We start from the raw sequence: 87,876 nt of genomic DNA on the forward strand, positions 1-87,876 counted from the left end.
TTCTCAAATAATACGATTCCAACTCAATGATTGATCATCAAAAATTGCGATTTTGAGCAGAAAAGAAAAAGAGGCTTTAAATGATCTTTGAAAGGCCTTTGAAGACCCTTTGAGAACCCCTTAAAAACTCTTTGAAAAAAAATAAATTGGTACAAAACCTAGTGGCAAAATATACAAAACCTGCCGTCAAGCTACATTGAAAAAAAATAAATTGGTACAAAACCTAGTGGCAAAATATACAAAACCTGCCGTCAAGCTACACTAGTGGCAAGCTACAACAACTTTGAAAAATTGGTAGCGAAGGAGGGATTTGAACCCCCGACACAAGGATTATGATTCCTCTGCTCTAACCTACTGAGCTACTCCGCCAAAACACATAAATTACCATAAATTATTTTATCTTTTGCGGGTATAAGGGGTAGAATAGTAAGATGTCAAGCATCGTTTTTAAGCTTTTTTCTTGTCATTCTATTTTATCCTCGATATGTAAGTGTAATTTTATATGATACAGTAAGGTAAGGCGTGAAAATGGTGCCACGTGTAGCTGTTTTAGGATGTGGTCATTGGGGTGGAAATCATATAAAGACACTCCACTCTCTTGAAGCTTTAGCAGCAGTTTCTGATATTGATAGGGATCGTGCTGTCAGGTTTGCAACGATGTATGGTGTAGAGGTTATGACACCAAAAGAGCTTTTTGCTCATCAAGGTATTGATGCACTGATATTAGCGCTGCCGCCGCAATTTCATACACAAAATGTGCTCTGTGCTGTTAAAAGTGGGAAAGATGTATTAGTGGAAAAACCAATAGCCCTAAATGTTGCTGATGCTAAACGTCAGGTTCAGGAGGCTGATGCCTATGGGCGGATTTTTATGGTGGGTCATATCTTACGATTTCACCCAGTTTTTGAAAAAATGTGTGAATTGGTTAAAAAGGGAGAATTGGGAGATGTACGATATATTTATTCTCATAGATTAGGCTTTGGGAAATTTCACACACACAGTGATGCTTTATGGGATCTTGCTCCTCATGATATCTCAATGATTTTGGCGTTGACAGGATGTGAACCCATTGAAGTTCAGGGTAAAGGGGCTGCTGTTGTTGATCAAATCTCTGATTTTTCTCATGTTCATATGATTTTTCCAAATGGTGTACGTAGTCATCTTTTTACTTCACGTCTTAGTCCTTATCGTGAAAGGCGTTTAATCGTTGTTGGTACGAAGGCTATACTCATTTTTGATGATATGGAGCCGTGGAATCGTAAATTGGCAATGCACCATTTTTCCATTTGGAAAGAGAATCAAGAATGGGCTTTTAGCATGGAGGAGATGAATTATATTGATGTTTGTGAAGATTTGCCACTTACTTGCGAATTACGGCACTTTCTTCATTGTATTGAAACGCGTCAATCACCTCGTACAAATGGTGAGGATGCTATTGCGGTTTTACGGATTTTAACAGCTGCTGGTGTCAACTATTATAAGTAAAAGAGATAGGTAGCGTTTTTGCACTCTTGTAATGATCAATGGAGTTAGTATGCAATTCATCGACCTTGGGGCGCAGCGTGCGCGTATTGAAGATAAAATTAATTCTGCAATTGCGCATGTGGTTGCCAGTGGTAAGTATATTTTGGGGCCAAAAGTAACAGAATTTGAAGAGAAATTAGCAGAGTATCTTGGTGTTAAACATGTGATTGCGTGTGCTAATGGAACGGATGCCTTGAAGATGCCTCTTATGGCTAAAAATATTGGTCCAGGTGATGCTGTGTTTTGTCCTAGTTTTACGTTTTCTGCAACGGCTGAAGTGGTTGCTTTGGTGGGAGCAGAGCCGGTTTTTGTAGATGTTTTACTTGATACATTCAATATGGATGTTGAAAAACTTTCGCACACAATCAAAATGGTTAAAAAAGAGGGACGTTTAAAGCCAAAGGCTATTATTGCGGTTGATTTGTTTGGACTTCCTGCTGATTATGTGCAAATTGCTCAAGTGGCTGCAAAGGAAAAACTTTTTTTGATTGAAGATGCAGCTCAATCTATGGGTGGAAGAAGCGGTAATACTATGTGTGGTGCTTTTGGTGATGTGGCTGCCACAAGTTTTTATCCTGCAAAACCATTAGGGTGTTATGGCGATGGAGGCGCTATGATGACCAATGATGATCATTTGGCAGAACTTTTACGTTCTATTTTGTTTCATGGTAAAGGTGAAACGCAATATGACAATGTCCGTATTGGTATGAATTCGCGCCTAGATAGCATTCAGGCTGCAATCTTACTAGAAAAGTTTGTGATCTTTGAAGATGAAATGGAAAAGCGTATGGAAGTTGCTCAACGTTATTCCAATAACTTAAGAGATATTGTGAGAGTTCCAGAAATAGGAGAAAATATTCGTTGCGCTTATGCTCAATATACACTGAGGGTGAAAAAACGTGATAAATTAAAAGATTTTTTACAAAAAAATTCTATTCCTACAATGGTTTATTATAAAACTCCTTTACATCAACAGCCAGCTTATCGACACTTTCCTTATGTAAAAGATTCTCTTTCCGTTTCAGAGTCTTTAGGAGATTGTGTTTTAAGTTTGCCTATGCATCCTTATTTGACGCAAACTGATCAGGATATGATTATTCAGAAAATAAAAGATTTTTATTGTTCTTGAGAGAATGTTTTTTATGTAAAAGCCTCATTGAGGATTCATCTTAGAAGGTATTTTTTGTTACAATGTGTAACAAATATTTTTAAGTATGTTATTTCTAGGGTTCATGAAATGTTGTCCTTTAACACTATGATATGATCAGCAAGGAGGAGCCGCTAGATAAGAAGATAGATTTTTGACAAAACTGTGTAGATTAGGGAATTTTGTCTTTTAGTTTAGCGAGAAAGTCACGTTTATAAAAAATATTTAGGTTATGAGCGTTACAATGAACCTTTGTTGATTTTATTTTTCGTTTAAGTTGTTTTTTTAGACCACTTATTTAAGAAGGTTTTTAGAGAGAAAAGTTATTTTTTTGCGAATGCATGATGCTAGGTCATTTTTGCTTTTGGAGTTTTGGATGAGTGTGTTGATGGGTGATGTGATACCCTCTTGTAGCGCTATATGAGCTGCGAGTGTTGCTGCGAGTTCTTTTGTTTCTTCACGTAGTTCTTCCAGTAATTGCTGGTTAGAAAGAGTGTTAAATTCATGAGTTTGGATTTTTTGTAAATGCTGTTGATAGTGTGCGATTTTTTTATGAATCATTTTTCTTTCCTTTGTAGGTATTGGGTGTGGTGATAGCTTGCTTGGTTACTATCACGTCTTTTATGGGAGTGTCTTGTCTGAGAAGGCATAGCTGATAAAATTGTTCTGTTATTCGGCTTAGTTGTATTTTCTGTTGGGCGTATTTGTTTTGCAAAGATTCGTATTTTTGCTGGTTGTTTGCTAATTCTACAGCATGTTGTGCGCGAAGAAAATCATGATTTGCTTCTATTTCTGCGAGCGATAATGGAAGTTGCGCACAAACATCTTTATATGCAAAATGAACGGCTTTACGCCAAATAAGAGGAGATAAAAGCACTAGTAACCAAGAAGTGAAGGCAACTCCAAGAATAAAAAAAAGAAATGATTGAATAAGCATAATACCTCCCTCTCAAATAAGAATAGATTTAAAACGGATTCCATGTTGGTCTAGATGTTAATTTTAAGTATCCTATATTGATACCAAGGCGTGCGCCAATACCTGTACGTATTGGGATTAACAAGGTATCATGGTATTTTAGGACATGAAAACCAACACCTGCAATAAAATAGGCCGAACCTGAAATACCGCCATAGCGTCCCCATAAATTATTTATACTGTTAAGATTGTAAATTAAGATCATTAAACGAGAGCCTTGGCCGCCAAAATCCCATCCTACTGAGGGACCTTGCCAAAAAACTTTATGCTGGCCGTAGCTTTTGGTAAAAACTCTTCCCTCGCCATAGGTTAAACCAGCAAAAAAGGCACCAGAAGCTTCTTCTCCTAAAATATAGGCATTAGGATAACCATATTCTGAAAAAATATTCTGAATTGCAACTGCCAAACCGCTAGCTGTTTTTCCAAAAAAAATATGACCAGAATCAATGATTTCTTGGAGTGAATAGTGAGGTTCGTTTTGCTCTATTGGTTTTCGTTGAGTATAGGCAGTGTTTATAGTGACGAATAAAAGGAAGATTAAAGATATAATAGTTTTGTACCGAGATTTTAAAAGAGAGAGAGTCATGGAGTTTTCTCCTTTTCTTTAGTGATAAACAAAAAGATAATATTAGGATTTTTATTCTATTTAAATTAAAAATAAGATTTAAGGTTATTTAAGTTATTGAATTTATGGTTTAAATTTTTTCTCATGATTATTAATGTTTCCTATTATGCATCAGATGTTAAGAGTTTTTCTTTAAAATAAAGTTTGTTTTTTGAATCTAGGAGTTTTCAATCATTATGACGTTAGATATTTTTTTGAAGCCTATGGATTTTGCTGCTTTACTTTGTAGTCGTATTTGCCATGATTTGATTTCACCTGTGGGGGCTATCCAAAATGCAATGGAGCTTTATGATGAAGGAGGAGCTGAAGAAGATGCTTTACAATTGGTACGTTTATCCGTTGCGAGTGCTGCTGCACGTTTACAATTTTCGCGATTGGCTTTTGGTTTTTCTAGTGCAAATGGAGGACAAATAGATACACAAGTTGTAGAACAAGTTGCTCAACAATATATGAAGGAAGAAAAAGCAACTTTAAAATGGCAGGTTCCTTCTTTTTTGTTACAAAAAGATGAAATTAAACTTTTGCTTAATTTGTTATTGATTGCAAATGCAACAGTTTCTCGTGGTGGTGAAATTATTGTTATGATTCTGCAAGAGAAAAATAAACGTTCTTTTCGATTTGAGATTCTTGGTAAAAGCCTTCGTATTCCTCCTCATTTTCTTGCGTTATATCATGGGAAAGGCCAAGAAGAGCTCATAGATGCACATGTCGTTCAATACTACTATACAATGTTACTTGCTAAAATGACAGAGATGAAAATAAATATTGAGGAAAGAGAGTGTTGTATTGTTTTAGAAAGTGTAAAAAAACTTTGAAATAGAAGAGAAGCGCTTAAGCTGTGTCGGGCAGAAAAGTGGCTTTGATTAAACTCACAAGCAGTAAGACTATATTGGTAAATAGGGCGGTGGTTATTTTTCTTAAACTTTAAGCGCTTTCTATACAAGATCTTCTTGTGTGCAAGTTTTCTAACTTTGACAGAGAAAAAATCTCGGCCCGCTACACTCCGAGATTTTAGAATATGCATTGTCACTGCTTAAGCGGTTTTTCGTACATTTTCTTCTACTGGATCACGCAATACATAACCACGTCCCCAAACTGTATCAATGTAATTTACATTAGAAGAAATTGCTTCCAATTTTTTCCGCAATTTGCAAATGAAAACATCAATAATTTTTAGTTCTGGTTCATCCATTCCACCGTAGAGATGATTGAGAAACATTTCCTTGGTAAGTGTTGTACCTTTGCGTAAAGAAAGAAGTTCTAGCATTTGGTACTCTTTACCGGTTAAATGAACAGGACGACCTGCAACTTCGACGGTTTTTGCATCAAGATTAACGGTGAGATCACCGGTAACAATCACCGATTGTGCATGTCCTTTAGAACGACGAACAACTGCATGGATACGCGCAATGAGTTCATCTTTATGAAAAGGCTTCGTCATATAGTCGTCTGCTCCAAAACCAAAACCACGAACTTTATCTTCAATGGCGTTCATACCGGAAAGGATAAGGACAGGGGTTTTTATTTTTGCCAATCTTAGAGTCCGCAAGACATCGTACCCTGACATGTCAGGGAGATTCAGATCAAGCAAAATGATATCATAATCATAGAGTTTTCCTAAGTCGATACCTTCTTCACCTAGATCGGTGATATAAACATTAAAATTGGCTGATTTTAGCATCAACTCAATACTTTGAGTAACTGCTTTATCATCTTCAATTAATAATACGCGCATTTTAGATCCCTCACTCCGCTCCTTTACGAATCATAAGGAGCATTTCTATTTTATAACAGTTTGTAAAATCTTTGTTATAAAAACAATTCATGAAATCAAACACTTATAACAAAGCGTTTATGCATATTTCAGTAGTACGCGTTACAATCACTACTAAATTCCCCACTATCCATAATAGTGGTTAACAAAATATTTTTATTTTTGAAAGAGGCTACAAAATTATTTTAGAAAAATTACATATTTTTAAACATAATAAAAATGAAGAGCTTTTTTATAAACTTTAACCTAAAAAAATCTTGTAAAATAGCATTATAAATTACTTTTTTAAAATTTCAGTGTTTGTTTACGGAGCTTTAAACCTCTTCATTTTATAGTGGGGGAAAAATTAAAGTGATAGTTGTTGCTCTTTAAAGCAGGTTGTGTTTGTAGATGCTTTAAGGAAAGGCAGGATTATTATAGTTTTGGGTTAATAGACTGTTTTTTTCAGCATAGACATATATTAAAGAGATTATAATTAAAGAGATAAAGATATGTATTGTAACGAATATGTATTGGGTGTGAATGTGTGTTTTGAGTTGCCGCAATCAATGGAGTAGTGAGTATGAAGCCACGGGAAAATATGGTGCGATTAAGGATGTTTCAAATGCGTGGAAAGCGCCGTGAAATTGCACAGCTTGAGATAATGATCGCAGAATTTGAACGAATGGTGTTAGAACTGGAGGCGCAGATTACTAATGAAGAACGTAAATCTGGAAATAATGATGTTCACCATTTTGCTTATTCTTCTTTTGCGCGTGCAGCGCGGCAAAGACGTGATAACCTGGTTAATTCAATTTGTGATTTACAGCTTCAAAAAACAAATGCTGAAATTGCGCTTCATGAAGCTAATATAGAATTGCGACGGGTTCAGCTTTTGGAAGCACGAGAAAAGAAAATTTCTAAGGAGGATGAGGATATTTTGATGCAGTCGAATTCAATGGCTGGATGATGAAAGAAATTATTGAAAGATCATTCTTTTAGATTTATTGTATGGGAATAATACAAAATAGCCAGACTTGTATAGAAATCAAGTCTGGCTATTTTGTAAGGTATTTTTAAGCTGTTATCGAATCACAATCACGAGCAGTTTAATGCCTGTAATGTTGAGTCTTGGTTGTACGTAATCCCGCTAAACCGTGTTCATCGATCAAACTTTGCCATGAAAGAAATTCTTCTACCGTTAAAGTATAACGTTGACACGCTTCGTCAAGACTTAACAATCCACCTCTGACAGCCGCAACAACTTCAGCTTTGCGACGAATCACCCAGCGTTTTGTTGTTTGTGGCGGTAGATCGGCAATTGTAAGTGGACTGCCATCTGGTCCAATAACATATTTCATTTGTGTTTTTATTAAATTGGTCATTCGTATCCTCTACCTTTAGTCAAGGACTTGGTTTGTTTATAGAGCATGAAATTTAAAAAAGAACTAAACGCGCTGAAGGAAAAAAGTTAATAAAGCGATTGAGCATAAAGTTTAAAGTGTATTGAAGAGCTTCTTGCAACATTTTATCAGATTTTTAAAAAGAGCAAAATTTTTTTCTAAAAGGATTTCTCCTCAAACGATTTTCATTGTGCCTTATTTCTATCACTCTTTGTTTGTTTGCAGTAACTTTTAAGAAAGTGATGCTATGGTTGTGGAAAGGGTAAAAAAATAATATTAAAGAATAATCAATAGTGTAAAAGTGGTGAAGAGCACGCAGCAGAATATTAATAACATATAGGTACCTATTAAACAGAGCATTAAATAGAGAATGAATACATGTTTTTAAACAGTCTTGATTTACCGGGACAACCTAAGGATTCTCGCATTGTTGTTGCAATGTCGGGTGGGGTTGATTCATCGGTTGTTGCAGGTCTTTTGAAAAAGGAAGGGTATAATGTCATTGGTATTACGTTGCAGCTTTATGATCATGGAGCTGCAACGCATCGGGTGGGAGCGTGTTGTGCAGGACAGGATATTGAGGATGCACGCCGTGTTGCAGAGACATTAGGAATCCCGCATTATGTTCTTGATTATGAAAAGCGCTTTCGTGAAGCCGTTATCGACCCTTTTGCAGAAAGTTATGTTCATGGAGAGACACCAGTACCATGTATTGCGTGCAATCAGACGGTAAAGTTTTCGGATTTATTAGCAACGGCACGTGAATTGGGGGCAGATGCTTTGGCAACCGGGCATTATATTCGTTCACGTTCCCATGGAGCGCATCGAGCACTCTTTCGTCCTCTGGATAATGACCGTGATCAGAGTTATTTTCTCTTTGCAACGACACAAGAACAGATTGATTATTTGCGTTTTCCACTTGGTGATCTTCCAAAAGTGCGTGTTCGTGAAATGGCAACGGAGATGGGCTTTGTGGTTGCCAATAAGCATGATAGTCAGGATATTTGTTTTGTTCCACAAGGAAAGTATTCAGATGTTATTGCAAGATTACGTCCAGAAGCAGCTAATCCTGGCGAGATTGTCCATATTGATGGAAAGATTTTAGGCAAACATTCGGGAATTGTTAATTATACTGTTGGTCAACGGCGTGGTATTGGAGTGTCAACTGGTGAAGCACTTTATGTGGTTTATCTCGATGTAGAAAATGCACGTGTTATTGTTGGGCCGCGTGAAATGTTGGAAACGCATAAGCTTTTTTTACGTGATGTAAATTGGCTTGGTGATGAACTGTTGGATAAATTTCCTTCTCAAGGTATTGAGGTAGCTGTAAAGGTACGTTCTACGCGCCCCCCTCACCTTGCACGCTTGCATTATAAAGAAGGTATTTTTTCCGTTGATCTATTAGAATGTGAGAATGGCGTGGCACCAGGGCAAGCTTGTGTGCTTTATGATGGAAATGGTCATGAGGCACGTATTCTTGGGGGAGGATTTGTAACCCATTCAGAACGTGCAGCTGATACTGAGATGATGTTGAAGCGCGTTTTGTGCAATCTCGAAACAAAAGCGTTTGTTCCTTCTGAATTTAAAACAACGGCTTCATAAAAATAGTTAAGTGATTTATAATAATAATTTCCGTCCTTCAACTTGAAGGAGAAATTGCCGTAAGATTTTCTAAGTGTAAATTGCTTTGGGATTAAAGCCATCAAAATCATATCTTGTGCACCTCAGAAGCAGGATTGGGTTTGGAGAACATTGATAAGAAAAATGTCAAAATATTCCTTAACAATGCTTTTACGAGTAGTTAACGCACATCTTCGGATATTTTTTACAACTTAGAAAGCTATCATTTTTAGGAGTTAAAGTCGGTAAAATGGGTGAGTGCAATACTTGAAGCCGTGGCAGCATTGAAGCTTGTGAAAGTTGTCAGTTAGGGGAATACATAAGGCTTTTGATTGTTGTAGTATATAGGGTAGTAAGCTTTCATCTTCTGTTTCAAAATACGTGTTATCCTTGAAATTTTGGTTTCTTGCTTGAAAGTGTGTGAGGCAGAAAAGGGAATAAGGATAAAGATGAAGGTTTTTATCATTTAGAGCAGCTGTAATATTATTTATATCAGTGTTTTGCAGAGAGGGCACTTTTAGAGCAGTACTGGAGAAACTTGGATTGATTTGAGATAAAAGAGTTTGCATGGGGTTTTGTCGATAATAATGCTGTCACTAACAAAGGCTACTGCATTACGCAGAATTGATTCTATATTGTCATAATTCGAAATACAGCGTGAAAACAAAACCAAAGTTTTTTCTGGAGAACTTTGGAAAAAATTCTGTAATGATGGTGGTGTTTTTCATTTATTAATACTGAGAATATGATGATGAATATGGAAACCGGCAGGATTATCAATAACTTTTTGTGGAATGCAATAAATGGAACATATAGGCTGTGTTTTTTTTCAAAATCGTTAGAAGGCCTAAGGAAGATTTTGCTATAATGAATGGTGAGGGGGAAAATTCTTTTGCAGGCAGTAATGCGAGTAATGTTACTTCGTTTTTAGCAATAAATTGATGTGATTTTCAAAAAGATTTTTTCACGAATATTATGATAGGTTTTTAGGTGTGGAGCATTCGTTTCGTTGATTATTGTGATATTCAAATGTATGCGAGATTTTTAATTGTTTTTTTTCAATTTTTAGCTGTTCGAATTTATTTTATTTTTAAAAAGAGAGGTAAAAAAATATTATTTTAAACTTATGATAGAATTTATATTGACATCATACAACCATAGGTATAGTATAGGGATACCGATGCAAAATGATATATTTTGTTTTATATCGGGTGTAGTGTCTTGGGTCCCCGCTATTTCCCAAGCTCTGCATGCCCTTAGTTTTTAAGGGAAAAGAATCTGGGTCCCCAATGCCCAGATTCTTTTTTGGGGTAATGATTGTTTTTCTTTTTTGTTTTAAATTTTTAGCAAGTCATATTTTAAAATCCAGTTGAGCTGTAGGATTATATCAGAGTACTAAGATATTTTTTTCTAAGGTGCTGGAATGCATAGCTCTGAGTTATGATACATATTATAAGGCTGAAAAATAATTCATAATCCATTTGAGCAAAAAAATTCTTCGTTTATGAAACCTAGATGGCTTTAAGTTGTTCAGAAAATTGTTGATAATGAAGGTGATCTGTTTAATTACTTTTGGAGAGTTCTTTGTTTATTATTTGTATTCTTCAATCTTATTGGTGCTGTGGGTATAATTGAGCAGTTTTGCGAAAACAATAGTGATTTTAGGCGTTTATTGTAGGATGAAGCTTCTGTAATTCTGTAGGATTGAGGAAATAGTGGTGATCTGCCAAAAATATCATTATATGGTTGGAAATATTCTTCCTTCTTTCATGAAAAAAGGGATGGGGTTCATGGATATAAAAATCGATATACAAAGCTTAGCTTTACATTCTATTTTTGTTGCATGTATTGTTTTTGCTTTGAAATATTGGGCATATCATATCACAAGTTCTGTTGCACTTTATTCTGATGCATTGGAATCGGTTGTGAATATTCTTGCGTCATTGGCAGCATGGTGGGCTGTTAAAGTGAGTATGAAGCCAGCGGATCATGATCATCCTTTTGGGCATCATAAAGCGGAATATTTTTCCGCGATTTTTGAAGGAGTACTCATTATTATTGCGGCAATTGTTATTTTAAGAGAAGCATGGGTAACTCTTACTACCGTTAAATTATTACAGAAACCTGGAATATGGCTTGTTATTCATTTTGTTGCAACTGTCATAAATTGTATGTGGGGAATGGTTCTTATTTGGCAGGGAAAACGCCATCGCTCACCAGCTCTTAAAGCTGATGGAGTGCATTTTATAACTGATGTTTTTACATCACTTGCAATTTTAATTGGTTTGGTTGCTGGTTTTGTAGGAGGATGGATAGTTCTAGATCCAATTTTAGCGATAATCGTTGCCGTTAATCTTCTTTTACAGGGCTGGAAACTCATTAGGAATGCTATTCAAGGATTAATGGATGTTGGCGTTGAATTGAATGAAACCATGCGGATTCGAGAGCTGATTTCTAGAAATGCAGATGGTGCACTTGAGGTCCATGATTTACGTACACGTGTTGCTGGTAGGATTATTTTTATCGAGTTTCATTTAGTAGTGCCAGCTGCAATGGAAGTATGGGAAGCACATAAAATTTGTGATAAAATTGAAGATATTCTTCAAAAAGAATTTAATAATGTGCGCATTTCTATTCATGTTGAACCTGAAGCTGAAGCAATACTATCTCCCAATACAACAATGATCCCTTTTATGTAATTTTTTTCAAATTGTCTATCATATTGTGAATATTATTTTTTACGAGGAGATAATTCATACCCCTTGGAAATACAATAATGCTATTTCATTGATTTTATTTTTGCAGCAATCAAGTATAAAAGATTAAATAGAGTATTTAAGGTAAGATTTAATCACACAACTATTTAAGGTCTGGTGATAGAAGGTATATAAAATTTGATATATTAAGTGTTTTTAGAATGTAGGGTAATATTCAGAGTAGGGTTTTCCGATTTATCTTTATGTAAGTAAATCGCATGAAATGGTTAGTTGCTTAAATTCTCTTAAGAGGACGGATTGTTTACAGGCCATTGGGAGTAAATGTTTTTTCTTTAGGAAAAAGAGAGATAAAAGTCATGAAGAGAATTTTTAAGTTGGTGATCGTATATTAATCATTCTTACTTGTGTAAAAAATGTGTTGTTTTAACATGTCGAACAATCTCTCATATGAAAGGATAGTAAGCTTATATTGCTTATAAATACAGGCTTTAAATATTTTTATAGATTCTGATTCAAATGTTTGAGTATTTATTTAGAGAGGCTTTTATTAAGCGTCTTTTCATTTTGTACTCAAACGCAGCTTTTTGTAAATGAGCCGTCTTAAATTTTGAGTTGGTAAAATTAACCAGTCCAATTTGGGAGGTATTATCTTTAGAATCACGTCGTTGTACTGTTACAACGGTTTTGAATTTTGTTAGCTTTATCTTAAAATAATTTTCTTCAAATTAGGGTGTGTAAAATCATTCAATCTATTTGGAAGTAGTGTTTTTAAACTGTAATTTTAAAAACATTTTTCTTGTTTGCATGATATTATTAAAAATCTTTTAACTTCATAAGATATAATATTATGATTTTTATATCCATTATGATAATATGGTTTATATAATTCCTGCTTATTGTTTACTAAATTTTTAGTAAGTGTTTTTAAATCGATTTTTTTAAATCTTTTTATGCAATCTTTATGAAATAAACTTATAATTTTTATGATAGTTACGAACGATTATTCTTTTTAGAATTTCTCTCAAAAAGAGCAAAATCCATATCATTCTTTAAATATATGCAATTTATATAGGATAAAAACGTATCCTTAAAATTTATGAATTGTTATGAATGATAGTTGCTTTTCATTTCGTTTGAATATTTATATGCGTTATAATGTTTGCATCGTGATTTGCTTTTTGTGTTCTGTTTAGAGATGGCAGTTGTTTTTAAAAAAATGGTCAAATGAATTGTGTACAAAAGTGTGGGTTTTGATAGGGTGCATAGAAAATTATTTACACAATATTTTGATTGTTCTATATTCTTATGTAGTATATAGCACTGGGTGCGTGTTATTTCATCTGTTTTGATCATTGAGTAATAAGATTGCTTAAAGAGTTTTTTATAAAGTTCCATTTAAATGCGTGTGCTCTTTTATTTTAAAATGAGATAGTTCATAACATTATGAATTTTATTTCGTAATTTAAAAGTGTTTTTTTCTGCTATAGAGTCTTTATTTTGAGTATTCTTTTGCACTTTCATGATGCACGTAATATTTTTTTACTTCTGTTGGTATTGTTAGGTGTTTCTTTAAGTCGATATGTCTTTGCTTGTAGAGATATTTACCGCTAAAGCGTGAAGGTAATGAAGATATTTTTAATCATCCAATTTATTTTTTTCTGCCATTACTTGATAGAGAGAACAGCTTCAATGATATTTTACATTTAAATAATTATTATTATAAACAAGCGTTAAAAAGAAGGGTTATTTTTATTTCTTAAAGCTACAGTTTTTGTAATTGGTGAAACCAATAAGAGTTTTTATGAAAAAGGCGAGGACAAAGGAGCTTACTTATTTTATTGGTGTTGTTTTGTTTGTAGTTTTGATCTTTTTGTAAGGGAAAAATGTTTATTTCAACATAATAGCAGAAATTTGCCGTCCATGATCGGATTCGTTGCGGTGTAGTGCACGACGATAAGAAAAAAAATATTGTTCATTGTGATAGGTACAAAGCTCTACACAAGAAGCATTGACACCTGATTCTTTTAGTTGGTTTATAATAAATGCCCATAGATTAAAGCAAAAGTGATTGACTTTTTCTGTTTTTAAAAAATATTTTTGAAATTTGCTATGGTGCTCAATAAATTGGTTGTAAAATTCACTTGTCACTTCGTAGTGGCATGGACCAATACAAGGACCAAGAGCTGCTGTTATTGATTGTCTTTTGGCTCCTTTTTTTTCCATAACAGCAATGGTTTTTTCGATAATTCCATTTAAGCTTCCTCGCCATCCAGCATGAGTAGCAGCGATGACACCGGCTTGTGGATCGGCAAAGAGAATGGGGCCGCAATCTGCTGTAAGAACTCCAAGAACGAGTCCTGGTGTAGTTGTAACAAGAGCATCAGCTTTAGGAGGTACACCGATAGTTGCTTGATGAGCTACGATAACGTTACAGGAGTGTATTTGATTGACTGTGACTAAATTTTGTACCTTAATAGAAAAATAATTAGCGATCAAAAGATGATTTTGTCTATTATGTCTAGGTTGATTATCTGAATTTTTTCCAACGTTAAAGCTATGATAAATGTTTTTTGCAACATCATCTTGGCGTGTAAAAAATCCATGTTTTATCCCATGGGTGTGTAAAGTAGAAAGATTTTTTGCAAGGATGGGATGAGGGATAGGTTTCATAAAGATTCCTTATGGGGCTATTTACAATGAAATTGGAGATGTTCATATTTGTTAATGAACATTTCAGATAATGATGTACTTATTGAGTAAATTGCTGATCATCAAAATTGGGGAGGTATGGGGATGTTTTTATCACTGAAATGTAAAACTTTAAATAATTTGCCCATTTGATCTGGGCCAGCAAGCCGTTCGATGTCTTGACGGATTTTGTCTTGCAGGTGCGTGCTTTTGTCCATTCCAAGCTGTTTTGCGCGTGTTAGAATCCCCATTTTAAAAAGAAAATCTCCTTGCTCAAAGATTTCAGCAAAACACCCCTGTTCAAGAGCTATATTTTTTAAAAAAGAAAAATCAACGTGGGATGTTAAATCATGTGCACCAGGGGCATCAAAAACATTACGAAATTTATGTTTTGAGAGTGCTTGCAGTGTATCGCCAAAGGCAAGATCACAAGCACCATAGTCGATAAATAAAGCAGAACCTGTTACTTGCACTAAATGCTGGCTGATTTGTTGCATGAATTGATGCCGTAAGGGAGCATGTTCAAAAATTGTTCCGTCAGGTACTTTAGAACAATAAGTTTGTAGACAAGAAGAAGGAAGTCTATGCGGAACAGCGATAAAAATGAAATCTCCATCTTGATTGATTGTAATGCAACGTTCTTTCCATTCGCCATTGATTTTAATATATTGATTGATGGGAAGTGTATCGAGGAATTCATTAGCAATGAGGAAGAGAGGTTTTAAAGGAACTTGATTGAAGTTTGTAATGCTATGGATTTGTTTTTGATAAGAGCAAAGGCGCTTTTTTTGTTCTTTTGCAAGTTGTTGGCTTATTTCGATCAGAAAAATTTCAGCAGCATTAAATGCTGTTTGCGAAAGCTTTTGGATGGTACGCAAAATGTCATCCATCAAAGTTCCACGTCCTGGACCTATTTCAGCGAGAATAAAAGGGTAAGGACAGCCTTGAGCTTTCCAGCTTGCCAGAGTCCAAATGCCAATCATCTCTCCAAATAATTGGCTTATTTCAGGTGCGGTTACAAAATCTCCAGCACGTCCAAAAGGCGCTTGGGTTTGATAATAACCAAATTGGGGATCGGTGAGTGCCAATGTCATATATTGGCTAACAGCGATTGGTCCATTAAGAGCAATAATTTCTTTAATCTTTTCTTTGAGATTAGCCATTTTCTGTCAATTTATATTTAAAGGGGTGGAAAAGGAGATAAAGCCCTAAAAGAAGCATGGGAAGAGATAAAGCCATGCCATAGGTGAAACCTGTAGAGTGAAAAAGGGTCGAAAACCATTTTGGATCTTCTTGAGGTGCACGGTAAATTTCAGAAATGCTGCGTGCTATGGCATAACCTAGGATAAACATCCCTGATACAGTGCCGGGGCGTTTTAATGCTTTGAAACCAAAAATGAGCAGCCACAGGATGATGAAGAGAAGAAATCCTTCCATGAATGCTTCGTAAAGTTGGCTTGGATGACGTGGTAGATAGTGAGGGTCAAGAGGGAAACAAACACCCCAAGAATGTGTGGTCGTATTGCCCCATAATTCTTGGTTGGTGAAATTGCAGATCCGTACAATGCCGATACCAATAGGAGCACCTGCAGCAATGATATCAAACATGGCTTGTCTGTTGATATGATTTTTATGAGCAAACCAGATCATTGCAATGATAATGCCAATGAGTCCACCATGAAAGGACATGCCCCCATTCCATAAGGCGATGATGGCACTTGGATGGTTAAAATAGTAAATGGGATTCCATACAAGGATTTCGCCTAAACGCCCTCCGACAACAATACTTATGGCAGACCAGAGAACAAAATCTTCGATCTTCTTTTTATCCATAGGAGGGTGGTTTTTATACCATAGAGATTTTTTGTTTAATAATTTTTGCGCGTACCACCAAGAAAAAAGAATACCTACACCGTAACCAAGCCCATACCAATGAAGTCCTATCGGACCTAGCTGGATAATGACAGGATCAAGAAAAGACGGAAAAGCAATAGCTGGACAAGAAAGATTATTCATGAATTGAGCATTTTACATTATATGAGGTAAATATAAAGTGATTCTGATGGTTAGAAATGACAGATGAAGTCAAAATGGTCAAGTTAGCGAGGAGGCAAGTCAGCAAGAGGAATAGATTTGCACGACTTTATCATGGTAAAAAATTATGATGGTAAAAGAATATAAAAAATTTTAAACAAAATCATCATGAAAAATCTGCACAGTAGATTAAAACAGGCTAAGAGGAACAAATTACAGTATATAAATGTTATGAGAATACACTATAGTACGTGCATTAATAATTAAAATTTAAGGAAAAATATTATGCGTAATGGATCAAATCGTATTCTTGATGAATTAGCAAAATTAGCAACAGATGCCGCTGATGTTGCACAAGGTATACGACGTGAAGCTGGAACAGCGTTTCGTGTGCAGGCTGAAAAGATAGCAAATAAACTTGATCTTATTTCACGTGAAGAATTTGAGACTTTTAAAGAGATGGTGCTGAAAGTTCATGCTGATAATGCTGATTTGAAAAGGCGTCTTGATGATTTAGAAAAAATGCAGACACGGGAAAAGTAAAAAAGAGTCTTCAAAAAAATATCCCCAATTTTTCAATGTGGTATATGAAACTAAAAAATGCTTAATCTTGAGTCTATTAGAGAGGAGCGTTTGTTTGTTTTTGATTTTTTTTGGGTAAAAATACATTTTTTTGAATCAAGGGGGCTGGTGCTATGAAATTGTATCAATACACTGAAAAGACTTGATGATTCGTTTTATGGTTATCAGGTTATCCTAAGGAGCACAATTGTGTTCTGGGTGTTTGTGTTTTGTCGAAGTTTTTAATGTGTATTTGTTTGGTGTAAAGGTCTGGGTTGTAGCAAAATATTGCTACAATTTAGGTGGTTTATATTCTGTTGACAATGTTTAAGATGATTGAGGATTGTGATGAGGCTTGCATTTTGCGCCACAGAAAGAAAAGAGCATCCTGTTGACTTTATTGAACAGATTGCTTGTGAATATGATTGGTCGTTTGAGCGAGATGCGCAAGATGAAATTAGCGTTTGTGTGGAAGGAAAATGGGCAAATTATCGTCTTGCTTTTTCGTGGATGGAAGAGCATGAAGCGCTTCATTTAGCTTGTTCATTTGATCTCTCTATTGAAAATGCTCGAACAGCTGAAATACAGCGCTTATTGTTAGCAATTAATGAAAAATTGTTGTTGGGACATTTTGATTACTGGCAAAGAAATAATTCAGTTATTTATCGGCAAGGTCTTCTTTTGGCTGGTGGAGTGCGTCCCTCCCACAGACAGGTTGAAACATTGTTGATACATGCACTTAAAGCCTGTGAAAGCTATTATGTTGCATTTCAGATGGTGGCTTTGTCAGGAGAAAGCGCTTACAAGGCGCTGCAATACACTTTATTTGAAACTGTAGGGAATGCCTAAAACCTCAAGGCTGTTATTTTTTTACAAGTCGTTTGCTGAAATATTGATCATAAGGGGATATCAAGAGTAGCACGTAATCCTCCGAGGGGGCTCTTATCTAATTGTATATTGCCACCATGGCTTCGTGCTATGTCTTGGGCAATAGAAAGACCAAGTCCTGTTCCACTTGCATCCTGATTTCGTGCTTTATCAATTCTGAAAAATGGCTTAAAAACCTCTTTACGCATATTTTTATGAATTCCAGGTCCATCATCATCGATTATCAATATAAAAGATTCCTGTTGAGAGTTAGCTGTTAGTTTAACGGTTGTACCGTAACAAAATGCATTTGATACAAGATTATTGACTAAGCGTGTGAAAGCACGAGGGCGTACTTGTATTTCTGTAGGACCTTCAATGGTGTAAGAAAATTGACGTTTGTGAAGATAAGCATCAGCAGCGAATTTTTGCATAAGAGCGTTTAAATCAAAAGTCTTGACATTTTCACTTCCTTCACCACGGGCAAAAGCAAGATAATCTTCTAACATATTTTGCATATCACTTACATCTTGCTCAAGCGGTTTAATATCAAAGTCAGTATTTGCTAATGCTAGCTGAAGTTTAAAACGTGTAAGAATAGTTCTTAAATCATGACTTACGCCTGAGAGCATCATAGTGCGTTGTTCTATTTGGCGTTCAATACGTTCGCGCATACGTAAAAAAGCAATTCCTGCACGACGGACTTCATCAGCTCCTTGTGGTTGAAATCCTTTTGGTAAAGGACGACCTCGCCCAAAACTTTCAGCTGCTTCAGCGAGTTGTTGAATTGGTTTGATTTGATTGCGCAAGAAATAAATTGCTATCAGTAATAAAACAAGAGCCGTTCCTACCATCCAGCTTAAAAAGATAGCGGTATTGGAAGCATAGGCTTGGCTGCGTGGGGCAAAGACGCGCAAGATATTATGACTAAGGTGGATACGGATTTCAACAAGATCAGAATCCCCCACAGTATCAATCCAGAAGGGACGGTTGATTTGGCGGGTGATTTCTTCGCTTAGAAAATAATCAAGAATTGCAAAAAATGGCTTAGGCCCTGGTGGGGGTAGAGGGGCAGGAGGTAAAATAGAAATGTTTAATCCCATACGTTGTTGTGCAATACGCTTGATATCTTCATAGTTATTTCGTTGTGGATATGTTTCAATAAGATCAATAATGGCTGAAATATCATGCACGACAGCTGTGGCAAGACGCTCAGTCACCATTTGCCAATGACGTTCCATAAAGACGTAAGCAATGACTGTTTGCAGAAGCACCATAGGAGCGATAATAATGATCAAAGAGCGAGCATAAAGCCGTTTAGGCATTTTTTTCGTTAACCATCGAAAAAAAAATCTTAAAGGTTCGATCATTATGCGCCTGTTACTATTCAATTGAGAGTTTATATCCTATTCCTCGCACGGTTTGGAGCCATATAGGGAGGGTTGGATTGTTTTCGATCTTACGACGAAGGCGGTTGATTTGTACATCAATGGCACGTTCACTAATCGTGTTGGTATTCATTGCAAATCGATAACGTGGAATAATTTCACCTGCATTTTCGGCAAAAATTACCATCATTTTTTGTTCTTTCTCGGTTAATTTAATAAGTTCTCCTCCTTTTTTGAGTTCGCGCCGGGAAATTGAAAATATATAAGGACCAAAAACGATTTGCTCAATTTTGGGTTGACTAAGAGGAAAACCTCGTCGTAGAATGGCGCTGATGCGAAGGAGAAGTTCACGAGGATCAAAGGGTTTCGCTAGGTAATCATCTGCTCCTGCTTCTAATCCACGGATACGGTTATCTGTTTCTGATAAAGCTGTTAGCATGAGGATGGGAACATCTTTTGTTTGGCGGAGCGAATGGGTAAGGCTGATACCATTTTCATCAGGCATCATGACATCAACAATAAGAAGATCGAAATCTAAATTTGCTAATAACCGTCTTGCTTCATTGGCATTGGCTGAAACTGAAACACGAAATCCATTTTTAATAAGAAACTGAAATAAAAGATTGCGAATACGTGTATCATCATCAATTACAAGGAGGTGAGGGGAATCGTCACACAAAACTTGGATGTGATTAATCATTCTTCAAAACCTTTAAATTGAATTTTCAAAAGATTAAAGTTTATATAAGTTGCACAAAGTTGTCGAGCAAGCTATTCTCTTCTTAAGGGTAAAGGGAAATATTTCTTCTAAAATAAACTTAAAAAAATTTATTTTTGTAAAGGATCTCATGAGTCATTTTAGTACACATACTATTCCGGTTACGCCTCTTCAGCAAAATTGCACTCTGCTTTTTGATAAGGAACAGAAAGTGGGGGTTTTAGTGGATCCTGGTGGAGATTGGTTTCGAATTCAAGAAGCTATTAAAAAAAAGGGTATTACTGTTGAAGCTATTTGGATAACACATGGTCATTTTGATCATGTGGGAGCAGCGATGCAAGCAAAAGAGGCGCTTGGAGTTAAAATTATTGGTTCACATTGCGATGATAAGCCTGTGATGGATGCTGCTAGTGAAAGTGCAAAAAGCTATGGTATCTCTGATGCATCTGTTTGTATTCCTGATCAATGGCTAGAAGATGGTGATAGTATCCACTTTGCTGAACATGTGTTCAAAGTTTTTCATACACCAGGGCATTCTCCTGGTCATGTTATTTATTTTAATGAAAAAGAACGTTTTGCTGTATTGGGTGATGTTCTCTTTCGTGGTTTTATTGGACGTACAGATTTTCCTTTTTGTTCTCATGAAAAATTAATGAGATCACTTCGAGAAAAAGTTTTATCTTTAGGTGATGACGTTCGTTTTATTTGTGGGCATGGTCCTGGAAGTTATTTAGGCTATGAGCGTCAATGGAATCCTTTTCTTCAAGAGTTTAAGACATAACTAAAAAACGCTTTAAAGCGTTTTTTAGTTACTTAATTTTTTAATAAAGAGAAAATATTAGTTTAATGGAGCATAACAAAAATGGTCTTGTCCATCGTAGCCTCGAAAAGTTCCTGTTTGGGGATTGAATGAACGGTATTTTTTCTTACAATATTGAAGCCAGTTACGAGTCCATGGTTGCTGGAGCGGTTGGTGGGTGATCGTTGATTTGGATTTATAAATGATTTGGGTTCGAGGGGCTTGTTGATAGATCATTTGCGGAACCTCTTGATACACTACCTGTCTTTGTGGCATCGGGTGATAGATAATAGGTGGTTGCTCTGGTTTTTTCAAAATTTTACCAAGAATTGCGCCTGTTGCGAGACCAAGAAGACCTGCTGCTAAAGCATCTCCTGGGTTATCGCGCTGTACATGATGTTCATGTATATGATGATGGGTTGTCTTTTTATGTTCGATATAATGATGTGTTGTGCGTTCAACATGATGATTTTGTTGTTCTCGCCTTTTATGGTTAACGTGATGGTAGGGATGAGTATGAGAAGAGTGATGTTTTTCAGAAGTAGAATGGCCCTTAGAATTGTCAGAAGGAAAAAATGCATTCATTCTTTTTTGCATATCTTCTATGTGCTTATTTGTTCTGTTTTTGAAATCATTTATGTATCTATCAAAATGATTTGCACTATGCATCTTTACCCTATTTTTGAAATCATTCATGTGTTTATCAAAATCATTTTCACTATGCATCATCCATTCGATAGCCGCAAAGGATGTACTTAATGGCACCAGAATGGTTGCCGCTGATACCACCGATAAGATTGCTAGGTTAGTAGATTTTTTCATAGCGACACTCCTTAAACTTAAGATTCATATTTTTTCACATCATACGTGTGACAAGCTGAATATAATCTGAATGACTTTTGGCTTTATTTTGACAAAACGAATAAAGGGCCATTTGGTTGGGAAAACGATATAATAGACAGAGAATGAAGATCTCTTTTTAGAAAAATTTATAGTTTTTCAGCATAATGTATTTAATAAAAAGGAATATAGAAAAGACTGATATTTGAACTTTTTCGAGTATTATTCTTCCTTTTTTGTATAAATAGAACGCCATCGGTTTGTTAATTTACGAGCTTTTTTAGAAACATTTTGCAACGTACCCAAGCCCATTTCATGACAGCGTCCGTGAAGGGTACCGTAAAATTCATTGGGCTCTATCATCTTTATGCTTGTGAAGTAACAAGCCAGCTATTTGCTCTTCCCCAATGTTGTGACAGCCTTTGCATTAAGACGATTCATAAGAGGTATTTTTAATTTTTGCTTATACAAATTTTATCCATACACTCATCCCGCTTATGACGTGTGAGGGAGTGGTTTTGGTTGATTCAAGATAAAGAGATTTGAAATGAGAGAATCCTACAGTATTCGAGACTCTCATTCAATATGCAAAACAGTGAGTTGTCATTATAAATCAATATCTTGTAATTACATAAGACAGTTCTATTGAGGTGTATAGCATGCTTTTGTTTGTTGATTATTTTGTGTGAGTTTTTGGAAATTCACGATTTATTTGAAAGTCTTTGAGATTTTTTAACTTATATGTTGGGTGATTTTTTTTCAGTTGTTTTACTTTCTTGTTATAAAGTATTTTTATGAGTTCTTTTTTGATTTTTCAAAAGTGTCTATGATTGAATCTCCATGATTAAATTGATGTTACTTAGAAGTTGATAAAACCATGGGTTGGGAGGTGTTATGCTATTTTAAGGGGCTCATCTGCGATTGCTAGTTCTATTTTCTGGAGTTGTTTTATTTCATCCCGAAGTTGAGCTGCTTCTTCAAAATTAAGATCCGCTGCTGCTTTACGCATTGATTTTTCCAGAGATTGAATATGGATTGCTAAATTGTTACGATCTATATTGTTTTGCGTGATAAAATCAGGAATATTTGTAAGCGTTTTGTGGTTTTTGCTGTCTGTATTGAGAATATCATCGATATTTTTTTTGATACTGGTTGGTGTGATATGGTTCTCTTTATTATAGGCTATCTGTTTTTGTCGACGTCTTTGTGTTTCTTGTAAAGCGCGTTCTATAGAGCCCGTAATTGTATCGGCATAAAGAATAACATGACCATCTACGTTGCGTGCGGCGCGTCCGATGGTTTGTATGAGTGAAGTTTCTGAGCGCAAAAAACCTTCTTTATCAGCATCTAGGATGGCAACAAAACTGCATTCTGGAATATCCAAACCTTCTCGAAGGAGGTTAATTCCAATGAGGACATCAAAGGTACCGAGCCTCAAATCGCGAAGAATTTCAATACGCTCTAATGTATCAATGTCGGAATGCATATAACGTACCCGAATACCTCGTTCGTGGAAATATTCCGTTAAATCTTCAGCCATACGCTTGGTTAGGACGGTCACTAATGTGCGGTAGCCTTTTTGAATTGTTTTATGAATTTCGTTAACAACATCATCGACTTGAGTACGTGCTGGACGAATTTCTGTTTTTGGATCAACAAGCCCTGTTGGGCGAATAATTTGTTCAGCAAAAATACCATGGGATTGTTCTATTTCCCAGCGTCCAGGTGTTGCGGAGACAGCAATCGTTTGGGGGCGCATGGCATCCCATTCTTCAAAGCGTAAAGGACGGTTGTCCATACAAGACGGGAGACGGAAACCATATTCTGCTAAAGTTGCTTTTCTGCGAAAATCACCGCGGTACATACCACCAATTTGAGGAATAGTTACATGGCTTTCATCGATAAAAACAAGAGCATTTAGTGGAATATATTCGAATAAAGTTGGTGGTGGTTCACCAGGATTTCGTCCTGTTAAATAACGTGAATAATTTTCAATACCTGGACATGAGCCAAGAGTTTCTAACATTTCTAAATCAAAGATTGTACGCTGCTCTAAGCGTTGTGCTTCTAAAAAACGACCAGCAGCGTTCAATTCGTCAAGGCGTTGAACGAGTTCTTTTTTGATCAATTTCATTGCCTGATTTAAGGTTGGCCTTGGTGTAACATAGTGTGAATTGGCATAAATTTTAATAGATTGAAGATCATCTGTTTTTTGTCCCGTGAGAGGATCAAATTCTGTAATTGTTTCTACTTCATCACCAAAGAGCGAGATACGCCAAGCGCGATCTTCAAGGTGGGCTGGAAAAATTTCAATAGTATCTCCTCGTACACGAAAAGAACCACGAATGAAATTGATGTCTTGTCTATGATAGTGTTGAGCAACTAAATCAGTCAAAAGTCGCTGTTGATTAAGTTTACTACCTTTTTCTATTTGGAAATTCATGGCCGTATAGGTTTCTACGGAACCAATTCCATAGATACAGGAGACAGATGCGACGATGATAACGTCATCACGCTCTAATACAGCACGTGTTGCAGCATGACGCATCCGGTCGATTTGTTCATTAATAGAGGATTCTTTTTCGATATAAGTGTCAGAGCGTGCAACATAGGCTTCTGGTTGATAATAGTCGTAATAAGAGACAAAATATTCAACAGCATTGTGAGGAAAAAAGCTTTTAAACTCCCCATAAAGCTGTGCTGCTAATGTTTTATTGGGTGCTAAAATGAGAGCGGGACGTTGTGTTTTTTCAATGATTTTCGCCATCGTATAGGTCTTTCCTGAGCCGGTAACCCCCAAAAGCACTTGTGTACGTTCATCTTTTTCGATTCCCTCAACCAGGGTTTTAATGGCTTGGGGCTGATCTCCTGCTGGTTTAAAGGACGTTTTGAGTTGAAATGGAATACCACCTTCAGATTTTGCGGGACGAACAGGGCGATGAGGTGTCCATAACACACCATTCTTAAAAAGAGGATTACCTGAAGCAATGAGAGCAGAAAGAGCTTCTACAGTTGCAGTAACACCATTTTTCATTGTTGTATCCTTTGATAAAAAATGCTGATGATTTTAAAGGAAATCCCAATTTTACAATTTCATTACGACAACAGCAAAATGTTATTTAGAAAGTTTATTTCGGTTTATTGGGTAGGGTTATAAGATATTAAGCAGTTTTTTTCTATGAGACTAATTCTTTGAAGTATTTCTTTGGAGGGGGAATATTGGTGGTTTTTTTGGACACTATTGCAGTTTTGTCATGATGATGTTATTTAAAGATCGGGTAAGTTATTATGGCGAAGAGTCATATGGGGTATATTTTAACACTAAAGACATTATATATGTGCGATAAAGAGCGTTTCCATCTTTAAATGAAAGATAACGAGATGACACCCAGCCTAGTTGAGCGTTATATCGGATATAGCACCAATTTCCTTCGCAGTTTTTGACAAAGACTAATTCTCCCGCAGAAATTAAGCCACAAAGTGCATACTGAGTGCTGGGGCCTGTTCTAAAATTAAGATTTCTCGTGACAAAGGCATTCGCTGCCTCAGAAATTGTTGTGGCTAAAAAGAAAGGGACAAGCATAAAAAAAATTACGATCTTTTTCATTTTATTGCAAAGAACTTCTTTAGAGATCTTCTATCTTTCTCTCTTCGTATCACATATGATTTTTTTTGCCAAACTATGATAAAACAGAAAAAGGACAATTCTTTCTTAAGAAAACTTTAGGCAGGAAAATGAAACTTGGTGTTTTAAATACCAAAATGAGATGTTTTAAACACTATTGGTGCATGTTTTGTTCCCTTTAATTTATTTTTATATGGAAAACAGAGAGACTGTACTATATAATAAAGAAGATCGTAGTTTTCGGATTCCAAAAGTAGTTTTGGAAGCCGTTTTTTGTATTTTATTAAACCTTCCATGTAATAGAAAGGGACGGATTATGGAAAAAGTTCCGATGACTACAGCTGGTTTTGAAAGTCTTAAAGAAGAGTTGCGTTGGCGTCAACAACAGGAGAGGCCGCGAATTATTGAAGCAATTTCTGAGGCGCGTGCCCATGGTGATTTGTCAGAAAATGCCGAATATCATGCTGCTAAAGAAGCACAAAGCCATAATGAGGGGCGTATAAATGAACTTGAAGATTATATCGCGCGGGCAGAAGTGATAGATGTTTCGCGTCTTTCAGGCGATAAAATAAAATTTGGAGCGACCATTAAACTCTTGAATGAGGATACTGAAGAAAAAAAGGTGTATCAGATCGTAGGGGATCAGGAAGCTGATGTAAAGATTGGTAAAATCTCTATTTCTTCTCCTATCGCACGTGCACTTATTGGTAAGCAAGAGGGTGATGTGATTGAGGTGAATGCGCCCGGTGGTGCGCATAATTATGAAATCATTAAAGTTCAGTACATTTAAGTTTTATCTAAATTGCTATGCGTGTGTCTTTGGAAGAGACTGAGATTATTGCACCTCACTTTAAAAGGCGTTTATCAGGAGTGACATCTACGATTATTCAGCTTATTCCACTGCAGCGCCAACAAGGTGTCCGTATAGCCACTTTGGGGGTTGGGTTACCAAAAAGTTTGCCGGCTCTTACCTTTATGGACCTTTTCGGACTTTGGAAAAGTCCGAAAGGGAAGCCATTTCGTATTTGGCATGCACGGCGCAATATTGAGATGCTTTGTGGGATCTTTTTGCGTGATATTTTGCGAATGAAGTTGAAACTTATTTTTACATCGGCTTCTCAACGTCATCATAAGTTTTTCACCAAATGGTTGATTCGCCGGATGGATAGGGTTATTGCTACCAGTACACAGACGGGCACTTATCTGGAAGTCCCTCATAAGGTGATTGTACATGGGGTGGATGTAAGGCGTTTTTCTCCACCACAAGCTCTTGATGATCATTTTTCTTCTTCTGGATTTCCTGGAAAATATGCTGTAGGGTGTTTTGGTCGTGTGCGTTACTCAAAGGGAACAGATTTATTTATCGATGCAATGATAACGTTATTGCCTCGTTATTCTGAGTGGACGGCCCTTATCGCTGGTCGTACGACAGAGAAGCATTATCATTTTGAAAAGGAATTACGCCAAAAGATTGCTAAAGCTGGACTGGATGATCGCATTATTTTTCTTGGGGAGATTCTGAACACACCTTTGTGGTATCGTCGTTTATCGCTTTATGTAGCACCCTCTCGTACAGAAGGTTTCGGTTTAACTCCATTAGAGGCAATGGCATCACAGGTTGCGGTTGTAACGAGCGATGCGGGAGCTTATAAGGAATTAGTAGCAGAAGAAACAGGAACGGTTGTAAAAGCAGGAGATAGTTCAGTTTTAACGGCAGCGATTGAACCTTATTTTGCTGATGTAGAAAAAACGTTGTCTGCAGGAAGAAAAGCTTTAACCCATGTTCGTATTCATTTCCCTTTGGAAAAGGAGGCAACTGAGATTGAAAGTGTTTACAAAGAACTGTTTGCAGAAAAAACATCTTAAAATATATTTTGTAGCAAAAATTATTCTTGAGAAATAATAAAAAGTGTTTTTCTTAAATTCTATTTGCAGAAAAAACATCTTAAAATATATTTTGTAGCAAAAATTATTCTTGAGAAATAATAAAAAGTGTTTTTCTTAAATTCTATTTCATAATCATCATCAAAAAAACAGCTCAATTATATAAATTTTTTTCAAAAAAATTGGCATGTCTTTAATATAATGCTATAAGAAGTTCTTAAAGCTTGGGATGAAAGTTTAAAAAATGTATAGATTTAGGAGCGATATATAGTTTATAATAAAGGAGGAGAGGGAAGTACTATTTAAAGTCTAGAAATTTATGCTATATCTTAACAGTGTTACATTGATATTGTTATGTTTTATAAGATTTAGATATATAGCAAAGAAATGTTTTCTTATCTTAAAAAGATAATGATGATCTTATTTTCATTAAAGAGATTTTTTGGGGCTGCTTATAGAGTTTATCATGGATAAAATAGTCGTGTATATTTTTAATAATAGAAATTCATAATAAAATCTGCTCTAGGATCAATATTTTGATTCATATAGATGGCTTGTCTTTGCAAAATGTAAAAGAAGCTCTTCACTTTAAGATGGGGTTTCTTAAAAGACTTAAAGCAATCCAAAGTAGAATATCTAAAAGTGCAAGTTTCTTCTTTTTAGAATAATGCATATAAGCACTTCTTTTATTAAAAAAACGAGAATTTTTCGAGAGCAGCCATAAGTTTCATTAAAGAAACGTGATATTCATTTTCAGTATCAATATTTTCACTATTAGCTTCTTTACACACTACCATCCACAATCACATAAAAAATCGGTGGTTATATTAATTTCGTTTTTCCCATTTTACCATTTTAATTGCGTTCTATTCAATAAAAAAGTTTTCAATTGACAACTCTATAAGGGTGCCGAGTATTATCAATACATTGATTTATAATGATAATTCACTGTTCTGTATGTTGAATTAAAAATCTGAATATAGTAAGGTTTTCTTATTCTAAACCCTCTCAGATTGGATCAATTCATATCACTTGTTTGCACGTCACAAGTGGGATGAGTGTGTGGATCAAATTTGTATAAGAAAGAATTAAAAATGGCTCTTATGAACCGTCTTAATGCAAGATCTGTCGCAACATTGGGAGCTGGTAAATATAATGATGGTGCCGGCTTGCTTCTTCATAAGCGTAAAGATGGAGGTGCTCAATGGATTTTACGATATACCCTTCACGGGCGCCGTCGTGAAATGGGATTGGGTGCTTTGAGAGATGTTTCTTTAAAAAAGCCCGTGAATTAGCAAACCAATGGCGTTCTGTTTTACGTGAAGGACGTGATCCCATTAAAGAACGTGAGAAACAAAAGCGTGAAGCAATAAGCAATCTCCATTATTTAAAAGATATTGCTTTAGAGGCTTTTGAAAGTCGTAAAGCTGAATTAAAAGGAGATGGTAAAAATGGAAGTTGGTTTTTATCATTACGCCTTCATATTCTCCCTAAATTATGTTGCCTCCCCGTTTCAGAGATTACACAAACAGAGATACGCAATACCCTTGCCACTATTTGGCATACAAAAGCTGATACAGCGCGTAAAGCTCTTACCAGCATTAGTCTTTGTCTCAAACATGCGGCTGCTACAAATTTGATCCACACATTCATCCTACTTGTTATGTGCAAATGAGAGGTTTTGATTGATTCTACATAAACAGCTTTGAAATGAGAGAATCTTACGTTATTCGGGACTCTCATTCAACATACAAAACAGTGAATTATCAGTATAAATCAATTTATTGTATCAATAAAAGTTATACTCTTGCATGTCAAAATTGGGAGAGAGCATGTAGTGGATAAAAATTATTTAAGAAAGGTCGTAAAAGAGGCTTCTTAAAAACTGTCTGCAAGGCAAGAGATTGCAGCGTTAAAAGCAGGAAAATAATATGATTGTATTTTATTTTGTGGTGTTGATTTGCACCCTATTGTTTAAGTAAAAATGATGAGGATTAATCAGATTTTATACTTTCGATGGGGGGCCCGAAATGAATGGATGAGTATGATGAAATATTTTTTAATAAGCTTATGGATTCATAATATAATGGTGTTCTATTTTTTATAAGGATGGAACTCTATTAAAGAGAAAAAATATTTTATCAGTAAATATTCATATTTTTTAGAAATTATTCGTAAAAAACTATATTTTATGGGTCTATTTTTATTTGATAAAGAAGATCAATAAAGTAAAGTGTTATCGATGTTATGGATGTGAAAGCTCTTGGTTCTTCATTGGGGTTGCCAATTGTGTAATCGTTGATACGATGATTTATTTGAAATTTTAGAATCTTTAGTCAATTGAGTGAAGATTGAATCTTATTGATGGATATTATTCATATTTTTTTCTTGGTAGAATAAAGTGCTATGTATTAAAATTGTTCACGCCAGAAAGCAGGAATAAAAAGTACAAATATTGTTATGATTTCAAGACGTCCAGCTAGCATCAAAAAACTCAAAATCCATAAGGCGTTATCGTTGATTGTAGAGAAATTACCCGCGGGGCCAATAATATCTCCAAATCCTGGACCAACATTGGAAAGAGCGGTTAAGACCCCCGTAAAAGCAGAGGTAAAGTCAAGACCGGTTGTGAGTAAAAGTGCAGTACCTATAATAAGGCAGAACATATAAAGGCATACAAAAAATAAAACAGCTTGGGCGACATCATTTGATATATTTGAGTGATCATAGCGAGCTTTTACAACGACATTAGGAGAAAGAAGTTTTTCTATATTTGTTTGTGTAATACGCCAGAGAATAATAAGGCGATTGATTTTCATGCCACCGGAAGTGGAACCAGCACATCCCCCCGTAAAAGAAACAATAAAAAAAATTCCAAACGCAAACGGTCCCCAAAGTTGATAATCTTCAGCACTGTAACCCGTGGTACTAATAATGGAGGAAAGGTGAAAAATGGCATCAAGAAACACTAAGTGGAAAGCACGATGATCGTGAAATCTTAGCCATGCTGCTAAAGCAAAACTGAAAAGGAACACAATATGGAGAAAAACAATCACTTGTGGATCAAGGAAGCGTTTGGAGTGGCCAGGAAGTACTAATTTAACATAAAGTACGAATGGTAAGGCGGAAAGCAACATAAAAATTGTTGAGATAATTAAGATGGCTGGTGTATCAGAAAAGTAGCCAATAGAAGCGTCGTGAGTCGAAAAACCAGCAGTTGCTACTGTACTCATTGCATGATTTATGGCATCAAATAAATTCATGCCCGCAGCAAAATAAGAAAGCATACAAGCCAATGTGAGTCCAATATAAGCTATGATAATTCCATTAGCAATTTGGTTGATGCGAGGCAATATTTTTTCAGATTTATCAGATGATTCCATATGAAAAAGACGAACTCCACCCACGCGTAATGAAGGTAAAAGCAAGAGGGCTAGACCGATAAAACCAATGCCTCCAATCCAGCATATGATAGAACGCCATAACAAAATACTTCGCGACAAATTATCAAGATCAGAAAGGACTGTGGAACCAGTTGTTGTAATTCCAGAGACGGATTCAAAGATGGCTTCTGCTAAAGAAATCGATAGAGGTGAAAGATAAAGGGGTAAGGCGCCTACGATACTTCCTGTAAGCCAGAGACAAACAGTGAGCATAAAGCCAAGTCGTGCTGAAAAACGACACGTTGCTCCCTTAGTCGCTAAAAGAATCAGCGTTGCTAATATGGTAGTTACAGCACAAGAATAGAGAAAGCTTATCCAATTACGGTTATTATTGTGCAAATCCACAAAAATTGGTAAAAGCATCGCTCCTCCCATGATTAACGCAAAACGTGCACAGACATTGATAATAAATTGAAAAATGATGGTTTCCTATCTCTGATCTCTTTTTATTATGGTTTTGTGCTTATAAGAATTTACGTTTTCCTCTTTATAGGATAAAGATTAGCTTCTACATTAAGCAAGCTTTGATGAATTAGGAATCAAACCCTTTCAGGAAATTCAAAAGAAGTCTATATACAACATAATTTAGGCTGTTGAAAAATGTTTTTTTAAAAGATTGTATTTTGTTATAATTTTATAAAATGATTAAGTTATAAAAAGTGAAGGGGATTTAATGGTCCAATCGCATATTCGCCTGCTTATTATTGGTTCAGGTCCAGCTGGTTATACAGCGGCGATCTATGCAGCAAGAGCAATGCTCAAGCCGGTTTTAGTAACGGGTTTGCAGCAGGGGGGGCAATTGATAATTACAACTGATGTCGAAAATTATCCAGGTTTTGCTGATCCTATTCAAGGGGCGTGGTTAATGGAACAGATGGCAAAACAAGCTGAGAATATGGGGACAAAAATTGTCTATGATACGATTACAAAGGCTGATTTATTGAAGTATCCTTTTGCTTTATATGGGGATTCAGGAACACAATATTTTTGCGATGCACTGATTATTGCAACAGGAGCTCAAGCACGCTGGCTTGGTTTGGAAAGTGAACAGATCTTTATGGGCGGTGGTGTTTCTGCTTGTGCTACATGTGATGGCTTTTTTTACCGGGATAAAGATGTTATTGTTGTAGGAGGGGGAAATACGGCCGTTGAAGAAGCACTTTATTTATCTCATGTGGCAAAGAGTGTAAGCGTGGTACACCGGCGGGAACAGTTTCGAGCAGAGAAAATTTTGCAAGATAGGTTACTGGCTCGTAATAATGTACGTGTTCTTTGGAATCATGTAATTGAAGAAATTGTGGGGCTGCCAGCTCAGGGGGCAAAGGGAGCTCTTGTAACAGGGGCACGTTTAAAAAATGTTAAAACAGGTCATGAAATGAAAGTGAATGCAGAGGGCATATTTATTGCTATTGGTCATGATCCTTCTGTTTCTTTGTTTGAAGGACAATTGAAACAAAAACGAGGCGGCTATTTATGGACAGCACCAGATTCAACAGCAACAAGTATTGCTGGGGTTTTTGCGGCAGGAGATGTAGCAGATGAAACTTTCCGTCAAGCTGTAACAGCTGCTGGAAGAGGATGTATGGCAGCGTTGGAAGCAGAACGGTTTTTAGATAGACTTAAGCGTTAATAACTTATTGAGAACATAAAGAAATTATAGGTAGAATTAATTGTGGCGCCACCGCTGGATTGGGATAAGTTAAGGGTTTTTCATGCTGCAGCAGAAGCGGGATCTTTTACGCATGCTGCTCAAAAACTTCGTTTATCTCAATCAGCAGTTTCACGACAGGTTTCGGCTTTAGAGCAAGAGGTGGGGGTAGCCTTATTTCAACGTCATGCGCGTGGTTTGATTCTTACAGAACAGGGAGAAACTCTTTATCGTACAGCTCATGATGTTTTGATGAAGTTGGAAAGTGTACGTTTGCAATTAAGTGAAAGCTATGCAAAACCAACGGGACATTTGCGTGTAACCTCGACCTTCGGAATGGGAGCAGGGTGGATTGCAGAGCGTATGCCAGAATTTCTTAGCCTTTATCCTGATATGCAGGTTCAGCTTTTGCTTTCCGATGAAGAGCTTGATTTGACAATGTGTCATGCAGATTGTGCTGTTCGTTTACATCAACCCCAACAACCTGATCTTATACAAAGAAAATTATTTACAATTCATATGCATGTTTATGCTTCGGAAAAGTATATCGCAAACTGTGGAAAACCAAAAAAATTGTCTGAGCTTGATAACCATCGTATTATTTCGTTTGGTGAACCTGTACCACCTTATTTATCTGGTTTAAATTGGTTAGAAAAGGCCGGTAGAAGTGATGGATCATTGCGTGTTTCAGTTTTACAAATCAACAATATTATCTCAATCAAGAATGCACTTATGCGTGATCTCGGTATTGCTGTGTTGCCCGATTATATCGTTAATAATGATGAGCGATTGGTGCGTCTTTTCCCTGATATGGTTGATATTCCTTCTTTTGATACTTTTTTTTGTTATCCTTGTAATTTAAAGAATTTGGCAAAGCTAAATGCCTTTCGAGATTATATTTTTTTAAAAGCCCGTCAGTGGCATTTTTAAGGTTACGGTCTTAATTTATAAGAAATAATTAATTGTTTTGTAACTTGAATAAGAAACTCCTATAATATTTTTTCATTTTAAATGTTCTTATGTTGAAAATCAATTCAAACTATTCGTTGCACCTTACGAGTAGAAGGAGTCCGTATGGATTAAATACTGTTGCAGAAAGGAATAAAATGTTTTTTATGAATACTCTCAAATGTGAAGGTTGTCACAATATTGAAAACGAAACAATTGTATAAGAATGGAGCTTCCAGATTTATCTTTAATTAAAGAGAGTAGTATACGATTGAGGGAAATTAAAAGCTATGTGTTTATTGCATAGCAGGTACGCTTAAGTTTTTATTGTGCTGCTTCTTATAAAATGACATAGAATGTCATCTCTTGATTATGTTGCCTCCCATTGCATTTTCTTGAGTGTTCCCTTACGAAGATCTGTCGGATTAATTTTATCTCTGAGGATTTTCCAGATTTGCCGGGCATTCGTCCGGCTTTTTTTTGATTATGAAAGGGAATCTAAACGCTGCAGTATATGGGAAGGTAATAAGGAAAAAATTAGAATTTATAAATATCCAAGAATTTCTTTTAAGTATACTAAATTTTAATGAGGGTTTGAGAAAAATTTATTTTGTTGTGTCAGAAAACGCTGACATTAGGGGAGGGGATATAAGGTATATAATTTTATACATGAAGTACTTTTTATTAGAGTGTGAGGTACATATCTAGGGCAGAGGTTCCTAAAACCTATGAAGTGATCAAGTAGTGAGTAGGTAGAACCATTAAGCGAGATTGGGCTGTTCATCTAGTGACAGGCGATAGATTTTTCTTCATTTTAGGGTGAAGAGGAAGTCGAGAAATAAAAAGGGTTTAGTTTAATTATAAGAATGATTGTATTTAAAAGTACTAGATCTTTTTTGAGTTATAAGGAGAATGCAAATTTATCAATTTGCGCGCTTCTTTAAGCGATATTTCTCAGTATGTTAAAATTTGTTCACAATGATATCCGTGAATAAAAGACCAGCGAAATATTTGATTATTAATGATCTGAATGGAGAGATCACAAACCTGTCTCAATGTGTTCAAAATGACTTTGATGATTTAGCCAAACGATTGGAGTGGTTTGTTTGTTCACGACAGTTGTTTTTTGAACTTGCGGAGATTGACCCAGAAAGCTTCTCGAAGGTTGAAAGAGCATCTCGCTTTTTATTTCTCTAACATTGTGTTTTGTTTGGGAGGAAAGATTATGTCTCTTTTAGTTTTGGAAGAAAGAGACAGGCAAGGTTTAGTCCGGATAAGCTGTTATCAAGGATGAAACGTGTTAGGGAAAAATTGCTTGATAGAACGATCTTAAATTTATCGTGGGAAGGGGTTGTTGATTTTTTTGATGTACTCTATAGTTTATTTTATTTAGATCTGCCTTATTTTGTAAAGAAGCAATATTATAGTTCAGGGAATTTTGTTGAAGCTGATTTTATCAGTATGGCAAAAGTTCTTAAGGACATTTTAAGGGAAGTTTGTTTTAAGCCTGAATGATTGTGATACAGTTCGAGAGATCTTTAAGAATTTTGATTTTTTAGAAGTTGAGATCCTTTGGATAGCAGGTAGGGCAAAAAAATATTCCGAAAAGAACTTTTGATTTGTAATAATGAAGGGGCATGTTAAAAATACTATTCCCTTAATTTATTTACGCATCCCTCATAGTGAAAAATATATAAATACAGTAAGTTATTTGTACATAAAATTACCTGTTATCCGTGAATGGTATAAGATCTATAGGGTTCCATCACATTATTCCAGTTCTTGATATTGCGTAGCTTTATGCTATTTCCACCTATGGGTTGCAAATAGTTTTGATTGATTTAATATAAAGGGAGTGAAATGAGAAAATTTTACAGTATTTATGGCGCTAATTTATATAATATGAAGTAATAAATCAGTATATTCTTGTGATGAGAAAAGAATAATTATTGAAAATGGCTTAACAAAGCAAGAGTTCTAAAATTTCCAATACTCCTATCATAAAGCAAGTATTGGCTATAAGGAATAATTTATTTAAAAAGATGAGAATACACTTAATTTTGTATTTTGTTAGAAAATAAAAAATTATGTTCGGTTTTTAGTTAAAAAAAATTACAGGGAACAAAAGGATTATGTAATGCTGTTAAGGTATAGATATTATAATTTGTGTTGGTTAAATACCTGAGATTATAGAGAGAAATCTCAGAAGTAACATTGGAATTTACACTTATACGAATGTTGTTTTCTAAGGTGCGATCATTTTTAATGATATTGATATTCGCAATTTTACTTTTAAGAAAATATGTTCTTGATGGAGTGATATTCTGATTGTTTTTTAAGCTCTTTCATTTCACTTATTTCACATGTTTTTATGAGTAGAATTATTTCTGAATGATTGTCAATCTATAAGCTACAGTTTTTTTGTTTTTGAGTGCAATAATGGTGTGATTGAAGCTCTACGTGAAGTTGTTCTTGTCGTTTCTATGCGCCATTATTGTCCCATATCTTTTTTAGAAATAGAGGAAATGGATTGCTCTTATAGAAGAGTTTTTTACAAAAGGGAGATGCCATATTTGCGATAAGATTATTAGCGTTCATTGCATGTAGAGTTCCAATGACGTTAAGAAAATATCGATGAATTCAATTTCAGAACATGCTAGCAGAATGTAAAAGAATAGAAGGGGGAATAATCATGCTTTTCTATGCTCTTTAAGTAGCTACGGTATTTTGGGAGAATTGTGCCGTTTATAGATAATAATATTAAATTGCGCTAATAATCCATTATAAAGGAGAATTTTTCCCACTAATGGGTCTCCGATGTTTGTGATCATTTTAATAGCTTCCATTGCTTGTAGGGTTCCAATAACGCCAGGTAAAGCGCCGACGATACCAATTTCAGCACATGTTGGAATAGTATTAGGAGCAGGAGGGGTGGGAAATAAATCGCGATAGTGAGGGTTGTTATCTTTATAAGGCATAAGGACAGTTAAGGAGCCATTAAAACGTTCTACAGCACCACTTATTAAAGGTTTTTTGCATTGGGCAGCATGATCAGCAAGAAGATAGCGTGTAGTAAAATTATCGCTTCCATCAATAATGATGTGGTAGGCATTTAGCAGTTTATCTACATTACTTTTATCTAACCGTAGGTTATGTTTTTCAACCACAACATGGGGATTTAATGCTTTTATAGTGATTTCAGCACTGTCTGTTTTGCTTTGGTTGATTGTATTCGTCTTGTGAATAACTTGGCGTTGTAAATTGGAAGGTGAAACGGTGTCGTTATCGACAACTCCAAGAGTTCCAACACCTGCAGCTGCTAAATAGGTTAAGACAGGAGAACCAAGACCCCCTGCGCCCACAACAAGAACGCGCGCTTTTTTTAGCTTTTTTTGTCCTATCCCACCAATTTCAGGTAAAATGATATGGCGTGTATAGCGTTCTATTTCTTCGTTGCTTAATTTTGGATCTGTTTCTTGTGTCATGAGTTTTCTCTTGTCATAGTTTTTTTATTGTTTACTAAGTTTACAGTATATAGGCCAGTCTGCTTTTAAGATAGGGAGGATTTATTTATGAAAATTGCTATTCAGATGGATCATATTTCAACAGTTCGGATACAAAGTGATACGACCTTTGCACTTGCTTTAGCGGCACAAGAGCGTGGACACTCTCTCTTCCATTATACACCAGATCGTTTATCTCTGTGCTATGGTTGTGTGGTTGCACGACTAGAGCCATTGATTGTAAACGATGAAGAGGGAAACCACTATCATTTAGGAAAGGCTGTTCGCACAGAATTAACAGATATGGATGTCGTTCTTTTAAGACAAGATCCTCCTTTTGATCTCAATTATATAACAACGACTTATTTGTTAGAACGTATTCATCCTAAAACACTTATTGTGAATGATCCGGTATGGGTACGCAACAGTCCAGAAAAAATTTTTGTTACTGAATTTTCTGATTTGATGCCAGAAACATTAATTACCAAAGATATTGAAGAAATTACAGCTTTTAGAGAGACATTTGGCGATATTATTGTTAAACCACTTTATGGGAATGGGGGGGCTGGTGTTTTTTATTTAAAACAAGATGATCGCAATTTAGCATCTCTTCTGGAAATGTTTGCAAAAGTTTATCAAGAACCTTTTATTGTTCAGCGTTATTTAGAGGCAGTACAAAAAGGAGATAAGCGGATTATTTTGCTTGATGGTTTACCTATTGGGGCCATTAACCGAATTCCAACAAAAACAGATATACGCTCTAACATGCATGTTGGAGGTCGCGCAGAAAATGTTGAATTAACAAAACGTGATTATGAGATTTGTGAACGCATTGGTCCAGCTTTAAAGGATCGTGGTCTTCTTTTTGTGGGGATTGATGTGATTGGAAAATATGTAACAGAAATTAATGTGACATCTCCTACGGGACTTCATGAAATTAAACGCTTTACCGGTACAGATATTGCACATTTATTTTGGGACGTTATTGAATTCAAACGTTCAAATTAAATTATTTGATGGATGATCAAAACATGGTTTTGTTAAAAATAAGCTATGTCGTTTTTTATATTTGTTATATTGCACATGTGAATTAGAATGACTGTCTGATATAAATATAAGGGGTTTTGTCCTCAATTTTAAGGAGTTTATAGATGAGCAGAGTATTATCAATTGGAACAAGATTGGTTTTTGCGTTATTGCTGTCAGCAAATGTAGGCAATGCGCGTGATCAAATACAGATTATTGGTTCATCTACAGTTTTACCTTATCAAAAGATTGTTGCTGAGACATTTGGAGAGATTTATCCTCAGTTTAAGATTCCTGTTATCGAATCAGGTGGAACAGGAACTGGTATTAAGGAATTTTGCCGTGGTATTGGAGAGAATACCGTTGATATTGTTAACGCTTCGCGAGCAATGAAATCTAGTGAATTACAGTATTGTTTTGATGCTGGTGTAAAAGATATTGAGGAAATACGCATTGGGTATGATGGTATTATTTTTGCGACAGATATTAAAGGTCCTGATTGGAAGTTGCAGCCGGTAGATGTTTATAAAGCTCTTGCTGCTCGAGTTATCATAGATGGAAAATTGCAGCCTAATAATGTTTCAAAATGGAATGCAGTTAATAGTGTTTTTCCTGATTGGCCGATAGCAGTGTATATTCCTGGAGAAAAACATGGGACGCGTGAAGTTTTTGAAGAAAAATTACTTGCTGTAGGCTGTAAAGAGAGTGGTGCAGTTGAGACGATGAAGTCTTTAGGGATGAACGATGAGGAGATATATGCTGCTTGTATTGCGGTCCGTAAGGATGGAAAAGCGGTTGATATTGATGGTGATTATTCTGAAACATTTGCGCGTCTAACCTCTAATAAAACAGGAGTTGGTATTTTTGGTTTGTCTTTTTATCAAAATAATGCTGATAGGCTCAAGGTTGCCGAGATTAATGGTTTTACACCAACAATTGAGGCGATTTCTAGTGGTCAATATCCAGTTTCTCGTCCACTTTTTTTCTATATTAAGAAAGCACATTTAGGTCTTGTTCAAGGTTTGCGCGAGTATGTTGATTTTTTTCTTTCTGATCAGATGATTGGTCCGGAGGGTCCTTTGGCTGAATATGGTTTGATTGTTATTTCTGAAAAGGAGCGTCAAGCACAGCGTTCTGATTTTTCTGCTGGTCGAGTAATGATGTTGAAATAAATTGCTGGGAGTAATTTGTTGGATTTCCACAGTAGAGAGTTTCGGTGTTATTTTTTTATGAAAACTGAAAGATAAAATGCGTATTTCCTTCATTATTTTTCTGTTATTGATTTTTGGGTTTTGTGGCTTTTGCATTTCTTATATGCGAGCACGCACGCTTGAATATAGACAACACAAAATGCATTCTCGTGCGTATTATTATGGTTGGTGGACATTTTTGGTTACTGTTATTCCAGCTTTTATTTTTTTATTTTTTTGGACTGTTGGGAGTACAATTTATTTAGAATATAATGCTTTTCAAGAGCTTGGGGTGTATAGTGCGCACCTAACAGAACCTGTAAATCATGATCTACTTTGGGAAACTCTTCGAAGTCTCGTTAAAATGATTCGTTGTTTTGAAGGGGATCTTTCGACTGCTTCATATAAGAAAGTGCAGGCCCAATTACTCGCGAAGGGATTTATTTTGCCCCATGAAGCATCGGATGATGTTTTCAGAATAGCACAGTCATGGGTATTTTCTTCTGAAAAGCTTCAGTTTATTGGTCATGTTTTTCTTTTTGCTATTGCATCCTTTGGTTTTATCTGTGGCATGATGCAAATTGCTCCTCATCAGCGTGCGCGTAATAAGGTTGAATCTTTGATTATTATTGGCTTGATTTGTGCTTCTATCGTTGCAGTTTTGACAACAATAGCCATTGCACTTTCTATGTTTTTTCAGACAATAAGCTTTTTTCAGTCTGTATCTTTTTCAAATTTCTTTTTAGGAACGGTTTGGGATCCACGTTTTTCTGCGAGTGGTTCAAGCAATGAAGTGGGACAATTTGGTTTAATACCGCTCCTTGCTGGTACACTTTATATTGCATTTGTCGCTATGCTTTTTGCTGTACCTATAGGATTATTTTCAGCTCTTTATATGGCTGAATATGCTTCTACGCGATTGCGTGCAATTGTGAAGCCATTGCTAGAAGTTCTTGCTGGCATCCCAACTATTGTTTATGGTTTTTTTGCTTTGAAGGTTGTCGGACCATTTTTATGTGATCTTTCTGCTTCTCTTTCAGATGGAGGTAGTTTTATTATGGCACAAAGTGTTTTGACTGCTGGAGTTGTGATGGGAATTATGTTGATTCCTTTTGTTTCTTCTTTATCGGATGATGTTATTATAGCTGTTCCACGCATTTTACGTGAAGGTTCTTATGGTTTAGGAGCAACGCAATCTGAAACAATTAAGAAAGTGGTTATACCAGCAGCGCTTCCAGGAATTATTGGGGCAATTTTGTTAACGGCATCACGAGCCATTGGAGAAACAATGATTGTGGTTTTGGCGGCAGGTGTTGCTGCAAATTTAACACTCAATCCTTTTGAGGCAATGACTACAATGACTGTTAAGATTGTTAATCAATTGACTGGTGATTTTGAGTTCAACTCTCCACAAACTTTGGTGGCTTTTGCCTTGGGGATGACACTCTTTGTTATGACACTTTTGATGAATATTCTGGCTCTTTATATTGTGCGTAAATATCGGGAAACATATGAATGAATGAGAAAATTCTTTTTCCTCATCGCAATATTCGTCTCAGGCGTCGATATTGGGCTGAACGTCGCTTTCGAGCCTATGGTTTGATAGCTATTTTTATTGGTTTATTTTTTTTATTTGCACTTTTATGGTCTATCATTAGTCAAGGTTATACAGCTTTTTTTCAAAGTCGAATAACGTTATCGATTTATTTAGATGAAAAAATCATTGATCCAAACGGTCAACGTGAAACGAATCCACAGGTTCTCGTAACAGCGAATTATCCGATTCTTGTACGCAATGCTTTGGCAAAGAAACTTGATATCGATCAAAATGATCGAGCCTCTCTACGAGATATTAACCGTATGTTTTCAAATGGTGTACGTGTTCAAATTCGTAAAATGGTAACAGAGAATCCAAAACTGATTGGCACAATGCAAACAATTAAAGTTTTGGCATCTGCGGATATCGATTCTGCTTATAAGGGAAAGATTGATTTGCGTGTAGCAGAAAAAAACCGTAAAATTTCTAATCGACAAGTAGAATGGATAAAACGTTTAGCACATGATGGTACGCTTTATAAAACATTTAATGTTGGTTTTTTTACGTTTGGTGCTTCAAGTCGTCCTGAGATTGCAGGATTAGGTGTTGCGATAATCGGTTCCCTTTATATGATAGGCATTGTTTTATTGGTTTCACTTCCGCTAGGCATAGCAACGGCTCTTTATCTGGAAGAATATGCACGCAAAAATAAATTTGCAGATTTTATTGAAATTAATATAAATAACCTTGCAGCTGTTCCTTCGATTGTATTTGGTCTTTTAGGTCTTGCAGTTTTTATTAATTTTTGGGGATTACCACGTTCTGCTTCTTTTGTTGGTGGTCTTGTTTTAGCGCTCATGACGCTCCCTACGGTTATTATTGCAACGCGTTCTGCTTTGCGTGCTGTTCCTCTCTCTATTCGTGCCGCTGCTTTAGGGTTGGGGGCATCAAAGACACAAATGATTTTTCATCATGTTGTTCCTTTAGCAGCGCCTGGTATTTTAACAGGAACAATTATTGGAGTAGCTCAGGCTTTGGGTGAAACTGCACCTTTGCTTTTGATTGGCATGGTTGCTTTTGTTGTTGATATTCCTACAACCCCCATGGATCCAGCAACAGCTTTGCCTGTTCAAATTTTTATGTGGGCGGGTGAAGCAGAACGCGCTTTCGTGGAAAAAACGTCAGGGGCTATTATTGTATTAATGGTTTTTCTTACAATCATGAATATTTCTGCGGTTTTTTTACGTCGGCGATTTGAACGTCGCCAGTAATTTTAATAAAATAACAACTTTGATAAGATTTTTGTAAGGTGGTTTTTTTATAATGAAGATTAAAATGCGTGGTCAGGATGTCAAGGTTTCTTATGGAGACAAAGAAGCACTCCATGGTATTACACTTGATATTCCTGAACATCAAGTAACAGCTTTGATTGGTCCATCAGGATGTGGGAAGTCGACTTTTTTGCGTTGTTTTAATCGTATGAATGATACGATTGAAGACGCTAAAGTAACGGGTTTTATTACCTTAGATGGTGAGAATATTTATGACCAGGGGATTGATGTTGTAGAATTGCGCGCTCGTGTTGGAATGGTTTTTCAAAAGCCTAGTCCTTTTCCAAAATCTATATTTGATAATGTTGCGTATGGTCCACGCATTCATGGTTTAGTTAAAACGCGCTCTGAATTGCATGATGTTGTTGAAAAGAGTCTGAGACAGGCTGGTTTATTTGAAGAAGTCAAAGACCGTCTTCATGATCTTGGCACAAGTTTATCAGGAGGACAACAACAGCGTTTGTGTATTGCGCGTGCCATTGCAGTGAATCCTGAAGTTATTTTGATGGATGAGCCTTGTTCAGCTCTTGATCCTATTGCGACGGCACGGATTGAAGAACTTATTGATGCATTACGGCAAAATTATACAATTGTTATTGTAACACATTCCATGCAACAGGCCGCACGTGTTTCTCAATATACGGCTATGTTTCATTTAGGGTATTTGGTGGAAGTTGGTGAGACTGAAATGATCTTCACTTCACCAAAAGAACAACGAACGCAAGATTATATTACGGGGCGTTTTGGATAGGTGAATTGAGGAGTATAGGCAATGTCGATGAATCATACTGTCCGTTCTTATGATGCAGAACTAAAATATTTAAAAGCAAGGATTACAGAAATGGGAAACCATGCAGAAAGAATGATTGAACGTTCTGTTGCATCGGTTATGTGTAGTGATCTTCAACTTGCAACAGCAGTGATTGCTGATGATGTGTTTTTAGATGAAGCTGAACGTGATATTGATGAAAAAGCGGTTGCTATTATTTGCAAACGCCAACCGATGGCTGTTGATTTGCGTGAAATTATTGGAGCCATTCGGATTTCTTCTGATCTTGAACGGATTGGGGATATGGCTAAAAACATTGCTAAGAGGACTGTTGCACTTACAGAAATACGTCAATCTACATCCTTTTATCATGGGCTTGAAACAATTGCAGCTTTAGCCCTCAATCAATTAAAAGAAGTTTTAAATGCTTATACGAGTCGCCTCTTAGAGCGTGTTGATTCTGTGCGTGAGCGTGATGAGAAGATTGATGCTTTGTATACTTCTCTTTTTCGTGAACTTTTGACGTATATGATGGAAGATATGCGCAATATTACAGTTTGTACACACTTACTGTTTTGTTTAAAAAATATTGAACGAATTGGTGATCATGTTACCAATATTGCTGAAATGTTGCATTATATCATAACAGGTTACCATATGTCTTCTGATCGTCCTCGCGATGACCTTACTTATAGAGTTGGGATAGGTGAGAGAAAAATAGATTAAAATTTATATTAAAGGGGATATCTGTGTTATTTTTTTAATCTTGATATAAAAGTTTTCTTACCCAAATTTTTTTGTATGCAAATTGGGTGATAGAGTGTGCGGGGCTTATTTTATTGGGATTGAAACATAAGGGTTGTTATGGACCTATATTTGGCTATGAAAATCAACAATATTGATTTGTGAATTAAGAGTTTTTTATTTTTTATTTTGCATAAGCTATTTTTTGATTATTGCTTGTATTAAAATTTTACTGAGTGGTAATACTTAGCGGTGTACTTTATTTAGAGATACAGTTAAAGCTCATTTCAAAATTTGAATAGCTTAGAGATTATTAGGAATGTTTTGCATAAGATGAAAAAAAATCGTTGGAATATTTTTGTTACCTGTTGCGTAGTACCGTTAGTTGTTGTGGGCTGTGTTTCAAATCATTTAGATGCTAGCAAAATAAAGAAAAATAAGAAAAAAACAGTTACATACCCATTGACAGAGCATCAATGCCTTATGCGTGCAATGTATTTTGAATCAAATCGCACAAGCCGTGAAGGTATGATTGCTGTTGGGACAGTTGTTATGAATCGTGTTAATTCAACTGCTTATCCTAAGACGATTTGTGGTGTTGTTGGTCAATATAAGCAGTTTGCTCCCGGTGTGTTAACGCGTCCTATGACGGAGAAAGCGTCTGTCGCTCGCGCAAAAGAGGCTGCTGATGCTGTTTTACGAGGTGAACGGGATAAGAGAGTTAGACATGCTAAGTTTTTTCATACGGCTGGTTTGTCTTTTCCTTATAGAAATATGCACTATGTTCGTATTGCGGGAGGAAATGCTTTTTATGAAAAACGATCACCTGATGGGTCACTTCAAGTTCCTACCAATAATCGCCCTTATGATGTTGCTTATGCTTTTGCTCAAGAATATTCTGGTAATGTACCAAGCTTTGTAGATGAGGGGTTAGAAAGTAGGGAGATAAAAACAGAAAAAAGTGCATCTCCTTCGACACAGGTAACGCAATCCAAGACAATACATTCTACGTCTTTTGCTATGGTACAGCTTGATAAAGTTCCCATTCCTACCTATGCACCTCAATATTTAGCCAGGAAAGAGGAAAATAAATCGTTTATGGTATTACCCTCATCAGATCAGTTAAATGCAATTGTTGCAATGTTAGAAAAACGGTACACAAACTGAGAGTGTGTGCACGGACAAGAAAGAGTTTTACAATCTATAGTGGTTTATGAATTAAGTGAACCTTTTAGCAATAATGCTATTCACAAATATCTATGGAGAAAGTAAATTCAAAGGATTTTGAAAAACAATTTAGAATATAACGACGTAAAGAACGCATTTTATTTAAATAAGAGTCTTAGTAATGTACTTTGATATTCATGAAACAATTTCGTCTGAAATGCTTAATCGTCTTGCAGAAATTACAGTAAAAGTGGGGGTGAATTTACAAGAGGGGCAGGATCTTGTTTTGACTGCTCCAGTTTCAGCAGTACCTTTTGTTCGGCGTATCGCATATCATGCTTATAAGGTTGGTGCTGGTGTTATTATACCAATTTTTAGTGATGATATGTTAGCGCTTACTCGTTTTAAAAATGCTCATGCAGCGAGTTTTGATTGCGCTCCTTCTTGGCTCTATAAAGGAATGGCGGAAGCTTTTGAAAATGGGGCAGCGCGTTTAGCGATTGTTGGTGATGATCCTTTGCTGCTGTCCAATCAAGATTTTGACAAGGTTTCGCGTTTGAATAAGGCAACTTCATTGGCTTATCAGCCTGCTTTTCAGAAGATAGCGAATTTTGCTATAAATTGGTCGATTGTTGCTTACCCAACGGCAGGGTGGGCTGAGGCGATATTTCCTTCTTTACCACTTAATGAGGCGATTAAAAAATTAGCTGATGCAATTTTTTCTGCTTCACGTGTTACAAAAGAAGATCCAGTGCGCGCGTGGACTATCCATAATGAAACTTTGAAGAAACGGTCATCTTGGCTTAATGAGCAGCGTTTTTCTGCCTTACACTTCACGGGGCCAGGTACTGATTTGACAGTTGGTTTGGCAGATGATCATGAGTGGCATGGTGGTGCATCAGTGGCTAAAAATGGTGTTGTTTGCAATCCTAATATTCCGACAGAAGAAGTTTTCACAACTCCTCATGCTTATAAGGTTGAAGGTTTTGTTCGTTCAACGAAGCCACTTTCCTATCATGGAACATTGGTTGATAATATTGAAGTACGTTTTGAAGCAGGGCGTATTATTGATGCCCGTGCATCAACAGGTCAAGATGTTTTGCAACAGATTTTGCAAAGTGATGAGGGTGCAAGCCGGTTGGGTGAAGTTGCCCTTGTGCCTCATTCTTCACCAATTTCCAAGAGTGATTTCCTTTTTTATAATACCTTATTTGATGAAAATGCTGCATGTCATATTGCTTTAGGGCAGTGTTATTCCAAATGCTTTTTAGATGGAGATTCATTGACATCAGAAGAGATTACAGCGCGTGGTGGTAATAAAAGTGTCCTTCATATTGATTGGATGATTGGTTCTGATGAAATTGATATAGATGGCATTACCCAGGATAGTGTAAGAGTTCCTGTATTTCGTAAGGGAGAATGGACTTAGATCCTAATATATGTCGTAAAATACTTTTATTAGGGATGGAGTGGTATGTAAGCCTCATTTATTTATTAGGTATTTTTAGAGTGCGTGGTGAATGTTCAAGGAAGGGCTTGGCTATTGTGAGACTTTAAGTTCAGTAAAGTCACATAAGTAGGAAGCCAAGTGAAATCCATTCGACAAAATTTAGGCTCTTTACAGCTCAGATGCAGTGGTATCTTCATTCTTCAATGGAGGGGGGGAAGTTAGTTTATCAGTTATATGATTTGGGAAATGTATAGTTGTTAAAGGAGAGAGATGCCTGAACTTCCCGAAGTAGAGACCGTTCGTCGTGGACTTGAGTCCGTTGTAATTGATGCAAAGATAGTATCTGTCAAACTTAATCGTAAAGATTTGCGCTTTCCTTTTCCTGCGGATTTTTCTGAGCGCCTTATCGGCAGAACAATTATACAACTTGATCGGCGTGCGAAATATTTGTTATTTCATCTTTCACAGGAAGAAACGATTTTAAGCCATTTAGGAATGTCTGGTTCGTGGCGTATCGAGGATGATTTTTTAAGAAAAGCTTTTTCAACTACAAGTAAATTAGTTAAGCATGATCATTTTGTCATGGATGTTCAGACCAGGAATAATGAAATTTATCATCTTATTTATAATGATGTGCGTCGCTTTGGGTTTATGCTTTTAATCGATACAAAGAAGCTTTATGATCATCCGCTTTTAAATAAGCTAGGACCTGAACCTATGAGTAATTTGTTTTCTGGTCGTTATTTACAAAAGGTTTTTGTTAATAAAAAAATGTCTCTCAAGAGTGTTTTACTTGATCAGTCTATTGTGTCAGGTCTTGGAAATATTTATGCTTGCGAAGCACTTTGGCGAAGTCGTTTATCTCCACAACGTGGTGCATTTACGTTGGCATTGAAAACAGCACGTGCACGTGAATTTGCAGATTTCTTAGCACAGAATATCCGCAATGTGATTTCTGAAGCCATTTTTTCTGGTGGCTCTTCTTTACGTGATTATATGCATATAGATGGTTCACTTGGTTATTTTCAACATACTTTTTCAGTTTATGGACGAGAAGGCAAGGAATGTTTGGAATGTGGAACACCTATTAAACGTATTTTACAGGCTGGACGTTCAAGCTTTTACTGTTCACAGTGTCAAAAATGAATAAGATGTCTTGCAAAATTCTGCAAGAGGCTTAAAGTCAAGTTCTTATAATTATATAAATATACGAGGCTTGAGAGTTTTTTTATGCTGCATAAAGTATTAACACATCTTGATGAAAATATAGAAGAGAGCCTTGAACGCCTTTTTTCTCTTTTACGTTTCCGATCAATTTCTACAGACTTGGCTTATAAGGATGAATGTCGTAAAGCAGCTGATTGGTTAGTAGAAGATTTAAGAACAATAGGCTTTGAAGTTTCACGGCGCGATACACCTGGGCATCCAATGGTTGTTGGACATCATCTAGGACCTTCAGATGATTGTTTACATGTGTTATTTTATGGACATTATGATGTTCAGCCTGTTGATCCATTAAGTTTATGGGAAGACGATCCGTTTAACCCTTCCTTAAAAGAAAAAGAAGGAGAAAAGGTTATTTGTGCTCGTGGAGCTTCTGATGATAAAGGTCAGCTGATGACTTTTATTGAGGCATGTCGTGCGTTTAAGAAAGAAACGGGGAAACTTCCCATTAAAGTTACTGTTTTATTTGAGGGAGAAGAAGAAAGTGGCTCTCCTTCTCTCGTTCCTTTTTTAAAAGAAAATAGGGATGAGCTTAAGGCTGATTGCGCGTTGATTTGTGATACAGCAATGTGGAATGCAGATACACCATCTGTTTGTATTGCTCTTCGGGGTATTTTAGGGGAAGAGATTACGATTACGGCAGCTAATCGTGATTTGCATTCTGGGGCTTTTGGAGGGGTAGCTGCTAATCCTATTCATATTTTAACGAGAATCTTAGCAGGACTTCATGATGACAATGGTCGGGTAACGCTTGCAGGTTTTTATGATGGGGTTGAAGAAACCCCTTCACAGATTTTGCAGTCATGGAATGCATTGAATTGTACTGCTGAAAATTTTCTTGGTCCTATAGGACTTTCCATTCCTGTTGGTGAAACAGGGCGGAGTATTTTAGAACTTGTATGGGCGCGTCCTACAGCAGAAGTTAACGGAATTAGTGGTGGTTATGAAGGAGAAGGAATGAAAACGGTTATTGCTTCTCAAGCGAATGCGAAAGTATCTTTTCGTTTAGTGCATAACCAAGATCCAGAGAAGATACGTCAAGCTTTCCGTCATTATGTGTGCAGTCTTATTCCTGCTGATTGTACTATTGAGTTTAAGGGGTATGGTGGTTCTTCTGCAATTCAAATTCCTTATGATTCACCCTTTATCAAGACAGCAAAAGAAGCTTTATCGCAAGAATGGGGCAATCCTGCTGTGCTCGATGCTATGGGGGGATCAATACCGGTTGTTGGAGATTTTCAGTCAATTCTCGATATGGAATCTGTTTTGGTTGGATTTGCATTGTATAATGATCGTATACATTCTCCCAATGAAAAATATAATTTAAAATCGTTTCATAAAGGGCAGCGGTCTTGGGCGCGTATTCTTGCAGCTTTGGCAAATAGGAGGGTATATGGCTGAGATTCGTGTTCATCAAGGTGATTTATCCACTTTAGACAATTATAAAACCGATGCCATTGCGATTGATACCGAAACTTTAGGGTTACAACCGCATCGTGATCGTTTATGTGTTGTTCAGCTTTCTTCTGGGGATGGTACTGCTGATATTATACAAATTGCTAAAGGGCAAAAGAGTGCACCTAATTTAGTTAAGCTTCTTGAAGATAATGCGGTTACCAAAATATTTCATTTTGGACGTTTTGATCTTGCTATTTTAGCGTATACATTTGGCGTTATGCCAGAGACTGTTTTTTGTACGAAGATCGCTTCAAAACTCACGCGTACTTATACGGATCGTCATGGCTTGAAAGAGATTTGTAATGAATTACTGAATGTGAATATTTCTAAACAGCAACAATCTTCGGATTGGGCGGCAGAAACGCTATCACAGGCACAAATTGAATATGCTGCATCGGATGTGTTATATTTACACCGTTTAAAAGTTATATTTGAAGAACGCTTAAGACGTGAAGAGCGAGAAAGTATTGCTAAGGCATGCTTTCAATTTTTGCCTATGAGAGCTAGGCTTGACCTTTTAGGATGGCCGGAAGTTGATATTTTTTCGCATAGCTAACTTTAAAAATTGGTTTTAAATGAAGTTAATTGTTGATGCGATAGGATAAAGTGTCCATAATATACAAATTGAAGTTTAGGCAATAAAAATACATTGACAAATTCATATTTTTTGTCTTTGGAATAACTGTTATTTGAAAAAAGCAATTTTGAGGAGAAGTTGAGAATATACGCGAGGTTAGAAGGCTTAATATATAAAGGCAAACAAGATTACATTGGGCTATGCAAAAAACTAAGCCTAAAAAAGTGAGCTAGACACAGGTTAGTAAGAGCGCTTTTTATCAAGTCAAAGTGTTATTATAGCTTTTGCATTTAAACAAGTTTATAAGAAAGTGCCCCCTTTAAAAGAGTTTTATACATTTTTCAACTTCATTTATGATAGATAAATGATTAATTTTGCTTAGTGCGTCATGAACAAGTTTGAAATGAGAAAATTTTACAACGTTTAAGGATCCATTGAATATGGAGCATTATATAATTATGTTTATAAATTAATGTTTTGTTGTGATGTTTGCGTAGCTTATTGTTATCAGATGCTGTTTCGTATCTTTATTCATTGCCAAACAAATGATTTCTATGTTGGCAGAGTAGGGCAATTTACATTTATTTTAAAATCAAAATGGTTCTCAAATTTGCTTTTTTGAGGATTCTCATTTTTATTGATCAACATGTTATTTTTCTTTGGAAATTTGCAATGAAAGCCCTAGATAAAATCCATTATGGATATTTTTATAGGGTTACATTGATGAACATAAAATATTTTATTACAGTTTTTGCTACTTTTGCTTCAATATCTGCAGCTCAGGGATCTCCTTTTTTGTCCTTTCAAAAGTTAATACAGGGCATATCTGCTTCTGCTTTTCCTATAGATCATTTTTCTCGTGAACAGTCTAACAAAATTTTATCTGAAGTTTTTCAAATGGAATTTTCTTGCAGAAATAACAGCAAATGCGTAACAACAGCTAAGTTAGTTCCTGTGGCATATTCTCGTAAAAAAAGAGGTCATAGACCTCAAAAAGGAACAGGGAAAAGAGGACGGCCAAACTTATTTATAAGAAGTCCAATGAGTTTTTAAAAAGTGAAAAAACAATGTCAAGAGGTGTTGTATATGCTTTGGAATTGAAGAAGGGGAGAATTTTTATCGCTTGAAAAATAGGGGGGATTTGTTTTCAAAGGGTATTATGATTGTGTAGGGTGGGGAGGAAGACGGTTATTCGGAAAAGAGTGTAGGTAGGTGGATTTTGGTGAAAAAATACACTGTAGAATGGCAATCGCTCGTTACAAAATTCACAGGTTTGGACGATATAACTGTATATTTGGAATTGCTCTGTTATACTGTAAATACTGCCGTTTGAAGTATGGTTATATAAAGCGTGTAAAATTCTTTGATTAAGTATTTTTAGAGGGAGTGGTGGATTAAGGATAGGACTTGTCTAGAGAGCCTTTAGTTAAGTGAATCACACATGTATAGGAAACCCAGAGAAACTCGTTTGACAAAAATCTGGGATGTTTGCATACAAGATTTGAGAGGATACTTCATTAAAATGGAGGGGAAAACAAAACAATTTTAATCTTTAATAGTATATTTCGACTATAAAATTTATCAAATATTTTTTATTTAGCACTGATTCAGAATATCAAATATTTTTTCTGCCAAATTCATAATTTTTAAAGTAGGATGCAGTTTGAAAACTATAAGAAAGATTGCTCATTTTTTGAGCTTTAAAGGTTTTTATATAAATTTTAATATTTATCATATTTATGTGCGATACAAAGAGTGTTCTTTAAAATGATGAAAAAATAATCAAATAGCTATTCGCATTTGGTTATGCAAAGGGTGAGGCTAAAAGTTTTGTTGGTGTGAATTTAAATAGAACGGTTACATTTGGTATTGTAACAGTCTTTTCTGTTTTTGATATTGAGAGTATTCATCGGAAGCATTTTTAGCTTTTTAAAATGGCTTTATTTATCCATACCACACTTGCTCTTTTGTGAGGTGCGGGAGGGTGATTTTGATTGCTTTAATATAAGAGATCTTTTTCCATTATAAATATATGACATTTTTCATGTCAATAGCATATGCTTTCCACGGAAGATATCTATAACGCAGATTTTTTTGCAAAATTTATACAAGCGAGAAAATGTGAGGAGATAGAGATCATTTGTGCATTGGCGTAGTTTAATTTTCATTTATTACGGATCAAGCATTAAAGATGTTTTGATTGGCTTTTTGTTTTTTTTATGAGTGTATCATTTTTGCTACAGATATCTGGAGAAGGGGCTCTATATGAAATGGTGTGTTCAAAAATATTCAGCTATGGAGAGAAAATATGAATATGAAATGGTTAATAACAGCTTCTACTTTCGCTTTTGTTTCAATTTCAGTGGCGCAGGCAGCAGATGTTATTGTTCCCCCACATCCAACACCTGTTGCTCCTGTTATTGTTTCCCCAACTTTTTCTTGGACAGGTTTATATCTTGGTGGGCAGATTGGTGGTTTTTCGAGTAAAACGAAGATGGATATTCTCAGTAAAGGACAAAAGATTCCGGTAAGTGATGATTTTTTGCCTAAACTATCAGGTTTCATGGGTGGCATTTATGCAGGTTCCAATATTGATCTCGGCAATGGTCTTATTTTAGGTGTTGATACAGATATCATGTGGTCTAATAAAGATGATACGAAGACAGGAAAAACATATGTTATTGCTCCAGATCATGTAAATTATATTAAAAAGATGTTAAGAGAATCTGGAATTAACATTGGTGAGGATGCACTTCTAGAGGGTGCTAAACGAACCCACAGTTTCATTTTTAAAGAAAAATGGGCTGGTGCAACGCGTGTCCGTATTGGTTTTGCAGCTGAGCGCATTATGCCTTATGTTGCTGGTGGTATTGCTTATACACAGCTTCAAGATAGTGCAGTAGTTTCAATAACAGATAAAAATTCAGATAAAGTAATAGCTTCTGGTACTCTGTCCGATGAAACAAAGACCTTTGTTGGTTATACTCTTGGTGCTGGTGTTGATTTAGCAATGACCAATAATGTTATTGTTCGTGCGGAATATCGTTACTCAGATTTTGGTAAAAAGAAATTCTCAAATAATCAATATGAGACTTCCTACAAAACCAATGATTTCCGTGTTGGTGTTGCTTACAAATTTTAATAGATGGTAAATTAAATGATGAAAAGGCTCTGTCAACGACAGAGCCCTTGTTATTTTCTGTTGCTATATTATCACATAACGCATAATTTATTGCGGATGTGAAAAGATATTATTTGGATTTTCTTAAAAAAAATTCATAAATAATAAATAAAAAATTCATTTAAAATCAATAAGTTATTTATATTTTCATAGCTTGCAGTTTCTTGTGCAAAGTGAAGCTATGAAGTGGTTTTATTTTGAGTGCCTCCTTCATTTTCTGCGATTGTATCATTTTTACTACAGCTTTTCTTTCTGTAAACTTATAGTATTGTCTCAATAGTAAATTTAGGAGCAAAGTTTATGAATATAAAATCTTTAGTAACAACTTCTGTCATCGCTATGATTTCAGCTTCTGCAGCACAAGCTGCTGATGTTATCGTCCCTCGCGAAACAGCTTCAGCAGTCATCGCAGCAGCCCCTTCATTTTCTTGGACAGGTTTTTATATTGGTGGTCAAGTTGGCAATTTTTCGAGTAAAACTAAAGTAACTGTTTCAGATACAGACAGAGAATTTTCTACAAAAGATAACACGCCTAGACCTTCTGGTTTCATGGGAGGTATTTATGCAGGGTCTAACGTAGACCTCGGAAATGGTCTTGTTCTCGGTGTTGAAACTGATGCAGTTTGGGCAGACCGTGAAGAATCAAAAAAATTCCGTAGCTTTACTCTTACTAACACTCAAGCAGAAACTTTTAATAATGCTCTTGAAAAAGCTAAGGTTAACCTAGAAGGTTTACAACGGTTTGAAGCTGGTGACAAGATAACGGAAATGCACAGTTACAGAGAAAAATGGTCTGGTGCTACACGTGTTCGTATTGGTTTTACTACGTTTGATCGTATTATGCCTTATGTTGCTGGTGGTATTGCTTATGCGCAGGTACAGGGTATACAATCAGTTTCAGGATCTAGATTAAACGTTATGCCAAGTGGAAGCAATAATGCAAATAATGCAGGTGATGCAGGTGATGCAGGTGATGCAGGTAATACAGTTAGTCAAAAAATGTCAATTCAAAGAAACCTAAATAATGGGAATAACATAAATTTGACTGGTGGTACTTGGGCTAATGACACGAAGACAATGGTTGGTTTCACTGTTGGGGGCGGTGTTGATTTTGCAATGACAGATAATATTCTTTTGCGTGCAGAATACCGTTACTCCGATTTTGGTAAAAAGAAATTCGCAGATGATGCACATGAATTCGAATACAAAACCAATGATTTTCGTGTAGGTGTTGCTTACAAATTTTAATTTCGTAAAAATAAAGTTATAAGCACAAAAAAATATTAAGGTCTCGTGTAACGAGACCTTTATTTATTAGCCTTTTATTTTTATTTGTCTCATTTTGTATTACAAGACTTAAGGAAAAAATTATATTATTAGAGGGTGAATTGATATTCTATATCGATTTTATCATTACTAATTAATAAAATCCTATATTGTTGCTGCTATATAAAAACATTCAATTAATTTCAGAAACAGGAAAAGATCATAACCAATAAATAACCTTAGCTTATTTTATTTGTTAGATTAAAGTGAGCATATGACATATATTTGTCGACTTAGTCTCTGAAGCAGGAAGACAATCTAATTAGGAAGAATGGAAGGTTATAAAGATAGAAACCAGTTTCCAACTTTACTATCTTTTCTCAGCTTAGCTTTATAGCTTTCAAAAACATTTAGAGCAATGCCTTTTAAATAATGAAGATGTTTTGTTCTTTAATGGGATTGCACTTCTCATGTAAAAAACGCTCTGAACGAAATGCACTTGTTATTGCTTATTGCATCTTCACACATTTATTTTCAAGAAATATTTCCCAAGTTATATCACATTCACCTCATGGCAACATCTGTGAATGATCTAGAACGATAAAGTTCTTAATATAATATGAAATTTCTTAAGTATCCTCTACTTTTACGGTTAATAATAAAAAGCAAAATAGATTATTATACACTTTTCTAGCTATCAGTATTGCTGTGGACAAACTTTAGTTGTGAAGTACGCTCATGAGAGGTATTTTTAATCTTGCTTTCAATGTTGTTGATCCACATGTTTATCTTGTTTATGATATATCAAGTGACATGGTTTTGATTGATTCAACATAAGCAGGTTTTAAAGTAAGCACATTCTCCAATATTAGTTTTTTTCATTCAATGTGCAAATAATAAGTTGTCATTATAAATCTAAAGTGATGTGGCAGGACAAAGATATTTCCGCAGCGAATCTAAGAATTTTTTTGTGAGTGTTTGATTTGATGAAAATTTAATGGCGTTTAATTTTAAAAAGGCAATGATAGGTTTCATGGTTTGTGTTAGCGTTGATTTGGCCATAATAGAAAACAATTTATAGTGTATAGAATACTGTTATTTAGATTTCAGTAAAAAGAACATTGTCATTAACAGTTTTGCGAAACTTTAACAAAAGTGAATTTAACTATAAGATATATAATTTCAGTGTGATTTAGTTTACAAATTCTCATTGGATGCAAAACTAAATAGTTAAGAATCCTTCTTTTTAGAATTTTTTATTTTTTTGTGAGTGTGTTATTTTTGCTACAGATATTTTAAAAAAGATGCTCTATATACATTTCATTTTGGATATTTGGAGAGATTATATGAATACAAAACGTTTAATAACAGCGTCTATTTTTTCTTTAATTTCAGCTTCTACAGCGCTAGCTGCTGATGTTTTGATTCCCCATCAATCAGCTTCATCAACTTCTTCTACTATTGTTGCTCCTACTTTTTCATGGACGGGTCTTTATTTAGGTGTTCAAGCTGGTGGTTTTTCAAGCAAGGCTGATATGGCTCTTGTTGGTCGAGACAAGAGTTTACTACTGGATAAAGAGTTCTCTCCTAAACTTTCGGGTTTTGTAGGTGGTTTTTATGCAGGCTCTAATATTGATCTCGGTGATAACTTTGTTTTTGGTATCGATACAGATTTAATACTTTCTGGAAAAAAACACACAAAGACCATTTCGATAGGTGCAGTTGATAGTGCTACAGTAGAGAATGCAGTAGTAAGATCTCGCAGATCAGCAGAAGTTACTTCATCGGTAAGCACACCTGCATCAGCAGTACAAACGTCAAGTGGAAAAGCACAAGTATCTGAAGAAAAATCTACATCACCAGACGTACAAACCTTGCCAACATCGACAATAGAGACGGCATCAGCGGGATCAAAAACAGTAGAAAAAAAGCAATCCACAGAAGTTAGAGGAACCGATTCAGCAACAAGGCCCACGGCAACGACACAATTAAAGAGAGGAGCGCAAAAGAAAGGAGAGGGAGTGCAAGTTAGATCTAAACCAGCATCCTCCACCACTAAGACAAGCTCAGAACAAACAACATCATCTTCATTAGGAAGATCAGATACAGGGCAGTTATTGGTAAGCAAGGTAAGTGAAACATCTCCAGTCACATCTGAACCAGCATCTTCCAGTGCAAGGGAAAACGGATCAAAGCAGCCGCTTTCTTTAGCAAGATTAGCTACAGGGGAGCAATCATCGGGAGCAGAGGTAAGTGAACAGAAAACACCTGTAAAAACGGTTGAAAAAGCATCAGGATCATCAGCTATCTCATCAACAGGATCAGAATCAAGTCAACCGGCTGCAAAATTGCCTACATCGGTACAATCATCAGGAGCAGAAAAAACAGTACCAAGTTCACCACTTACGCTAGCGAGATCAGGAGCATCTGGATCAGATCAAAAAACTTCCAATGGAACAAACGCAGGTCATCATAGCATTCAGGGTGATAGTGGAAATAATGCTCATGTGCGTGTTTCCTCTAATGGAACTGGACATAATGTTAATCCGCATGCTGTATCTTCCGGAAGTGGTCATGGCTCTGGCGCTCATCCACATGGTTCTCGTCCTCATGGTGGACAGAATGTGGCTGGACAGGGTGCACAAAATACACAAGCGGTGGCTAAGAGCGACTCCAGTGTATATGGTCTAGAACAAATAAAAAAGGTGGCTTCTGAACTTGGTTTTAATCAAGAGGATGAAGTTGAAACTTTAAATCATACTTTCAAACAAAAGTGGGGTGGTGCTACACGGATACGTATCGGGTTTACTGCTGATCGTTTTATGCCTTATCTTGCTGGCGGTATTGCTTATGGACAGTTCCAAGATATTGTATCATTATCGGTTAAAAATGAAGATGGGAAAATTGTTTCTTCTAAGAATCTAACCGATGAAACCAAAGCCATGATTGGTTACACTCTTGGTGGTGGAATTGATTTTGCAATGCTAGATAATGTAATTGTACGTGCAGAATATCGTTACTCTGATTTTGGAAAAAAGAAATTTGCAAAAGAAAAATTTGAAATTAACTACAAAACCAATGATTTTCGTGTTGGTGTAGCTTACAAATTCTAATCTTTTTAAAGAGTAAATTTTTAAAAGGTTCCACTGAATAGTGGAGCCTTTATTTTTTAAAAGTCATTTTTTAGTTTCTTTTCTTGTGAATTTTATGATAAAGCCCCTGAAGTGTGATGATATATTTCCTTGATCACTGCTTAATGCGAATGATAAGTTCGGCTTTCCCTATAAATAAAACCAGAGTTGCAGGGTTCAGGGAAGTTATACAAAAATGAAATCGTAAAAGTGGACAGGAATATTTCACAATGACTGTGAAAAATGAAACAGTAGATTATTCAAAAACTCTTTATCTCCCACAGACAAATTTTCCTATGCGTGCAGGGCTTCCGCAAAAAGAGCTTGAATTGATGGCGCGTTGGGAAAATATACAGCTTTATATGCAATTGCGCCAACAAGCAAAAGATCGTCCATTTTATATTCTTCATGATGGCCCACCTTATGCAAATGGTCATATTCATATTGGGCATGCTTTAAATAAAGTTTTAAAGGATGTGGTTATTCGTTCATTCCAAATGCGTGGTTTTAATGCAAATTATGTTCCTGGCTGGGATTGCCATGGGCTTCCAATTGAATGGAAAATTGAGGAAAAATATCGAGCACAAGGAAAAAATAAAGACGAGGTACCTCTTAATGAGTTTCGTCAAGAATGCCGTGAATTTGCGCAGCATTGGGTAACAGTTCAAAGTGAAGAATTTAAACGTCTTGGTGTTGTGGGAGATTTTAACACGCCTTATACTACAATGGCTTTTCATGCAGAAGCACGCATTGCGAGTGAATTATTAAAATTTGCTATGTCAGATCAGATTTATCGTGGTTCCAAGCCAGTGATGTGGTCTGTTGTGGAGCGTACAGCTTTGGCAGAGGCTGAAATTGAATATCATGATCATGAATCAGAGGTAATTTGGGTTAAGTTTCCTGTTTTTGAAGCAAATTCTGATGATTTATATGGTGCTTATGTCGTCATTTGGACAACAACACCGTGGACAATTCCTGCTAATCGTGCGGTGAGTTATTCTTCGCAGATTTCTTATAGTATTTATGAAATTGAAAGTTCTGAAAATGATTTTGGCCCTCAAGCGGGAGAAAAGCTTCTCTTTGCAGATGCTTTAGCTATGGGGTGTGCAGAAAAAGCCAAACTTGTTTTAAAGCGTTTGCGTGTTATTTCTACTGATGAATTGAAGACTCTTGTTCTTTCTCATCCACTCAAAGGTTTGGCTGGCGGGTATAATTATAAGATTCCGCTGCTTGAAGGGACACATGTGACAGAGAGCGCTGGTACAGGTTTTGTCCATACGGCCCCAAGCCATGGACGGGAGGACTTTGAAATTTGGAATGATTATAAGCCTTTATTAGAACTAGCGGGGATTGATTCATCTATACCATTTCCTGTTGATGATGCGGGTTTTTATACGAAAGATGTTCCGGGTTTGGGACCAGATCGTGAAGGAGGACCTGCACGTGTTATTGATGATAATGGAAAAATGGGAGATGCCAATAAAGAGGTCATTAACGCTTTAATTAAAGTGGATCGATTGTTTGCACGCGGTCGTTTAAAACATTCCTATCCTCATAGTTGGCGTTCGAAAAAACCCGTTATTTTTCGTAATACACCACAATGGTTTATTTCAATGGATAAAGATCTTGGAGATGGTTCAACTTTACGCAGTCGGGCTTTGGAAGCTGTTTCAAAAACACGTTTTGTGCCATCTTCTGGGCAAAACCGTTTAGCCTCTATGATAGAAGATCGTCCTGATTGGGTTCTGTCTCGTCAGCGTTCTTGGGGAGTCCCTATTTGTATTTTTGCCAACGAGGATGGTGTTGTTTTAAAAGATGAAGATGTGAACGAACGTATTTTACGGGCTTTTGAAGCAGAAGGGGCAGATGCATGGTTTGCTGAAGGAGCACGTGAACGTTTTTTAGGTGACCGTGCGCATGAGCCTTGGGTGCAGATTCATGATATTTTGGATGTTTGGTTTGATTCTGGAGCAAGCCATAGCTTTGTGTTAGAATATCGGGCTGATTTAAAATGGCCTGCAGATGTTTATTTTGAAGGTTCTGATCAACATCGTGGATGGTTTCAATCTTCTCTTCTGGAAAGTTGTGGTACGCGTGCTTGTTCTCCTTATAAGGTAGTAATCACACATGGTTTTACTTTGGATGAGCAAGGTAAGAAAATGTCTAAATCTTTAGGCAATACGGTTGTTCCGCAAGAAATCATTAAAACATCTGGGGCTGATATTTTTCGCCTTTGGGTGATGACAACAGATTATTGGGAAGATCAGCGTTTAGGCAAGAAAATTCTTCAGACAAATGTGGATTCATATCGTAAATTACGGAATGCAATTCGTTGGATGCTTGGAACTTTAGCGTATGATGAAGGAGAAAAAATATCTTATTGCATACTACCAGATCTTGAAAAATTTATATTGCATAGGCTTTTTGAACTTGATCAGTTAATTAATCGAGCTTACGATGAATTTGATTTTAAAAAGATTATGCGTGCCTTATTAGATTTTGCAATTACTGAGTTATCGGCATTTTATTTTGATATCCGTAAGGATTCTCTTTATTGTGATGCACCTTCATCACAAAAACGTAAGGCCTCCTTGCAGGTTGTCCGTGAGATTTTTGAACGTATGGTAACATGGCTTGCTCCAATGTTACCTTTTACTATGGAAGAAGCGTGGTTAGAGCGTTATCCAGAAAGCCAATCGGTGCATTTAGAACAATTTCGCTCTGTACCTGAAGAATGGCAAAACCAATCTTTGGCTGAGCGTTGGAAAAAAATTCGGCAGGTCCGTAAAGTTGTGACAGGTGCTTTAGAGCTTGAACGTGCTGATAAGCGTATTGGATCTTCTTTGGAGGCAGCTCCTATTGTTTTTATTTCCAATCCGGTTTTACGAGAAGCATTAGAAAATGTGGATATGGCGGAGGTCTGTATTACAAGTGCTTTAACAATTACGCAGGATACAGTGCCTGCCGATGCTTTTAGTTTGAATGATGTTGAAGGTGTTGGTGTATATCCAAAGAAGGCATTAGGAAAAAAATGTGCTCGATCATGGCGTTATACACAAGATGTTGGGAGTGATCTAGATTATCCGGATGTATCTGCTCGTGATGCAGCTGCTTTGCGGGAATTACAGATTCTTGGTAAGATTTAAAATTTTAAATCAAGGGAAAGAAGAGCAAGTAATTTTTTTGTATTGATGAATATAGTTTTTTGTGATAAAAGGTCACGTTCGTTGTTTTATTTGCAGGGGGGCTTTGTGTATGGACTGTTCTCTCATAAATAGCGAGAATATGAATCAGCCGTAGACTTAGGGAATGGAATAAGCAGTGAGAAAATGTGGAGTAAAAATATTTCTAATAGGGGTTTTAGGTATATGTTTTGTTTTAACGGGGTGCAATTTATCTGCTCCTACCTATGGTACCGATAAGCCAGTTTCGATGCAGTTTTTTGAAGATCTGGCTAATATTGCTTCATTAACGCCAACAAATAACAGCAGTCAGCTTGTTATGAAATCTCGTCCAAAGCTTGTGATACCCAATCCTAGTTCGCGCAGATTTTTACCAGTTCCTCAACAAGATAAATCGGTCAATGAAATAGCAGAATTGAAGAAGCATCGAGGAAGTATTCCTTTTTCTCACAAAGGGTCATCAGTTAATAGCGCTAGTTCAGAAAATCTTTCCCAGTTGAATGCTAAGCAACGACAGGAATATTTACGTCGTCAGAGAGCACAAGTTGGAAGTTCAAAATACCGTCGCTATCTCACTGAGCCGCCTTTAAGTTATCGTCAACCAGCAACAATTGCGCCTATTAGTCGATAGGGAAAAGACAAAATATTAAAGATATATGAAATATTTTTCTCATTACCTGATAATATCAAGATCTCCTTCGCGCAAAGTTATAAGGCTGCAAGAGGGTTGTTTATTTCCATGAAATAGCAATATGACAACAGCATTGAGAGCGTGGTTCTGTGGTTCCTTAAAAAGGAAACATCTATTAAATTTATTTCACAACGTTTCTCATGTGGATAGTATAGTGTAAAATCTATTGTTTTCTACGATCTTTGTGCTTATAAAAGAGAAAATTGGCGCCGGCATTTTATTTGCTGACTTTCAATGTTGCAACAACCTTTGCATTTGAGAGCATTCAGAAGAAACATTTATAGTCTTGTCTAAATCGTTTTAGTTAGACAGTAATGCTGCTTATGATGTGCCAAGCAAGTGATTTATTGATTCAACGTGAGAGTATTCCACGATATTTCAGACTTTATATTTTATATATAAGACAATGAACTATTTTCATAAATGAATGTGTCATCGAATAAAAGCAAGATGTGGAGTTTAAAAGAGTATGAGAAAAAAATATTTCGAAGTAACTTTTGCTCTATCAGAAGGTTTAATAATCTTTTTAAAGAAATAGGATAATTTTTAAAGAGTGAAAGTTATAGATGAAGAGTTGTTTTTAGTATCGCCTTTGTATAAAAAAATCTTTAAGTAATTGAGCAGCTTCTTTTTCCTTAAAACCAGAATAAGTTTCAGGTTTGTGATGACAGGTTGGTTGCTGATAAAAACGTGGGCCATTTTCTATAGCCCCTCCTTTGGGGTCGTTTGTTGCGTAATAGAGACGTCGTATGCGTGCAAATGAAATGGCAGCAGCACACATAGCGCAAGGTTCAAGTGTTACATAAAGATCGCAATCAGGAAGTCTTTCACGTTGCAATGTTTTGCAAGCTATCCGGATTGCGCGCATTTCTGCGTGTCCTGTAGGGTCATATGCAGATTTTATAAAGTTACCAGCGCGTGCAATGATAGCTTTTCCACGTGTAATGACAGCTCCTACGGGAACTTCATATTTTTTTGCAGCCCATTGTGCTTCTAAAAGGGCTATTTCCATAGGCGTCAAAGTCATCATATTACTTTCTATTGAAGGCATAGAAAATCTAAAGATTTCTCTTGATAAAGAATGCTATTGAATAAATAATTTATTCCGCTTTTATAATGAAAGGACTAACTCGATTTTTTTGAATATTTAAAACAAATTTGGACGTCAATAAATACATTATTGTCGTTAAAAGATAGAAAATGATAAATGATTATGCTACTTCCTCTTTCAGGATAAGCAGTATGGTGCATATAGACACTCGCCTAAGCATACTAGCAAAGATTGGTTTGAAATGCAAATGAATGAAAATAATGAGAGTGAACGAATTGCTAAGAGATTAGCACGTGCAGGTGTTGCATCACGGCGCGAAGCAGAGATGATGATTGTGGCAGGTCGTATTGTTGTTAATGGTAGAGCTGTGACGACGCCTGCTTTTAATGTTACTCGCTCTGATGTTATTACAGTTGATGGTAAACCTTTGTCTCCTATAGAACGAACGCGGTTATGGCTCTACCACAAGCCGGTGGGCCTTGTTACCACTCATCGTGATCCAGAAGGTAGGCCAACAGTATTTGATAATTTGCCGAAAGGAATGCCTCGTGTCCTTTCTGTGGGGAGACTTGATATTAACACGGAGGGGCTTTTGCTGTTAACTAATGATGGTGGTTTAGCACGTGTCTTAGAGCTTCCATTAACAGGGTGGGTACGAAAATATCGGGTTCGTGCTCATGGAAGAGTAAAACAAAGTACGCTTGATAAGCTAAAAAATGGCATTTCAATTGATGGTATTTTCTATGGTTCGATAGAGGCATCAATTGAACGTGAGCAAGGAGCAAATGTATGGCTTTCTGTAGCTTTACGTGAAGGAAAAAATCGTGAAATAAAGAACGTTTTTGGCGCATTAGGACTATCTGTCAATCGTCTAATTCGTATATCTTATGGTCCATTTCAGTTATCTGACCTAGAAGAAGGGGCAGTTCGTGAGCTAAAAGGTCGGATGTTACGTGAGCAATTGGGTGAGCGTTTGATTATGCAAGCTAATGCAGATTTTGATGCTCCTATTTTAAAGCCATTCTTAAATTCTGCAGTTGTTGCAAAAAAACAAAGCCATGAGGATCTTGCTGCTGTGAATGATGGTTGGATTTATTCAAGTGGAAGAGAAGTACAGCGCAACCAGCGAAGCAATTTTACAGAGCGTGGTCGGGTACGGTCAAGCACAAAACTTGATGAGAAATTTATGCACAAGGATAAGAATGTGGATGAAAAAACAAAGCGTTCTTTGTCTCGCTTTCGCCGTTCTAATGTTTGGATGGCTCCTGGTGTGCGTTCACAAAGTATGCGGAAGAAGTCTTTCTATAGTGAGGATAATTCCTATGGCTATAAGAGTGGTTTGCTTGGTCAGAGATCTTCTAATAGAGGTAAGAAAAAGCGGCTAGAGGAACAATTGCGAAAAGAGAGGGAGGCAGGATTTAATCAAAAATGGAGTAAAACACCTTACAGTAAGATGTGTGTTTCTAGAAAGAATAATGGTTTTTCTAGTCAAGCAGAGAAGTTTATGAAAGGCGGTCGTGATGAGCGTTCTTTTGAGAATAAGCGAAGAACGAAATCATTTAATGGTACTATGAAAAAATCCAAATCATATAGCAGCAACGTAAAAACTTTGAAGCGATTTGGAGGTCTGCGTGCGGATCATAGGAGGTAAATTTGCTGGGCGTGTTTTGTTTTCGCCTCTTAATCGGTCAATTCGCCCAACGAGTGATCGTACACGTGAAAGCCTTTTTAATATTCTTTCTAGCCGCGAAAAGCAATTTTGGATTAATAAACGTATCCTTGATCTTTTTGCTGGTACTGGTGCTTTAGGTATTGAAGCACTTTCACGTGGAGCGAAGGTTGCCGTTTTTGTTGAAAATTCAGTTGAAGCGCGTGGGGTGCTTCAAAAAAATATTGAAGCTCTTGAATTGCAGTCACTAGGGCGGATTTTACGCCGTGATGCAACAAAACTTGGTAAGATTGGAACAATGCTTCCATTTGATGTTATTTGCGCTGATCCTCCCTATAGCCGTTGTTTAGGTGAATGCGCTTTTGTAGAGGCTTTACGAGGAGGGTGGGCAAAAGCTGATACACTCTTCGTGCTTGAAGAAAAGAAAGATACAATTATTCATTTACCTGATATTTTTTATCTAGATGATGAGCGTTTTTATGGTGGGACAGCAATCCGTCTTTATAAATTACGATCACTTAGATTTTGAGAAAGCTTTTTATTTTTATCGGATAGGATGAAAAAAATGCCTCTTTGTAGTTTTTCCCATTTTGGATGTTTTTTTTAGGGTAAACAGAAAGTAAATAAAAGATTCTAATGTTAAAAGAATTGATGAATTTTGATTTCATTATGTTTTTGTCTTTATCTTCTCATTTTTTGAAGCTTTTTATAACTCCAAGAGTGAGTCTTTTCCGAAATATTTTCTTAATATAATATCGAAAAAGGCCATCTGCTCTTCTTTTTCAATCAAAAATTGCTTTGAGATGTAAGATTAATGCACTTGGAGTTATAGCAGTATGTATTGCTATTAATTTTTATAAATTATTGAAAAAAATACATACTTGCTTTTATACATACTTTTAGCTATTACCTTTGAATTAGTTTTTGTCTCTTGATTTACAAATTTATGCCGCATTAGCTCAGTTGGTAGAGCACATCATTCGTAATGATGGGGTCGCTGGTTCGAACCCGGCATGCGGCACCATATTTTGTGTTTAATATATTGAAATACACAGATTTTTTATTTGAATAGCAATTTTAAAATAATCTTCTACAGCTTATACAATTTTATCTAGTTTGTTCTTATGTGTCCCTTATTTTTCCTTGAAGTGAATATTAAAAACTTTTTCTTCTTCCATCTTATTGCCTTCCTTAGCCTATAGATTTGAGGAGACTCTCTTTGAAATATTCAATTGCAAATCATTGTTGGTTAATACATTAAAGAGTTATGCACGTTCACGTATGATTCCATGTCTATCACTATTATCAAAGATTATCTCCTTATCTTTCTTTTTCTATTAAATAAATAGCCGGCGATGCTGGGAAAGAAAGCTCCCATAACTTTAAGCAACTTTTACGAAAATCTTCCGTATTTCCTGTGCTATTGCCCCTAAAAAAATTTCAACAGCTTGCTTAATTTGTTAAGACGCTTACTGAAAATGGAGCTGAGATGATATTAGATAAAGCTAATACCTTAGATCCACACGTTCCATAAAATGCTTCATATGAATGAAGAAAAAAGCATTATACATAGGAATATACGTGAATGGAACTCATAATTCAAGCTTATTACAGTGCAATATCTTTTACAAAACTATCAAAGATCATTGAACTATATATCGAATACACTCCACTTAATTAATATATGATTTCAATTGGTAACAGATTTTTAAGAGCAGAAAAAATATACATTATGTTTTTCACACAACAATTTATTTCAAATCCTTTATGAAGATATGTTTAAAAAAAATAAGCAATTAGAGGAAAAAATAAAGAATAATTAAATTAACTATAGATTTTTTTATTAAATATGTATAGCACATTATGTATTAAGTGTGTTGATTCTAAGGCGTTGGATATATGTAATATGTTTAATTTTAAAATATCTTTTTGTTTTTATAAAAAATAATGTAAGTGATGAATTATACGATTATTTGAAAAGAAATATCTATTGTTCTGTTAATTAGTATAGTGATTATTTTTTATTGAAAAGAGTTTTTCTTCGTTAGATGTCTAGAGGTTTTTTCAAGTAAAATTCCCCTTAATTATTCTAGCTTAACTGTAATAATTTATAGGTGCTATTATAAATTGGGTTTATTAAAAATTATTTCCTTTCAACAAAGAGGAGGGTAATTGCTGCAAAATGAGTAGTTATTAGCATAGTCATTTGTTCAAATGAGAAAACGATACGATAGGGTCTTAGTATATGCCATTATGGGTTTTTTAGATTTATCAGACCCTTTTAATATTCGGTTCTTTAATCAATGAGTGGATGTAAATCTTCAATTCATATCCTGCTTTGTGTAGGTTTTTTATGGGATTAAGAATAATGCGAAAAATATCAAAAGAAGGGCTTGCACTGATTAAGCAACTGGAAGGCTTACGTTTAAAGGCCTATGAAGATTCCGGTGGTGTATGGACAATTGGTTATGGGCATACAAGTGCTGCTGGTACCCCAAGTGTCCATAAGGATATGGAAATTACGGAAAAAGAAGCTGAAAAAATCCTTTGTCAGGATTTGAGAGAGTGTGAAGCCGTTGTTAAAAAAGTCGTTACCGTTTCTTTAAATGATGAACAATTCGCTGCGTTAGTATCATTTTGCTATAATGTAGGAATAACAGCTTTTTGCAATTCTACGCTTTTAAAAAAGCTCAATAAAGGTGAATATGAGGCAGTACCGACCGAATTGCAAAAATGGACAAGAGTAGGAGGAAAGCGTGTTCAGGGTCTTGTCAATCGTCGAGCAGCTGAAGCAGGGTTATGGGCAAAAGGAGCTCATGTTGCCCCCAATTATCATGTAGTAGAATCAGAAGGGGTAACAGGTATTTGCAAAATAGAAGCTCTTGCACCAATCATAGGTTCTTTTTCAGGGCTTGGAGGACTTTTTGCCGGAAATGGTCCTGTTCAATGGGTTTTAGCAGGTATTATGGTTTTAGCTGCTTGTATAGCTATGGTATATATTGCTAAACGCTTTCAGGAACACCGTCTATGATTTTATGGATAAAAAAATATTTGACGATGACGATGGCGATTATAGCGGCTTTTCTTATAGCTTTAATGAAAGCCTTTTTCCTTGGGAAAAGGAATGAGAAACAAAAGCAAACAAACGAAGCTTTCAAGATAGCAGCAACACGGCTTGAGGTAGAGAATGAAATTAACAAGAAAAGTGATGCTGATGTGCGTACTAAGCTTTCTAGCTGGTTGCGCGATGAATGAACGGACTTCTTGTATTGGATGGCTGCCGATTTATTTGAATCGACAAGATATCAATGTTATTAGCCCAGATTTGGCAAGAGATATTTTAAAACATAACGAACAAGGTGAACGTCTATGCGGTTGGAAACATAATCAGAAAATAAAGCGTTGAGAGTACAATTCCTTCTGAAACATTAATCATTAAAGAAATTAAAAGGGGTGAGTAACTGCAGATTAAAAATAGCAGAACTTAAAGGATGGAAATACTTTGATGGTTCATTAAATTTAATTGGAGTGACATAAAGTGCTCACGTTGTAATTTCTATACTTTTTTAGGTATTAGCTTCTTTATGAATATGCTATTCTTACAAGATGATTTCGTTATTTGAAAATCCAGATTTTGTTAAACAGATATGCTCATGATCAGATTTCGTCTCTGTAAAAGAAGAATTTAGCGGAGAACAACGCATTTTTTGTAACTTTATCAAAAGTAAAAGTTATTTTACGTTCTTTTTTAGGTTTATGCAAGAACAAAAATAGAAGTTATGTGCTGTATAAGCTATAATGGTTTTAAGTTTTCAACTGCTGATGAAGTGTAATGATTAATATATAGCCGAGAGGAATTAGCACATAACTTATAAATTATATTAGAATGGCATCAATTATGAGTACATAACAACTTAAGGAGCTAGAAAACACTTTTTAGTTAGTGGTTGAAATCGTGCCAAATCACCTTACAGGTTTAATTTTGTCCCTCAAATCTTTTCATTGAATTTTATTTTATATATAAAAGCTTATTAGGTATTTTCTTTGCATTAAAAATAAGAAAACTGCAGAAGTTTCTTATTGCTCTTATGAAGCTGTAGGTCAATATAGTCTTGATAGCTGCCAATATTCTAATGTTGCAAGATAGTTTTTGGATTTGAGAGTTCTCATAAGAGGCACTTTGATTTCTTCTTAATAGTTTTTATTTGCCCGGTCCCTATTCATGATATGCCAGAAAATAGTTGTGAGTGACTCAACATGAATAGATTTAAGATGGAAAGAATTTTATGCTATTGAAATCTTTTATATAAATTACTAAACAATAAATTATGATTATAAATCAAACTTTTGTTTTTATTGCAAGATTCCAAGAATAAATAATTTCTTTAATTAACTTTCTAGAGAGTACAACTCTAAAAGACTCTAAATGATAAAACAAGTCCCCTTATTTATCGTAAAATTTAATCTCGTATCATTGTATATATTTGGTTCAAATATTCAAAAAGTTGAATTTTAAAAATGCTGAGAAATATTCTCGGCGATAGCAATTTTTGTAACTGTTAAAGCAATTATAGGCAATAAATTTGCTAAAATTAATTGGATGAATTTGCTTATTGCAAACTGAATTGATAGATAGCTACAGCGTGAGTTTCACGTAAAAGTTTTATTAGTTATCATTTTATGACAAAATTATGTTTTTTCATTTTTAAATAAAAAAATGGAAGGAAAAAGGATTGATCTTAAATCAAAATTTATTGTGATTTAGCTCGTTTTATATTTTTTAACTGTTTGAGGATTTCGGCTTAAATTCAAGTGTTTTTGCTGGTTATTACGTTGATTTTATTGTCAGTGTAGATTTAGCTTCTAGAATGATAATGGCCAAGAAGTCTTGAAACTAAAAGGATCTCACGACATATTGTATTTTTTCATAAAGAAGTTAAAAAGAAAATGATTTAATGCATTAAAAGAATGCATGAAGCATGTAGAATTTTATGAATGAACCATAAGAATTATACTTCAATTTATATAAGATTTGTCAGAGTGCTTATCAATGTAATAATACACAATTTAGGGAGTCTGTAATGACTGATAAGAACCAGATTGAGAAAGCTGTTTCGTTGGTTGAAGCAGCAAGGCGTTCTGGAGCTGATGCTGCTGATGCTGTTATTGTTTATGCGCATTCCACCAGTGTATCTGTTCGTTTTGGGAAAGTTGAATCGACAGAATCTGCAGAGAGCAATGATTTTACTCTAAGGGTTTTTGTTGGTAAAAAAGTAGCAAGTGTTTCTGCTAATTTAGTATCTTGTCCGCAAGAGCTTGCAGAGCGTGCTGTTGCAATGGCTAAAGCTTCGCCCGATAGTTTATTTGAAGGTTTGGCTGATGAAGAGTGTTTAGTTAAGCATCCTAAAGATCTTGATCTTTTTGATGATTTTGTGCCAAGCAGCCATTTTTTAACAGAAGATGCTTTAAAAACGGAAGCGGCAGCTCTTGATGTTAAAGGAGTAAGCAATTCTGGCGGCGCTGCAACAGCTTATGGTCGTAGTGGGTTTATTCTTGTGACCAGTGATGGTTTTCGTGGGAGCTATCGTTCCAGTTATTTTTCACGTTCTTGTAGTGCTCTTGCGGGTGAAGGAACACAGATGGAGCGGGATTATGATTATACAGCAGCCTTACATTTTTCTGATTTAGAGGATGCAGAAACTGTGGGAAAGAATGCAGGGCTTGGTGCTGTTCGACGTTTGGGAGCAGTTCGTGCAGCGACAGGAGGAGTCGATGTGATTTTTAATCCTCGGACGGCTCGCGGAATTGCAGGGCATATCGCGTCTATGGTCAATGGAGCCTCTGTAGCTCGTAAAACAAGTCTTTTGCAGAATTTCCTAGGCAAGGCAGTGATGAAGCCTAATGTTAATGTAACCGATCAACCTTTGCGATTACGTGGGAATTCTTCTCGTCCTTTTGATGGAGAAGGGGTAGAGGGCAAAACATTAAATATTATTGAAAATGGTATTTTAAAAAACTGGCTTCTTTCATCATCTACAGCACGTGAATTAGGGCTTAAAACAAATGGACACGGAGTACGTTCGGCATCATTGGTGCAGCCGACCAGTACGAATTTTGCTATTGAACCAGGTTTAGTATCACCTTACGATCTGATAAAGGATTTGCAAAGTGGATTTTATGTAACCGAGTTGTTCGGTCATGGTATTGATTTTATTACTGGTCAGTATAGTCGTGGTGCTGCAGGTTTTTGGATTGAAAATGGTGAAATTGCCTATCCAGTGAGTGAAGTAACACTAGGTTCTGATTTGCTCCATATGCTAGCACATTTAACACCTGCCAATGATATTGATCGGCGTTATGGTACCGCGGCTCCAACATTGTTAATTGAAGGGATGACACTTGCAGGAAAGTAAAACGCATCATTCTTCTGATTTAAATCTTTTGCGTGACGTTTGTCAGGAGGCAGGAGATTTAGCAATGAGGTATTTTCGATGCACGTTGGATGTTTGGATTAAAGAGGGTAATTCACCAGTCAGTGAGGCAGATTTTGCTGTTGATCATTTTTTGAAAGAGAAACTCCTTGAAGCGCGTCCAGATTATGGTTGGATTTCAGAAGAAACAAAAGATAATCGAGGACAACAATATTATAAGCGCTCCTTTGTTGTTGATCCTATTGATGGAACACGTGGTTTTCTTTCTGGCAGTGCTTATTGGTGTATTTCTGTTGCCATTATTGAGAATGGGCGTCCTATTGTGGGTATTTTACAATGTCCCGCTCAAGGGGATGTTTATGCGGCTGTTACAGGTGAAGGGGCAACATTAAATGGGATAAAACTTCCTCGTTTAGCTTCGAGGGTTCATCGAAAATATAAAATTTCACTTGATAAATCGCTTGCTCAAAAATTACCAAATGATTTTCGTAATCGAGTTAGTTTTTACCATTATCTTCCTTCTCTTGCTTATCGTATTGTTCTTGTTGCTCAAGATGAGATCGATGTCGTATTGATCCGACCGAATTGTCATGAATGGGATATTGCTGCGGCTGATCTTATTTTGCAGGAGTGTGGAGGGTGTTTTTTATCGCTGGATACTCCTTTCTTATCTTATGGGATTAAACCTTATCAATATGGATTGTTAATTGCTGGTAAAAATAATTGCTGTCAGGATATAATAGATATTGTTCGTCAAGCAAAGTTAGTTTAATCACATAAAAATGCGCAAAATCATCTGCGCAATATGGAGGCACATATGACTGAAATCAAAGAAAAAAAACAATATTTACATCTTGTATTTGGTGGAGAATTAAAAAATCTTAAGAGTAATCAATTTAAGAATCCTGATGATTTAGATGTGGTCGGTATTTTCTCAGATTATCAATCCGCTCAAGAAGCATGGCAGGAAAAGGCTCAAAGCAGTGTAGATAATGCATTACAACGTTATTATATTGTAGATTTGTATCAGTTTCTTGATGCTGAATCAGGTAATTCAGAGTAAAGCTTGAGTATTTGGTATTATAGTCTGTGGATTATTTCATACTTTTGGTTATTGTTTTTTCATGGGCATTAAAATAGAGTGCCGTAAAATGTACTCGTTATTTAAAATTCATTTTCTTTGCCTACGGAAACATCTCTCAAGGAGTACAAGTTTATTTCAAAATGGTATCCGTGCAAGGGATAAAATCCATTTCGCATTATCATTTTTTCACTTACTAAAAGTGCAAGACAGCTTTATCAAATGATTTACAACAGTATTATGATAGACATTGCTTAAAACTTTTGTGATTATATTGTAAATGGCCATTCGGCTTTTGAATGGGATTAAGATATTAATGCGTTAAGATTGATAAAAAGAGTTGCATTGTTAATAATCTCAATTACTATGCTATTGAGACAAGTAGTAATTTTTCTTATCTATAGAAATTGTTTCAACGAATTATTATTGGAAGCTTAGAAAACATGAAAGTTGTTAGAAACTTACCAAATTTAGAAACTTAGAGGAAGTTGAATAGATTAGTAGGGTTAATTTACCTCATATTTTTTTGATTACTAGTTTAAAACTACAATCTATATGTTAATCGTTTTGCATTGATTCTATACAATCTTAAAAGGAATAATACCTCACACGATCGCCTAAAAAGAAAGGATTTAAAATTTTAAAAACTCTTATTTAAATTACGTTAAGCTTTTTAAGGGATCCTCTATTAAACAAAAATAGTTTTTTCAAGATTACCTTTAAAAGATTATATTATAATTTAAAATCACACCTCTATTTTTTCAAAAGTTTTTTAAGATTAGTTTTACATATTCATTTCGGGGAACAGATTATAACGATTGAGACTCTTATTAAACATAATTTATTTGTTGTATTTATACAGATTATAATATCCCTATGGAGCATTTTTTTATTGATAACACCTAACATATGTAAAAATAAGCTTTTCTTTTAAAATATCAACGTACAAAATCAAAGTTTCATTAAAATCTATAAATGCATCTTGATAGTATTAAGGTAACGATAATTTTTTTAAAAAAGGCTTTAAAAGGTCATGTGTTTTTTCATTCAGATATATTTTAATGTCTCACTAAAATCATAAGAAGCATTTTCTAAGTGATCTGAAAAAATTGATCCAATTTATAGCATAGTCTGTATTGTATTTATTAGTTATATTTTCAAAGTTTCCAAAATCATAGCCTGTTGAAAGCTAGTTTTATTATTTTTAAGTAAGATTTTTTATGGGGCACGGAATGAAATGATAAAATCGATAGAACTGATAACTTTCATTAGAAGGGATTCAAATAATATGTATATGTTATTATTATAAGAAAACTTTTGCAAAAATATGGGAAAGATGGCATTTTTTTGCTTTGTATATTCAATTTTTTCATAGGTGAAGTGTTTTTTTATCCAAGATATAGATGGTATTCAAAAAATACGGTGTTGATGAATTTTTTAATAAAATAAGTATATAGATATCTCAAAATAGCTGGATGAGGTGATTTTAAATGGTAGAATTAAAGGCACATGCGGCTCTTTTAATTTATCGGATGATTGGTTTTTGCTTATGTCCTGTTATTCCTTTTTATTTGTTTTTTCGTGCTCTCCGTGGAAAAGAAGAATGGTGTCGCAAAAAAGAGCGTTTAGGTAAAAGTTCTCATGCACGTCCTGAAGGTTCGTTAGTTTGGTTGCATGCAGCAAGTGTTGGCGAAACACTTGCGCTTGTTCCACTTATTAATCATATTTTATCGTTAAAAATAAATGTATTATTAACAACAGGGACCGTGACATCTTCCATTCTTGTGAAAAAACGGTTTGGTAATCGGTTGATCCATCAATATGCTCCTTTGGATTTAGATTTTGCAGTGCGCCGTTTTATTAGTCATTGGAAGCCTGATCTTGTTTTGATTTGTGAATCAGAAATTTGGCCTCTTCGTATTAAAGAACTTGCTAAAATGCGTATTCCGCAGATTTTGGTTAATGCTCATATGTCTGAACGTTCTTTTAAAGCTTGGAGAAAACAGCACGTTCTTGCTAAGCATATTTTTAAGAATATTGATTTGGCGATTGGTCAGAACGAAAGAGATGTAACTTATTACCATACACTTGGCGTAAAATCTGTTACGTTTTCTGGTAATCTCAAGGCTGATGTTTTTTTGGTTGAAGATCAAGCATTGCTTGCGCGTTATCGTAATGCTGTCGGCAATCGCCCAGTTTGGGCAGCTATTTCAACGCATGAAGGGGAAGAGGAGATTGCTTTTGAGGTTCATAAGATTGTTAAAAATTATTTGCCAGATTTATTGACAATTATTGTTCCCCGTCATCCTGAACGTTTAGAAGATCTTATCAGAAAATGTAATAATAATAGTTTCCGTTTTATTCGTAGAAGCAGCAATACTATTCCAGATAAGAATATCGACATTTTATGGGGAGATACAATTGGAGAAATGGGACTTTTTCTTTGCTTGTCAAAAGTTTCTTTCGTTGGTAAGTCGTTATGTGGAAACGGTGGGCACAATCCATTGGAATTAGCTTTGCTTGGTTCTGCTATTTTAACAGGGCCTCATGTTTCAAATTTTCAAGAAATGTTCGAACAATTTTTAATGCATGATGCAGCATATATGGTTCAAGATACAAAACAGCTTGCTATTCAAGTGTATAGGCTTTTAACGAATGAAACATTGCGACAAGAAATGGTTGATAAGGCTCATGAGGTGGCAACAAGTATGGCAGGTGCACTTGAGCGCACATTAAAGACTTTAGATCCATTTTTACAGCCCCTTGTAATACAAACAGGTTTACGTCAGCGTCAGGGTGGCTATGTATATTAATGCGCCTCATTTTTGGTGGAAAAATAAAAGTTTTTTGCGTTTTTTATTAGCTCCAATTTCATGGGTTTATGGTTATTTTTCATGTCGTTTTATGGAAAGATCGCCTCCCGTGATTGATCTTCCAGTTTTGTGTGTTGGAAATTTTATATGTGGTGGTGCGGGTAAAACACCGGTTGTTATTGCTTTTGCTAAAGTGGCTCGCGAACTTGGTTTCGTACCTGGTATTGTATCACGTGGATATGGTGGTGCAGTTAAAGGAGTGCATCTTGTAAATGAGAAACATGATAATGCATACAATGTGGGAGATGAGGCACTTTTACTTGCGCAGCATGCTGTTGTAGCTGTATCGGTTAATCGTTATGCAGCTGCACAACGGCTTAAGCAAGAAGGATGTAATCTTATTTTAATGGATGACGGATTTCAAAGCCGCCGTCTTTATATGGATTATACGTTACTTGTTGTTGATGCAATGCGTGGTTTTGGCAATGGAGCTGTTTTTCCAGCTGGACCTTTGCGCGTACCATTAAAAAGGCAGTTTTCTTTTATGGATAGTGTTTTATTGATTGGTCATTCAGATGCACATGATAATGTTTCTTTTCTTGTTTCTCGTACTGGAAAGCCTTTATATCGTGCTCATCTCAAAGCAAGTGCTTCTGCTGAAGTTGCAGGAAAATCATTTTTGGCATTTGCTGGCATTGGCAATCCAGATAAATTTTTTGAATCTATTAAAGAATTGTCTGGTCATGTGGCGAAAACCTATGTGTATCCAGACCACTATTTTTTCACCGATAAAAATCTAACAAGTCTTATTCAAAAGGCTAAAATGCACAATTTATGGTTAGCAACAACTGCTAAAGATTATATTCGTATCCAGACAACTCATACGCAAAAAGATTTGAAAAATTTTATTGTCTTTGATGTAAACGTCAATTTTGTTCAGAAAGATTTCTGTCGCATGCTCCTTGAAGAGGTCATGATCCGCTTTCAAAAACGTTCCTTTGAATTTTCTTGCCTGAAAGGCTAAATTTATAGCTTTCGAGAGTTTATTTCCCTTTTGTGTTTAATAATTGCTTGAGATATTGATTGCATTCAAGCTCACGATGATAAGAGATTTCACAACTGGCATATGCTTCTTGGCGGTGATGATTCCAATATTTCAGATTATCTAGAGGGATTTTTTGCCCGCTAACAGCACAAATGGTATAGGTTCCATATTCTACAATGTCATATCTATTATTAAAATAATGAATTTTTGCTTCGTGCTCACCATTGGAAAACATTATGACTCCTTTTTATTTGGATAGAAGAGATATAAGTAAAATGTCATAAAATATATTACAAAGTCGAGAATAAATTTAAAAATATTTTTTTATTAAAATGATTAAGAGTTTATTTTCTGCCAAAAAGCCGTTCTATATCTGCTAATTTGAGTTCAATGTAAGTAGGACGGCCATGATTACATGTACTTGTATTGGGTGTTGTCTCCATTTGTCGTAACAGTGTATTCATTTCTTCAGGGTGTAAAAGACGCCCTGACCGTATTGAGCTGTGACAGGCCATCGTCGCTGCAACATAATCAAGCATCGCTTTTAAATTATTTGTTGTATCATATTCAGCTGCTTCATCTGCGAGATCTTTAATAAGGGCTTGTACGTTGATTTCTCCTAACATGGAAGGCGTTTCGCGCACAACGATTGCTCCAAGTCCAAATGATTCTATTCCTAAACCAAATTTTTGCAAAGCATCTTTGTGTGTTAAAAGGCATGTGGCATCCTCTTCAGAGAGTTCTACAATTTCAGGAATAAGTAATAATTGTGAAGGAAGCGGTTTGGAATAAAGTGCATTTTTGAGTGCTTCATACACCAATCGTTCGTGAGCTGCATGCTGATCGACAATGATTAAACTATCTTGAGTTTGGGAAATAATATAGTTTTTATGGATTTGTGCTCTGGCCGTTCCTAATGGATAAGATAACTCTTCTGATAAAGAGTTAGTGTTTGGAAGGTATGTATCCCCACTTGGGATATTTAAGCCTTCCATAATAGGAGTAGCATCTTCTTTTAAACTAAGAGAGCTATTCATATCGAATGGTTTGTGAATCATTGAAGCGGCGGCAAAATGATGAGTCTGTGAGCTGTAAGAAGAAGGTTGGTGCGTGTTTTTAAAATTCCCCAATGGTTGTTGTGTCTGAAATGCAGCTAAAGTTGCTTCAGCGCGGGTTGACGTAGAGCGAATACCAGATTGTTGCAATGCTTCACGAATAGCTCCAACAATTAAACCACGAATTAAACCTGGGTCACGGAAGCGCACATCAGCTTTGGTTGGATGTACATTAACATCTACCTCAGTAGGTGGGAGATCAATAAAAAGAATAGCAACGGGATAACGATCTCGTACCATAACATCAGCATAGGCGCTTCGGATAGCACTCCATAGAAATTTATCACGCACGGGACGTCCATTAACATAAGCAAATTGATGCAGGCTATTATTTCGGTTGAAAGATGGCAAACAAGCAAAACCCGTTAAGCGCACTGCTTCGCGTTCAGCGTTGAGTGCGATGCTATTAAGGGCGAATTCTTTTCCTATAATTTGCGTAATACGTTGTAATTGTCCCTGAGTGTTATTTTCTGTAGCAGACAGTTCCATAGCTGTTCTATCTAGTCCTGAAAGAGAAAAGCGGATATGTGGAAATGCGATAGCAATTCGCTTAATCGTATCGCTAACAGCATTTGTTTCAGCCCGATCAGTTTTCATAAACTTTAATCGTGCTGGCGTGACAAAGAAAAGATCACGAACTTCAACAATTGTTCCAGGATTTGCAGCAGCTGGTTTGGGTCCTGCAATTTTTCCTGCCGTAACGGAAATCTCAGCAGCGTTCTCAGCATCTTTGGTTCGTGAAATGAGTTTAAGTTTAGCAACAGAACCAATAGAGGGAAGGGCTTCACCTCTAAATCCAAGAAAGCGAATATTGTTTACGTCATCGGTGATTTTTGAGGTACAATGGCGAGACACGGCTAAAGTTAACTGATCTGCAGGAATCCCACAACCATTATCACTGACTTTGATAAAATTTTTCCCACCATTTGCTGTTATAATTTCAATACGTGTTGCACCAGCATCAATAGCGTTTTCAACGAGTTCTTTAATAACATTTGCTGGTCGTTCAATAACTTCACCAGCGGCGATTTGATTAATAATATTTTCGCTAAGATGGTGTATAATCATAATAAATTCTAATAGGAATCTCAAGGGTCTATAAAAAATTATGATAACATCATTTGTGCGGCATTCAAGAATAAGAAAGCATAAGAGATATTATTTTTACAATACCTTTTGTTTGTTTTTTTAAGAGAAAAAGCGTTTTTCATTATTCGAAGTATTTTATTAACAAATCAGTTGGAAAAAATAGAAAAATAGTTTTTATTCTCTTAAAATAGCTTGCACCAATTTATCATCTAGGTCAAAAAAGAAGCAATGTAAAAAGGGAAGGTTAGATATATGGTGCGTATAAGCGGTATTTTAGCAGATAGTGATATACAGGCTTTGATTTCTAATAACTTTCTCAAGGCTCAGTATCCGTTTGATACATCTCAAATACAACCAGCAAGCTTTGATCTTCGTTTAGGGGAAAAAGCTTATCGTATATGTGCTTCTTTTATGCCAGGTCCTGATGCAAAAGTTTTGGATAAGCTTGATCGGTTAAAGTTGCATGAGTTTGATTTACGAGATGGAGCCGTTTTGGAAACAGGATGTGTTTATATTGTTCCTCTTTTAGAAAGTTTAGCTTTACCAGAATTTTTATCTGCTGTTGCTAATCCCAAAAGTTCTACGGGGAGATTAGATATTTTCACCCGTGTTATTACAGATAATGCTCAGGAATTTGATAAAATTTGTGTTGGTTATCATGGTCCGCTTTATTTGGAAATTAGTCCACGAACATTTCCAATTTTAGTACGTACTGGTTCCCATTTATCACAGCTTCGGTTTCGAAAAGGATACAGCTATTTAAATGAAATTGAGCTATATGCTTTGCAAAAGGATGAAATGCTGATATCGGATGATCTTCCTAATATTAGTGCGGATGGTATTGGGCTTTCCATTAATTTAAAGGGAGATGAAAACGGGCTTATAGGTTATCGTGGTAAACATCATACAAGTGTTATTGATATTGATAAACGCGCTGTTGCTCACGTTTTAGATTTTTGGGAACCTCTTTTTGATCGGGGAAAACGGGAGCTAGTTCTTGATCCTGATGAGTTTTATATTTTAGTTTCACGAGAATCTGTTCATGTGCCTCCATTTTATGCTGCAGAAATGACTCCTTTTGATCCTTTAGTTGGGGAATTTAGGGTGCATTATGCAGGTTTTTTTGATCCAGGATTTGGGCATAAGGAGGCGGGTGGTAAAGGGGCAAGAGCAGTTTTAGAAGTACGTAGCCATGAAGTTCCCTTTATCTTAGAGCATGGTCAAATTATTGGTCGTTTAGTCTATGAGCATATGCTTAATCGACCATCAGTCCTTTATGGACATGATGTTGGATCACATTATCAGGCACAAGGTTTAAAGTTGTCCAAGCATTTTAGATGAGCCAGAAACTATGAATTTTGATAACATGTACACAAGAATGTATTTTGAGTAAAAGAAAAATTTTCATTGTAGTCTATTTTCAGTGTTTAAGGTTCTGGCTCTGCATTTGAAAGGATTTCTATTGATTTAATTTTTCGAGAGCGCCAATGGTCAGTATATTTTATTTCATCTAAAAATTATCATTCAGAGAAAATAAATCAGTTTTTCACGACAGTTCAGTAAAAATTTTTTTAATGAAAAGTGTTTTAAGTTTAGTAACTATTTATCGCCTCAAGGTATAATATGGCTGGAAAATTATTCAACTAAATATGAAGAGCTTTTGCTTAGTATGAACAGTAAAGATTTTTTTATAATTTATGTGAATGAGGCACTGTATATTTTTGTAAAATTTTATGAACGAGTAACAGGTTTCAGTTTTGAAAATTGATATGCGAAGGTTTCTGGATGTATGCGACGAATTTATTTCGAGTATTAATCAAAGGATTTTTCATATTTGGGGGGATCTTATGATTTCTACTTAATGACTACAAGCTCTATATTCTTATAAACAATAATGTAAGGACTCTTTGGAGGAAAAAACTATCTTAAATTACAACTAACTAAGTTGTGAAGTAATAGTTTTAAAAAAGGTATTTGTTGAAAACGAGTATAATAATTTCAATTGCTCATGAACAATGTATGAGTAGATACGTTATTGCTACTGCTCCATACTGTGAAGTTTTATATTTGGAAAGGAGAAATAAAGACGTTGTTTTTATCAATTAGTTTTTTTAGAAAATTGCAATCTTTGTTACTTCTATCTATTCGATAGAGAATTTGGGGGCGATATCGTATAAGGAGGTACATGAGATTTTTTCTTATGTGTTTTAGGGTGTTTTCTCTTTTCATTCAGGAATAATGGTGCCAACAATGATTATTTCTTCAACATTTGATTACCGTAAGGCCGCAAAGCGCCGTCTTCCTCCCTTCCTTTTTCACTATATTGATGGTGGGGCTTATGCTGAAGAAACGATGCGACGTAATTGTACAGATCTTCAAGCACTTGCACTGCGTCAAAGGATTCTAAAGCAAGTTGGTGAAATTGATCTTTCAATTAAGCTTTTTGATCAGACATTTAATTTACCGATTGTGCTTGCACCTGTTGGGTTAACGGGTATGTATGCATGTCGTGGCGAGGTGAAAGCGGCATGTGCTGCAGTGGCAAAAAGGATTCCTTTTACACTATCTTCGGTTTCAGTTTGTCCCATTGCAGAAGTACAAGAAGCGGTTGGTGGTGCATTTTGGTTCCAACTTTATGTTCTCAAAGATCGTGGTTTTATGCGTGATGCACTAGAGCGGGCTTGGTTAGCTGGTGTACGTACGTTGGTTTTTACAGTTGATATGCCAGTTCCTGGTGCACGTTATCGTGATGCGCATTCCGGGATGTCTGGTCCTTATGCTGGCTTACGCCGTTTTTTACAAGCTTTTACTCATCCACATTGGGCTTGGAACGTTGGTGTTATGGGGCGTCCCCATGATCTTGGAAATGTTTCGACTTATCTCAAAAAAAAGATTGCATTAGATGATTATGTTGGTTGGCTTGGTGCAAATTTTGATCCCTCAATTGGCTGGAATGATCTACAATGGATTCGTGATTTTTGGAAGGGAAAAATGATTCTGAAAGGTATTCTTGATCCAGAAGATGCGCGCGAAGCAGTACAATTTGGTGCTGATGGTATTGTTGTTTCCAATCACGGTGGACGTCAGCTTGATGGTGTATTATCAACAGCACGAGCGTTGCCTATAATTGCAGATGCGGTAAAGGATTATTTAACTATTTTAGTGGATTCTGGTGTTCGTTCTGGCCTTGATGTTATACGCATGATAGCACAAGGTGCGGATGCTGTTATGATTGGTCGTGCTTTTATTTATGCGCTTGCGGCGGCAGGTGAGAAAGGTGTTACGCATCTCCTTGATCTTTTTGCCAATGAAATGCGGGTAGCTATGACACTGACTGGTGCTCAGACAATCAGAGATATTACACGTAAGAGTTTAGTAAATACGAATATTTTTAATTGATAAAACAATATGTTATGCTATTTTTAGAAAAAATTCTTTTTTATAGAGAAGCACAGCCGTATATTTTATAGATATATTGACAGTTAATATTAAATAGAAGAGGTTTAAAACCTCTTCCAAAAATACTCAATAACTGCCGTATAACTAATCAATACAGAACAAAAAAAGCTTATGTTTTGATTCATTTTGTTGAAAATTTATTCTAAGGATAAAAAGGCAGAAGCGCTGCTAGTAAAGGTAAAACGACTGTTGATACAGAAAAAATAAATATAAATAATGCTGTTAACATTTTTCCATCCTATTTATAAAACATATCAAAATATAATATGTTAATTAAATTTACTCCATAATGTCATAAAGTGTAATATTATAAATTTCATTTAGTTACATTATAATATGCATTTAAATTATCTATAAGATATAATTAATTTTATTAAAAAAATCAATATATATTATTTAAAAATGTGATTATGATAGAAACTATATCAGAATAAATATTATTTCTATAATCGCTATATTATTTGTATTAAGTTTATTGAATAATATATTATATGGATATGATGTTGTTTTTTATATAGTATGTTTTAAAGCAATGAAAAAAGTGCCGCACTGTTTTTAGCAAAGTTCGTTTACTGAGAGAGCATGGCTGCACGATTTAATATGCTTATCTGCTTTATTTTCTTGTATTTTCAATTATTTATGATTTTTTTTGAATGAGTGAGCATATTAGGAATCTCTTTAGTCTATTACTTGTATTGCTAACACAATTTTCATTATACTATCTTTCCTGATTTCATAGTTTACTAAAATGTCTAATTGGCTTGCATTACAAATTGGGTCATTTGGTATTCCCAACGAGAAAAATTGGCATGTAATGTTTTGTTCTATAGGCCATCGAGCAATTGCAACTCCAACCCTCCCATTAATACTATTTTTTTCATATACAACTAAAGATATACGATATAAAGGTTGAATTGTTGGTACATTTGTCAGTGTCGGTACAATTTTATAATTTTTGAGTTTTTCAGTGGTATCAAGACAAATCTGGCAAGTTACTTCAGTAGTAAGTAAGAGAATATCTTTTTCCTTTTTTATATCAAAAGCTTTATGAATATCGCTTTTGAAATGTCGTTATGAATATTTTTAACCGTGCACTTTCCAAAATGTGTATAAACAGGTATAGGATTATCGAGAGTAGAAAGGATTTCAGCTTTCGTTTCTTTATTATTTATGGATCAATGATGTATATATTTGCAGTAGTATAAAAGCGAAGAAAAGCCAAAAATAACGTGATGTATAACTTCCAACAACCTATAACAGGTAACAGCACTAATAGCAATCAGTCAACAGAATTTTCACAATAAGAAACATTTGCCTTTATTTATATTTTTTCAAGTGTACGTATTGTCAAAAAATGAGCTTACAAAACAACAAATGGTTTTTTCTCATCGGAAGCAAGATCAGCAGCAATACCTACTAAATTTTGTTAGGCAATTCTAATTTCTATAATACAGTTTTGCAAATTGATCAATTTGTCCAGCTATTAATGAAGTATTCGTAAAAACGGCAATATCTTTATAAAATTGCGCTGTTTTATTAAGAATCTTCTTCAGATCTTCACTATTGGAAAACTTCACGGACATTTCACTGTTTGAATATGAAAAAGCTGGATTTAAAGAATGGAAAAAATGATCGTTGATTTTTTCTACTAGAATTGCATATTATTCTCTACATAGGTGGCTTATCTAATCGAAAAATTGACAGATCAATATTATTCGCAATGTTTTGCGCCACTTTAGCATGAAAAAGCAGATACCGTGCGAAAGTATTTACTTTATCTTTAATATCTATTACGCTTAGAAAGTCCAAACGGCATTATTCACAATACATATAAAAAGCAGTGCTATTATTCATTGTACAGTTTTGGAGAAGAAATTTTATTAAGTACTTCAGTACTTTAGATTATTTTTGTTGCAGACAGAATTTTTTATATCATCAGATTTTTAGACGATGATAGCAGGATAGTTCATAAAATCTTTTTTATCTTGTTTTGATTAGATTACAGAGACACCCTTCGAATATATCGATTCACTTAATCATTTTACGCAAATATAACTGCTTAAGTTCCTTAGTTATAAGATATGATAGTAATTTGAAGGAGGACGAGAGAGATGTAAAAGTCAAGGAGATACAGTATTTTTTGTCTTAATGCTAAAAATACTTTCCAATTTACGATAGCATTCAAATTAAGAAGCTGGAAACATAAATCTTTAGGTTAGAAAATGATGTTAAGCTAGCTTAGCAAATATACAAACATTTTATGATTTGTAAGAAAGAGATTTGTTGAATAAATGATTAGAAAATAAAAAACATCATGAACATTTATTAATATGAGAATAAGATGAGTGGAATAAATTAAAAAGTTGCTTTCTATAGGAAGAAAAAGGGGGAGAATTAATGAAGTTAATCACGTTTTTTTACTAAGATAGAGTAAAAATCATGCCGAATGAAAATCGGCTGATAGAACTAGAAACAAAGTTAATTTATTAAGAGAAATTCATTAATGAGATTTTTTGGTAGTACTAATCAATGGAAAAGTTGGAATGAGATATCTAAAAAGCCAGTGTTTTAGTGAAATGATTTTAAGATTTAGAAGAATGGAATATGACTGAAGCTGTTATTTTGCGATTTTCTTAAGAAGGAAAAGATGCTTAAAAAGAATCTCGTAGTAATCTCTTAGTTTTTTTAAATATATAGGGCAGTTTTTATAAATTTCCTCATTAATTTCAAAAATTTTCAATCGTATAAGGAGTACTGAGATTAGAAGATATTGTTTTAGATAATTTCTGGTCCTGAAGTAAGAAAGGTTTTTGTCGAGCCTAAAACAGCGGCTATAAAAGAATCTAGATCCTTTAATATATCATTTTTTTGTCTAGAATTTTCTTATAGGTGTAATAAGAAAGTAAATTTATTTGTTATTTTTTTGAATTGATGCAAATGAAGTAGTGTTATCGTTATCTATAGAATTCATGTGAGAATCATTAAATGAGTATTTATATTTATAATAAAATCGCTTTAATCCGTTTTTATGGACAAGTAACTTGCAATTGTTTTAATAGCGGGAAGTATTCTAGGCTACATTAGTTTTGTACAGCACAGCGAGTTCTAGAATTTTTTTCAAAATTAAATGTGTACTTCGTTATATATATGATATTTTGTAAAAAGGTTTTTGTTTTTTGTAACTTAACATACAAAATACTATTGCTAAAGCACAAAATATAGACCATGCTGGCAAATATGTTAGAGTAAGGCAAATTGAGGACAGAAAATTAGGCGTTATTTTGCATAGAGCTTGATTAAAGCTATAGATGTCTGTTTGCAGAAGATTTGCTAAAATTTTATTCAGGGGGGTTATTTTCCAATTTGTTGTAATTACAGAGTGTGCATTGTCAATGACTACTGCTATAATTGTCAGTGTAACGAAAATGAAGGCCATTAATTTAAATAAAGGGCGGAGCATGTTTTTTCTTAAGACTTTAATAGGACACAGATATAATGCACAGAAAAATAAGGAGTTGCATTGTGACAAGAAAATAAGTTTGCGATTTGTTTTGTACTTTTTAAAAAAGGTGCGTAATTATTTTCAATAAAAGTTGAAATTAGGTTTCACACAGGTAATGGAATATGATGTTTGAAAAAAAGCACCATGCATTGAAATATAATCTTTAAAATCGTCATATTCAAATGATTGCTTTAGGAGGCGTGATTGAAACGGAATTTTTATGGTTCAACAGAATCTATAAAATTGGCTGATCCCTCAGCTATTCTAGCTTATCTTTTCGGGGGGATTATTGTTTATTTCATCACGCGAATGCTTAATGAAATGTTAGTGGAAGAACTAACGTTAGGTGCTTTGCTCTTGCTACAACTGCTGCAGTTATTATTTGGGTCATTATTGTTAGTGTTCATTTGAAGTTTCGAAAGGCTTGTAAGCACAAAATAGAGACGTTTATTTATGCCTTTGGGTTATATCCTTATGCTAATTATTTTTATTTATGCTTTCTTGCTTTATTATTCTGTGTAATGTTTATGAGCGGTTTTGGGAAAAATAGATTCATGGCTCAACTTTTTGAAAAGGGAGGAATAAATATATCTTTCTTTGAGCCATATATTTCTGTGCAGGTGCCTGATATGAGTTTTGCAGTCATGATTATTCCTCTGCGGTGCTTGTTTTTACTTTTGGAGTATAAACTGAAATGATAACAAAAAGAGCTAATAAAAAGGATTGATTGGAATAAATCTTGGGAATTATAAAATTTGATAAGGTAACGCAGGTTTTTGGTGATTTGTGTGTTTTAAGGGGTATTACTGTACAACTTACCGAGAGACGTATCGCCATTATTGGTGCAAATGGTTCTGGAAAAAGTACATTTGTTCGTCTTATTAATGGGCTGCAATTACCATCTCACGGTTTTGTAAGCGTTGATGGACTTGATACTAAACGTGATGCAAAAGCAGTAAAGCGTAAAGTTGGATTTGTTTTTCAAAATCCTGATAATCAGATTGTTTTACCTTTAGTTGAAGAGGACTTATCCTTTGGTCTCAGAAATTTAAAGCTTAATAAAGATGAAATTAAAGCGCGTGTAGATGAAATTTTGCAGCGCTACGGGCTTGAAGCTTTTAGAAATCATGCTGTTCATTTATTAAGTGGTGGACAAAAACAACTCATTGCGATTTCCAGTGTAGTTATAATGAATCCAGATTACGTTATTTTTGATGAGCCGACGACATTACTTGATTTGCGCAATAAGCATCGTGTTACGCAAGTTATAGAAGAGTTACCACAAACGGTGATTGTTGTATCGCATGATTTAGATTTTTTGAAAAAGTTTGATAGAGTACTTGTTTTTGATAAGGGGGAGATAGCAATTGATGATGTACCTTTTGTTGCTATCAAGGAGTATATAAAGAGAATGTCATGATCGGTTTATATATTCCAAAGAATACATTTATTCATAGACTTAGTCCCAGAATTAAGTTTTTATTTCTTACAGTGTGTGGCACCACTATAATAATGGTTTCATCTATATTCCTTCTTGGGCTCTTTTTATTATTTATTTCTTTGTGTTATAGAGTTGCCGAGGTTCCTTTTAAAATGGTGCTAAAGCAGTTTAAATCGATGGGATTGCTTTTAGTTCTTTTATTTATGTTTCAAGCTATTTTTATCAGTTGGCTTACAGGAGTTGAGGTTATATTACGTCTTCTGATCCTCTTTTCTTTATCATCACTTATTTCATTTACAACAAAAGTTTCAGATATGGTGGAAGCAATTGAAGCAGGGCTTCAATACTTTCGTTGTTTGGGTATAAATCCATCAAAAGTGAGTATGGTTATCTCTATGGCGATACGGTTTATTCCTCTGTTGCGTGAAAAATTTAATGAAGTATATGAAGCACAGAAAGCACGCGGCCTTAATATGAATTTTATTGCTCTTACAATACCTTTAATTATACGGACCATAAGAATGGCTTCAGAAGTTGCTGAAGCATTGGAAGCGCGTTCTTATGATGCTGATATTGTTGATCCAGCATCCCATAGGAATCAAAGTTTTTTATAGTGAAAGGAAGGATCAAATGAATACAAAAGATTTAGTTTATATTGCTTTATTTGCTGCTATTTATGCTATTTTAGGCTTTTTTCCTTCTATTTATCTTCCTTTTCTTTTAGGAGTGCCTATTACGGCTCAGTCGATGGGACCGATGTTAGCAGGATCGATACTTGGGGCAAAAAGGGGTGCTTTAGCCTCTATCCTTTTTCTTCTCCTTGTTGCGATTGGATTGCCTTTGTTGCCTAATGGTCGTGGAGGGATTAGTGTCTTTTCAGGGATTGCAAGTGGTTATTTGATAGGTTTTCCATTTGCTGCGTTTTTTATTGGTTTAATGGTAGAATTGTTTTGGCAGCGATTAAATTTTATAACATTATTTGTGATAAATGCTGTGGGTGGTGTGGGAATTGTCTACGCTTTTGGTGTTCCATGGACAGCGTATATGACTAAAGTCTCTTTATTGAATGTTTTAATGGCTTCATCAGTTTTTTTGTTAGGGGATTGTTTAAAAATATTGATTGCATCCTTTGTTGCACTCGCGATTAAAAGATCTGCTCCTCTCATTCATTCAAAGAAAAAATAATTTTCCAATGCATTATTATAATGAAATACGTTTAAAAATAAAGAATAATAAGCATAAGTTAAAATAAATATATTATTTTGTTATGCTATTGTTATATGCTGTTCATTAATATATCACCATAAAGCCATTGAATTTAACTATCGTGATTTAGAATATAAGTTAAATATTGTAATAATTTTATATGATTCATATAATAAATATTATTATAATATTTTTTTATATCTAAGTTATTGGAAGTATAATTTTATAAAACTGATACTTAATTATACAACAATACATGAAGTGTTTCTGTCATGAAGGGGTAATCAAATGAATACAAAAGATTTAGTCTATATTGCTTTATTTGCTGCTGTTTACGCTGTTTTGAGTCTTTTTCCTCCTATTTATCTTCCTTTTTTGCTGAGGGTGCCTATTACAGCTCAGTCTATGGCTCCAATGTTAGCAGGGTCTATACTTGGAGCAAAAAGGGGAGCTCTCGCATCGCTTCTTTTTCTTATTCTTGTTGCGATTGGATTACCTCTGTTACCTGGTGGACGTGGCGGAATTAGTGTTTTTTCAGGAGTTACAAGTGGTTACCTCATTAGTTTTCCATTTGCTGCATTTTTTATTGGCTTTATGGTTGAGTTATTTTGGAAACGATTAAATTTTATACTCTTATTTTCGATAAATGCTGTGGGTGGTATAGGAGTTGTCTATGCTTTTGGTATCCCATGGACAGCATATATGACTCAAGTTTCTTTGCTAACAGTTTTAATAAGTTCATTAGGTTTTTTAATTGGTGGTTTTTTAAAAGTACTAATTGCATCCTTTATAGCGCTTACCATTAAAAAAACTACACCTCTCATTCATTCCGAGAAAGGGTAGCTTTTATTTTGAATGAGGTTTTTTATTACGATACATGGAAAGATAAAAAGCTGATAGCAACAAGCTAAAGTATTTTTTATTTTACTTGTTGGTATTTTAATCAAAGAAAACATTTAAGAAAGAAAAATGCATTATATGTTAAAGTAAAAATTTGTAGTGTATAATCATTTAAGATTAAATTCACAAATTTTTATAATGAACTTTGAAATAGTTCTGATATTTTTGCAAAATAATCAGAGTAAGAGCTTCATTTTCAATAATTATTTTTAATTTTTGTCTCATTGAATGAGTGGTGTAAGTTTTATCTTGTAACGCTATTCCATTTTTGAAAGAAGCTCTATAAAATCTTTTAACTTTTTTAAAGATGAAAAGGGTTTTTGAAGAAGCCAAGGCCTTAGCCAGCGAATGCAGGGAACAAGCTTCTACAGCCATGACTTTAGTTAAAGAGGCAAAAAGTGTTTGTGAATCAGCAAAAAGTTTAGCTGATGGAGCGATC

67 protein-coding genes, 2 tRNA genes and 3 pseudogenes are annotated in these 87,876 nt (G+C 35.4%); 52 read left to right on the forward strand and 20 right to left on the reverse strand.

Going from position 1 to position 87,876, the window contains the following annotated elements; genetic code table 11:
- Window positions 1–292: 292 nt before the first annotated feature.
- Window positions 293–369 (reverse strand) — tRNA-Met (locus tag GGR08_RS03675).
- Window positions 370–528: 159 nt separating this feature from the next.
- Between GGR08_RS03675 and GGR08_RS03680 the strand changes: the two genes are divergently transcribed.
- Both GGR08_RS03680 and GGR08_RS03685 read left to right on the forward strand, forming a co-directional pair.
- Window positions 529–1,485, forward strand: coding sequence for a Gfo/Idh/MocA family protein (locus GGR08_RS03680; protein WP_183194041.1), 957 nt, complete (start codon window positions 529–531; stop codon window positions 1,483–1,485).
- Between the two features lie 49 nt (window positions 1,486–1,534).
- On the forward strand, window positions 1,535–2,653 hold the full coding sequence (locus GGR08_RS03685) for a DegT/DnrJ/EryC1/StrS family aminotransferase (RefSeq protein ID WP_183194042.1): 1,119 nt from the start codon (window positions 1,535–1,537) through the stop codon (window positions 2,651–2,653).
- A gap of 312 nt (window positions 2,654–2,965) precedes the next feature.
- On the opposite strand, the pseudogene GGR08_RS08200 reads toward GGR08_RS03685, so the two are convergent.
- A pseudogene (locus GGR08_RS08200) lies at window positions 2,966–3,608 on the reverse strand (hypothetical protein).
- A 28-nt stretch (window positions 3,609–3,636) separates the two neighbouring features.
- Window positions 3,637–4,233, reverse strand: coding sequence for a DUF1134 domain-containing protein (locus tag GGR08_RS03700; protein ID WP_183194045.1), 597 nt, complete (start codon window positions 4,231–4,233; stop codon window positions 3,637–3,639).
- A gap of 215 nt (window positions 4,234–4,448) precedes the next feature.
- Between GGR08_RS03700 and chpT the strand changes: the two genes are divergently transcribed.
- The gene (chpT, locus tag GGR08_RS03705) at window positions 4,449–5,087 is read left to right on the forward strand and encodes a histidine phosphotransferase ChpT (protein ID WP_183194046.1); all 639 of its coding nucleotides are present in this window, start codon (window positions 4,449–4,451) and stop codon (window positions 5,085–5,087) included.
- Window positions 5,088–5,305: 218 nt separating this feature from the next.
- On the opposite strand, the gene ctrA is transcribed toward chpT, so the two are convergent.
- Complete coding sequence (gene ctrA, locus GGR08_RS03710) at window positions 5,306–6,007, reverse strand: response regulator transcription factor CtrA (RefSeq protein WP_183194047.1); 702 nt, start codon at window positions 6,005–6,007, stop codon at window positions 5,306–5,308.
- Window positions 6,008–6,608: 601 nt separating this feature from the next.
- On the opposite strand from ctrA, the gene GGR08_RS03715 reads away from it, so the two are divergent.
- Window positions 6,609–6,995 (forward strand): flagellar export protein FliJ, encoded by a 387-nt coding sequence (locus tag GGR08_RS03715; protein ID WP_183194048.1) that lies wholly within the window; start codon window positions 6,609–6,611, stop codon window positions 6,993–6,995.
- Between the two features lie 139 nt (window positions 6,996–7,134).
- On the opposite strand, the gene sciP is transcribed toward GGR08_RS03715, so the two are convergent.
- Window positions 7,135–7,410, reverse strand: coding sequence for a CtrA inhibitor SciP (gene sciP, locus GGR08_RS03720; protein ID WP_183194049.1), 276 nt, complete (start codon window positions 7,408–7,410; stop codon window positions 7,135–7,137).
- Between the two features lie 396 nt (window positions 7,411–7,806).
- On the opposite strand from sciP, the gene mnmA reads away from it, so the two are divergent.
- On the forward strand, window positions 7,807–9,030 hold the full coding sequence (gene mnmA, locus GGR08_RS03725; RefSeq protein ID WP_183194050.1) for a tRNA 2-thiouridine(34) synthase MnmA: 1,224 nt from the start codon (window positions 7,807–7,809) through the stop codon (window positions 9,028–9,030).
- Between the two features lie 1,808 nt (window positions 9,031–10,838).
- Window positions 10,839–11,747: a cation diffusion facilitator family transporter gene (locus GGR08_RS03730; RefSeq protein WP_183194051.1), complete on the forward strand. Its 909-nt coding sequence runs from the start codon at window positions 10,839–10,841 to the stop codon at window positions 11,745–11,747.
- 1,905 nt (window positions 11,748–13,652) lie between these two features.
- On the opposite strand, the gene pgeF is transcribed toward GGR08_RS03730, so the two are convergent.
- From pgeF to lgt, 3 genes are all read right to left on the reverse strand, one after another.
- Window positions 13,653–14,435 (reverse strand): peptidoglycan editing factor PgeF, encoded by a 783-nt coding sequence (pgeF, locus tag GGR08_RS03735; protein WP_183194052.1) that lies wholly within the window; start codon window positions 14,433–14,435, stop codon window positions 13,653–13,655.
- Window positions 14,436–14,536: 101 nt separating this feature from the next.
- Window positions 14,537–15,616: a class I SAM-dependent methyltransferase gene (locus GGR08_RS03740; RefSeq protein WP_183194053.1), complete on the reverse strand. Its 1,080-nt coding sequence runs from the start codon at window positions 15,614–15,616 to the stop codon at window positions 14,537–14,539.
- The gene (gene lgt, locus GGR08_RS03745; protein WP_183194054.1) at window positions 15,609–16,469 is read right to left on the reverse strand and encodes a prolipoprotein diacylglyceryl transferase; all 861 of its coding nucleotides are present in this window, start codon (window positions 16,467–16,469) and stop codon (window positions 15,609–15,611) included. Before lgt ends, GGR08_RS03740 begins: the two co-directional genes overlap by 8 nt.
- A gap of 303 nt (window positions 16,470–16,772) precedes the next feature.
- Here lgt and GGR08_RS03750 point away from each other — a divergent pair, with 303 nt between their 5' ends.
- Window positions 16,773–17,030 (forward strand): accessory factor UbiK family protein, encoded by a 258-nt coding sequence (locus tag GGR08_RS03750; RefSeq protein WP_183194055.1) that lies wholly within the window; start codon window positions 16,773–16,775, stop codon window positions 17,028–17,030.
- Between the two features lie 366 nt (window positions 17,031–17,396).
- Window positions 17,397–17,897, forward strand: a complete 501-nt coding sequence (locus tag GGR08_RS03755; RefSeq protein WP_183194056.1) for a type III secretion system chaperone family protein — start codon at window positions 17,397–17,399, stop codon at window positions 17,895–17,897.
- Window positions 17,898–17,944: 47 nt separating this feature from the next.
- On the opposite strand, the gene GGR08_RS03760 is transcribed toward GGR08_RS03755, so the two are convergent.
- Both GGR08_RS03760 and GGR08_RS03765 read right to left on the reverse strand, forming a co-directional pair.
- The gene (locus GGR08_RS03760; protein WP_183194057.1) at window positions 17,945–19,285 is read right to left on the reverse strand and encodes an ATP-binding protein; all 1,341 of its coding nucleotides are present in this window, start codon (window positions 19,283–19,285) and stop codon (window positions 17,945–17,947) included.
- A gap of 13 nt (window positions 19,286–19,298) precedes the next feature.
- Complete coding sequence (locus GGR08_RS03765) at window positions 19,299–20,003, reverse strand: response regulator (RefSeq protein WP_183194058.1); 705 nt, start codon at window positions 20,001–20,003, stop codon at window positions 19,299–19,301.
- A gap of 148 nt (window positions 20,004–20,151) precedes the next feature.
- On the opposite strand from GGR08_RS03765, the gene GGR08_RS03770 reads away from it, so the two are divergent.
- Window positions 20,152–20,802 (forward strand): MBL fold metallo-hydrolase, encoded by a 651-nt coding sequence (locus tag GGR08_RS03770; RefSeq protein WP_183194059.1) that lies wholly within the window; start codon window positions 20,152–20,154, stop codon window positions 20,800–20,802.
- 57 nt (window positions 20,803–20,859) lie between these two features.
- Here GGR08_RS03770 and GGR08_RS03775 read toward each other — a convergent pair whose 3' ends face one another.
- The 4 genes from GGR08_RS03775 to GGR08_RS03790 all read right to left on the reverse strand — a co-directional run bounded on the left by GGR08_RS03775 (window position 20,860) and on the right by GGR08_RS03790 (window position 25,267).
- Window positions 20,860–21,642: a BA14K family protein gene (locus GGR08_RS03775; RefSeq protein WP_183194060.1), complete on the reverse strand. Its 783-nt coding sequence runs from the start codon at window positions 21,640–21,642 to the stop codon at window positions 20,860–20,862.
- A 240-nt stretch (window positions 21,643–21,882) separates the two neighbouring features.
- Window positions 21,883–22,023: a hypothetical protein gene (locus GGR08_RS08205; protein ID WP_246350112.1), complete on the reverse strand. Its 141-nt coding sequence runs from the start codon at window positions 22,021–22,023 to the stop codon at window positions 21,883–21,885.
- A 529-nt stretch (window positions 22,024–22,552) separates the two neighbouring features.
- Entirely contained in the window at window positions 22,553–24,694 is a 2,142-nt protein-coding gene (gene uvrB, locus GGR08_RS03785) for an excinuclease ABC subunit UvrB (protein WP_183194061.1), read from the reverse strand.
- A 252-nt stretch (window positions 24,695–24,946) separates the two neighbouring features.
- A complete protein-coding gene (locus GGR08_RS03790; RefSeq protein WP_183194062.1) occupies window positions 24,947–25,267 on the reverse strand; it encodes an SH3 domain-containing protein in 321 nt (106 codons plus the stop codon).
- 334 nt (window positions 25,268–25,601) lie between these two features.
- On the opposite strand from GGR08_RS03790, the gene greA reads away from it, so the two are divergent.
- The 3 genes and pseudogenes from greA to GGR08_RS03805 all read left to right on the forward strand — a co-directional run.
- On the forward strand, window positions 25,602–26,075 hold the full coding sequence (gene greA, locus GGR08_RS03795; protein ID WP_183194063.1) for a transcription elongation factor GreA: 474 nt from the start codon (window positions 25,602–25,604) through the stop codon (window positions 26,073–26,075).
- Between the two features lie 17 nt (window positions 26,076–26,092).
- A complete protein-coding gene (locus tag GGR08_RS03800) occupies window positions 26,093–27,151 on the forward strand; it encodes a glycosyltransferase family 4 protein (RefSeq protein ID WP_183194064.1) in 1,059 nt (352 codons plus the stop codon).
- 1,112 nt (window positions 27,152–28,263) lie between these two features.
- Window positions 28,264–28,808, forward strand: a pseudogene (locus tag GGR08_RS03805) (Arm DNA-binding domain-containing protein); the annotation flags it as partial.
- Between the two features lie 772 nt (window positions 28,809–29,580).
- On the opposite strand, the gene GGR08_RS03810 reads toward GGR08_RS03805, so the two are convergent.
- Window positions 29,581–30,975, reverse strand: a complete 1,395-nt coding sequence (locus GGR08_RS03810; protein ID WP_183194065.1) for a TrkH family potassium uptake protein — start codon at window positions 30,973–30,975, stop codon at window positions 29,581–29,583.
- A gap of 310 nt (window positions 30,976–31,285) precedes the next feature.
- On the opposite strand from GGR08_RS03810, the gene trxB reads away from it, so the two are divergent.
- The 4 genes from trxB to GGR08_RS08215 all read left to right on the forward strand — a co-directional run bounded on the left by trxB (window position 31,286) and on the right by GGR08_RS08215 (window position 34,723).
- Window positions 31,286–32,242, forward strand: coding sequence for a thioredoxin-disulfide reductase (trxB, locus tag GGR08_RS03815; RefSeq protein WP_183194066.1), 957 nt, complete (start codon window positions 31,286–31,288; stop codon window positions 32,240–32,242).
- A 42-nt stretch (window positions 32,243–32,284) separates the two neighbouring features.
- Window positions 32,285–33,190 (forward strand): LysR substrate-binding domain-containing protein, encoded by a 906-nt coding sequence (locus tag GGR08_RS03820; RefSeq protein WP_183194067.1) that lies wholly within the window; start codon window positions 32,285–32,287, stop codon window positions 33,188–33,190.
- 1,005 nt (window positions 33,191–34,195) lie between these two features.
- Entirely contained in the window at window positions 34,196–34,405 is a 210-nt protein-coding gene (locus tag GGR08_RS08210) for a DNA adenine methylase (RefSeq protein WP_246350114.1), read from the forward strand.
- 93 nt (window positions 34,406–34,498) lie between these two features.
- Complete coding sequence (locus tag GGR08_RS08215) at window positions 34,499–34,723, forward strand: DNA adenine methylase (RefSeq protein WP_246350116.1); 225 nt, start codon at window positions 34,499–34,501, stop codon at window positions 34,721–34,723.
- Between the two features lie 1,202 nt (window positions 34,724–35,925).
- Here GGR08_RS08215 and GGR08_RS03830 read toward each other — a convergent pair.
- Entirely contained in the window at window positions 35,926–36,693 is a 768-nt protein-coding gene (locus GGR08_RS03830; RefSeq protein ID WP_183194068.1) for a molybdopterin-synthase adenylyltransferase MoeB, read from the reverse strand.
- Window positions 36,694–36,780: 87 nt separating this feature from the next.
- Between GGR08_RS03830 and gshB the strand changes: the two genes are divergently transcribed.
- The 17 genes from gshB to GGR08_RS03915 all read left to right on the forward strand — a co-directional run bounded on the left by gshB (window position 36,781) and on the right by GGR08_RS03915 (window position 60,575).
- Window positions 36,781–37,719: a glutathione synthase gene (gshB, locus tag GGR08_RS03835; protein WP_183194069.1), complete on the forward strand. Its 939-nt coding sequence runs from the start codon at window positions 36,781–36,783 to the stop codon at window positions 37,717–37,719.
- A gap of 143 nt (window positions 37,720–37,862) precedes the next feature.
- Window positions 37,863–38,909: a PstS family phosphate ABC transporter substrate-binding protein gene (locus tag GGR08_RS03840; RefSeq protein WP_183194070.1), complete on the forward strand. Its 1,047-nt coding sequence runs from the start codon at window positions 37,863–37,865 to the stop codon at window positions 38,907–38,909.
- Window positions 38,910–38,985: 76 nt separating this feature from the next.
- Window positions 38,986–40,446 carry a phosphate ABC transporter permease subunit PstC gene (gene pstC / locus GGR08_RS03845; protein WP_183194071.1) on the forward strand — a complete coding sequence of 487 codons (1,461 nt, stop codon included), beginning with the start codon at window positions 38,986–38,988 and terminating at the stop codon, window positions 40,444–40,446.
- Entirely contained in the window at window positions 40,443–41,735 is a 1,293-nt protein-coding gene (pstA, locus tag GGR08_RS03850) for a phosphate ABC transporter permease PstA (RefSeq protein ID WP_183194072.1), read from the forward strand. The genes pstC and pstA overlap by 4 nt, the downstream gene beginning before the upstream one ends.
- A gap of 52 nt (window positions 41,736–41,787) precedes the next feature.
- On the forward strand, window positions 41,788–42,546 hold the full coding sequence (gene pstB / locus GGR08_RS03855; RefSeq protein ID WP_183194073.1) for a phosphate ABC transporter ATP-binding protein PstB: 759 nt from the start codon (window positions 41,788–41,790) through the stop codon (window positions 42,544–42,546).
- Between the two features lie 21 nt (window positions 42,547–42,567).
- The gene (gene phoU / locus GGR08_RS03860; protein ID WP_183194074.1) at window positions 42,568–43,290 is read left to right on the forward strand and encodes a phosphate signaling complex protein PhoU; all 723 of its coding nucleotides are present in this window, start codon (window positions 42,568–42,570) and stop codon (window positions 43,288–43,290) included.
- A gap of 351 nt (window positions 43,291–43,641) precedes the next feature.
- Entirely contained in the window at window positions 43,642–44,475 is an 834-nt protein-coding gene (locus GGR08_RS03865) for a cell wall hydrolase (RefSeq protein ID WP_183194075.1), read from the forward strand.
- A 181-nt stretch (window positions 44,476–44,656) separates the two neighbouring features.
- Complete coding sequence (locus GGR08_RS03870) at window positions 44,657–45,904, forward strand: aminopeptidase (protein WP_183194076.1); 1,248 nt, start codon at window positions 44,657–44,659, stop codon at window positions 45,902–45,904.
- A 291-nt stretch (window positions 45,905–46,195) separates the two neighbouring features.
- Window positions 46,196–47,071: a bifunctional DNA-formamidopyrimidine glycosylase/DNA-(apurinic or apyrimidinic site) lyase gene (gene mutM / locus GGR08_RS03875; RefSeq protein WP_183194077.1), complete on the forward strand. Its 876-nt coding sequence runs from the start codon at window positions 46,196–46,198 to the stop codon at window positions 47,069–47,071.
- 84 nt (window positions 47,072–47,155) lie between these two features.
- A complete protein-coding gene (locus GGR08_RS03880) occupies window positions 47,156–48,550 on the forward strand; it encodes a dipeptidase (RefSeq protein WP_183194078.1) in 1,395 nt (464 codons plus the stop codon).
- Window positions 48,543–49,163, forward strand: a complete 621-nt coding sequence (locus GGR08_RS03885; RefSeq protein ID WP_183194079.1) for a ribonuclease D — start codon at window positions 48,543–48,545, stop codon at window positions 49,161–49,163. The genes GGR08_RS03880 and GGR08_RS03885 overlap by 8 nt, the downstream gene beginning before the upstream one ends.
- Before the next feature lie 693 nt (window positions 49,164–49,856).
- A complete protein-coding gene (locus tag GGR08_RS03890; protein ID WP_246350118.1) occupies window positions 49,857–50,237 on the forward strand; it encodes a hypothetical protein in 381 nt (126 codons plus the stop codon).
- A 1,255-nt stretch (window positions 50,238–51,492) separates the two neighbouring features.
- Window positions 51,493–52,326, forward strand: a complete 834-nt coding sequence (locus GGR08_RS03895; protein WP_183194080.1) for an outer membrane protein — start codon at window positions 51,493–51,495, stop codon at window positions 52,324–52,326.
- Between the two features lie 339 nt (window positions 52,327–52,665).
- On the forward strand, window positions 52,666–53,613 hold the full coding sequence (locus GGR08_RS03900) for a porin (protein ID WP_183194081.1): 948 nt from the start codon (window positions 52,666–52,668) through the stop codon (window positions 53,611–53,613).
- 1,364 nt (window positions 53,614–54,977) lie between these two features.
- On the forward strand, window positions 54,978–56,744 hold the full coding sequence (locus GGR08_RS03905) for an outer membrane protein (protein WP_183194082.1): 1,767 nt from the start codon (window positions 54,978–54,980) through the stop codon (window positions 56,742–56,744).
- Window positions 56,745–56,992: 248 nt separating this feature from the next.
- Complete coding sequence (gene ileS / locus GGR08_RS03910; protein WP_183194083.1) at window positions 56,993–59,908, forward strand: isoleucine--tRNA ligase; 2,916 nt, start codon at window positions 56,993–56,995, stop codon at window positions 59,906–59,908.
- 175 nt (window positions 59,909–60,083) lie between these two features.
- Window positions 60,084–60,575: a hypothetical protein gene (locus GGR08_RS03915; protein ID WP_183194084.1), complete on the forward strand. Its 492-nt coding sequence runs from the start codon at window positions 60,084–60,086 to the stop codon at window positions 60,573–60,575.
- 640 nt (window positions 60,576–61,215) lie between these two features.
- Here GGR08_RS03915 and GGR08_RS03920 read toward each other — a convergent pair.
- Window positions 61,216–61,662 carry a nucleoside deaminase gene (locus GGR08_RS03920; protein WP_183194106.1) on the reverse strand — a complete coding sequence of 149 codons (447 nt, stop codon included), beginning with the start codon at window positions 61,660–61,662 and terminating at the stop codon, window positions 61,216–61,218.
- A gap of 271 nt (window positions 61,663–61,933) precedes the next feature.
- Between GGR08_RS03920 and GGR08_RS03925 the strand changes: the two genes are divergently transcribed.
- From GGR08_RS03925 to lpxK, 11 genes are all read left to right on the forward strand, one after another.
- A complete protein-coding gene (locus GGR08_RS03925; RefSeq protein WP_183194085.1) occupies window positions 61,934–63,337 on the forward strand; it encodes a pseudouridine synthase in 1,404 nt (467 codons plus the stop codon).
- On the forward strand, window positions 63,318–63,884 hold the full coding sequence (rsmD, locus tag GGR08_RS03930; protein ID WP_183194086.1) for a 16S rRNA (guanine(966)-N(2))-methyltransferase RsmD: 567 nt from the start codon (window positions 63,318–63,320) through the stop codon (window positions 63,882–63,884). The genes GGR08_RS03925 and rsmD overlap by 20 nt, the downstream gene beginning before the upstream one ends.
- A 419-nt stretch (window positions 63,885–64,303) precedes the next feature.
- Window positions 64,304–64,379 (forward strand) — tRNA-Thr (locus tag GGR08_RS03935).
- 1,344 nt (window positions 64,380–65,723) lie between these two features.
- On the forward strand, window positions 65,724–66,386 hold the full coding sequence (locus tag GGR08_RS03940; RefSeq protein WP_183194087.1) for a lysozyme: 663 nt from the start codon (window positions 65,724–65,726) through the stop codon (window positions 66,384–66,386).
- The gene (locus GGR08_RS03945; RefSeq protein WP_183194088.1) at window positions 66,383–66,610 is read left to right on the forward strand and encodes a hypothetical protein; all 228 of its coding nucleotides are present in this window, start codon (window positions 66,383–66,385) and stop codon (window positions 66,608–66,610) included. The genes GGR08_RS03940 and GGR08_RS03945 overlap by 4 nt, the downstream gene beginning before the upstream one ends.
- The gene (locus tag GGR08_RS03950) at window positions 66,603–66,761 is read left to right on the forward strand and encodes a hypothetical protein (RefSeq protein WP_343050750.1); all 159 of its coding nucleotides are present in this window, start codon (window positions 66,603–66,605) and stop codon (window positions 66,759–66,761) included. Before GGR08_RS03945 ends, GGR08_RS03950 begins: the two co-directional genes overlap by 8 nt.
- A 1,675-nt stretch (window positions 66,762–68,436) precedes the next feature.
- Window positions 68,437–69,768 (forward strand): TldD/PmbA family protein, encoded by a 1,332-nt coding sequence (locus GGR08_RS03955; RefSeq protein WP_183194090.1) that lies wholly within the window; start codon window positions 68,437–68,439, stop codon window positions 69,766–69,768.
- Complete coding sequence (locus tag GGR08_RS03960) at window positions 69,755–70,558, forward strand: 3'(2'),5'-bisphosphate nucleotidase CysQ (RefSeq protein ID WP_183194091.1); 804 nt, start codon at window positions 69,755–69,757, stop codon at window positions 70,556–70,558. Before GGR08_RS03955 ends, GGR08_RS03960 begins: the two co-directional genes overlap by 14 nt.
- A 45-nt stretch (window positions 70,559–70,603) precedes the next feature.
- On the forward strand, window positions 70,604–70,849 hold the full coding sequence (locus tag GGR08_RS03965) for a DUF4170 domain-containing protein (protein ID WP_183194092.1): 246 nt from the start codon (window positions 70,604–70,606) through the stop codon (window positions 70,847–70,849).
- A gap of 1,508 nt (window positions 70,850–72,357) precedes the next feature.
- The gene (waaA, locus tag GGR08_RS03970) at window positions 72,358–73,680 is read left to right on the forward strand and encodes a lipid IV(A) 3-deoxy-D-manno-octulosonic acid transferase (protein ID WP_183194093.1); all 1,323 of its coding nucleotides are present in this window, start codon (window positions 72,358–72,360) and stop codon (window positions 73,678–73,680) included.
- A complete protein-coding gene (lpxK, locus tag GGR08_RS03975; RefSeq protein WP_183194094.1) occupies window positions 73,670–74,704 on the forward strand; it encodes a tetraacyldisaccharide 4'-kinase in 1,035 nt (344 codons plus the stop codon). The genes waaA and lpxK overlap by 11 nt, the downstream gene beginning before the upstream one ends.
- Window positions 74,705–74,723: 19 nt before the next feature.
- Here lpxK and GGR08_RS03980 read toward each other — a convergent pair whose 3' ends face one another.
- A complete protein-coding gene (locus GGR08_RS03980) occupies window positions 74,724–74,960 on the reverse strand; it encodes a DUF2093 domain-containing protein (protein ID WP_183194095.1) in 237 nt (78 codons plus the stop codon).
- A 109-nt stretch (window positions 74,961–75,069) separates the two neighbouring features.
- The gene (gene mutL / locus GGR08_RS03985) at window positions 75,070–76,908 is read right to left on the reverse strand and encodes a DNA mismatch repair endonuclease MutL (protein WP_183194096.1); all 1,839 of its coding nucleotides are present in this window, start codon (window positions 76,906–76,908) and stop codon (window positions 75,070–75,072) included.
- 273 nt (window positions 76,909–77,181) lie between these two features.
- Here mutL and GGR08_RS03990 point away from each other — a divergent pair, with 273 nt between their 5' ends.
- From GGR08_RS03990 to GGR08_RS04020, 8 genes and pseudogenes are all read left to right on the forward strand, one after another.
- Entirely contained in the window at window positions 77,182–78,270 is a 1,089-nt protein-coding gene (locus GGR08_RS03990) for a 2'-deoxycytidine 5'-triphosphate deaminase (RefSeq protein WP_183194097.1), read from the forward strand.
- A 909-nt stretch (window positions 78,271–79,179) separates the two neighbouring features.
- Window positions 79,180–80,328 carry an FMN-dependent L-lactate dehydrogenase LldD gene (gene lldD, locus GGR08_RS03995; RefSeq protein ID WP_183194098.1) on the forward strand — a complete coding sequence of 383 codons (1,149 nt, stop codon included), beginning with the start codon at window positions 79,180–79,182 and terminating at the stop codon, window positions 80,326–80,328.
- A 3,766-nt stretch (window positions 80,329–84,094) separates the two neighbouring features.
- Entirely contained in the window at window positions 84,095–84,301 is a 207-nt protein-coding gene (locus tag GGR08_RS04000) for a hypothetical protein (RefSeq protein WP_183194099.1), read from the forward strand.
- A pseudogene (locus GGR08_RS08225) lies at window positions 84,232–84,588 on the forward strand (aromatic amino acid transporter AroP); the annotation flags it as partial. The gene GGR08_RS04000 and the pseudogene GGR08_RS08225, both read left to right, overlap by 70 nt.
- A gap of 41 nt (window positions 84,589–84,629) precedes the next feature.
- The gene (locus GGR08_RS04005; RefSeq protein ID WP_183194100.1) at window positions 84,630–85,310 is read left to right on the forward strand and encodes an energy-coupling factor ABC transporter ATP-binding protein; all 681 of its coding nucleotides are present in this window, start codon (window positions 84,630–84,632) and stop codon (window positions 85,308–85,310) included.
- Entirely contained in the window at window positions 85,307–85,945 is a 639-nt protein-coding gene (locus GGR08_RS04010) for an energy-coupling factor transporter transmembrane component T family protein (protein ID WP_183194101.1), read from the forward strand. Before GGR08_RS04005 ends, GGR08_RS04010 begins: the two co-directional genes overlap by 4 nt.
- A gap of 16 nt (window positions 85,946–85,961) precedes the next feature.
- Window positions 85,962–86,516 carry a biotin transporter BioY gene (locus tag GGR08_RS04015; RefSeq protein ID WP_183194102.1) on the forward strand — a complete coding sequence of 185 codons (555 nt, stop codon included), beginning with the start codon at window positions 85,962–85,964 and terminating at the stop codon, window positions 86,514–86,516.
- Between the two features lie 309 nt (window positions 86,517–86,825).
- Window positions 86,826–87,380 (forward strand): biotin transporter BioY, encoded by a 555-nt coding sequence (locus GGR08_RS04020; RefSeq protein ID WP_183194103.1) that lies wholly within the window; start codon window positions 86,826–86,828, stop codon window positions 87,378–87,380.
- Window positions 87,381–87,560: 180 nt separating this feature from the next.
- On the opposite strand, the gene GGR08_RS04025 is transcribed toward GGR08_RS04020, so the two are convergent.
- The coding region (locus tag GGR08_RS04025; protein ID WP_183194104.1) for a hypothetical protein at window positions 87,561–87,876 on the reverse strand (316 nt) is incomplete at its 5' end.

It is taken from the genome of Bartonella fuyuanensis, assembly GCF_014197255.1.
GTDB classification, from domain to species: Bacteria; Pseudomonadota; Alphaproteobacteria; order Rhizobiales; family Rhizobiaceae; genus Bartonella; species Bartonella fuyuanensis.

Excerpts from the sequence above, each read along its gene's own strand:
- GGR08_RS03680 (WP_183194041.1), top strand. The coding sequence starts at position 529 with ATGGTGCCACGTGTAGCTGTTTTAGGATGTGGTCATTGGGGTGGAAAT.
- GGR08_RS03685 (WP_183194042.1), top strand. The coding sequence starts at position 1,535 with ATGCAATTCATCGACCTTGGGGCGCAGCGTGCGCGTATTGAAGATAAA.
- GGR08_RS03700 (WP_183194045.1), bottom strand. The coding sequence starts at position 4,233 with ATGACTCTCTCTCTTTTAAAATCTCGGTACAAAACTATTATATCTTTA.
- chpT (WP_183194046.1), top strand. The coding sequence starts at position 4,449 with ATGACGTTAGATATTTTTTTGAAGCCTATGGATTTTGCTGCTTTACTT.
- ctrA (WP_183194047.1), bottom strand. The coding sequence starts at position 6,007 with ATGCGCGTATTATTAATTGAAGATGATAAAGCAGTTACTCAAAGTATT.
- GGR08_RS03715 (WP_183194048.1), top strand. The coding sequence starts at position 6,609 with ATGAAGCCACGGGAAAATATGGTGCGATTAAGGATGTTTCAAATGCGT.
- sciP (WP_183194049.1), bottom strand. The coding sequence starts at position 7,410 with ATGACCAATTTAATAAAAACACAAATGAAATATGTTATTGGACCAGAT.
- mnmA (WP_183194050.1), top strand. The coding sequence starts at position 7,807 with ATGTTTTTAAACAGTCTTGATTTACCGGGACAACCTAAGGATTCTCGC.
- GGR08_RS03730 (WP_183194051.1), top strand. The coding sequence starts at position 10,839 with ATGGATATAAAAATCGATATACAAAGCTTAGCTTTACATTCTATTTTT.
- pgeF (WP_183194052.1), bottom strand. The coding sequence starts at position 14,435 with ATGAAACCTATCCCTCATCCCATCCTTGCAAAAAATCTTTCTACTTTA.
- GGR08_RS03740 (WP_183194053.1), bottom strand. The coding sequence starts at position 15,616 with ATGGCTAATCTCAAAGAAAAGATTAAAGAAATTATTGCTCTTAATGGA.
- lgt (WP_183194054.1), bottom strand. The coding sequence starts at position 16,469 with ATGAATAATCTTTCTTGTCCAGCTATTGCTTTTCCGTCTTTTCTTGAT.
- GGR08_RS03750 (WP_183194055.1), top strand. The coding sequence starts at position 16,773 with ATGCGTAATGGATCAAATCGTATTCTTGATGAATTAGCAAAATTAGCA.
- GGR08_RS03755 (WP_183194056.1), top strand. The coding sequence starts at position 17,397 with ATGAGGCTTGCATTTTGCGCCACAGAAAGAAAAGAGCATCCTGTTGAC.
- GGR08_RS03760 (WP_183194057.1), bottom strand. The coding sequence starts at position 19,285 with ATGATCGAACCTTTAAGATTTTTTTTTCGATGGTTAACGAAAAAAATG.
- GGR08_RS03765 (WP_183194058.1), bottom strand. The coding sequence starts at position 20,003 with ATGATTAATCACATCCAAGTTTTGTGTGACGATTCCCCTCACCTCCTT.
- GGR08_RS03770 (WP_183194059.1), top strand. The coding sequence starts at position 20,152 with ATGAGTCATTTTAGTACACATACTATTCCGGTTACGCCTCTTCAGCAA.
- GGR08_RS03775 (WP_183194060.1), bottom strand. The coding sequence starts at position 21,642 with ATGAAAAAATCTACTAACCTAGCAATCTTATCGGTGGTATCAGCGGCA.
- GGR08_RS08205 (WP_246350112.1), bottom strand. The coding sequence starts at position 22,023 with ATGATAGAGCCCAATGAATTTTACGGTACCCTTCACGGACGCTGTCAT.
- uvrB (WP_183194061.1), bottom strand. The coding sequence starts at position 24,694 with ATGAAAAATGGTGTTACTGCAACTGTAGAAGCTCTTTCTGCTCTCATT.
- GGR08_RS03790 (WP_183194062.1), bottom strand. The coding sequence starts at position 25,267 with ATGAAAAAGATCGTAATTTTTTTTATGCTTGTCCCTTTCTTTTTAGCC.
- greA (WP_183194063.1), top strand. The coding sequence starts at position 25,602 with ATGGAAAAAGTTCCGATGACTACAGCTGGTTTTGAAAGTCTTAAAGAA.
- GGR08_RS03800 (WP_183194064.1), top strand. The coding sequence starts at position 26,093 with ATGCGTGTGTCTTTGGAAGAGACTGAGATTATTGCACCTCACTTTAAA.
- GGR08_RS03810 (WP_183194065.1), bottom strand. The coding sequence starts at position 30,975 with ATGCTTTTACCAATTTTTGTGGATTTGCACAATAATAACCGTAATTGG.
- trxB (WP_183194066.1), top strand. The coding sequence starts at position 31,286 with ATGGTCCAATCGCATATTCGCCTGCTTATTATTGGTTCAGGTCCAGCT.
- GGR08_RS08215 (WP_246350116.1), top strand. The coding sequence starts at position 34,499 with ATGAAACGTGTTAGGGAAAAATTGCTTGATAGAACGATCTTAAATTTA.
- GGR08_RS03830 (WP_183194068.1), bottom strand. The coding sequence starts at position 36,693 with ATGACACAAGAAACAGATCCAAAATTAAGCAACGAAGAAATAGAACGC.
- gshB (WP_183194069.1), top strand. The coding sequence starts at position 36,781 with ATGAAAATTGCTATTCAGATGGATCATATTTCAACAGTTCGGATACAA.
- GGR08_RS03840 (WP_183194070.1), top strand. The coding sequence starts at position 37,863 with ATGAGCAGAGTATTATCAATTGGAACAAGATTGGTTTTTGCGTTATTG.
- pstC (WP_183194071.1), top strand. The coding sequence starts at position 38,986 with ATGCGTATTTCCTTCATTATTTTTCTGTTATTGATTTTTGGGTTTTGT.
- pstA (WP_183194072.1), top strand. The coding sequence starts at position 40,443 with ATGAATGAGAAAATTCTTTTTCCTCATCGCAATATTCGTCTCAGGCGT.
- pstB (WP_183194073.1), top strand. The coding sequence starts at position 41,788 with ATGAAGATTAAAATGCGTGGTCAGGATGTCAAGGTTTCTTATGGAGAC.
- phoU (WP_183194074.1), top strand. The coding sequence starts at position 42,568 with ATGTCGATGAATCATACTGTCCGTTCTTATGATGCAGAACTAAAATAT.
- GGR08_RS03865 (WP_183194075.1), top strand. The coding sequence starts at position 43,642 with ATGAAAAAAAATCGTTGGAATATTTTTGTTACCTGTTGCGTAGTACCG.
- GGR08_RS03870 (WP_183194076.1), top strand. The coding sequence starts at position 44,657 with ATGTACTTTGATATTCATGAAACAATTTCGTCTGAAATGCTTAATCGT.
- mutM (WP_183194077.1), top strand. The coding sequence starts at position 46,196 with ATGCCTGAACTTCCCGAAGTAGAGACCGTTCGTCGTGGACTTGAGTCC.
- GGR08_RS03880 (WP_183194078.1), top strand. The coding sequence starts at position 47,156 with ATGCTGCATAAAGTATTAACACATCTTGATGAAAATATAGAAGAGAGC.
- GGR08_RS03885 (WP_183194079.1), top strand. The coding sequence starts at position 48,543 with ATGGCTGAGATTCGTGTTCATCAAGGTGATTTATCCACTTTAGACAAT.
- GGR08_RS03890 (WP_246350118.1), top strand. The coding sequence starts at position 49,857 with ATGAAAGCCCTAGATAAAATCCATTATGGATATTTTTATAGGGTTACA.
- GGR08_RS03895 (WP_183194080.1), top strand. The coding sequence starts at position 51,493 with ATGAATATGAAATGGTTAATAACAGCTTCTACTTTCGCTTTTGTTTCA.
- GGR08_RS03900 (WP_183194081.1), top strand. The coding sequence starts at position 52,666 with ATGAATATAAAATCTTTAGTAACAACTTCTGTCATCGCTATGATTTCA.
- GGR08_RS03905 (WP_183194082.1), top strand. The coding sequence starts at position 54,978 with ATGAATACAAAACGTTTAATAACAGCGTCTATTTTTTCTTTAATTTCA.
- ileS (WP_183194083.1), top strand. The coding sequence starts at position 56,993 with ATGACTGTGAAAAATGAAACAGTAGATTATTCAAAAACTCTTTATCTC.
- GGR08_RS03920 (WP_183194106.1), bottom strand. The coding sequence starts at position 61,662 with ATGACTTTGACGCCTATGGAAATAGCCCTTTTAGAAGCACAATGGGCT.
- GGR08_RS03925 (WP_183194085.1), top strand. The coding sequence starts at position 61,934 with ATGAATGAAAATAATGAGAGTGAACGAATTGCTAAGAGATTAGCACGT.
- GGR08_RS03940 (WP_183194087.1), top strand. The coding sequence starts at position 65,724 with ATGCGAAAAATATCAAAAGAAGGGCTTGCACTGATTAAGCAACTGGAA.
- GGR08_RS03945 (WP_183194088.1), top strand. The coding sequence starts at position 66,383 with ATGATTTTATGGATAAAAAAATATTTGACGATGACGATGGCGATTATA.
- GGR08_RS03950 (WP_343050750.1), top strand. The coding sequence starts at position 66,603 with ATGAATGAACGGACTTCTTGTATTGGATGGCTGCCGATTTATTTGAAT.
- GGR08_RS03955 (WP_183194090.1), top strand. The coding sequence starts at position 68,437 with ATGACTGATAAGAACCAGATTGAGAAAGCTGTTTCGTTGGTTGAAGCA.
- GGR08_RS03965 (WP_183194092.1), top strand. The coding sequence starts at position 70,604 with ATGACTGAAATCAAAGAAAAAAAACAATATTTACATCTTGTATTTGGT.
- waaA (WP_183194093.1), top strand. The coding sequence starts at position 72,358 with ATGGTAGAATTAAAGGCACATGCGGCTCTTTTAATTTATCGGATGATT.
- lpxK (WP_183194094.1), top strand. The coding sequence starts at position 73,670 with ATGTATATTAATGCGCCTCATTTTTGGTGGAAAAATAAAAGTTTTTTG.
- GGR08_RS03980 (WP_183194095.1), bottom strand. The coding sequence starts at position 74,960 with ATGTTTTCCAATGGTGAGCACGAAGCAAAAATTCATTATTTTAATAAT.
- mutL (WP_183194096.1), bottom strand. The coding sequence starts at position 76,908 with ATGATTATACACCATCTTAGCGAAAATATTATTAATCAAATCGCCGCT.
- GGR08_RS03990 (WP_183194097.1), top strand. The coding sequence starts at position 77,182 with ATGGTGCGTATAAGCGGTATTTTAGCAGATAGTGATATACAGGCTTTG.
- lldD (WP_183194098.1), top strand. The coding sequence starts at position 79,180 with ATGATTATTTCTTCAACATTTGATTACCGTAAGGCCGCAAAGCGCCGT.
- GGR08_RS04010 (WP_183194101.1), top strand. The coding sequence starts at position 85,307 with ATGATCGGTTTATATATTCCAAAGAATACATTTATTCATAGACTTAGT.
- GGR08_RS04015 (WP_183194102.1), top strand. The coding sequence starts at position 85,962 with ATGAATACAAAAGATTTAGTTTATATTGCTTTATTTGCTGCTATTTAT.
- GGR08_RS04020 (WP_183194103.1), top strand. The coding sequence starts at position 86,826 with ATGAATACAAAAGATTTAGTCTATATTGCTTTATTTGCTGCTGTTTAC.